The 115,343-nt window shown below is 64.5% G+C and carries 91 protein-coding genes and 4 tRNA genes (2 of these 95 running past the window's edge); 61 read left to right on the forward strand and 34 right to left on the reverse strand.

Annotation, left to right across the window (positions count from 1 at the left end; translation table 11 throughout):
• Positions 1-32, forward strand: partial view of a hypothetical protein gene (locus tag JQN66_RS06745; protein WP_204677130.1) — the 3' end only. Its footprint begins 367 nt before the window's first position; the window shows 32 of its 399 coding nt (coding positions 368-399); its start codon lies off the left edge, out of view; the stop codon is at positions 30-32.
• A 71-nt stretch (positions 33-103) separates the two neighbouring features.
• On the opposite strand, the gene JQN66_RS06750 is transcribed toward JQN66_RS06745, so the two are convergent.
• Positions 104-1,045: a hypothetical protein gene (locus JQN66_RS06750; RefSeq protein ID WP_204677131.1), complete on the reverse strand. Its 942-nt coding sequence runs from the start codon at positions 1,043-1,045 to the stop codon at positions 104-106.
• 52 nt (positions 1,046-1,097) lie between these two features.
• Here JQN66_RS06750 and JQN66_RS06755 point away from each other — a divergent pair, with 52 nt between their 5' ends.
• The 3 genes from JQN66_RS06755 (at position 1,098) to JQN66_RS06765 (ending at position 6,747) form a co-directional block, all read left to right on the forward strand.
• Positions 1,098-2,264: an exonuclease SbcCD subunit D gene (locus JQN66_RS06755; RefSeq protein WP_204677132.1), complete on the forward strand. Its 1,167-nt coding sequence runs from the start codon at positions 1,098-1,100 to the stop codon at positions 2,262-2,264.
• Positions 2,261-5,359, forward strand: a complete 3,099-nt coding sequence (locus JQN66_RS06760; RefSeq protein ID WP_204677133.1) for an AAA family ATPase — start codon at positions 2,261-2,263, stop codon at positions 5,357-5,359. Before JQN66_RS06755 ends, JQN66_RS06760 begins: the two co-directional genes overlap by 4 nt.
• Before the next feature lie 158 nt (positions 5,360-5,517).
• A complete protein-coding gene (locus JQN66_RS06765) occupies positions 5,518-6,747 on the forward strand; it encodes an MFS transporter (protein WP_239464163.1) in 1,230 nt (409 codons plus the stop codon).
• A gap of 93 nt (positions 6,748-6,840) precedes the next feature.
• Here the strand turns inward: JQN66_RS06765 and JQN66_RS06770 are convergent, their stop codons facing one another.
• Positions 6,841-7,536 carry an IclR family transcriptional regulator gene (locus tag JQN66_RS06770; protein WP_204677135.1) on the reverse strand — a complete coding sequence of 232 codons (696 nt, stop codon included), beginning with the start codon at positions 7,534-7,536 and terminating at the stop codon, positions 6,841-6,843.
• Positions 7,537-7,815: 279 nt separating this feature from the next.
• Between JQN66_RS06770 and JQN66_RS06775 the strand changes: the two genes are divergently transcribed.
• Entirely contained in the window at positions 7,816-9,192 is a 1,377-nt protein-coding gene (locus JQN66_RS06775; RefSeq protein ID WP_188948664.1) for an MFS transporter, read from the forward strand.
• A gap of 114 nt (positions 9,193-9,306) precedes the next feature.
• On the opposite strand, the gene JQN66_RS06780 is transcribed toward JQN66_RS06775, so the two are convergent.
• Both JQN66_RS06780 and JQN66_RS06785 read right to left on the reverse strand, forming a co-directional pair.
• The gene (locus JQN66_RS06780; protein WP_204677136.1) at positions 9,307-10,320 is read right to left on the reverse strand and encodes a LacI family DNA-binding transcriptional regulator; all 1,014 of its coding nucleotides are present in this window, start codon (positions 10,318-10,320) and stop codon (positions 9,307-9,309) included.
• A 112-nt stretch (positions 10,321-10,432) separates the two neighbouring features.
• Complete coding sequence (locus tag JQN66_RS06785; RefSeq protein ID WP_204677137.1) at positions 10,433-12,112, reverse strand: glycoside hydrolase family 13 protein; 1,680 nt, start codon at positions 12,110-12,112, stop codon at positions 10,433-10,435.
• 266 nt (positions 12,113-12,378) lie between these two features.
• Between JQN66_RS06785 and JQN66_RS06790 the strand changes: the two genes are divergently transcribed.
• The 7 genes from JQN66_RS06790 to JQN66_RS06820 all read left to right on the forward strand — a co-directional run bounded on the left by JQN66_RS06790 (position 12,379) and on the right by JQN66_RS06820 (position 20,220).
• On the forward strand, positions 12,379-13,641 hold the full coding sequence (locus tag JQN66_RS06790) for a sugar ABC transporter substrate-binding protein (RefSeq protein WP_188948667.1): 1,263 nt from the start codon (positions 12,379-12,381) through the stop codon (positions 13,639-13,641).
• 129 nt (positions 13,642-13,770) lie between these two features.
• Positions 13,771-15,366 carry an ABC transporter permease subunit gene (locus JQN66_RS06795; RefSeq protein WP_204677138.1) on the forward strand — a complete coding sequence of 532 codons (1,596 nt, stop codon included), beginning with the start codon at positions 13,771-13,773 and terminating at the stop codon, positions 15,364-15,366.
• Positions 15,366-16,259: a sugar ABC transporter permease gene (locus JQN66_RS06800; RefSeq protein ID WP_188948669.1), complete on the forward strand. Its 894-nt coding sequence runs from the start codon at positions 15,366-15,368 to the stop codon at positions 16,257-16,259. Before JQN66_RS06795 ends, JQN66_RS06800 begins: the two co-directional genes overlap by 1 nt.
• Positions 16,260-16,343: 84 nt before the next feature.
• Positions 16,344-17,333, forward strand: a complete 990-nt coding sequence (locus JQN66_RS06805) for an HAAS signaling domain-containing protein (RefSeq protein WP_204677139.1) — start codon at positions 16,344-16,346, stop codon at positions 17,331-17,333.
• Between the two features lie 51 nt (positions 17,334-17,384).
• Positions 17,385-18,128, forward strand: a complete 744-nt coding sequence (locus JQN66_RS06810) for a TetR/AcrR family transcriptional regulator C-terminal domain-containing protein (RefSeq protein ID WP_188948671.1) — start codon at positions 17,385-17,387, stop codon at positions 18,126-18,128.
• A 141-nt stretch (positions 18,129-18,269) separates the two neighbouring features.
• Positions 18,270-19,757: an MFS transporter gene (locus JQN66_RS06815; protein WP_204677140.1), complete on the forward strand. Its 1,488-nt coding sequence runs from the start codon at positions 18,270-18,272 to the stop codon at positions 19,755-19,757.
• 85 nt (positions 19,758-19,842) lie between these two features.
• Entirely contained in the window at positions 19,843-20,220 is a 378-nt protein-coding gene (locus JQN66_RS06820; RefSeq protein ID WP_204677141.1) for an META domain-containing protein, read from the forward strand.
• 28 nt (positions 20,221-20,248) lie between these two features.
• Here the strand turns inward: JQN66_RS06820 and JQN66_RS06825 are convergent, their stop codons facing one another.
• From JQN66_RS06825 to JQN66_RS06840, 4 genes are all read right to left on the reverse strand, one after another.
• Entirely contained in the window at positions 20,249-21,346 is a 1,098-nt protein-coding gene (locus tag JQN66_RS06825; protein WP_204677142.1) for a fatty acid desaturase family protein, read from the reverse strand.
• A 122-nt stretch (positions 21,347-21,468) separates the two neighbouring features.
• On the reverse strand, positions 21,469-23,109 hold the full coding sequence (locus JQN66_RS06830) for an ABC-F family ATP-binding cassette domain-containing protein (protein ID WP_204677143.1): 1,641 nt from the start codon (positions 23,107-23,109) through the stop codon (positions 21,469-21,471).
• 32 nt (positions 23,110-23,141) lie between these two features.
• Positions 23,142-23,807 (reverse strand): phosphoribosyltransferase, encoded by a 666-nt coding sequence (locus JQN66_RS06835; RefSeq protein WP_204677144.1) that lies wholly within the window; start codon positions 23,805-23,807, stop codon positions 23,142-23,144.
• A 50-nt stretch (positions 23,808-23,857) separates the two neighbouring features.
• Positions 23,858-24,328 (reverse strand): HD domain-containing protein, encoded by a 471-nt coding sequence (locus JQN66_RS06840; protein ID WP_204677145.1) that lies wholly within the window; start codon positions 24,326-24,328, stop codon positions 23,858-23,860.
• Positions 24,329-24,437: 109 nt separating this feature from the next.
• Here JQN66_RS06840 and JQN66_RS06845 point away from each other — a divergent pair, with 109 nt between their 5' ends.
• Complete coding sequence (locus tag JQN66_RS06845; protein WP_204677146.1) at positions 24,438-24,731, forward strand: META domain-containing protein; 294 nt, start codon at positions 24,438-24,440, stop codon at positions 24,729-24,731.
• 116 nt (positions 24,732-24,847) lie between these two features.
• Here JQN66_RS06845 and hpaD read toward each other — a convergent pair whose 3' ends face one another.
• The 6 genes from hpaD to ilvD (JQN66_RS06875) form a co-directional block, all read right to left on the reverse strand.
• Entirely contained in the window at positions 24,848-25,945 is a 1,098-nt protein-coding gene (hpaD, locus tag JQN66_RS06850; protein ID WP_204677147.1) for a 3,4-dihydroxyphenylacetate 2,3-dioxygenase, read from the reverse strand.
• A gap of 51 nt (positions 25,946-25,996) precedes the next feature.
• Positions 25,997-27,493 carry a 5-carboxymethyl-2-hydroxymuconate semialdehyde dehydrogenase gene (gene hpaE, locus JQN66_RS06855; RefSeq protein ID WP_204677148.1) on the reverse strand — a complete coding sequence of 499 codons (1,497 nt, stop codon included), beginning with the start codon at positions 27,491-27,493 and terminating at the stop codon, positions 25,997-25,999.
• A gap of 63 nt (positions 27,494-27,556) precedes the next feature.
• Positions 27,557-28,216, reverse strand: coding sequence for a GntR family transcriptional regulator (locus tag JQN66_RS06860; RefSeq protein ID WP_204677149.1), 660 nt, complete (start codon positions 28,214-28,216; stop codon positions 27,557-27,559).
• Positions 28,216-29,718, reverse strand: coding sequence for a fumarylacetoacetate hydrolase family protein (locus JQN66_RS06865; protein WP_204677150.1), 1,503 nt, complete (start codon positions 29,716-29,718; stop codon positions 28,216-28,218). The genes JQN66_RS06860 and JQN66_RS06865 overlap by 1 nt, the downstream gene beginning before the upstream one ends.
• 1,161 nt (positions 29,719-30,879) lie before the next feature.
• Positions 30,880-32,463 (reverse strand): HNH endonuclease signature motif containing protein, encoded by a 1,584-nt coding sequence (locus JQN66_RS06870; protein WP_204677151.1) that lies wholly within the window; start codon positions 32,461-32,463, stop codon positions 30,880-30,882.
• 830 nt (positions 32,464-33,293) lie between these two features.
• Complete coding sequence (ilvD, locus tag JQN66_RS06875; protein WP_204677152.1) at positions 33,294-35,222, reverse strand: dihydroxy-acid dehydratase; 1,929 nt, start codon at positions 35,220-35,222, stop codon at positions 33,294-33,296.
• Positions 35,223-35,306: 84 nt separating this feature from the next.
• On the opposite strand from ilvD (JQN66_RS06875), the gene JQN66_RS06880 reads away from it, so the two are divergent.
• A complete protein-coding gene (locus JQN66_RS06880) occupies positions 35,307-36,086 on the forward strand; it encodes a helix-turn-helix transcriptional regulator (protein ID WP_204677153.1) in 780 nt (259 codons plus the stop codon).
• A 24-nt stretch (positions 36,087-36,110) separates the two neighbouring features.
• On the opposite strand, the gene JQN66_RS06885 is transcribed toward JQN66_RS06880, so the two are convergent.
• A complete protein-coding gene (locus tag JQN66_RS06885; protein WP_204677154.1) occupies positions 36,111-36,368 on the reverse strand; it encodes a hypothetical protein in 258 nt (85 codons plus the stop codon).
• Positions 36,368-36,802 (reverse strand): hypothetical protein, encoded by a 435-nt coding sequence (locus JQN66_RS06890; protein WP_204677155.1) that lies wholly within the window; start codon positions 36,800-36,802, stop codon positions 36,368-36,370. The genes JQN66_RS06885 and JQN66_RS06890 overlap by 1 nt, the downstream gene beginning before the upstream one ends.
• Before the next feature lie 91 nt (positions 36,803-36,893).
• Between JQN66_RS06890 and JQN66_RS18595 the strand changes: the two genes are divergently transcribed.
• Positions 36,894-37,016, forward strand: a complete 123-nt coding sequence (locus JQN66_RS18595; protein ID WP_275439078.1) for a hypothetical protein — start codon at positions 36,894-36,896, stop codon at positions 37,014-37,016.
• A gap of 123 nt (positions 37,017-37,139) precedes the next feature.
• Here the strand turns inward: JQN66_RS18595 and JQN66_RS06895 are convergent, their stop codons facing one another.
• Entirely contained in the window at positions 37,140-37,889 is a 750-nt protein-coding gene (locus JQN66_RS06895; RefSeq protein ID WP_204677156.1) for an alpha/beta fold hydrolase, read from the reverse strand.
• A gap of 134 nt (positions 37,890-38,023) precedes the next feature.
• Between JQN66_RS06895 and JQN66_RS06900 the strand changes: the two genes are divergently transcribed.
• Genes JQN66_RS06900 through JQN66_RS06920 form a run of 5 tightly spaced genes read left to right on the forward strand, consistent with a single transcriptional unit; the run spans position 38,024 to position 43,799 of the window.
• Positions 38,024-38,764: an NUDIX hydrolase gene (locus JQN66_RS06900; protein ID WP_113607870.1), complete on the forward strand. Its 741-nt coding sequence runs from the start codon at positions 38,024-38,026 to the stop codon at positions 38,762-38,764.
• Between the two features lie 58 nt (positions 38,765-38,822).
• The gene (gene nadA / locus JQN66_RS06905) at positions 38,823-40,124 is read left to right on the forward strand and encodes a quinolinate synthase NadA (protein WP_204677157.1); all 1,302 of its coding nucleotides are present in this window, start codon (positions 38,823-38,825) and stop codon (positions 40,122-40,124) included.
• Positions 40,125-40,135: 11 nt separating this feature from the next.
• On the forward strand, positions 40,136-41,779 hold the full coding sequence (gene nadB / locus JQN66_RS06910) for an L-aspartate oxidase (RefSeq protein ID WP_204677158.1): 1,644 nt from the start codon (positions 40,136-40,138) through the stop codon (positions 41,777-41,779).
• Entirely contained in the window at positions 41,776-42,642 is an 867-nt protein-coding gene (gene nadC / locus JQN66_RS06915) for a carboxylating nicotinate-nucleotide diphosphorylase (protein ID WP_204677159.1), read from the forward strand. The genes nadB and nadC overlap by 4 nt, the downstream gene beginning before the upstream one ends.
• Entirely contained in the window at positions 42,639-43,799 is a 1,161-nt protein-coding gene (locus JQN66_RS06920) for a cysteine desulfurase family protein (RefSeq protein ID WP_204677160.1), read from the forward strand. Before nadC ends, JQN66_RS06920 begins: the two co-directional genes overlap by 4 nt.
• Here the strand turns inward: JQN66_RS06920 and JQN66_RS06925 are convergent.
• The gene (locus JQN66_RS06925) at positions 43,796-45,457 is read right to left on the reverse strand and encodes an MFS transporter (RefSeq protein ID WP_477190226.1); all 1,662 of its coding nucleotides are present in this window, start codon (positions 45,455-45,457) and stop codon (positions 43,796-43,798) included. The two genes, JQN66_RS06920 and JQN66_RS06925, sit on opposite strands and share 4 nt — an antisense overlap.
• A 403-nt stretch (positions 45,458-45,860) precedes the next feature.
• Between JQN66_RS06925 and JQN66_RS06930 the strand changes: the two genes are divergently transcribed.
• Entirely contained in the window at positions 45,861-46,370 is a 510-nt protein-coding gene (locus tag JQN66_RS06930; protein ID WP_204677161.1) for a GNAT family N-acetyltransferase, read from the forward strand.
• A 28-nt stretch (positions 46,371-46,398) separates the two neighbouring features.
• Here JQN66_RS06930 and JQN66_RS06935 read toward each other — a convergent pair whose 3' ends face one another.
• Complete coding sequence (locus tag JQN66_RS06935; protein WP_204677501.1) at positions 46,399-47,004, reverse strand: dihydrofolate reductase family protein; 606 nt, start codon at positions 47,002-47,004, stop codon at positions 46,399-46,401.
• 123 nt (positions 47,005-47,127) lie between these two features.
• Between JQN66_RS06935 and JQN66_RS06940 the strand changes: the two genes are divergently transcribed.
• Positions 47,128-47,604 carry an SRPBCC domain-containing protein gene (locus JQN66_RS06940; protein WP_204677162.1) on the forward strand — a complete coding sequence of 159 codons (477 nt, stop codon included), beginning with the start codon at positions 47,128-47,130 and terminating at the stop codon, positions 47,602-47,604.
• A gap of 78 nt (positions 47,605-47,682) precedes the next feature.
• On the opposite strand, the gene JQN66_RS06945 is transcribed toward JQN66_RS06940, so the two are convergent.
• Together JQN66_RS06945 and JQN66_RS06950 are read right to left on the reverse strand one after the other, a co-directional pair.
• Positions 47,683-48,141, reverse strand: a complete 459-nt coding sequence (locus tag JQN66_RS06945) for a MarR family winged helix-turn-helix transcriptional regulator (RefSeq protein ID WP_239464164.1) — start codon at positions 48,139-48,141, stop codon at positions 47,683-47,685.
• Positions 48,125-49,261, reverse strand: coding sequence for an LLM class flavin-dependent oxidoreductase (locus JQN66_RS06950; protein WP_204677163.1), 1,137 nt, complete (start codon positions 49,259-49,261; stop codon positions 48,125-48,127). Before JQN66_RS06950 ends, JQN66_RS06945 begins: the two co-directional genes overlap by 17 nt.
• A gap of 264 nt (positions 49,262-49,525) precedes the next feature.
• On the opposite strand from JQN66_RS06950, the gene JQN66_RS06955 reads away from it, so the two are divergent.
• A complete protein-coding gene (locus tag JQN66_RS06955) occupies positions 49,526-50,851 on the forward strand; it encodes a hypothetical protein (protein WP_204677164.1) in 1,326 nt (441 codons plus the stop codon).
• A gap of 55 nt (positions 50,852-50,906) precedes the next feature.
• Here the strand turns inward: JQN66_RS06955 and JQN66_RS18720 are convergent, their stop codons facing one another.
• The 5 genes from JQN66_RS18720 to JQN66_RS06980 all read right to left on the reverse strand — a co-directional run bounded on the left by JQN66_RS18720 (position 50,907) and on the right by JQN66_RS06980 (position 56,657).
• Positions 50,907-51,029 (reverse strand): LuxR C-terminal-related transcriptional regulator, encoded by a 123-nt coding sequence (locus JQN66_RS18720; RefSeq protein WP_204677165.1) that lies wholly within the window; start codon positions 51,027-51,029, stop codon positions 50,907-50,909.
• Positions 51,005-51,259 carry a response regulator transcription factor gene (locus tag JQN66_RS06965; RefSeq protein WP_204677166.1) on the reverse strand — a complete coding sequence of 85 codons (255 nt, stop codon included), beginning with the start codon at positions 51,257-51,259 and terminating at the stop codon, positions 51,005-51,007. Before JQN66_RS06965 ends, JQN66_RS18720 begins: the two co-directional genes overlap by 25 nt.
• Positions 51,260-51,305: 46 nt before the next feature.
• The gene (locus JQN66_RS06970) at positions 51,306-51,476 is read right to left on the reverse strand and encodes a response regulator (RefSeq protein ID WP_204677167.1); all 171 of its coding nucleotides are present in this window, start codon (positions 51,474-51,476) and stop codon (positions 51,306-51,308) included.
• A gap of 111 nt (positions 51,477-51,587) precedes the next feature.
• Positions 51,588-52,991 (reverse strand): sensor histidine kinase, encoded by a 1,404-nt coding sequence (locus JQN66_RS06975; protein WP_204677168.1) that lies wholly within the window; start codon positions 52,989-52,991, stop codon positions 51,588-51,590.
• A 231-nt stretch (positions 52,992-53,222) separates the two neighbouring features.
• Positions 53,223-56,657, reverse strand: a complete 3,435-nt coding sequence (locus JQN66_RS06980; protein ID WP_204677169.1) for an efflux RND transporter permease subunit — start codon at positions 56,655-56,657, stop codon at positions 53,223-53,225.
• Positions 56,658-57,006: 349 nt separating this feature from the next.
• Here JQN66_RS06980 and JQN66_RS06985 point away from each other — a divergent pair, with 349 nt between their 5' ends.
• Complete coding sequence (locus JQN66_RS06985) at positions 57,007-57,339, forward strand: hypothetical protein (RefSeq protein WP_204677170.1); 333 nt, start codon at positions 57,007-57,009, stop codon at positions 57,337-57,339.
• 31 nt (positions 57,340-57,370) lie between these two features.
• Entirely contained in the window at positions 57,371-57,631 is a 261-nt protein-coding gene (locus tag JQN66_RS06990; protein WP_204677171.1) for a hypothetical protein, read from the forward strand.
• Positions 57,632-57,721: 90 nt separating this feature from the next.
• Here JQN66_RS06990 and JQN66_RS06995 read toward each other — a convergent pair whose 3' ends face one another.
• The 3 genes from JQN66_RS06995 to JQN66_RS07005 form a co-directional block, all read right to left on the reverse strand.
• On the reverse strand, positions 57,722-59,212 hold the full coding sequence (locus tag JQN66_RS06995; protein WP_188947935.1) for a malate:quinone oxidoreductase: 1,491 nt from the start codon (positions 59,210-59,212) through the stop codon (positions 57,722-57,724).
• Positions 59,213-59,299: 87 nt separating this feature from the next.
• On the reverse strand, positions 59,300-61,156 hold the full coding sequence (locus tag JQN66_RS07000; protein WP_204677172.1) for an ABC transporter substrate-binding protein: 1,857 nt from the start codon (positions 61,154-61,156) through the stop codon (positions 59,300-59,302).
• A gap of 177 nt (positions 61,157-61,333) precedes the next feature.
• Positions 61,334-62,266 (reverse strand): 2-hydroxyacid dehydrogenase, encoded by a 933-nt coding sequence (locus JQN66_RS07005; RefSeq protein ID WP_188947933.1) that lies wholly within the window; start codon positions 62,264-62,266, stop codon positions 61,334-61,336.
• Positions 62,267-62,438: 172 nt separating this feature from the next.
• Between JQN66_RS07005 and JQN66_RS07010 the strand changes: the two genes are divergently transcribed.
• From JQN66_RS07010 to JQN66_RS07040, 7 genes are all read left to right on the forward strand, one after another.
• Positions 62,439-62,511 (forward strand) — tRNA-Lys (locus JQN66_RS07010).
• A 46-nt stretch (positions 62,512-62,557) separates the two neighbouring features.
• Positions 62,558-62,630, forward strand: a tRNA-Lys gene (locus JQN66_RS07015).
• A gap of 413 nt (positions 62,631-63,043) precedes the next feature.
• A complete protein-coding gene (locus tag JQN66_RS07020; protein WP_204677173.1) occupies positions 63,044-67,099 on the forward strand; it encodes a LamG-like jellyroll fold domain-containing protein in 4,056 nt (1,351 codons plus the stop codon).
• A 247-nt stretch (positions 67,100-67,346) separates the two neighbouring features.
• Positions 67,347-67,419: transfer RNA gene (locus JQN66_RS07025), tRNA-Lys, on the forward strand.
• 64 nt (positions 67,420-67,483) lie between these two features.
• Complete coding sequence (bcp, locus tag JQN66_RS07030; RefSeq protein WP_188947931.1) at positions 67,484-67,978, forward strand: thioredoxin-dependent thiol peroxidase; 495 nt, start codon at positions 67,484-67,486, stop codon at positions 67,976-67,978.
• Between the two features lie 91 nt (positions 67,979-68,069).
• A tRNA-Leu gene (locus JQN66_RS07035) sits at positions 68,070-68,154 on the forward strand.
• Positions 68,155-68,335: 181 nt separating this feature from the next.
• On the forward strand, positions 68,336-68,902 hold the full coding sequence (locus JQN66_RS07040; RefSeq protein ID WP_239464198.1) for a MarR family winged helix-turn-helix transcriptional regulator: 567 nt from the start codon (positions 68,336-68,338) through the stop codon (positions 68,900-68,902).
• Here JQN66_RS07040 and JQN66_RS07045 read toward each other — a convergent pair.
• A complete protein-coding gene (locus JQN66_RS07045; protein WP_204677175.1) occupies positions 68,899-70,377 on the reverse strand; it encodes an SDR family oxidoreductase in 1,479 nt (492 codons plus the stop codon). The genes JQN66_RS07040 and JQN66_RS07045 overlap by 4 nt on opposite strands.
• Positions 70,374-71,186: a tryptophan-rich sensory protein gene (locus tag JQN66_RS07050; protein ID WP_204677176.1), complete on the reverse strand. Its 813-nt coding sequence runs from the start codon at positions 71,184-71,186 to the stop codon at positions 70,374-70,376. The genes JQN66_RS07045 and JQN66_RS07050 overlap by 4 nt, the downstream gene beginning before the upstream one ends.
• Positions 71,187-71,297: 111 nt before the next feature.
• Between JQN66_RS07050 and JQN66_RS07055 the strand changes: the two genes are divergently transcribed.
• Genes JQN66_RS07055 through idi form a run of 8 tightly spaced genes read left to right on the forward strand, consistent with a single transcriptional unit; the run spans position 71,298 to position 77,667 of the window.
• Positions 71,298-71,804 (forward strand): MarR family winged helix-turn-helix transcriptional regulator, encoded by a 507-nt coding sequence (locus JQN66_RS07055; protein ID WP_204677177.1) that lies wholly within the window; start codon positions 71,298-71,300, stop codon positions 71,802-71,804.
• Between the two features lie 7 nt (positions 71,805-71,811).
• Entirely contained in the window at positions 71,812-72,906 is a 1,095-nt protein-coding gene (locus tag JQN66_RS07060) for a polyprenyl synthetase family protein (RefSeq protein WP_204677178.1), read from the forward strand.
• A 2-nt stretch (positions 72,907-72,908) separates the two neighbouring features.
• Complete coding sequence (locus JQN66_RS07065) at positions 72,909-73,886, forward strand: phytoene/squalene synthase family protein (RefSeq protein WP_204677179.1); 978 nt, start codon at positions 72,909-72,911, stop codon at positions 73,884-73,886.
• Between the two features lie 10 nt (positions 73,887-73,896).
• A complete protein-coding gene (gene crtI / locus JQN66_RS07070) occupies positions 73,897-75,528 on the forward strand; it encodes a phytoene desaturase family protein (RefSeq protein WP_204677180.1) in 1,632 nt (543 codons plus the stop codon).
• A complete protein-coding gene (locus tag JQN66_RS07075; protein ID WP_188947923.1) occupies positions 75,525-75,872 on the forward strand; it encodes a lycopene cyclase domain-containing protein in 348 nt (115 codons plus the stop codon). The genes crtI and JQN66_RS07075 overlap by 4 nt, the downstream gene beginning before the upstream one ends.
• Positions 75,862-76,209: a lycopene cyclase domain-containing protein gene (locus JQN66_RS07080; protein ID WP_204677181.1), complete on the forward strand. Its 348-nt coding sequence runs from the start codon at positions 75,862-75,864 to the stop codon at positions 76,207-76,209. The genes JQN66_RS07075 and JQN66_RS07080 overlap by 11 nt, the downstream gene beginning before the upstream one ends.
• The gene (locus tag JQN66_RS07085) at positions 76,206-77,066 is read left to right on the forward strand and encodes a prenyltransferase (RefSeq protein WP_204677182.1); all 861 of its coding nucleotides are present in this window, start codon (positions 76,206-76,208) and stop codon (positions 77,064-77,066) included. The genes JQN66_RS07080 and JQN66_RS07085 overlap by 4 nt, the downstream gene beginning before the upstream one ends.
• On the forward strand, positions 77,059-77,667 hold the full coding sequence (idi, locus tag JQN66_RS07090) for an isopentenyl-diphosphate Delta-isomerase (RefSeq protein ID WP_407717457.1): 609 nt from the start codon (positions 77,059-77,061) through the stop codon (positions 77,665-77,667). Before JQN66_RS07085 ends, idi begins: the two co-directional genes overlap by 8 nt.
• A 144-nt stretch (positions 77,668-77,811) precedes the next feature.
• Here idi and JQN66_RS07095 read toward each other — a convergent pair whose 3' ends face one another.
• On the reverse strand, positions 77,812-78,273 hold the full coding sequence (locus JQN66_RS07095) for a hypothetical protein (protein ID WP_188947919.1): 462 nt from the start codon (positions 78,271-78,273) through the stop codon (positions 77,812-77,814).
• Positions 78,274-78,617: 344 nt separating this feature from the next.
• Here JQN66_RS07095 and ilvD (JQN66_RS07100) point away from each other — a divergent pair, with 344 nt between their 5' ends.
• The 4 genes from ilvD (JQN66_RS07100) to ilvC all read left to right on the forward strand — a co-directional run bounded on the left by ilvD (JQN66_RS07100) (position 78,618) and on the right by ilvC (position 84,206).
• The gene (ilvD, locus tag JQN66_RS07100; RefSeq protein ID WP_204677183.1) at positions 78,618-80,321 is read left to right on the forward strand and encodes a dihydroxy-acid dehydratase; all 1,704 of its coding nucleotides are present in this window, start codon (positions 78,618-78,620) and stop codon (positions 80,319-80,321) included.
• A gap of 302 nt (positions 80,322-80,623) precedes the next feature.
• The gene (locus tag JQN66_RS07105) at positions 80,624-82,507 is read left to right on the forward strand and encodes an acetolactate synthase large subunit (RefSeq protein ID WP_204677184.1); all 1,884 of its coding nucleotides are present in this window, start codon (positions 80,624-80,626) and stop codon (positions 82,505-82,507) included.
• A 3-nt stretch (positions 82,508-82,510) separates the two neighbouring features.
• Positions 82,511-83,029, forward strand: a complete 519-nt coding sequence (gene ilvN / locus JQN66_RS07110; protein WP_053797884.1) for an acetolactate synthase small subunit — start codon at positions 82,511-82,513, stop codon at positions 83,027-83,029.
• Between the two features lie 145 nt (positions 83,030-83,174).
• Positions 83,175-84,206: a ketol-acid reductoisomerase gene (ilvC, locus tag JQN66_RS07115; RefSeq protein ID WP_204677185.1), complete on the forward strand. Its 1,032-nt coding sequence runs from the start codon at positions 83,175-83,177 to the stop codon at positions 84,204-84,206.
• Between the two features lie 859 nt (positions 84,207-85,065).
• Here ilvC and JQN66_RS07120 read toward each other — a convergent pair.
• On the reverse strand, positions 85,066-85,773 hold the full coding sequence (locus JQN66_RS07120; RefSeq protein ID WP_204677186.1) for a hypothetical protein: 708 nt from the start codon (positions 85,771-85,773) through the stop codon (positions 85,066-85,068).
• Between JQN66_RS07120 and JQN66_RS07125 the strand changes: the two genes are divergently transcribed.
• From JQN66_RS07125 to JQN66_RS07180, 12 genes are all read left to right on the forward strand, one after another.
• Positions 85,772-87,799, forward strand: a complete 2,028-nt coding sequence (locus JQN66_RS07125; protein ID WP_204677187.1) for a sensor histidine kinase — start codon at positions 85,772-85,774, stop codon at positions 87,797-87,799. The genes JQN66_RS07120 and JQN66_RS07125 overlap by 2 nt on opposite strands.
• Positions 87,800-87,846: 47 nt before the next feature.
• Positions 87,847-88,431, forward strand: a complete 585-nt coding sequence (locus JQN66_RS07130; RefSeq protein WP_477190227.1) for a response regulator transcription factor — start codon at positions 87,847-87,849, stop codon at positions 88,429-88,431.
• 500 nt (positions 88,432-88,931) lie between these two features.
• Positions 88,932-90,944 (forward strand): asparagine synthetase B family protein, encoded by a 2,013-nt coding sequence (locus JQN66_RS07135; protein ID WP_204677189.1) that lies wholly within the window; start codon positions 88,932-88,934, stop codon positions 90,942-90,944.
• The gene (locus tag JQN66_RS07140; RefSeq protein ID WP_204677190.1) at positions 90,945-91,325 is read left to right on the forward strand and encodes a hypothetical protein; all 381 of its coding nucleotides are present in this window, start codon (positions 90,945-90,947) and stop codon (positions 91,323-91,325) included.
• A 4-nt stretch (positions 91,326-91,329) separates the two neighbouring features.
• Entirely contained in the window at positions 91,330-93,966 is a 2,637-nt protein-coding gene (locus JQN66_RS07145) for a glycosyltransferase (protein WP_204677191.1), read from the forward strand.
• A gap of 258 nt (positions 93,967-94,224) precedes the next feature.
• The gene (locus JQN66_RS07150; protein WP_338029218.1) at positions 94,225-95,931 is read left to right on the forward strand and encodes a glycosyltransferase family protein; all 1,707 of its coding nucleotides are present in this window, start codon (positions 94,225-94,227) and stop codon (positions 95,929-95,931) included.
• 75 nt (positions 95,932-96,006) lie between these two features.
• Positions 96,007-97,209: a glycosyltransferase family 4 protein gene (locus tag JQN66_RS07155; RefSeq protein ID WP_204677193.1), complete on the forward strand. Its 1,203-nt coding sequence runs from the start codon at positions 96,007-96,009 to the stop codon at positions 97,207-97,209.
• Positions 97,206-98,960 (forward strand): glycosyltransferase family 4 protein, encoded by a 1,755-nt coding sequence (locus JQN66_RS07160; protein WP_204677194.1) that lies wholly within the window; start codon positions 97,206-97,208, stop codon positions 98,958-98,960. Before JQN66_RS07155 ends, JQN66_RS07160 begins: the two co-directional genes overlap by 4 nt.
• A gap of 116 nt (positions 98,961-99,076) precedes the next feature.
• On the forward strand, positions 99,077-100,348 hold the full coding sequence (wecC, locus tag JQN66_RS07165; protein ID WP_204677195.1) for a UDP-N-acetyl-D-mannosamine dehydrogenase: 1,272 nt from the start codon (positions 99,077-99,079) through the stop codon (positions 100,346-100,348).
• Positions 100,341-101,510: a non-hydrolyzing UDP-N-acetylglucosamine 2-epimerase gene (gene wecB, locus JQN66_RS07170; RefSeq protein WP_204677196.1), complete on the forward strand. Its 1,170-nt coding sequence runs from the start codon at positions 100,341-100,343 to the stop codon at positions 101,508-101,510. The genes wecC and wecB overlap by 8 nt, the downstream gene beginning before the upstream one ends.
• Before the next feature lie 161 nt (positions 101,511-101,671).
• Positions 101,672-103,522 carry a glycosyltransferase family protein gene (locus tag JQN66_RS07175; RefSeq protein WP_204677197.1) on the forward strand — a complete coding sequence of 617 codons (1,851 nt, stop codon included), beginning with the start codon at positions 101,672-101,674 and terminating at the stop codon, positions 103,520-103,522.
• Positions 103,519-104,511, forward strand: coding sequence for a glycosyltransferase family 4 protein (locus JQN66_RS07180; RefSeq protein WP_204677198.1), 993 nt, complete (start codon positions 103,519-103,521; stop codon positions 104,509-104,511). Before JQN66_RS07175 ends, JQN66_RS07180 begins: the two co-directional genes overlap by 4 nt.
• Positions 104,512-104,719: 208 nt before the next feature.
• Here the strand turns inward: JQN66_RS07180 and rfbA are convergent, their stop codons facing one another.
• Entirely contained in the window at positions 104,720-105,634 is a 915-nt protein-coding gene (gene rfbA, locus JQN66_RS07185) for a glucose-1-phosphate thymidylyltransferase RfbA (RefSeq protein ID WP_204677199.1), read from the reverse strand.
• A gap of 58 nt (positions 105,635-105,692) precedes the next feature.
• Here rfbA and rfbB point away from each other — a divergent pair, with 58 nt between their 5' ends.
• From rfbB to JQN66_RS07210, 5 genes are all read left to right on the forward strand, one after another.
• A complete protein-coding gene (gene rfbB / locus JQN66_RS07190; protein ID WP_204677504.1) occupies positions 105,693-106,712 on the forward strand; it encodes a dTDP-glucose 4,6-dehydratase in 1,020 nt (339 codons plus the stop codon).
• Positions 106,709-108,112 carry a sugar nucleotide-binding protein gene (locus tag JQN66_RS07195; protein WP_204677200.1) on the forward strand — a complete coding sequence of 468 codons (1,404 nt, stop codon included), beginning with the start codon at positions 106,709-106,711 and terminating at the stop codon, positions 108,110-108,112. Before rfbB ends, JQN66_RS07195 begins: the two co-directional genes overlap by 4 nt.
• 228 nt (positions 108,113-108,340) lie before the next feature.
• Entirely contained in the window at positions 108,341-109,300 is a 960-nt protein-coding gene (locus JQN66_RS07200) for a hypothetical protein (protein WP_204677201.1), read from the forward strand.
• On the forward strand, positions 109,297-110,610 hold the full coding sequence (locus tag JQN66_RS07205; RefSeq protein ID WP_204677202.1) for a lipopolysaccharide biosynthesis protein: 1,314 nt from the start codon (positions 109,297-109,299) through the stop codon (positions 110,608-110,610). Before JQN66_RS07200 ends, JQN66_RS07205 begins: the two co-directional genes overlap by 4 nt.
• A protein-coding gene (locus JQN66_RS07210) for a LamG domain-containing protein (RefSeq protein WP_204677203.1) crosses the window boundary here: on the forward strand, positions 110,607-115,343 show its 5' portion. The gene runs 708 nt beyond the window's last position; the window shows 4,737 of its 5,445 coding nt (coding positions 1-4,737); it begins with the start codon at positions 110,607-110,609; its stop codon lies off the right edge, out of view. Before JQN66_RS07205 ends, JQN66_RS07210 begins: the two co-directional genes overlap by 4 nt.

The following is a 115,343-nucleotide window of genomic DNA, read 5'->3' on the forward strand; positions in this document are numbered from 1 at the left end:
ACACCGCGGATCCGCGCGGCGGGCACGCGTAGGAGCTCCAGGAAAACACGACGCCGCACACCCCATCGGGTGTGCGGCGTCGTTGATTCGAGCAGGGCGCGGGCTAGACGAGCAGCGCCATCCAGCGGTCGTGCAGCTCGGAGATGATGTCGTCCAGGGCGCTGGCCGGGCGTTCGCCCACCGCATCCGAGCCGTGGATGGCCGAGAGCAGCGCCACGGCGTAGGCGTCGACCTCCGGATCGCGGGCCGCCTCGGCCTCGGCGGAGCCCGCCGGGACGGCGTCGACGTCGGATTCATCTTCGGCCTGCTCCGGCTCGTTCTCGGCGAAGTAGGCGTTGTAGGCCGCGGCCGGCGACAGGCCGATGCCGGCGCTGATGCGGGCGACGATCTCGCGCAGCGCCTGCGCGGCGGCGCCTTCCAGCGGCTCCAGCAGCGACGGCCACTGCGCGGCGGCGTCCTCCCCGTGCTCCATGGCGGAGCGGATGATTTTCGCGGCGGCGATGCCGGTCTCCGCCGCCTGGGCGTCGTGGGTGAGGAACGCGGCCGAGCGGGCCAGGGTCGCGGTGGTGCTCACCGGCACGCGGCCGAGCAGCGCGGCGATCGCGGCGCGCGGCAGCACGCCGGCGGAATCCGCGCCGGGGCCGGTCGGGCGCCCGGGCTGGCCCATGTCCTTGGAATCCAGTCCGGCAAGGTTCAACGGGTCGCCGGGGTGGATCGTCTCGAAGATCTCCACGTGGGCGAATTCCTTGTCGATCCAGCGATCCAGCGGCTGCGGGGCGTTGTCCGGGAAGGACCCGGTCAGCTTGTTGTAGCCGCGCAGCGCGGCCAGCCACATGCAGGCCGCTTCGTCGCTGGCCACGCCGTCGTTGGCCCATTCCAGGGCTTCGAGCAGGCCGTCGGCCAGGTAGAGCGGGAGGATTTCGGTGGCCCCGGGATCGATGTCGTCGCGGGCGTGGGTTGCGCCGTCGGCCAGGCCGAGCAGGATGGCGAACACCTTGTCTGAGTAGTTCTCTGGCAGGAGTGCAATTTCACCGGTTTCATTCACATCTCCCAGTCTAATGTCCTTTGTGTCGGTGGTTTTGCATAAGGTGGGTTTTATGCGATTGCTTCACACCTCAGACTGGCATTTGGGCCGCACCTTCCACGGCGCTTGGCTGCTGGAATCCCAGCGTGCGGTGCTCCAGGAAATCATCGACATCACCCGCGAGCGGAGCATCGATGCGGTGCTCATCGCCGGGGACATCTACGACCGGGCGCTGCCCCACGTGGATGCGGTGAAGCTGTGCAACTGGGCGCTGCGCGAACTGGCCGGCACCGGGGCGCGGATCATCATGACCAGCGGCAACCACGACTCGGCCTCGCGGCTGAACTTCGGCGCCGACCTGCTGGACGCCGCCGGGGTGCACATCATCGCGGACCTGGAGCGCATGCTGCAGCCGGCGGTGCTCGACGCGCAGGACCACAGGGTGGCAATCTACGGCATCCCGTATCTGGAGCCGCGCATGGTCATGGACCAGCTGGGGGTGCAGAAGGCCACCCACCAGGCGGTCGTGGCCGCGGCCATCACCCGGGTCGACGAGCACCTCGCGCAGCTGCGCGCCGAAGGCAGCCCGGTGGTCTCGGTATCGCTGGCCCACCTGTTCGCCGCCGGGGGAGTGGGCAGCGATTCGGAGCGCGAACTGAGCACCGGCAACCTGGATGTGGTCCCGGTGGAGCTCTTCGAGCACTTCGACTATTCGGCCCTGGGCCACCTGCACGGCCGCCAGCAGGTGCGCGGGCATGTGCGCTACTCGGGCTCGCCGCTGGCCTATTCCTTCTCCGAGGCGAACCACAAAAAGGGTGTGTGGATCATCGAAACCGGCCCTCAGGGGATTGCCGGCATCGAGGAGGTGCTGCTGGGCGTGCCGAAGCGGCTGGTGATCCTGCGCGGCGAGCTGCAGCAGCTGCTGGATGACCCGGACCTGGGTTACGCGGTGGATGCCTGGTGCCAGGTGACGCTGACCGATCCGGAGCGCCCCGCCGAGGCCATGCAGGCGATCCGCAGCCGCTTCCCGGACACCGTGGTGCTGAACTTCGACCCGCAGGGTGTGGAAGACAAGGAAAAGCCCACCAGCTACGCGCAACGGCTGGCCAAGGCCGCCAGCACCGAGGAGGTCGTCCAGGACTTCATCGAGCATGTGCGCGAACGCGCCGCCGACGAGGCCGAACGCGGCATCCTCCAGTCAGTCATCCAGCGCACCCGAGAGGCACAGGTCAGCCGATGAGAATCCACAAGCTGCAGATCCAGGCGTTCGGACCCTTCGCGGACACCGAGACCATCGACTTCGACGAGCTCGCTGAGGGCGGGTTGTTCCTGCTCGACGGCCCCACCGGTGCCGGCAAGTCCAGCATCCTGGACGCCATCTGCTATGCGCTCTACGGTTCGCTGCCCGGCAACCGCACCGGCAGCCGGCAGATCCGCTCCGACCATGCCGCCCCGGGGCTTGAACCGCAGGTCGTCTGTGAGCTGACCATCGGCAACCGCCGCTTCGAGGTCACCCGTTGCCCTGCCTGGATGCGCCCGGCCAAGCGCGGCAAGAACAAGGTCACCGAGCAGAAGGCCGTGAGCCTGCTGCGCGAATTCACCGGCGGCGCCTGGGAACAGCTTTCCACCCGCAACGACGAGGTCGGGCAGGTGCTCGGCGGACTGCTGGGGCTTGACCGCGACCAGTTCACCAAGGTCGTGATGCTGCCGCAGGGCGGCTTCGCCGACTTCCTGCGCGCCAAGGCCAAGGACCGCGAGGACCTGCTGGCCAACCTCTTCGACACCAGCGACTACGCCGCCATCGAAGAGGAGTTCTCCGCCCGCCTGGCCGAGGAGCGCAAGCAGACCGAAACCCTGGAATCCGCCCTGGCCGCCAGCGAGGCGGCGATCCGCGTCGAGGCCACCGGCTTCCTGGCGGCCCATGAGGTCCTCGACCCGGCGCCAGCACCGGGCGACGCAGGGCCTGCAAGAGCCGCGGCGGATGACACGGAGAATCCGGCGGCCGAAGCGGTCGGCACGGAGCAGGAATTCGAGGCCTACCAGGAGCGCATCCAGCACACCCACCACCGGCTTGCCGCCGCCGCGGGCCGGCTGCGCAGCCAGCTGTCAGCCGCGCGCGAGCGTTCGGCCGGGCTGGCAGAGCAGGTCCGGGTGTTCGCCCGCCTGCAGGAGCTGGCGCAGCTGAAGTCGGCCTACGCCGAACAGCATCCGGCCGCCGTGGCCGCCGGGGAGAAACTCGACCGCGATGCGAAGGCCGTTGCGGTGAAGGCCTACAAGGAACAGGCCGACCAGGCCGTGCAGCAGCATCGGAGCACCGCCGCGGCCTGGCGCGAGATCCAGGCGAAGCTGGCCACGGACTGGGATTTCACCGGCCAAGCCGACGAAGACACCCAGCAGCGGTTGTCAGCGCTGCTCAAGGGCAGGGAATCCGAGCTGACGCTGGCCAAGGAAGCGCTGGCCGAGGAAGCAGGCCGCGCCGGGCTCGCGGCCGCGCTCGACGAGCTCACCGCCCAGGTCGCCGCGCATCAGGACTCCAAGACCGCGGCCGAGCAGCTGCTTGCCTCGCTGCGCTCCGAACGCGTCGAACTGGAAGAACAGGAACTGGACGCGGAATCCGCGGCCGCGCTCGTGCTGCGGCTGCGTGAAGCCACCCAGCAGCTGTCCACCCAGCTGGAACATGCGAAAACCCGCGACAAGCTGGAAAAGTCAGTGGCGACGGCCGAATCGGCATTCGCCGCACAAAGCCTGAAAGTTGTCGAAGCGGAGAAGTCGCTGGTGGCCCTGCAACGCGAGCAGCTGGAACAGAGCGCGCTGCGCTTGGCCGCCGCGCTGGAAGACGGCCAGGCCTGCCTGGTCTGCGGCGCCACCGAGCATCCGAATCCTGCCCGCGCCGACGCCGGGGCGCAGCTGGTCGAGGACGAGCAGATCCAGCAGCTTGAGGCCGTCGTGGCGGCCGAGCGCACCAAGCTCTCCGCCGCCACCACGAAGCGCGATGTCGCCCTGACCAAATTCACCGCCGCCAGCGACGCGGCCGACGGGCATTCGGTGGCCGAACTCTCCGGGCGGCTGGAAACCAGCACCGGGCAGCTGGAGGCGGCCGTGAAGGAACAGGCCCGGATCGCCGCGGTGATCAAGAACATCGACCAGCTGCGCACCCGGATCGAAACCGAATCGGATCGGGCCAACCGGGCCGCGCTGGAGCATACGAAGTCGGCGCAGGCGGCCGCGGCGCTGGCCGGGAAGCTGAAGGACCTGGACGCCAAGCTGGAGAAGGTCCGCCAGGGGCAGGGCAGCCTGGAAGAGCTGGTGGCCCGGCTGAAGCTTGCCGTGGGCGCCTACACCCGCGGCCACAACGCCGTGTACCACTACCGCGAGGCCGATGCGGCGGCGCTGAAGGCGGAGAACACCTGGCACAAGGAACGCAAAGCCGCCGGCTTCCCAGATCCCGCAGCCTACGAAGCCGCACTGCTTCCGGCGGACGAACGGGCCGAACTGCACACGCTGGTCGCCGCGGATGCCGACCGGGCCAGCTCCATCACCACGCTGGAAGCCTCCGCGGACGCCCGCCGCGCTGCGAAGCTGGCCGCCGAGGGCGTCGAGCCGCCCACCGCACTGGATCTCGAACTGGCCGTCGAAGCGGTGGCCCAGGCGGACACCGACTACGAGCGGGCGCGAGAGCTGGAAGTCCTGGCGCAGAGCACCGCCGCCCGCCATGAGCAGGCCGTGGCCAGCCTGGCAGCGCTGCGCGCGGATTCCGGGCCGGTCATCGAGGCCTACCGGCGGCTTCGCGGCTTGGCCGACGTCATCCGCGGCGGGGGTGAGAACCTCTACAAGATGACACTGAGCACCTACGTGCTCGCGGCGCGGCTGGAAGAAGTGGCCGTGGCGGCCTCCCAACGCCTGGCTGTCATGTCCGGCGGGCGCTACTCGCTGCACCACGACGATTCAAAGCAGGGGAACAACAAGTCCGGGCTCGGCCTGCGCGTGCTGGATGCCTGGACGGGCAAGCACCGCGAAACGCAGACGCTCTCGGGCGGCGAGACCTTCATGGCTTCGCTGGCCCTGGCGCTCGGGCTGGCGGACGTCATCTCGCACCATTCCGGCGCGGTGGACATGCAGACCCTGTTCGTGGACGAGGGCTTCGGCTCGCTGGACGCCGAGACGCTGGAACAGGTCATGAGCGCGTTGGAGAACCTGCGGGCCGGCGGCCGGACCATCGGTCTGGTCTCGCACGTGGCGGAAATGAAGCAGCGGATCACCAACCGGGTCACGGTGGTGAAAACCCAGCACGGTTCGCGCATCGAACGCGAGGTGCAGCCGCTGGTGTCAATGTAGGACTGGACATGTCCGACGGGGCTGGCTATGTTGAGGATAGTGCCAATCGGCATATTTGGGCAGATGGTGCGTCGGGGGGTGTGGGACGACGCACACTTCGTCATGGAGTTGTGTTGTCCCAACATATCTTGTCGCGCGAAAATGCTGAGGAATCCGCGATGAAATCCGGATATTCGGCGCTGGTCCCCATGGTGGGACTGCCCTACCTTCCGCTGACCTTCCTGGCCCGCCTCCCGCTGGCCATGCTCACCATCGGTTCGATGACCTTGGTCACCGCCACCACCGGATCCTACGGCCTGGGCGGCCTGGCCGCGGCCATGGTCGGACTGGGCTCGGCCGTGGGCGGACCCAGCATCGGCTACCTGGCCGACCGGCGCGGACAGCGTCCGGTGCTGCTGGCCGCCGCCGTGCTGCACACCATCTTGCTGATCGCCTTCACGCTCTTCGCCAATTCCGGCGCCGAACTCGCGGTCGGACCCCTGGTCGCCCTGTGCCTGCTGGCCGGAGCCACCGGACCGCAGGTCGGCCCGATGTCCAGGGTCCGCTGGATCGCCATGTCCCGCGGCACGAACCAGAAACCCAAGACCCTGACCGCAGCGTTGAGCCTGGAATCCATGCTGGACGAACTCGGCTTCGTCTTTGGCCCGGTGGCAGTCGGCCTGCTGGCCTCGCTGGTCTCCCCGGTGCTTCCGCTGTACCTGGCCGCCGCGCTGACCATCGTGCTCGTGCCGCTGTTCGCGCTGCACCGCACCGCCGGCGCCCTGCAGCCCGGGGCCTCCGTCCACTCCGCGGCCAAGGTGAAGATCAGCGCAGGACAGGTGGCCGCGATCGGGTCGCTGGTGCTGAGCATGATCGCGCTGGGTACCGTCTTCGGCTCCACCGCCGCGGGCACCCTGGCCTTCGCCGGGGCGCAGGGCGATTCGAACCAGGGCGGCCTGCTTTACGGCGCCATGGGCGTTTCCAGCGCCATTGCCGCGATTTCCGTGGCCGCCTGGCCGCAGGGCTTCAGCCAGATCAGCCGCTGGATCGCCTGCGGCGCGGCGTTGAGCGTGCTCAGCTTCGGGCTGCACCTGGCCGATTCGACTCCGTGGATGCTGGCGGCCCTGTTCGTGGCCGGCTTCGCCGTCGGTCCGGTCATCGTCACCGTCATGACCCTGGGCGGCGAGGTTGCCCCGCCGCAGCGCCTGTCCACCGTGATGACCATGCTCTCCGCGGGCATCGTCGTGGGCACCGCGATCGGCAACGGCCTGGCCGGCCTGCTGGCCGACTCGATGGGCTACCTCGGCGCATTCTGGGTCGCCACCGGGGGAGCCTTCGTGATTCTGCTGGCAGGCCTCATCATGAAGGTCCTCGCCTCCCGGGCGGCCTCCTTGAGGCGCGTTCGCTAGGATCTGCGGCTTGCAGCGAAAACCCGCCGATGGAATTCTCCGGATTCCGTCGGCGGGTTTGCTTTTCCCCGGCGCCATGGCCGGGCCGTGCGCTCAGCTGCCCAGTTCGTCGGCGATATTCAGCGCAGCTTCCTTCAACGCGCGGATAATGCCGTTCCGGTCAGTGACGGTGCTGGCAGCGAAGACCACTGCGATCGAGGCCGGGGTGGTCTGCTGGCTGGGGATCGGCACCGCGATGGACGCGACACCCTGGATGACCTCGTTGGCGCTCGTGGCATAACCGTCGATCCGGGCTTCACGGGCCTGCGGCCGGTACTCGATCTCGGTGTCCAGCGCCCGCCACTGCTCCTTGGTGTACATGGACTGGATGGCGATTCCTGCAGCGCCGACGTCCATGCCGTGCACCGAACCAGGACGATGAACGATGGCGTTGCTCGAATGCAACGGTTCCACCGACTGCAGCGTGGTGCATACATCGTGTTCCCATACGGCGAGGAATGCCGTCATGGACAGATTGTTGGCCAGCCTGGTCAGTTCCGGCAACGCAGCGGACTGCAAATCCCGCTGCACTGACCGGGCCAGCGCCGCCAGACCCGAGGCGGGGCGGATCAGCCCGGCTTCGTCCCGGCTCAGCAGCCGGTGGTTTTCCAGCGTCCGGATAATGCGGTAGGCAATTGAACGGTGCACGTCGAGCTTGGCTGCGACCTCGGCGATGGATAGATAGGTCGGCGACGCGGCGACGATTTCCAGCACGCGAATGCCTCGGGAAAGTGTCTGGGAAGTTGGCATGGCGATAGTCATTCTGGCGCGGGGCGGACCAGGAACGATGCCGGGCACCGATGGTTTAAGCGAATGGGAATTCTGGTCCTCGTGTTCTCTATTAGAACAGATTTGCCGGATGGTGCGGAAATCTCCCGAGTCGTATGGGGATTTATCGTGACCCGGAACTCGTAGTCGTGAAATATGGATCACTTCATGTTGTGAGGAGATTCACTTTTCGTTTATAGTGTTGTCTACGTAACTGTCCGAACGGTCGGTAACTTAATTCGCATCAAGGGATCATTCACTATGTCTCAGAACGTTTCGCGCACCAAGGAGGAACGCCGGGTCCTTGCCGGCACCCTGGTGGGCACCACGATCGAGTGGTACGACTTCTTCATCTTCGCCCAGCTGACGGCAACGCTGCTGACTCCGCTGTTCCTCGCCCCGCTGGGCGAATCGAATCCTGGACTGGCGCAGATTCTGTCCTTCGCCATGATCGGCATTTCCTTCTTCTTCCGCCCCCTGGGCGCCATCGTCGCCGGACACCTCGGTGACCGGTACGGGCGCAAACGCATTCTGGTTCTGACCCTCATCCTGATGGGTGTTGCCACAGCGCTGATCGGTGTGCTGCCGACCTACGCCGCCGTGGGCATCGCCGCACCGATCATGCTCGTGGCGCTGCGCATCATCCAGGGCTTCTCGGCCGGCGGCGAATGGGGCGGCGCTGCCCTGATGGCCGTTGAGCACGCCCCGGAGACCCGCCGCGGCTACTTCGGCGCTTTCCCGCAGATTGGTGTGCCGCTGGGCATGATCCTGGCGACCGGCCTGCTGTACGTCCTGCGCATTTCGATGAGCCCGGAGCAGTTCCAGGCCTGGGGCTGGCGCATCCCGTTCCTGATGTCCGTCGTGCTGATCATCGTCGGCTACCTGATCCGCCGCGCGGTCGAGGAATCCCCGATCTTCAAGCAGATGGCGTTGCGCAAGGCCTCGGAGCACACTCCGCTCAAGGAGCTGATGCAGTCCAACTTCAAGCAGGTCGTCCAGGCCGCGCTGATCTTCATCTCCAACAACGCCGCCGGCTACCTGGTGATCGCGTTCTTCATCTCCTACACCACCTCCGTGCTGAAGATGCCGGTCGCGCCGGTCCTGCTGGCCACCACCATCGGTTCCTTCGGCTGGCTGATCTTCACCCTGGTCGGCGGCTGGCTGTCCGACGTCATCGGCCGCCGTGCGACCTTCGTGATCGGCTACGCGCTGGTGTTCGTCTGGATGATTCCGATGTTCATGCTCGTGAACACCGGCAACATCATGCTGTACGGCGTAGCGGTCTTCGTGCTGACCATCGGCCTGGGCCTGTCCTACGGCCCGCAGTCGGCCATGTACGCCGAGATGTTCCCGGCCCACATCCGCTACTCGGGCATCTCGATCGGCTACGCGCTCGGCGCCATCCTCGGCGGCGCCTTCGCCGCCACCGTGGCGCAGATCCTGCTCGAAGCCACCGGAAATTCGCTGTCCATCGCCGTGTACATCATGGTGCTGACCATCATCTCCGTGGCTGCCGTGCTGTGGGTCGGCGAGACCCGCGGCCGCAACCTGCACGTCGAGGACCTGGACGAGGAACTGGTGGCCGCGGCCGCCCGCGAAGCCGAGGTCGAGGCGGAGCGCAAGCACCACTCGAACTAGCTTCAGCCGCCGATTCCGGCGGAGCAGTCCAATGGCCAGGGGGGCCGCATTTACGCGGGCCGCCTGGCCTCTTTGGTGCACGGTGGGACCGGGGCTTGCTGCTTCCCGGGATAGCTAGTGGTCGGCTGGCGGACGGCTGGTGGAGCTTCGGACAACCAGTTCGTGGCCCAGGGTGTGGGCTTGCGCCGGTTCCTCCTTGCGGATGGCGCGCAGCAGCATGGCCACGGCGAGCTCTCCCTGCTCGTGCGGAAGCTGCCGGATGGTGGTCAGCCCGAAGAATTCGGCCAGATCGTGGTCGTCCACACCGACCACCGAAAGGTCGCGGGGCAGCTGCAATCCCAAATCCCTGGCCGCAAGGATGGCACCGATGGCCATTTCGTCGCTGGCGGCGAAGATGGCGGTGGGCCGGGCTGCGGGATTCCCCAGCAGCTGCTTGGCGACGCTGTATCCCTGAGCCATCGTGAAGTCCGCGCTGGCGCACAGTGCCTCATCGAGTTCGATCCCGGCCTCTGCCAGCGCGTGTTCGTAGCCGATGCGCCGGTGGGAGGGGACGCGGAAATCCACATCGGTTTCCGATGAACCCCCGATATAACCGACCCGCGTGTGTCCCAAGGACAGCAGGTGCGCGGTGCCCAGCGCGGATACCGCTTCGTCATCCACCTGCAATGTCGGGACCCCCGGCAGCGGACCCCCCACCCCGACCAGCGGCTTGTCCAGCGCGTGCAGGGCCACCAATTCGGCTTCGCTGAGTTCCAGGTTCACTGCGATGACCGCGTCGACGCGCTGGCGCTGCAGGAAATCGGAGAAGATCTGATGCCGCTGGTCCGGATCCTTGGTCAGCTGGTACAACGTCGTGTCGTAGCCCTCGCGCATCAGGGCCGTGCAGATGCTTTCCAGCACGCTGGCGTAGAACCAGTGGTTGATGACCGGTACCAGCACGCCGATGTTCCTGGTGCGGCCCGAGGCCAACCCCGATGCGGTGGAAGAAACCACATAGCCAAGATCGTGGGCTGCCTGCTGGACGGCGGCCAATGCGCTGGGGGAGACATTGCCCCGACCGGAGAGCGCGCGCGAAACTGTCGCCACGGAGACGCCCGCTGCTCGGGCTACATCCTTGATGCCGGCCACGAAGTTCCTTCCGACGCAGTGGTGGATGAAAAGGTGAATAGGGATGTGACTGGGCGCGACGGGACCCCTAAGGCCGGTCGCGCCCTGTTCACCAGATTACCTGCTGGGGTGTTCAGGCGCGGAACCATACGGTCGATTCGGCGGCGATCTGCCGCCCCGAGGGCTGCGGTGCGCTGGAAGCGAGGACAGCCAGGCCCGTGGTGCAGGCCGGCAGTTCGCGCTCGGAGCCAGCGAAGCTGGAAACCACCACCACGTCGTTGTTCCTGAAGGCCAGCACCTCGGGGTCCCCGGTTTCCAACCAGGCCAGCGTTCCGGCCCCAAGCGCGTGGCCGCGGCGCAATCGAAGCAGCGCGGTGTAGAGGTTCAGCGTGGAATCGGCGGTCGCGCGTTGGACGTCGCGGGCGTAGTCCTCCCAGCCCGCGGGCTGCGGCAACCAGCTTTCGCCGGTGGGGGAGAAGCCCGCGGCAGGTACCCCTGCTTCCCACGGAATCGGCACTCGGCACCCGTCCCTGCCATAGCGTTCGCCGTTCGTTCGGAACCAGGTCGGGTCCTGTCGCGCCTCATCGGGCAGCTCGACGGCTTCCGGAAGCCCGAGTTCCTCGCCTTGGTACAGGTAGGCTCCGCCGGGCAGCGCGAGCATCAGCGTGCTGGCCGAACGCGCTCGGCGCAGGCCGATGGCGGTGTCCGGGAGGTTCGGAGTCAACGGGCCGATGCCCTCGCCCTGTGGATTGTCTTCGGTCAGTGCCAGTCGGGTTGCGTGGCGGACCACGTCGTGGTTCGAGAGCACCCAGGTGCTCGGCGCACCGACGGCCGAGAATTCCCGCAGCGATTCGTCGATCGTGGCCCGGATCCGGGCGGCGTTGAAGTCGCAGGACAAGTACGGGAAATTGAAGGCCTGGTGCATTTCGTCGGGACGCACCCACTTGGCCATCAGGGACAGCGGGCTGACCCAGGCTTCGGCGCACAGCACGCGTTCGCCATCGTATTCATCCAGCACCCTGCGCCAGTCGCGGTAGATTTCGTGCACACCATCCTGCCCCCACCACGGGGCGAGTTCCTCGGTGCCGCCCATCGACGCGGCAGCCGGGTCAACCGCGTAATCCGGCAGTCCATCGGATTTGATCAGCCCATGGGCCACATCCACCCGGAAACCGTCCGTTCCCCGGTCAAGCCAGAACCGCAGCACGCCGCGGAACATCTCGCGAACCTGCTCGTTGTGCCAGTTGAAGTCCGGCTGCGAAGAATCGAAAATATGCAGGTAGTACTGCCCCGCAGTGCCGTCCGGGTTGGCGGTCTGCGTCCACATGGGACCACCGAAGACCGATTCCCAGTTGTTCGGAAGCCCGGACTCCGGCGCATCGCGGAAGATGAAACGATCACGCTCGGGGGAGCCCGGCGGAGTGGCCAGCGCCTGCTGGAACCATGGGTGCTGGTCCGAACAGTGGTTCGGCACCAGGTCTACGATGACGCGCAACCCCAGCTCGTGGGCGCGGGCAACCATGGCATCGTAGTCTTCCAGCGTTCCGAACAGCGGATCCACGTCGCAGTAGTCGGAGACGTCGTAGCCTGCGTCTTTTTGCGGGGAAGTGAAGAAGGGGGACAGCCAGATCGCGTCGACCCCGAGGTCCGCCAAGGATTGCAGCCGTGCAGTGATTCCGGGCAGGTCGCCCATGCCGTCGCCGTTCGCATCTGCGAAGGAACGCGGATAGATCTGGTAGATCACCGAGGAGCGCCACCATTCGGCTGCGGCCTCGGGCTCTTGGGTCTCTGCAAGGGAGCGGATTTCAGTCATGACGGTAACCATAAACGAAATTTCGTTACATGTAAACGCTTACATTATTGCCCGAGTGCCCATCGTTCTGGTTGGCCTTTCATGCGAATCCCAGCCAACAAATAAGCGTTTTGCATGAACTTCTTGTCAAATAGCATGATCTATGCCACTCTGGAAACGCTTACATTCGAGTCGTCACTCGCACTCGAAGGAACCGACCGGGCCGTACCGCGGTACATCGCGGTCAACCCGGTCCATTGGACAAAGTTGTCACGAAAGGACACCCCATGATGGTGAACAAGCGCTCCCTTCTCCTGGGTGGGGCAGTGACCGCAATTGCGGCGCTTTCCCTGACCGCCTGCGGTGGTTCGAACAGTTCAGCCCCGCAGCCTTCCGAAACGCCCGCACAGTCCTCGCCGGCCGCCGCCGAAGCAGGATCGCTGACCGTATGGGTCGATGCCAACCGCGAGCCGGTCCTGAAGGACGCTGCAGCGGATTTCCAGGCCAAATCCGGTGTCAAGGTCGACCTGGTGATCAAGGACTTCTCCAAGATCCAGGAGGACTTCCTCAAGCAGGTGCCGACCGGCAAGGGACCGGACATCACCATCGGCGCCCACGATTGGCTGGGAAACCTCGTCAACAACGGCGTAGTCCAGCCGGTCGAGCTGGGCGACAAGAGCGCGGACTTCCAGGACGTCGCCATTGACGCGATGAGCTATGAAGGCAACACCTATGGTGTCCCATACGCAACGGAGAACCTTGCGCTGCTGCGCAACAAGGATTTGGCCGACAAGGCCCCGGCGACATTCGACGAGATGATCGCCGAGGGCAAGAAGGCGGGCACCGATTTCCCGTTCCTGGTCCAGGTGTCCGAGCTGGGCGACCCGTTCCACGCCTACCCCTTCCAGACGTCCTTTGACGCTCCGGTTTTCGGAACCGATGAAAACGGCGCCTACGATCCCAGCGACCTTCGAATCGGCAACGAGGGTGGCCTTGAATTCGCCCAGTGGCTTGCCGACCAGGGCGAGGCCGGCACGTTGAAGACCTCCGTGGATGCGGATATCGCCAAGGAGAAGTTCATTTCCGGTGATTCGCCATTCCTGCTGACCGGCCCATGGAATGTGGACGCCGTCGAAGACGCCAAGATCGACTTGGCCATCGACCCGATCCCAAGCGCCGGCGGCGACGAGGCGCAGCCGTTCGTAGCAGTCCAGGGCTTCTTCGTTTCCTCCAAGACCGAAAACCTGCTGGCGGCAACGGAGTTCCTGACCAACTACATCGGCAGCGCCGAGGTCCAGACCAAGCTGTACGAAGTGGGCAACCGTCCGCCCGCCAACAAGGAAGCCTTCGAGGCGGCCAAGTCCGATGAAACCATCGCAGCCTTCGGCGCGGTCGGCGAAGACGGGGTTCCGATGCCGAATATCCCTGAAATGGCGGCCGTTTGGGAATTCTGGGGAGTCGCCGAAGCAGAGATCATTTCCGGCAAGGCCGATCCGGCCAAGCGCTGGAAGCAGATGACCGCCGATATCGAGAAGGCCATCTCAAAGTAGCACCGCAGCACGTCCGCGTGCGTGACGCGTCGGAGCGGCAAGCCGCCACTCCGACGCGTCCAGCCCTCTGCGGTGCGGCACTCCTCGCACCGCGCGTTCGCCGACCTCCGACCCAGGAACAAGCCACAAATGTCACTAACCCACCAGAAGCCGCCGCGCAGCGGCGACACGGCGCAGGCCGGCGCCCTGTCCCCGGCCGCCCAGCGGCTGGCCACCGCAGCGTCAACCTCCACCGGCTTGATCCTGGCCAAGATCGCGATGATCGGCATCGTGGACGCCACCGCCATTTTCGCGTTGTTCACCGCCATCGCCCGCGAGGCCTGGGCAATCGCCGCCGTGGTTGCCGTGATCACGCTGGTGATCAACGTCGTGTATTTCAAGCGGGGCTGGCTGCCGGCCAAGTACCTGCTGCCGGGCACCATCTTCCTGCTGATCTTCCAGGTGTTCGTCATCGGCTACACCGGCTACATCGCCTTCACCAACTACGGCTCGGGGCACAACTCGGACAAGGACGACGCCGTCACGGCGCTGCTCCAGTCCAACCAGAGCCGGGTCCCGGACTCCCCGGGATTCCCCGTGACGGTGCTGGACGACGGCGGCAAGCTGTCGCTGCTGGTTGAGCGTGACGGGGTGCAGCTGGCAGGCACCGCAGAGCAGCCGCTGGAGCCGATCACCGCCGACGAGCTTGCCGGATTCACGCAGCTCAGCTTCGCCGACCTGCTCGGCCGCCAGCAGGAGGTCACCACCCTGGCGGTGCCGATGAGCGATGATCCGTCTCAGGGGTCGCTGCGCACCTCCGACGGGCGCACCGCCTACCAGTACACCTCGAACCTGGTCTACGACGAGGCCGCCGGAACCATGACCGACTCCACCACCTCCGTGGTCTACCGCGACACCGGCGTCGGCGCCTTCACCGCACCGGATGGCACGCAGCTGATGCCCGGCTGGTCGATCAACGTGGGTTTCGAGAACTTCTCCAAGGCCTTCAATGACTCCTCCATCCGCACCGCCTTGGGATCCGTGACGGTCTGGACCTTCGCGTTCGCCCTGCTGTCGGTCGCCACCACGTTTTTCCTGGGCCTGTTCCTGGCGCTGGTCTTCAACGACTTGCGCATGAAGGGCCGCAGAATCTACCGCGTCATTTCCATCCTGCCGTATGCCTTCCCTGCATTCCTGGGCGGCCTGGTCTGGGCCGGCATGCTCAACAAGGACTTCGGCTTCGTGAACCAGGTGATCTTCGGCGGTGCGCCAATCCCATGGTTGACCGATCCCTGGCTGGCGAAGTTCTCCGTGCTCTGGGTCAACCTCTGGCTCGGCTTCCCCTACATGTTCCTCGTTTGCACCGGCGCCCTGCAGTCGATCCCCGATGAACTGGCCGAGGCGGCCAAGATCGACGGCGCCAAACCGTTGCAGGTCTTCCGGTTGATCAAGCTCCCGCTGCTGCTGGTTTCCGTGGCTCCGTTGCTGATCAGCTCGTTCGCCTTCAACTTCAACAACTTCAACGTCATCTACATGCTCACCGAAGGCGGCCCGCGCCTTGAAGGGGCGGGGCTCAATGTGGGCTCGACAGACATCCTGATTTCCATGGTCTACAAGGTCGCCTTTGTCGGCTCGCAGCGCGACTACGGGCTGGCCAGCGCATTCTCCATCATCATCTTCGTGCTGGTCTCCATCATCGCGGTCATCAGCTTCAAGCAGACCAAGGCCCTGGAGGAACTGAACTAATGTCGACGCAAACTCCCGCCCAGCAGCGCGCAGGGCGCCGCGGCTTCGGAAAATGGTTCGCCTCCACCGGCTGGCGCCACCTGATCGGCGTGGCGCTGTGCATCTACGCGGCGTTCCCGCTGCTCTATGTGCTGTCGGCGTCGCTGAACCCCAACGGAACGCTCCTGTCCTCCAACGGGCTGTTCACCCAGCTCGGCCTGCAGAGCTACATCGACCTGTTCCGCAACGAGCAGCGGCCCTTCGCCGCCTGGTTCGGCAACACCCTGTTCATCGGGTTGACCACGGCCGCCGCTTCGGTATTCCTCGGGGCCCTGGCGGCCTACAGCTTCTCGCGGATGCGTTTCACCGGACGCCGCTTCGGACTGGTCAGCCTGCTGGTCGTCCAGATCTTCCCGCAGCTGCTGGCCGTCGTGGCCATCTTCATCCTGCTGACTTCGCTGGGGGATGTGTATCCGGCCCTGGGCATCGACAACCAGATCGCGCTGATCATGGTGTACCTGGGCGGCGCGCTCGGCGTGAACACCTACCTGATGTACGGCTTCTTCAACACCATTCCGGTGGAGATCGACGAGGCCGCAAAGATCGACGGCGCCGGGCACGCCCGGATCTTCTTCACCATGATCCTGCGGCTGGTCGCGCCGATCCTGGCCGTGGTGGGGCTGCTGTCCTTCATCTCCAGCACCTCGGACTTCGTCATCGCCTCAGTGGTGCTCGTCTCACCGGAAAACCAGACCCTGGCGGTGGGACTGTACTCCTACGTGTCCGAGGAGTTCACCTCCAACTGGTCGGTCTTCGCCGCGGGGGCGGTGCTGGCCGCGCTGCCGGTCATGGCGCTGTTCCTTTTCCTGCAGAAGTACATCGTCGGCGGCCTCACCGCCGGCGCGGGAAAATAGCAGCGTGCCAGCAGCGCGGATTCGCGCGGCGCGCAAGGGGCCGAGCGGTCGCAAACTTCCAGGCAGGCCACGTAAGCTATAGGGATGCAATCTCATCTGCCGCGGGCCGCGCGCAACTATCTTGAACAGCTGCGTCGGGAATTGGGTTTTCTTTCCGACGCCGAGCGCACCGAGATTCTTGCACACACCCGCGAACAGATTTCCCGGCTTCCGGGCAAGGGCCGGCGCAAGTCCGAACTGCTGCGCTCGCTGGGGGACCCCGCGGTGGTTGCCGCCGGGTTCACCCGCACCGAACCGACCGAGCTCAAGGTCAGCAGCGGCCGCCAGTTCCTGACCCGCATCCTGGCCTGGCCGATCTTCGCGCTGTCGGTGCTCACCGCCGGGCTGCTGGTGCTCGGCTCGCACTTCGTCGCGCTCGTCGAGCCGCTGTCCTTCGGCTATGTCGGGGGTTCGATGTTCGGCGCACTTGCGGAGCTGGAACTCTCCCTGGGATCGGCGGTCATGTTCTTCGCCTTCATCCCGGCGCTGTTCAGCCTGCTGCCGCTGGTCGTGCACGGGACGCCGGGGCTGGTGCTGCAGATCGTCGGCGCGCTGGCGACCACCGCCGCCTGCGTGCTGGGACTGGCGAGCCTGGGCGCATTCCTCATCCCGCTGGCGGTGCTGCTCTGGGCCCAGGCCTTCACCCCGCTGCTGATGATGCGCGGGTCGATGGCCCGGCCCGGCCCGGCCTGGCTGGTCTGCGCCGCCGTGGCACTGCTTGCGTCCATCGGCTACACGACCTACCGTGGCGTGCAGGGGTTCACCGGCAACGTGTGGCTGATCCTCGCTCCGGCCGCGGCGCTCGCGGTGCTTGCGCTGCTGCTCCCGCTGCGCCGGCGCTGGGCCAACATCGCCCTGATCGCCACCGGCCTGCTGGTCATGGCCGCCGGCTTCATCGCCGCGCTGCCGGGCACCTTCGAAGCGCCGCTGCTGTGGCCGTGGCTTGCCGGGGCGATGTCCTTCGCCGTCGGCCACCTGGCCCTGGCCGCGGGAATGTGGCATGAACGGGCGCGGAATCTCTTGGCGCTGCTGTAGGGAAGGCCTGTGCAGGATGCTGGACGTCGAACTTTGTGAAAGGCTGGTCGCATGAGCGACGTGGATCTACCCCGGGACGAGACCCCGGTCAAGCGCGGACGGGGACGCCCGCGCAAGGACGCCTCCCTGGTACCCATCACCAAGGAGGCCATTGCGGCCGAAGCGCTGAAGATCATCGGCGCCGAAGGCTTCACGGCACTCACCATGAACGGCCTGGCGGCGCGATTCGGCGCGACCTCGCGGGCGCTGTACAACTACGTGAGCGACCGGCAGGACGTCGTGAACATGGCGGTGGAGCTGTTCATCCGCAGCACCCCGCTGCTGGAGTTCGATCCGGTGAACTGGCGCGACACCGTGAAGAAGTTCTACCGGGTCAGCCGGGCGCTGTACCGCACCTATCCATGGGTTGCTGTCGTCCCGATCACCGAACGCGTGGTGGTGGACGGCGGCCCGCGCTTCATCGAGATGATGGAACGGCTGCTGCGCTTCTACACGGAAATGGGATTCAGCATGCCGCAGGCGCTGGCGCTGGTCCGCGCGTTCAGCCGCGACATCATGTCCTTCGCGTTGCAGGCGGACTACTATTTCGACCGCGTTCCGGAGGCCCAGAACGACTACATCTCCCGGGTGGTTCCGCAGGCCTGGCTCGACCGCTACCCCGAGGCCGAGGCCCCGCTGGTGCGCGAATCCCTGACGCTGCCGGGCATGGACAACGACGACCTGTTCGAGGAGCTGCTCCAGATGCGCATCCTCACCATCCAGGCCATGCTTGATTCGCTGCCGAACGCCCGCTGATCGGTTCGGACCCCGGCCCCGCAACCGCTGCGGGGGAATATCCCGGGCCCGGCGGGCGCTGTACCTAGAGCGTGCGATGGACCGCCGGGCGGTCGCGGCGCGCAGCGAACCAGCCCTGCCAGCCGTTGTCCGAAAGTTGCCATGCCTTCCATTCAGCACCCGCACGACCCGCCACTGACCGCCGTGGCCGGGCCCGCCACCGCCGTCCCTGGCCCCGAGGCGCTCACGCCGGCCGGACGCTGGAAGCTGCTGTGCGTGTTGCTGGCGGTCATGTTCATGTCGCTGGTCTCGGTGAGCATCGTCAACGTGGTGCTTCCCTCGATCGAATCCACTTTGCACGCCACCGAGGCAGACATGCAGTGGGTGCTCGCCGGCTACGCGCTGACCTTCGGCGTGGTGCTGGTGGCCGCCGGGCGTGCCGGGGACCTGCTGGGCCGCGGCATGATGTTCATCGCCGGCGTCGTGATTTTCACGCTGGCGTCCGTGCTGGCCGGGCTCGCGGCCGACCCGCTGGTGCTGAACATTGCCCGCTTCATCATGGGCGTCGGCTCCGGCCTGCTCAACCCGCAGGTCATGGGCCTGATCCAGCAGCACTTCAGCGGCGCCGAACGCGGCCGCGCGTACGGGCTGCTGGGCACCGTCGTCGGTTTCTCCGTGGCCATCGGCCCGGTCATGGGCGGCGTGCTGATCAACTGGCTGGGGACCGAGGCCGGCTGGCGCTCTACCTTCCTCATCAACGTGCCGATCGGCATCATCGCCATGACGCTGGCGGTCATCTGGCTGCCGCGCCCGCTGTTCACCAAGCCCGCCGGCAGGCTGGAACTGGACCCGGTGGGCGGGCTGCTGCTGGCGCTGGGCATCTTCGCCTTCCTCTTCCCCTTCGTGCAGGGCCGCGAGAACCCGTGGCTGTGGACGCTGCTGCCGGTGGCGCTGCTGTTCATGTTCCTGTGGGCCGGGTGGGAGAAGCGCTACAAGGCGCGCGGCGCGGCCCCGATGGTGGACTTGGCGTTGTTCAAGGTGCGCAGCTTCACCAACGGCACCGTGATCGCCGGCCTGTACTTCATGGGCGTGTCCAGCGTCTGGGTGCTGGTGGCCGTCTACACCCAGCAGGCGCTGGGCTTCAGCGCCCTCCAGGCGGGGCTGATCGCCCTGCCCGCTGCGCTGCTGTCGGCGCTGAGCTCGAACGTCGCCGGCCGCTACGTGATGACCGCCGGGCGCCGGCTGGTCATCGGCGGCACGATCAGCGCGCTGTTCGGCCTGGCCGCCACCGTGGCGGTGGTCGAGCTGGAGTCGCGGGGCATCGTGAGCATCTGGTGGATGCTGCTCTCGCTGGCGTTCATCGGCGCCGCCCAGGGCTTCATCATCTCGCCGAACCAGGCGTTGACCCTGATGGAGGTGCCCGTTCAGAACTCGGGCTCCGCCGGCGGGCTGATGCAGACCTCGCAGCGCGTCGGCACGGCAGTGGGCATCGCGGTGATCACCGCCGTGTTCTACGGCATGAACCAGGTGGTCGGCTACCCGCTGGCGATGACGCTGTCCTTCGCCGCCACCGGCGCGCTGGTCATCGCCACGCTCTGGGTCGCCGTGGCCGATTGGCGCCACGACCACCACGGCGCCCGGCTGCACTAGCCTGGCCCGGACGGCGGGCCGAAGCGGCAGCGCGCATCGGCGATTGCGCTGGTCAGCGTCCTATGCGTGGCTTAAGCTGGAAAACATGAAACGACTTGCAGCATTGATGGCGGCGGGAGCGCTGGCGCTGGGCCTGGCCGCCTGCGGATCGAGCAGCGGCCCGGCCGCGGAAGCCCCAGCGAGCCCGGACGGGACCTGGGGCGTCGAGGCCGAGGGCCAGCCCTGGATGAACCTGGGATCGGACGGGAAGATCAGCGGCAGCGACGGCTGCAACAACCTCGTCGGGCAGTGGACGCAGAAGGACGGCGTGGTGGACCTCGGGGCCATGGGCAGCACCATGATGTACTGCGAGGGCGTCGATTCCTGGCTCAGCGGCGCGGCCACCGCAACGATCTCCGGCGAGAAGATGACCTTCTCGGATGCCAAGGGCGACCAGATCGGCGCGCTGACGCGCAGCAAGTAGCCGGGGGCCGCGACAGGCCCGCCGGCCTCTAGCTGATGCGGTAGCCGGAGACCATTGGGCAGTCGAACGGGTCGCGGGCCGAGAGGCCGACCTTGTTCAGGTAGGTGATGACCTGGGCGTAGGATTCGCGCACGCTGGCCACGGTGTAGGGGATCTGGTGCTCGGCGCAGTAGGCGCGCACGATGTTCGATACCCCGGCCAGGTTGGCGCGTGGCATCGAGGGGAACAGGTGGTGTTCCACCTGGTAGTTCAGGCCGCCGTAGACGTGGGAGAGCACCCTGTTGCCGAAGCCGGTGCGGGCCATCACGTTGCGTCCGGTGAGTACCTGGCGGGAGAAGAAGTCGATGCGGGCGTCGGCGGGGACCATTGGCATGCCCTTGTGGTTGGGGGCGAAGGAGGCTCCCATGTAGACGCCGAAGACGGCCAGCTGCACGCCGAGGAAGGCGAAGGCCATGCCGACCGGGAGGAAGAGGAAGACCGCGCCCAGGTACAGGGCGATGCGGGTGAAGATCGAGATGATTTCGCGGCGGCGGTGCTTGACGCGGTCCCCGAGGAACAGGTACTTGATCGACTGGGCGTGCAGGTTCAGCCCTTCGAGGGTCAGCAGCGGGAAGAAGAGGTAGCCTTGGCGCTGGGTGATCCATTTGAGCAGGCCGCGTTGGCGTTGGGCGTCGGCGGGCTGGAATGAGATGGTGTCCCATTCGATGTCCGGGTCCTTGCCGATGGTGTTGGGGGTGGCGTGGTGTTTGTTGTGTTTGTTCATCCACCACTGGTAGCTGATGCCGACCACGATGTTGGCCAGGAAGCGGCCGAGTTTGTCGTTGGTTTTGCCGGAGGCCAGGATTTGGCGGTGTGCTGCTTCGTGGGCCAGGAAGGCGAATTGGGTGAGCAGCAGTCCCAGGGCGGCGGCCATGAGCAGTTGGAACCAGCTCTCGCCCAGCAGTACCATGCCGGTGATGGTGCCGGCTAGCAGTGTGGTCAGGACGATGCTGATGCCCAGGTAGTGTCCGGGGCGGCGGCGGATCAGTCCTGCTTGGCTGACGAGTTGTTTGACGTGGAAGAAGCTTTTGGGATCACCGGGTTTCACCGTGGGTGCAGTCGATGGCAAAACTGGAGTGCTACTCAAGATGGGTCCTTGGCTTTGGCAGCTGGCGACGTTTCAGTCGTAAAGAACTGAAAGTCTCGGCTCCTCTACGATTCACTCTACGGCAGATTGCTGGGAGCCGACTGGTCTATGACTCGGCCGAACTAGATCCCCGCGGCCAGCTTCCCGTCCTGCACCTGCCAGCGGGCGTCGAGCCGCACGTTCTGGAGCATGCGCCGGTCGTGGGTGACCAGCAGCAGCGCCCCCTGGTAGGCCTCCAGCGCCTCCTCGAGCTGCTCGATGGCCGGCAGGTCCAGGTGGTTGGTGGGTTCGTCGAGCACCAGCAGGTTCACCCCGCGCGCCTGCAGCAGCGCCATCGAGGCGCGGGTGCGTTCGCCGGGGGAGAGCTTGCCCACCGGGGACGCGGTCTGCTCCGCCTTGAGCCCGAACTTGGCCAGCAGCGTGCGCGCCTCGGCCGCGGCGTACTCCGGCACCGCCGCCTCGAAGGCCTCGCCCAGCGGGAGGGCCGCGGGCAGCTGGCTGCGCGCCTGGTCGATTTCGCCGATCATCACCGAGGCGCCCAGGGCCGACGTTCCGGCATCCGGGGCCAGCCGGCCCAGCAACAGGTTCAGCAGCGTGGACTTGCCGGCGCCATTCGGCCCGGTGATGCCGATCCGGTCCCCGGCGTTGACCTGCACGCTGACGGGACCGAACGCAAAGCCGCCCAGCGCGAGCTGCGCCTGGTTCAGCGTGCACAGCACCGAGGAGCCGCGCGGGGCGTCGGCGATGGAGAACTGAAGCACCCATTCCTTGCGCGGCTCGGCCACCTCGTCCAGCCGCTTGATGCGCGATTCCATCTGGCGCACCTTGGCCGCCTGCTTTTCCGAGGATTCGCTGTTGGCGCGGCGGCGGATCTTGTCGTTGTCCGGCGCCTTGCGCATGGCGTTGCGCACGCCCTGCGAGGACCATTCGCGCTGGGTGCGGGCGCGGGAGACCAGGTCCGCCTTCTTCCCGGCGAACTCGTCGTAGGCCTCGCGCGCATGGCGGCGGCTCACCGCGCGCTCGTCCAGGTAGGCGTCGTAGCCGCCCTCGTAGACGGCGACCTGCTGCTGCGCCAGGTCGAGTTCGATGATGCCGGTGGTGCAGCGGGCCAGGAACTCGCGGTCGTGCGAAACCAGCATCACCGGGGCGCGCAGCGCCATGATGAACTGCTCCAGCCGTTCGAGCCCCTCCAGATCCAGGTCGTTGGTCGGCTCGTCGAGCAGCACCACGTCGAAGCGGGAGAGCAGCAGGGCGGCCAGCGCGACGCGGGCCATCTGCCCTCCGGACAGCGCCGCGGTCCCGGTGTCCAGCGGCAGGGTGAAGCCCAGCTCGGCCAGCGTTTCGGGGATCCGGTCCTCCAGGTCCATGGCGCCGGAGGCCATCCAGGTCTCGAACGCGGCGGCGTAGGCGTCGTCCGCCCCGGGGATGGCATCGGCCATGTCCTGCGCGGCGGACTCCATGGCCTCGGTGGCCTGGGCGCAGCCGGTGCGCCGGGCCAGGTAGCCGGCGATGTCCTCGCCGGCGAAGCGCTCGTGCTCCTGGGGCAGCCAGCCGATGAACGCACCGTCCGGCGCGGTGGACACCGAGCCGCCCTGCGGTTCGTCCACCCCGGCCAGCAGCCGCAGCAGCGTGCTCTTGCCGGCGCCGTTCACCCCGACCACCCCGTACACGTCGCCCGGGGCGGCGGTGAAATCCAGGTGCGAGAAGAGGGTCCGGTGGGCGTGGCCGCCGGTGAGGTCCTTGGCGACGAGCGTTGCAGTCATGCCCCCAATTCTAGGTGGCTTGCCGGCCCCGCCTAATTCCCGGCCGCGCGCAGCAGCCGCAGCACCTCTTCGCGTTCCACCGGTCCGAAATCCTGGTAGTAGGCGCCAACCGCCCGGAAGTCACCTGGGACCATGTCGATGACCACCCGGTCGGCCGGATAAGCCAGGTTCTGCACCAGCTCCGAGGGCGCCACCGGGGCGGCGACGACCACCATCCCCGGCTTCAGCCGCCAGACCAGGTCCAGCGCCGCCATCATGGTTGCCCCGGTGGCGATGCCGTCGTCGCACAGGATGACGTGCCGGCCCTGGAGCGGAGGGGCGAAAGGCTTGAACTGCTCGGCCAGGGACATCAGTTCCCGGGTGGCGGTGGTTTCCAGGGTTTCAAGCTCGGACTCGCCAAAGTAGCGCAACGCCCTTCGGTGGATTTCCGGATTGAGGTAGCGACCCGAGGACGCGCCGTAGCTGGCGATCGCCCCGAAGGCGATCTCCGGGTTGCTCGGCACCCCGAGCTTGCGCACCGCCAGCGCTCCGAGCGTCGCGTCCAGGCTGCGCGCCACCTCGGCGGCGATCGGGACCCCTCCGCGCAGCAGCCCCAGCACGGTGTACTCGCCCGCAGGCAGCTCGGCGGCCAGCGCCATGCCCAGCGCCGCGCCGGCGTGGCTGCGGTCCCGGTATCCTTGGTGCGACTGGTGAGCCATGCTCCCAGTCTTGCCCAATGCACCCCAATGTCAATGGGGCGCCGTCCGGGTCAGCCGGCGATCCCCAGCAGCGCGCGGGTGCGCTCATACTTCGCCGCCAGCCGTGAGCGGGTATCCGCCGGCAGCAGGCCGGTGCGTTCCGGGTCGGTGTTGTCGGCCAGATCGGCGCGCTTGACCAGCAGCGCCAGCGGGTCGGCCTTCACCGCCGCGCAGTACTCCTCCAGGGCCTGCCCCGGAACCTTGCTTAGCCGCACCACGGCGTCGCAGACCTCCTGGGGGATTCCGGCCGCGCGCAGGTCCCTAGTGGTCACGCCGCAGTCTTCGACCACGTCGTGCAGCCACGCCGCCGCCACGGCGTAGTCGTCCCCGCCCAGGCGCCGGGCATGCCCCGCGACCCGGGCCGGATGGCCGATGTAGGCCGCGCCGAGCTTGTCCGTCTGGCCCTGGTGAGCCTTCGTGGCGATGGTGCGGGCCAGCTCCACGAGATCTTCCCCGCCTGCGGCGGTATTCCTGTGCTCCATTGCGCTCCTCGTGATATGCCCGGTGTTCTGCTGGTTCCCACGCTAGCAAGCAGGGGCGACACAATCCCCGGCCGCCGTCATTCCGGGACGAGACGCTACCCTCGGAAGCATGGATGAAAAAATGATCGGGCAGTGGGGCGGCGAAGAACCCGGGCAACCGTCGCTGGTGCTCTGGGCGGGTGGCCGGGTGAGCGGTTCGGATGGCTGCAACCGGCTCATGGGCTCGTGGCGCGCCGAGGGCGATGGCTACCTCTTTTCGCAGATGGCCAGCACCATGATGTATTGCCAGGGCGTGGACACCTGGCTCTCCAGGCTCGCCAGAGCGCGCGAGGCCGACGGGCAGCTCATCGTCTGCGACGCCGGGGGCCTGGAGATCGGGCGGCTGGCCGCGCTGGTTTCCTGACCGCGAGGGGCCCAGGCAACGGCCTGGGAAACAAAAAAGAACTGCGGCCCGCACCGAAGTGCGAACCGCAGTTCTCCACGTAGTAGCCAGGGAAGGGCTACGCGGTAGCGAAGGGTCTAGAGCTGGTTGCCCAGCTTGAAGCCCTTCGAAGCCTGGCCGTGGTACGAGCCGTCCTCGTCGCCCGCGCGGGTGAAGGAGAAGCCGTCGGCGCCGATGGTGACTTCCAGTTCGGAGTCGTCGGTGCGCTCGATGATCTCCTGCACGTTGCCGTCCAGGTCCAGGACCTTGGAGGCCTCGGTGTACCACGAAGGCACAACCGGGTTGCCCCACCAGTCGCGGCGCTGGTTGTCATGGACGTTCCAGGTGATGGTCGGGTTGTCCGGGTCGCCGGTGTAGTAGTCCTGGGTGTAGATCTCGATGCGGTGGTTGTCCGGATCCAGGATGTACAGGTAGAACGCGTTGGACACGCCGTGGCGGCCCGGGCCGCGCTCGATCCGGTCCGAGATGCGCAGGGCGCCCATCTTGTCGCAGATCTGGATGATGTTGTGCTTCTCGTGGGTGGAGAAGGCCACGTGGTGCAGGCGCGGGCCGTTGCCGCCGGTCAGGGCGGTGTCGTGCACGGTGCCCTTGCGGTGCATCCAGGCTGCGTAGGTGGTGCCCTCGTCGTCCTGGATGTCCTCGGTGACGCGGAAGCCCAGGTCCTCGAGGTACTTGCGGCCGCGCGGAACGTCCGGGGTGACCTGGTTGAAGTGGTCCAGGCGGACCAGTTCGCCGGCCGAGTACAGGTCGTAGCGCATGTGCAGGCGCTCGACGTGGGTGGTCTCGAAGAAGAACTCGTACGGGAAGCCCAGCGGATCCTCGACACGCAGCGCATCGCCGATGCCCTTGACGAAGCCGTCCTTGCGGCGCTCGGTGCGGCAGCCCAGCTCCTGGTAGTAGGCCTCGGCCTTGTCGACGTCCTCAGGGGTGCGCACGCGGAAGGCCATGGCCTTCAGCGCGGCCACCGGGCCCTTGGTCAGCACCAGGTTGTGGTGGATGAACTCCTCGAAGGAGCGCAGGTAGATCTGGTTCTCGTCCTCGTAGGACACGTGCAGGCCCAGGACGTCCACGTAGAAGTTGCGGGACTTGGCCAAGTCGGTGACGACCAGTTCGGCGTAGGCGCAGCGCAGGATATCCGGTGCTGGTGCGACTGGCTTGGGAATTTCGTTGCTCATGATGTGCTCCTTTGCAAGCAAGAAAATTTATTGGAGGGAAGCTGGTGCTGCCTAGACGCCGAACTTCGGCGAGTGGGCTTCGTTCAGGGTGATCTGAATGGACTGCTGGGTGGTGTAGAAGTCCACCGAACGGTAGCCGCCCTCGCGGCCCAGACCCGAGGCCTTCACGCCGCCGAATGGGGTGCGCAGGTCGCGGACGTTGTTCGAGTTCAGCCACACCATGCCGGAGTCGATCTGGTGCGCGAAGTTGTGTGCGCGCTTCAGGTTCGAGGTCCAGACGTAGGCGGCCAGGCCGTACTTGGTGTTGTTGGCCAGTTCCAGGGCTTCCTCGTCGGTGTCGAACGGGGTGATGGCAACAACCGGGCCGAAGATTTCGTCCTGGAAGATCTGCGCATCCGGTGCGACGTCGGCGAAGACGGTCGGGGCGACGTAGTTGCCCTCCTCCTCGAAGCCCTCGGCGCGGCCGCCGCCGGCCAGCAGACGGCCTTCGTTCTTGCCGATCTCGATGTAGCTCATGACCTTGTCGAAGTGGTTCGGGTGAACCAGCGAGCCGACCTCGGTCTTCGGGTCGCTCGGCAGGCCGACGCGGATGTTCTTGGCGCGTTCGGCGAACTTGGCGACGAAGTCGTCGTAGATGTCGCGCTGAACCAGCACGCGGGAGCCGGCGGTGCAGCGTTCGCCGTTCAGCGAGAACACACCAAAGACGGTGGCGTCCAGCGCGGCTTCCAGGTCGGCGTCGGCGAAGACGACGGCCGGGGACTTGCCGCCCAGCTCCAGCGAGAGGCCCTTGAAGAATGGCGCGGCCGCGGTGGAGATGGTGGCACCGGTCGAGGAGTCGCCGGTGAAGGAGACCAGCGGGACGTCCGGGTGCTTGACCAGGTAGTCGCCGGCCACGCCGCCGGAACCGAAGATCAGGTTAAAGACACCGTCTGGCAGGCCTGCCTCGCGGAAGATTTCCGGCCACAGCACTGCGGACAGCGGGGTGTAGCTGGCAGGCTTCAGGACCACGGAGTTGCCGGTGGCGATGGCCGGGGCCAGCTTCCATGACTCCTGCATGAACGGCACGTTCCACGGGGTGATCAGCGCGGCGACACCAATCGGCTTGCGGTTCACGTAGTTCATCTGGCGGCCGGGAACGCGGAAGGTGTTGTCCACCTGGGCGACGATCAGGTCGGCGAAGAAGCGGAAGTTTTCGGCTGCGCGACGGGCCTGGCCCTTGGCCTGGGTGATCGGCAGGCCGGAGTCGTAGGACTCCAGCAGCGCCAGCTCGTCGTCGCGCGACTCGACGATGTCAGCGATCTTGTGCAGCACGCGGGAACGCTCGCGCGGCAGCATCTTGGACCACGGGCCTTCTTGGAAGGCCTTGCTTGCGGCTGCGACGGCCAGGTCCACGTCCTGCGGCTGGGCCGAGGCGACGGTGGCGTAGTTGGTGTTGGTCACCGGCTCCTGGACGTCGAAGGTCTCGCCGCCGATGGAGTCGACGAATTCGCCGTTGATGTAGTGCTGCAGGTGGGTAGGGAGGTTCTCCGGTACGAAGTGCTTGCTCATGGCAATTCCTTTCGTGCTAGTTCCGGTGCTGTCACCGGACTGTTTATTGGAAATCTTGGGTGGTTAGATCACGCTGGGCGGCATGCCCGCGGACTGCAGGTAGGCGTTAAGCGTGTTGGCGCGGTGCTTGCGGGCCGCCGTCTCGATCTGCGCCGGGGTGGCGTGGTTCGCGATCAGTTCCAGCAGCGCCTCGTGTTCCTCGACGCTGGCCTTGGCCCTCGAAGGGATGTGGGTGAAGGAGCTGGCCCGCATCGCCGCCAGCCGGCGCCAGCCGCGCTGGACCAGGTCCAGGATGTGCGGATTCGGGCACTGGCCGTAGAGCAGCTTGTGGAACTCGGTGTTCATCCGGGTGAACGCGACCGGATCGAAGTCCTCCAGGCACTGGCGCATCGCATCGTTCAGCTTCCGCGCCTCGGCCAGCCATGCCGCGTCCATCGCGTCGGCTGCCAGGGCGGTGGCTGCCGGCTCGATGATCATCAGGGTCTGCATGGTGTGCAGGTAGAGCGTGGAATCCACGTGGGCGACGGTCGCCCCGACGTTGCGGGTGAAGTGCACCAGTCCTTCGGCTTCCAGCCGGCGGATCGCTTCGCGCACCGGGACCACGGAGCAGCCCAGTTCGTCGGCAATGGTGCCCAGCACCAGGCGGTAGCCCGGGGAGTAGGCGCCGTTGACGATGCGCTCGGAGACCAGCTGGTAGGCGGCCTCGGACTTGGAGGCGGTCATTACAGCGCCCATGAGTCCAGGTCCGGGCTGCCTGCGTCCTTCCAGGCGTTGAACTTGGTTTTCCATTCGGCGTTCATCGGGAACAGGCCCCCGATGCCGTGGCCGCGCTTGACCATGGCGAAGATGAACTCGTCGTTCTCCTCGGTGGCTGCGGCCTCGGCGGCGATCTGCTCGACCATTGCCGGCGGGATCACCACGATGCCGTCGGAGTCGGCCACGATCACGTCGCCGGGCTGCACCGAGACGCCGCCGCAGGCCACGGTGATGTCGCGGTCCCAGGCCACATGCTTGCGGCCGAGCACTGCCGGGTGCGGTCCGTTGTGGAAGACCGGGATCTCCAGGTTGCTCACGGCATCCAGGTCGCGCACGCCGCCGTCGGAGATGATGGCCGCCGCGCCCAGCTGCTGCGAACGCAGGGCCAGGATGTCGCCCAGGGTGGCCGAACCGGTCTCGCCGCGGGCCTCCATGACCAGGATTTCGCCGTCCTTGACCGCGTCGATGGCCTGCTTCTGCATGTTGTAGCCGCCGCCGTGGGCCTTGAAGAGGTCCTCGCGGTTCGGGATGTAGCGCAGGGTGGCGGCGGTGCCGATCACGCGCTGCATGCCCTTGGTGGCGCCGGAAACTTCGATGTTCACGTTGTTCATGCCGTGCTTGCGCATGGTGCCGGACAGGGTGGCGGTCGCGACGGAGGCCAGCTGCTCGCGGATGGCGTCGGTCAGCACGTCCTTGCCGGTCAGCTTCGGGGCCAGGCCGGCGGACTCGCGGTCGCCGTAGGCGTCTTCCTTGTCCTTATCGGTGACCTTTGGCTGGTTGCCGAAGTCGGCGAAGGTCGCGGTGCCCTCAACGGCGGTGGTCTTCAGCTTGCCGGTGGTGGCGCCGGAAACCAGGTCGGTGACCTCGACCTCGACGACGTCGCCCGGGAAGAAAACGGTGGAGCCGGCAGGGGTGCCGGTCAGGATGATGTCGCCCGGCAGCAGGGTCATCTGCTGGGACAGGTCGGCGACAATCTGCGCGAAGGAGAACAGCAGCTCGGAGGTGTCTGCGTCCTGGGCGATCTCGCCGTTGACCCAGGTCTGCACACGCAGCTTGGCCGGGTCGACGGTGGCGGCATCCAGTGCGACCGGGCCCAGCGGGGTGTAGCCGTCGCCGGACTTCGAGCGGATGTTCGAGCCCTTGTCGGCGTACTTCATGTCGTGCACGCCCAGATCGTTCGACGCGGTGATGGAGCCGACGTAGCCCCAGGCATCCTCGACGGAAACGCGGCGGGCTGCCTTGCCGATGATCAGTGCGATCTCGCCTTCGAAAGCCAGCAGCTCAGTGCCGGCCGGACGCTCGACGGTGCCGTTGGTGGCTGCCAGGGAGCTCGAAGCCTTCATGAAGTAGCTTGGGAACTTCGGGGTGCGACCGCGCTGCGCTGCACGCGAAGAGTAGCTCAGGTGTACGGCCAGGACCTTACCTGCCTGGCTGAAGGTTTCCTCGGTGACCGGAATCGGAGTGCTCATCGGTGAATTGCCCACTTTCGTCGTACATGATCTCGTACATCAAATCGTATACGATCAGTGTGCGCTCAATCTCATGGACTGTCAAGATGGCAATCCACAATTGCTTTCTCGGACTGGATCAATAGCCCCGAATCCCTGCGATTCCGTGGGTTTCGACAGGGAGTCAAACTTTTCATGGTGCCGTAACGCGAGGAGCCAGAGGCATATGAAACTCATCGTCGATTGAGCGCCAGTGAATATTTGATCTCGGTTTGTGTGCGACTTTCACGGTGTTCATCTCGGTCTGCCCGTACCTGCCAAGATGCTTCTATCTTGGCGTGGTGGTTCGACTGCAGGGAGAAGTCGTCATGGGCCACAGGCGAACTGTTGGTGAAAATTGAACAGAAAATGTGTTCAGTTCCTGATGACGCGTTTCGCAGGCCGGTGTGACTCTCGAATATCAGATGTTCCTCGTTGCACCTGTAGCAGGCGAGGCGCAGGGTGGGCGCGGAAACCCGTACCAAACTTGATGATTCGTCGTTCATTCGAGACGCTCAGGTAAACGTCCGGCACTTGTCGATCCGGAAGCCCCGTCCTGCCCATGAACAAAAATAATGCTCATGCTGCAATCCGCTGGTGTTAGGCAGTTGTATTGACACGGTACATCTACTTACTTCTGGAACTCATCATTCCGGACGTATCTTTCATGAATCCATGCAACCCGAACACGAGGATAATTCAGATTCAGAGGGCATGATGGCGGAAAGTGAACAGAATAATTGTTCACATCGGTGCCTACCGGGGTATCAGGGTAGGCTGCGTACGGCGCGTTCAAAGCAACGAGCTGTACGTGCTGATATTGGTGAACACCTGCGGGTTGAGGCAAATGACTAGAGTCGGCTACAGCTGACTACGCGGTGAAAACGAACAGAATTTTTGTTCATTTGATAGGTTGCTTTTACTCGATCGGAGCAAATGCAGGAACCGTAGGCGAACTGCCACGGTTCATTGAACCAATAATCCGTTCATGCGAGGCAAGGAACTATTCGCGGTGCACAACTGCATTCGAACCACTGGAACAGGCCAATTGACCTGGTGCTTTATACCTTGAATCCATATCTAAGCTCAACGCGATGAGGCTGTGGAATGGGGCAACACTCCCGTTTTGGAAACTCGCAAGAGCTAGTTCGCATCTAATTCGGGCGGTTCTTCGAATTCGTACCCCAGAACTTTCCTTACACGGTCTGTGAGTTCGACGTCCAGACGTTGCGGTGCGCGATCTGCGTTGAAATCGAAGTTCTGAACGCTCGTCACTGATCCTGGAATCTCGATGCATGTCTGCCCATGAGGAGTGCGCCACATGACCGAGCCATCGGGGAGGTAAGTGTAGTTCCAGCCCAAAGCATGCTTGAACATCTGGTGTCGTTTGCAGCAAAGCTTGGTGTTGGTGCGGTTGGTTCCGCCGCCTTTGGCCCAGTCATCGATGTGTTCAACTTCGGATCGCTCAGGCAAGCGGTTGCATCCCGGGAACTGGCACTGCGTATCCCGGAATCTCAGCAGGTCTCGAAGAGCTTGCGGTGGGCTGTACTTCTTGCGGTCGACGTCGATAACGGCCCCAGTCCACGGGTCAGTCAGCAATCGAAGCATCGATGGGGCGTGCGCCGCCAGTTTCAAAGCCGTTCCAATCGGGATTGGACCGTATCCTTCGAGGTCTGCCAATGCCTTTCGAGGGTCTGCCAGCATCTCGACCGCCGGAATCGTTACGGCCACCTTGGTTTTCAGAGTGCTACCGCCGCCCTCAGGCCAACCGTCCAGCAAAGCGTCCCTCAGTGTGTCGTATCGTAATTGACCGCGTGTTCGGGGATCTTCGGGATCAGCATTCGAAACAACATGATGCTCGACGGTGTTTACCACTGAAATGATATCTTCCACGGGGCCGCGAAGCTGTGCGACCGCTATGCCGTCTTTCTCGATCCACCAACGCATATCCCGGGTTTCTTTAGCATCTTTGTGGCGTTCGTCGATTGGCTTGGGGTGCATCTTTTCGTGAAGCCGACGTGCCCGTTGCCGGACAGCCGAGTCGGGGGCGTGTTTGGCAAATGGCAGCAGGAGTTCCTCCATGCGGTGCACGTCTTCAGTTTCGAGGTCTTGAGCATTCTTGATGATCTCGCGTGCAGGCTGAGTCGTAATTTCACCGGCGCTCAGAGCATTCAAGGTTTCATGGCATAGGTGCCGCAAACCTTCAGCCATGGTGAGTTTATTGGAAATGTGATTGTCAGTGTCTCTCATCGCGATGGATGCTTCGGCAATGAACGAGGAGCGCGCAACGTCTTGGTCGTGCGGGGTGACGCGATAGTAGCCTGCAGACAAGTTCGCCAGAATGTCATCGGCGGAGACGCCCATTTGCTCAAGTTGTTCAGGGGTAGGTTCGCCATCCGCTTGAATGCGGTTGTCGCCGCTGGATTGGAGAGCGACGCCTCGCGCGAAGAGTTCGTAGGTGTCCGCCATGAGGACTGCCTCGCTGGCATCGAGCATGCTGCGGAGCCGGCTGAGCATGGCCAGTTGGTCGAGGCCGACGGCCAGGTCCTGGGCAGGCATCTGCTTATTGAGTTCGGTTAACACTTCCAAGGGACCGGTAAAGTACTTCTGACGCTCAATAGCCGCGCCCCACGTACCTGTCGTTTGGACAGTGTCCCTCAGCCCCGGTGCTTCAATCGGTAGGCGGTGGGAGTCGTCGTCATTCTCGAAAATATCTCTGATACCCATAACTTAATTGTCCTCCGCTTTCCGACAGTATGGGTAAGTATCTACGAGTTCTGGATATCCTAGTGGTGTTCGATAAGGATCAAGTTCGATTCAAAATCGAGGCGTTGAAAGGGTTGTTCGCTCTGGAACGCTCAATGACCTAAGTGTGAATAGATGCCTCCCAGAGAGGGGCCCGACTGTATCTCGACATCACCGTCATGAACTTGGCGGCATCCGTTCTTAAATTCTTGTCGGGCGAAGTTGTATGAATCCGTGAACCACTGCCATGGGAAGACCATGGAACCGTAGGCCTTGGTGGAAAGCGTTCAGGTGGCTTCGCTGGACGACTTTCAGGAGAGCTGTCCGAATGATGAAGCTCAAGAATTCGTCAAGTTCTGGACCCTCGTCAGAGTTATTTTTGATCGAATCACGAAAGGATCTTCGATCCGCAATACCCCTCTGACATGCATTTTTATCGGACATCGGCCCGGAATCTTTCCCGGCGACAAATTATTTTTAGAAAACCGCGTCACGAAGCGGAGGTGAATCACTCTTAACTGCTGAAAGACGAAATCAGCCGCACAACGAACTCATACCATGGGGATGGCGTAGTTCAGGAATTGCACTTGGGGGTGCGCGGAGAGAGATTTCGTCTTGTTGGATGCATGCTCATTTGGCGGTGGGAAAGTATCTCGGCGGGCCTGGGACTCATGAATTAATGGGTCTCAGGCCCTTTGTCGTTTCTGGGGCAGCGTGCTCTGGCGGGCGTTGATCGCCGCAGGTCGCAGAGGCGCAAAGGGCCCGGAGCATCCAGATCGGATGCTCCGGGCCCTTCTCGGCTGTCAGTGCGGTTATGCCTTGGCGGTTGCTGCCGTGCGTTCTGCCGCGGCGGCGCGTTCATCGGCCTCGCGCAGGGCACGTTCGACGCGGTCGACGTCGCGCACTGCACCCTTGTCCGCAGACAGGGCCATGGCGGCGTAGGCGCGCAGCGCAGGGGAGACGACGCGTTCGCGGTTGGCCGGGCGGTAGCCGGTGGTGGCAAGCAGGCGTTCGCGGCGCTCGGCCAGGACCTCGTCGGAGACGTTCAGGGTCAGGTCGCGGGTCGGGATGTCGATGGAGATCAAGTCGCCGTCCTCGACCAGGGCGATGAGTCCGCCGGAGGCCGCCTCGGGGGAGACGTGGCCGATGGACAGGCCCGAGGTGCCGCCGGAGAAGCGGCCGTCGGTGATCAGTGCGCATTCCTTACCCAGGCCGCGGCCCTTGAGGAACGAGGTCGGGTAGAGCATTTCCTGCATGCCCGGGCCGCCCTTGGGGCCCTCATAGCGGATGACGACCACGTCGCCGGCTTTGACCTGCTTGTTGAGGATCTTTTCGACGGCCTCGTCCTGGGACTCGCAGACCACTGCCGGGCCGGTGAAGGTCCAGATGGAGGGATCCACGCCGGCGGTCTTGACCACGGCGCCGTCCACGGCGATGTTGCCGCGCAGCACGGCCAGGCCGCCGTCCTTGGAGTAGGCGTGCTCGACCGAACGGATGCAGCCGCCGGCGGAGTCGGTGTCCAAGTCCTCCCACTGGGCGGACTGGGAGAATGCGGTGGAGGAGCGGACGCCGCCCGGGGCCGCGTGCCACAGGGCCAGCGATTCCTCAGCGGCATGGCCGCCGCGGATGTCCCAGGCGTCCAGCCATTCACCCATGGTCTTGGAGTGCACGGTGTGGACGGTTTCGTCCAGCAGGCCGCCGCGGCGCAGCTCGCCGAGGATCGCGGGAATACCGCCGGCGCGGTGCACGTCCTCCATGTAGTAGATCTTGCCGGCACCTGCCGAGTTCGGAGCCACCTTGGCCAGGCACGGCACGCGGCGGGAGACCTCGTCGATCTCATCCAGGCCGAATTCGACGCCGGCCTCGATCGCGGCGGCCAGCAGGTGCAGGATGGTGTTGGTGGAGCCGCCCATGGCGATATCCAGCGCCATGGCGTTGCCGAAGGCGGCCGGGGTGGCGATGTTGCGCGGCAGGACGGAGTCGTCGTCTTCGCCGTAGTAGCGGTTGGAAATCTCCACCACCAGCTTGCCGGCGTTCTCGTAGAGGTCCTTGCGCGCGGTGTGCGTGGCCAGGGTGGAGCCGTTGCCCGGCAGCGACAGGCCCATGGCTTCGGTCAGGCAGTTCATCGAGTTCGCGGTGAACATGCCGGAGCAGGAACCGCAGGTCGGGCAGGCCGACTCCTCGATGCGCAGCAGGTCCGCGTCGGAAACGTTTTCGTTCACTGCCTCGGAGATGGCGTCGACCAAATCCAGGGTGCGCACGGTGCCGTCCACCAGGGTGGCGCGCCCGGATTCCATCGGGCCGCCGGAGACGAACACGGTCGGGATGTTCAGGCGCAGCGCGGCCATCAGCATTCCGGGGGTGATCTTGTCGCAGTTGGAGATGCAGATCAGCGCGTCGGCGCAGTGGGCGTTGACCATGTATTCGACCGAGTCGGCGATCAAATCGCGCGACGGGAGCGAGTACAGCATGCCGCCGTGGCCCATGGCGATGCCGTCGTCCACCGCGATGGTGTTGAACTCGCGCGGGATGCCGCCGGCGGCGGTGATCGCCTCGGAGACAATGCGGCCCACGGGCTGCAGGTGGGTGTGGCCCGGGACGAATTCGGTGAAGCTGTTGGCCACGGCGATGATCGGCTTGCGGCCCAGATCTGCGCCGTTGACGCCGGCCGCGCGGAACAGGGCGCGGGCGCCTGCCATATTGCGGCCATGGGTGACGGTGTGGGAACGAAGTGTGGTCATTGCATAATCACATCACAGGTTTTGCCGCAGACCCAGACGGTGACAATACTAGTAGTACTACTACCAGATGACGATGGGACTCCGATGACTGCTAGTCAGCGCCGCAGGGAGGAACTCGCTGGTTTCCTCAAGGACCGTCGGGCCCGGGCGGACCGCGCGGCGCACGGCCTGCCGGCGGTGGGGCGCAGCCGGCTGCGCGGGTTGCGGCGGGAGGAAGTGGCCACGCTGGCCGGCATCAGCGTCACCTGGTACACCTGGCTGGAGCAGGCTCGTGACATCAACCCCTCGCGCCAGGTGCTGGACTCGCTGGCCAGGCTCTACCGACTGACCCCGGTGGAGACCGCCTACCTGCTATCGCTCGGCGGGCACCGCGACACGATTCCGGCGGCCTCCGAGGGCATGACACCCGCGCTGCAGCGGCTGCTGGACGCGCTGGATTTCCCTGCGTTCCTGCTCTCCGCGGACTGGAGCATCATCGGATGGAACGTGCACTATGCGCAGCTGTACCCGCGGATCGAGGTGCTGGAGGAAGACGACCGGAACCTGCTCTGGCTGGTGTTCACCGATGCGTCGCTGCGGCAGATGCTGCCCGACTGGGCGGAGCAGAGCCGCGGGTTCGTGGGGAGCTTCCGCGCCGAGACGCGCGGCTGGCTGAACCCTGCGGGGGAGAGCGGCATCGTCGCCCGCGTGTCGGCGGCCTCGCCGGAGTTCGCGGCGATCTGGAAGGAGCGCGACGTGGCTGGTTTCGGCACGCGCGAGCGCCTGTTCAACCACCCGGCCAAGGGGCTGACCCGCTACGAGCAGCACAACCTGATCCCGGCCGAGGCCCCGGATTTGACGCTGCTGTTCTACGCGCCGCTGTAGACGGCGGCTTCGGCGCAGAGCGCGCTATTCGCCCGGGATCTGGTACTTGAGTAGTGCCTTCATGTTCGGGCTCAGAGTGATCGTTGGCAAGAAAGCCACCGCATTCTTCGCGTGCTGCCTGGCGGCGAACATTGACAGGTAGCTGAGCACCTTTGAGTGCACGTTGCTGTCTGGATCGACGATGACGTATTCGTCATTGCCGCGTTTTTCGACGTGCAGTTCGGCGGCTGGCCCATCGCCGGGAATGACGCCTTCAGGTTGCCTGGAACGTTGCGTGACCATTATTTCCACCATTTTCGTGATGTCTTGGTGCCAATTCTAGACTCCAACCGGGCGGCGCGTAAGCCGTCGACGATGCCGTCCCGAATCGCCTGGCGGGTGCCGGTACTAAGCTGAATGCCCGAAGGTCCCAGCTCGTCGGTTCGAACGCTTTCGCCCGAAATCTCATCAGAGATGAGTAGGGACAAGGAGGCCAACATGGCGGCTTCGCGTCGTGATACGAGCCAGCCATCGCGAATTGATTTCCTGAATTTCCCATAGGCTTTGAACCGGTCGAAGGCTTTGCCCACGGTTTCTTTCAGGGTGGGAGTCGAGGAGCCTTGCTGGTGTTTCGACGACCATGGGTTCTCGGAAAGCTGCGGCTTCATCGGGCTATTGAGTGTTCCCAATATCAGCGATCCCAGTGCCTGATCCGCTATGGAGTCGCTTTTGGCCAATTCAAGTCCGTATTGGACGCGCTTTCACCACTGGTCAGCATGATCAACTCTGGTGCGAAGCCGGAAAGTTCGCAACGCGGCCAAGGCGGCGATGAACCCGACCGAAGCCGGCAGGAGCGCTCCCCACGAAGCCAGCGCCTGCACGCCGGGCGTCATCCACGTCCAGATGGAATTCAAGAATTCAAGCACGCTGCTGAAGAAATTCATCTGCTGACGATAGGTGGGTTGTGCGATTCGAGGCTGCTTTGTACTGCGCGATGTGGAGAACTACAGACTCCGGGGACCGTGTTGGATGAATTACGCGGTCCCCGGGTGGAAATCAAGATGTCGCTTCTGGCTATGCGCCCAAGAACTCCAAGGTCTTTTCCTTGAATTCGCGGCTGGTGACGGCGTTCGCGTGGTTGCGCCCGGCCAGCCACAGCACTTCGTTGCGGGTGCCGGCGTCCTTGAGCAGGCGGCGCAGCTGGGGCATCGTGGTGGCCAGGTCGTCGTGGTCGCCGGCCACCAGAAGCGTGGGGGTGGAAGGAACCTTGGTTTCGGGTTCGAAGGGCTCGGTTTTGATGCCCTCGATGAGCTTGAAGAGTGCCTCGGCATCGTTGGACGGCTCGGAGGCGACGATCTGCATGATGGATGCGGTGAGGTCGTCGTTGATCTCCTCGCCGCTGGCCAGGAATTTACGCGCCTGCTCAATCTCGAAGCCGGCGAGCATGTCGTTGGCGCCCGGGCCGCCCATGACCAGGTGCTCGACCAAGTCCGGGTTCCATGCGGCGAATTCCCACGCGAGGCGCGAGCCCAGCGAGTAGCCCAGCACGTCGACAGGGCCTTCGTCCAAGTCGATCACGATGGCGGCCAGCGCCTGGCGGATTTGGCTCGGGGCCCAGCTGCCTTCGTTGCGGTGCGGCTCGACGCCGTGGCCCGGAAGGTCGACCAGCAGGACGTTGCGGCCGTGGTCGGTGAAATAATTCGTCCACCTAGCGCGCTCCCAATTCAATTCGCCGGATGAGGCGAAGCCGTGGATGAGCAGTACGGATGGTCCGCTCACCTCGGTGTTTGTGCGGATGACGCGGAGATTCAGATCAAGGGTCATGCATCCGATCATAGGCCACAAAGCAGGTAAACATCGTCTTGCGCTAGCGCCTCGAACTACTTAATGTCAGAATGACTCTAACGCGGTCAAGGCTGCGGAAACTGCTGGAAACCTGAAACGGGGCATCGCAACTGATGACATCGGTACCAAGCTGGGCAAACGTCGACGAGCGGCGGAACATGCCGCCGACGCTGGCGGTGTCCACGGTGATCCTCGGCATCCGCGAGGGCGTCGAGGGCGGGCCGGACAAGCTGTGCCTGCCGCTGGTGCGCCGCATCCGCCAGCCTCATGCCGGATTGTGGGCGCTGCCCGGCGGTCCGGTGGGGGCGCGCGAGTCGCTGGGCCAGGCGGCGGGGCGCACGCTGGCCGAGACCACCGGGCTGCGGCCGAACTACCTGGAGCAGCTGTACACCTTCGGGGACATCGACCGCTCGCCCACGCACCGGCTGGTGACCATCGCCTACTTCGCGCTGATGCACGTGGACCAGGTGGGCGCGACGGTGCGCGACGAGAACGTCGCCTGGTTCGACATCGACGATCCGCAGATCGCGCGGATGGCCTTTGACCACCGCCAGATCGTGGACTACGCGCTGTGGCGGCTGCGCAACAAAACCGAATACGGGCAGATCGCGCACCGGCTACTGGGCGAGCGCTTCACCCTGGCGGCGCTGCGCGGGGTGTACGAGGCGATCCTCGGGCGCCGGCTGGACCCGGCGAACTTCCGGCGCACGCTGAACTCGACCGCCAGCATCGAGGCGACCGACGAATACCAGGCCGGCGGCAAGCACCGCCCGCCGCGGCTCTACCGCTATGTCGGGCACGGGCCCGATCCGCTGCAGGTCGACCCCCTGCAGGTCGAGCCGCCGCAGGGCTGAGAACGAACTTCACCACACTTTTTCAACTAGACCGTTGAATCCCTGAAGGGGGAGCACCATGAGCACCAACACCATCTTCACCGACGCGGCCAACGCGCAGCACAACGCTTCGGTCGCGCAGAACATCGCGCGGCTGAACCTGCTGGCCCCGGGCTCCACCTGCTCGGAGGACCTGAAATCCAACCCATGGGACACCCCCGGCGGCTACGGCCCGGGCGCCTCGGAACAGGACCAGGTGCCGGCCGGCTACCCGGAGCAGGGAACCATCCCGCAGGAGTACCTGGCGGCCAGCGATCAGGAGCTGGATGCGCGCATCCTGGCGGCCAAGGAGACCCTGGGCGAGCGCGCGGTGATCCTGGGCCACTTCTACCAGCGCGACGAGGTGGTGAAGTACGCGGACTTCGTCGGCGACTCCTTCCAGCTGGCCAACGCGGCGCTGACCCGCGACAAGGCGGAGGCGATCGTCTTCTGCGGCGTGCACTTCATGGCGGAGACCGCTGACATCCTCTCGCGCGACGACCAGGCGGTCATCCTGCCGAACCTGGCCGCCGGCTGCTCCATGGCTGACATGGCCGACGGGCCGAGCGTCCAGCGGTGCTGGGACGAGCTCACCGAGCTCTACCGGGACGAGGAGGACGACGGCCGCCTGCCGGTCATCCCGGTCACCTACATGAACTGCTCGGCCGAGCTGAAGGCCTTCGTGGGGCGCAACGGCGGGCTGGTGTGCACCAGCTCCAACGCCGCCACGGTGCTTGAATGGGCGTTCGAGCGCGGCCGGCGCGTGCTGTTCTTCCCGGACCAGCACCTGGGCCGCAACACCGCCAAGGCCATGGGCGTGCCGCTGGCGCAGATGCCCATGTGGACCCCGCGCAAGGCGCTGGGCGGGAACGACGAGGCCACCCTGCGCGAGGCCCGGGTGATCCTGTGGCACGGCTTCTGCTCGGTGCACAAGCGCTTCACCCCGGCCCAGATCGCCAAGGCGCGGCAGGAGTACCCGGGCGTGCGCGTGATCGTGCACCCCGAATGCCCGATGGAGGTCGTGGACGCGGCCGACGAGGCCGGCAGCACCGACTACATCCGCCGCGCGATCGCCGACGCGACCGAGCCGACGGTGTTCGCGATCGGCACCGAGATCAACATGGTCAACCGGCTGGCCGCCGAATACCCGCAGCACACCATCTTCTGCCTGGACCCGGTGATCTGCCCGTGCTCGACGATGTACCGCATCCACCCCGGCTACCTGGCCTGGGTGCTGGAGGAGCTGGTCGCCGGGCGCGTGGTCAACCGGATCACCGTGCCCGCCGAGCAGCAGGGCGACGCGAAAATCGCCCTGGAACGCATGCTGGCCGCCCGGCCGTAAGGACTGATGCGATGAAACGCCTGATCATCATCGGGTCCGGGGTTGCCGGGCTGACCGCGGCGCTGCAGGCGGCGGCCGCCGGGACGCACCCGGTGCTGCTGACCAAGGACCGGCTGGGGGACTCGAACAGCGAGCTGGCCCAGGGCGGGCTGAGCGCCGTCACCGCGCAGTCCATCGCCGCCGGGGACTCGGTGGCCGCGCACGTGGCTGACACCCTGGCCGCCGGCGCCGGACACTGCGGGCCGCAGGCAGTGCGGTACATGTGCGCATCCGCCGCGGACCTGGTGGAGCAGCTCGAAGCCCACGCGGTCGGGTTCGACCGCACCGAGGGTGGAGGCTACCAGCTGGGCCTGGAGGCCGCGCACAGCGCCCACCGCATCCTGCACATCCACGGGGACGCCACCGGGGCGGGGCTGGTGGCGGCCCTGTCCGCCGCGGTGCGCCGCGCCCGCGACGCCGGGAAGCTGACGGTGCGCGAGCACGCGCTGGCCGCGTCGCTGCTGCTCGACGAGCGCGGCGCCGTGGCCGGGGTCCAGGTCCTGCAGGACGGGAGAGCGCAGCGGCTGGCCGCCGACGCGGTGCTGCTGGCCACCGGGGGGCTGGGCCGGCTGTACGCCGCCACCACCAACCGGGCCGGCGCCACCGCGGACGGGATCGGGCTGGCCGCCCGGGCCGGCGCGGTGATCGCCGACGCCGAGTTCGTGCAATTCCACCCCACGCTGGTGGACCCGGCGCGCTTCCCGGCGGCCGGCATGGTCTCCGAGGCGGTGCGCGGGGAGGGCGCGGTGCTGGTCACCGACGCCGGGGAGCGCTTCATGCCCGCCGAGCATCCGGAGGCCGAGCTGGCACCGCGCGACGTGGTCGCCCGCGGCATCCACCGCCAGCTGCTGGCCGGGCGCACCGTGTATCTGGACGCCCGCGGCATCGAGGCCGAGCGCGGGGCCGGGTTCCTGGCCCGCCGCTTCCCCTCGATCACCGCGCGGCTGGCCGCCTGCGGGCTGGACCTGGCCGCGGACCTGGTTCCCGTGGTCCCGGCGCAGCACTACGCCATGGGCGGGATCGCCGCCGACGCCAGCGCCCGCACCACCGTGCCGGGGCTCTACGCGGCCGGCGAATGCGCCAACACCACGGTGCACGGCGCCAACCGGCTGGCCAGCAACTCGCTGCTGGAGGCCATGGTCTTCGCGCGCACCGCGGTGGACGCCATGCTCGCCGACGATCCCGGCGCCCGCGCGCACCTCGACGGGCTCGACGTGACCCAGCTGCCGACGGCGCTGTCGGCCCTCGAAGCGGCCGAGGCCCCGCTGGACCTGGAAACCCTGCAGCGCGAGGCCAGCGAGGCGATCGGCGTGTACCGCACCGGCAAGCAGCTGGAGCGCTTCGCCGGGCTGCTTGCGGCCTGCGCCCCGGTGGCCGAGTCCCCGCGCGAGCAGCTGGAGCTGGAGAACCTGTGGCTCACCGCCCGGTTCACCACCGCCGGCGCGCTGGCCCGCACCGGGTCGCTGGGCGCCCACCACCGGCTGGACGCGGCGCCAGGGAAGCCGCAGCCGGGCCACCGCTACGGCTGGCGGCTGAGTGCCGCCGAACGAACCGCCGAACAGCTTTCCTCCACCACAACCTCTTCAAGCCCAAGCAGCAAGGAACACTTCGCGTGAACGCACCCATCCACCCCGTCCCGCTGCGCGTGATCGACCGCATCATCCACCTCGCGCTGGAGGAGGACAACCCCCGCGGGGATGTGACCGCGGACACCATCGTTCCGGCCGGGGCGGTCGCCACCTGCCGGGTGCGCGCCCGGCAGCCCGGCGTGCTGGCTGGCGGCACGGTCTTCGCCCGCGCCATGCACGCGGTGGACCCGGGCATCGCCACCACCCAGCTGGTCGCCGAGGGGGAGAAGTTCGCCGCGGGGGACACGCTGATCGAGGTCAGCGGCCCGGCGGCCTCCATCCTCACCGCCGAACGCGTGGGGCTGAACCTGCTGCAGCGCCTGAGCGCCATCGCCACCGCCACCGGGCAGCTGGTGGACCTGGTCGCGCACACCACAGCGCGCATCGCGGACACCCGCAAGACCACCCCGGGGCTGCGCGCGCTGGAACGCTACGCGGTGCGCTGCGGCGGCGGGGTGAACCACCGCGACAACCTCTCCGACGCGTTCATGGCCAAGGACAACCACCTGGCCCTGTTCAGCACCCCGCAGGCGCTGACCGAGGCGCTGGCCTCGGTGCGCTCCCGGCTGGGGCACACCACGACCATGGAGGTGGAGGTGGATTCCATCGACCAGCTGCCGGCGGTGCTGGCCGCCGGGGTGGACGTGGTCATGCTGGACAACTTCGACCCCGCCGACATCCCGGCGGCCATCGAGCTGATCGCCGGCCGCGCGGTCGTGGAGGCCAGCGGCAACATCAACGCCGGCACCGTCGCCGCGGTGGCCGAGGCGGGGGTGGACATCATCTCCTCGGGCGCGATCACCCACTCGGTGGCGGCGATCGACCTGGGACTGGATATGGTGGTCGCATGATCTACATGGACGCCGCCGCCACCGCCCCGCCGCGCCAGGAGGTGCTGGACACCGTCTCCCCGCTGCTCACCCGCGACTTCGGCAACCCCGCCTCGCACCATGAGGCGGGGCACCAGGCCCGCCGCGCCGCCAACTGGGCCCGGGCCCAGGTCGCCGCGCAGCTGGGGGTGCACGAGGAGGAAATCTACTTCACCTCCGGCGGCACCGAGGGCGCGAACACCGCGGTGATCGGCGGCGCGCTGGGCAACCCGCGCGGACGCGTGGTCGTGGCCAGCGCCGTCGAGCACCCAGCGGTGCTGGAAGCCTGCCGCTACCTGGCGGACTTCCACGGCTTCACGCTGCGGCTGATCGACGTGGACGCCGACGGGCTGGTGGACCTGGAGCATGCGGCGCAGCTGATCGACGACGACGTCGCCGTGGTCTCGGTGATGGCGGTGAACAACGAGGTCGGCACCATCCAGCCGGTGGCGCAGGTCGCCGCGCTGGCCCGAGCGGCCGGCGCGCTGATGCACACCGACGCGGTGCAGGCCGCCGGCTGGCTGGACTTGGCGCCGCTGGCCGCCGCGGTGGACGCGCTGAGCATCTCCGGGCACAAGATCGGCGCGCTGAAGGGCAGCGGGGCGCTGTACCTGTCGTCGAAGCACCGCTTCGTGCCGCTGCTGCACGGCGGCGGGCAGCAGTCCGGCCTGCGTTCGGGCACCGAGAACCCGGCGGCCGCCGCCGGCATCGCGGTGGCCCTGCAGGCCTGCGCCGCCCAGCGCGAGCAGGGGCTGGGCGAGGGCTACGGACCCTACCTCATCGAGAAGATCACCCGCGGGCTGGAAGCCAAGCACCCCGGCAGCGTGCGGCTGACCGGCAGCGAGAGCCAGCGCATCGGCGGCATCGTGTCCTTCGTATTCCCGAAGACCGCGGGGGAGACCGTGCTGATCGAACTGGAGCGCAAGGGGGTGCTGTGCTCCTCCGGATCCGCCTGCGCGGCGGGATCCACCGATCCCTCGCCGGTGCTCACCGCCATGGGGTACGAGGAGCAGCTGGCGCACACCGCGGTGCGGCTGTCCTTCGGGCGCGGCATCAAGGAGAACGAGCTGAGCCAGGTGGCCAACGCGGTCATCGCCGCGGTGGGCGGGCTGCTGCCGGCATCGCCGGGCGCCGCCTAGTTGCCGCTTCCCGCGGCCAGCCGGGCAGCTACCCGCTGCGCGGAGAGCAGCCGCCAGGCGCCCACGGCGCCGAGCAGCAGGAAGAACGCCGCGGCCAGCATCGACAGGCGGGTCGCGTCGGAGAACCCGGCGGACAAGGCGTCGATGGTCCAGGCCGCATCGTGCCCGCCCGGAGGCTGGACGCGCAGCTGGGTGATGGTGGTGCCGGCGCTCTGCCGGGTGGCCTCGGCCAGCTGGGAAGCCTGCGCGGCGGGGACCGAGGCCTCATCCAGCCGCGAGGGCAGCGTGATGGCCAGCGCCGCGGAAAGCACGGCGCCGGAGATCGCGGTGCCCAGGGCGGAGCCGATCTGGCGCACGGTGCTCTGCGTAGCCGAGCCCTGGCCGGAAATCCGCACTGGAACCTCGGCCAGCACCGTGCCGGTCAGCTGGGCTGACGCCAGTCCCAGGCCGAGCCCGTAGACCACCAGGGTCACCGCGACCACCCAGACCGACACCCCGGCGCTGAGCACCAGGGCCAGCACCAGCACGCCGACGGTTTCCAGTCCCAGGCCCAGCAGCACGGTACCGGCCGGGGAGAGCACCGCGGCCAGGTGCCGGGCCGAAGCCCCGGAGAAGAAGGCGCCCAGCGCCATGGCGGCCAGGATGAAGCCCGCGTGCAGCACGCTCAGGCCCAGGGCGTTGACCAGGAACAGCGGCAGCACAAACAGCAGGGCGAATTCGCCGATGGCCACGCTCGCGGCCGTCAGGTTGCCCCAGGAGAAGGTCTTGTGCTCGAACAGGCGCAGCTCCAGCAGCGCGGCGCGCCCGTTGCGGGCGCGGTGCCGCTCCCAGAAGATGAACATGGTGATCGCCGCGGCCGAGACGAGCAGCGCTATGCCCGGCAGGGACACCGCCGCATCGGCTGGCCACACGAAGGAGCCGATCGTCAGCTCCTTTCTCGGGGTGATCCAGCCGGCGTCCGGTCCTTCGATGATCGCGAACACCAGCGCGCCCATGCCCAGCGCGCTGAGCAGCGCCCCGTCCACGTCCACGCCGCGGCCGGTGGCCCCGCCCTTGGTTTCGGGCACGAAGAGCAGTCCCAGCACCAGCAGCACGGCGCCCAGCGGCAGGTTCACCAGGAAGATCCAGTGCCAGGAGGCGTATTCGGTGAGCAGGCCGCCGGCCAGCGGGCCGATGGCCGCGGCACCGGAGATCACCGCGCCCCACACGCCGAAGGCCGCGGCGCGCTGCTTGCCCTGGAACAGCGAATTCACCGTGGACAGCGTGGCGGGCATGATGCTCGCCGCGCCCACCGCCTGCAGGGCGCGGGCGGAGATCAGCGAGCCCGCCGCGTCCGCGTTGGCGGCCAGCAGCGAACCGCCCATGAACACCAGCAGGCCGGCGATGAACATCTTCTTGCGGCCCCAGCGGTCCGCCAGGCTGCCGGTGGACAGCAGCAGCGCCGCGAGCACCACCGCGTAGAGGCTGTTGACCCATTGCGCGTCGCCCAGGTCCAGGTGGATGTCGGCGATGATGGTCGGCAGCGAGACGCCGACGATGGTGCCGTCGAGCACCACCAGCCCCAGTCCCGCGGCCAGGATGCCCAGCGCCGCCCACGGGTGCGCGGCGGAGCGGGGAACGGTGCCGGATGCGCTGCTGCGCGTCTTGTCAGTCGTCACTTTTCAAGTCTCTGCTTCTTGCGGGTGCGCCGGCGTGCTGCCGTGCTGCGTGCCCTGTCACCTCGATGCTAGTACGCGTCCGCGGCAACGGTCATCCACCAAACGGTTGAATACGCGCAACCACCTGGTCCCGGCCGGGCTTCTGGCCCCGTGGCCTGGATGATCCGCACCCCGTCCCGGGCGCAGTGCACTATGCAGGACCGGGCAGCCCCCGGATGATGCGCTGATGGTGAACGCGTCCCGGCCGCCGCCGGCCTCTGCACACTGGGGCCGGCCGCCCGCTGATCCGCGGCGTGGCCTGCCGAAACCGGGGTGCGGCAGGCGCCGGGGACGCCGGGGGAGCACTCCGGGCGCGGGCCGCTGCGATTTACCGATACGATGCCGATTTGGTAGGTTTGCGATCATGCAGATTCGTCCAGAGAGCTTCGATGACCGGGCCGCAGTCTATGCGGTGACGCATGCGGCGTTTACCGGAATCGATCCGATGGTCGAGCCCGACGAAGTCGGCTTGCTGCAGCAGCTCTTCGACTGCGCGGGCTACGATGCGCGCTTCTCCATCGTCGCGCTGGACGACGCGGTGGTGATCGGCCACGTCATCGCCACCTGGGGGAAGATCGGCAGGCAGCCGATGCTCGGCCTCGGCCCGCTGGCCGTGGCGCCGGAATACCAGCACCGCGGCGTCGGCTCGATCCTGATGCAGCAGATCCACGACGCCGCGGAGAGCGCGCAGCTCAGCGGCATTGTGCTGCTCGGCTCGCCGGGCTACTACCACCGTTTCGGCTACGAGCCGGCCTCCCGGCATGGCATCATTCCCAGCGACCCCACCTGGGGCGAGCACTTCATGGTGCGGGTGTTCGACCGGGACGCCCTGCCGCGCGGAGAGTTCCGCTACGCCAGCCCCTTCGGCTGCTAGGAGTCCCGGCCCGGCTGCACCCGCGGTGTCAGGCCTTGTCCGGCGGAACGACCTCGTAGACCACATGGGTGACCAGCCCGGTGCTGCGCGAGGAGCGCGGGATGAATTCCGGCCCCGAGACGCCCTCGAAGAGGCGCTCGCCGGAGCCCAGCAGCTTCGGGGAGATGTGCAGGCGCAGCTCGTCGAGCAGTCCCGCCTCCAGGAATTGGTTGATGGTCGATGCCCCTCCGGCGATCGCGACGTTCTTCCCGCCGGCCGCCTCGCGGGCCAGCTGAAGCGCCCGGCGGATCCCGCCGGTCACGAACCTGAACTCCGTGCCGCCCTCCATCACCAGCGGCTCGCTCGCGTAGTGGGTGAGCACGAACACCGGTGCGTGGTACGGGGGATCCTCGCCCCACCAGCCGCGCCAGCTGCCCGAGGGTGCCCCGCGTTCGGGGCCGAACATGTTCCGGCCCATGATGTAGGCGCCGGCCTCCAGGATTCCGGCGCGCTCCGCGGCGTCGTCCTCCCGCGCTTCGAACTGCCAGCGGTGCAGTTGCTCGCCGCCGCGGCCCAGCGGCTGCTCCAGGCTCTGCTCCGGCCCGGCCACGAAGCCGTCCAGTGAGATCGTGACGTCGCAGGTTACCCGTGCCATGATGCGCTCCATCAGCAGGTCGAAGGATCCGATGGCGACAGGATAGCAGGAGGCATGGACACTGCGGCTGGGAATGCGCGCCGGGCTCTTGCCCAGGGTGAGCGGGCGGTGTAGAAAAGTGTCGTGAGCCACGACCCAGCCCCCAGCCAGCTGTCCTTCAGCGTTTCGGGACACATCGCCAAGACCTGCGTGCAAGTGTACGAGGCCGTCGCGGATCCCGAACAGCTCTCGCACTATTTCACGACCGGCGGCGCCAAGGGGCGCCTGGAATCAGGCGCGACCGTCACCTGGGACTTCCACGACTTCCCGGGGGCCTTCCCGGTCAAGGTGCTGGAGGCCCAGGCGCCGCGGCGCATCGTGATCCAGTGGGAGGCCAACCACTCGACGGCGCCCGATGCGCAGAACACCGTCACCTTCGAGTTCGAGCCGGAGGATGAGAACTCCCGCACCAAGGTCGTCATCACCGAATCCGCGTGGCAGGCCACCGGGGAAGGCGCCGCGGCGGCTTTCGGCAACTGCGAGGGATGGACCGGAATGCTGGCGGCCATGAAGTGCTGGCTGGAGCATGGCATCGTGCTGCGCGAGGGCTTCTACACCTAGCGGCGGCCGCCGCGTGGCACGGCAACGCCGGCGGAACCGCCCCGTGGGGCTGGGATCCGCCGGCGTTCGTCGTGCGTGCTATTTGATGGCGCTGCGCAGCTTGGAGGTCAGCTGCTGCAGCTGGAGGAATTCTTCCTCGCTCAGCGCGGTGCCGATCTGCTCGTAGATGTGCTTGACGTGCTCGCGGCCGATCTCCTGCTGGACCGCCAGCCCCTTGGGGGTCAGCGAGAGCTGCATCGCGCGCTGGTCGGTGGGATCGGCCTCGCGGGTGATCAGGCCCTTGTCCTCCAGCCGGGTGACCATGCGGCTCAGGCTCGGCTGCGAGATCAGCAGATAGCGGTTCAGGTCCACCAGGCGGCTGCGGCCGCCCGGGCAGATGCGCAGGTTGAACAGCACGTCGTATTCGCGCATCGACAGCTTGTGGAACTCGGGCTTGGCGCTGACCTTCCTCATGACGGCGACCTGGGCCCGGAAGAGCGACTCCCAGGCGTCGATGGTGACCTTCACGGAGGCTGGGGTGTTACTGGTCCCGGTCACTGATTTCAGGCTCCTTTGGGGCGTTGACTTGCTCAGCTTTCAGTTTAGCGTCCCGGGCGGCCACAAGCCCCGCATGTGTCGGGGCCGGGGTCAGGTCCTTCGGCGCGCGGGCTTCCATTTCCCTGCGCAGTTCCGGCAGCACGTAGTCGCCGAACATGTCCAGCTGGTTCAGCACGGTCTTCAGCGGCAGTCCTGCATGGTCCACCAGGAACAGCTGGCGCTGGTAGCTGCCGAAGTACTCCTGGAAGCTCAGGGTCTTCTCCAGCACCTGCTGCGGGGAGCCGACGGTCAGCGGGGTCTGCGCGGTGAAGTCCTCCAGCGACGGGCCATGCCCGTAGACCGGGGCGTTGTCGAAGTACGGCCGGAACTCCTTGACCGCCTGCTGCGAATCCTTGGCCATGTAGAACTGGCCGCCCAGGCCCACGATCGCCTGGTCGGCGCGGCCGTGGCCGTAGTGCTCGTAGCGCTCGCGGTAGAGGCCGATCAGCTGCTGGTAGTGCTCCTTGGGCCAGAAGATGTTGTTCGCGAAGAAGCCGTCGCCGTAGTAGGCGGCGATCTCCGCGACCTGCGGGGTGCGGATCGAGCCATGCCAGACAAACGGCGCCACGTTATCCAGCGGGCGCGGGGTGGAGGTGAAGTTCTGCAGTGGGGTGCGGAAGCGCCCCTCCCAGTTCACCACGTCCTCGTCCCACAGGCGCCGCAGCAGGTTGTAGTTCTCCACCGTCAGGTTGACCGAGTCCTGCATGTTCTTGCCGAACCACGGGTAGACCGGTCCGGTGTTGCCGCGGCCCAGCACCAGGTCGGTGCGGCCGTTGGACAGGTGCTGCAGCATGGCGAAGTCCTCGGCGATCTTGACCGGGTCGTTCGTGGTGATCAGCGTGGTCGCGGTGGACAGGATGATGCGTTCGGTCTGCGCGGCGATGTAGGCCAGGGTGGTGGTTGGCGAGGAGGAGAAGAACGGGCGGTTGTGGTGCTCGCCGATGGCGAAGACGTCCATGCCGATGTCCTCGGCCTTTTTGGCGATCGCAACCTCGGCGTCGATGCGCTCCTTCTCGGTCGGCACGTGGCCGGTGGTGGGGTCGCGGGTGATGTCGCTGACTGAGAATACTCCGAACTGCATGCCTACTCCTACTAGCTGGTGAGACGCCGCGTCGTGTGCGCGTCTCCAATTTATATGCGTATGCATCTAATAACAAGTTGAGGCGTCAATTATTCCCTGGGGAGAGCGCGGGATTCAATATCAACTAAATCCCAAGGGATCGCCGCGGAATCGCTCCAGCATCTCGCAGTCCATCCATTGTTTGGTCTTAATTGAGTTTACGTCGGTTGCTCTCGATAGAGTTGGAAGCAAAAGCGATCTTCGCATCAGGGGAAGGCCCGCAAATTGGCAAGTGAAGTGAATCGTTCGCACGAATTGGCTGAGACGGGCGAAAGCGCCGTAGTTATGGAGCCAGTGGTTGCGAATCCGGATGATTCCGAAATTGACGCCAGCTTGAACGATCTGACCGAGGAGCAGAACCGCGAAGCTGAATTGTTCGCGATGACGTTCATGAAGAAGGTGCTTCGCCTTCGAGGCGTCAAGATCGACAGGGCACAGTTTCTCAAGTCCGAGTTGCATAAGCGCGGGTACTCGCCGGACGTCATCGCGACAGCTATCACGGGAAATCCTGCGCAAGCCGGGATCTCGATTGACGTACTCGATAGCATTTCCCAAAACGCCATCGACTTCGAAACACGAAAGTCGTCCTCTCTGTCCTTCATGGCGGGCCTGCCCGGCGGACTCGCCATGCTGGGGACCATTCCTGCGGATATCACGCAGTTCTATGTGCATGCGTTCCGCGTCATGCAGAAGATCGCATATGTGTATGGCTGGCAAGACTTTTTGAAGGAAACCGACGACATCGACGACGAATCGCTCGGCATCTTGGCAACGTTCCTCGGTGTCATGATGGGTGTTGGAGGTGCCAGCGCGTCGCTGAACAGCTTCGCGACGAAGATCGCTGCTCCGGCGGTCGAACGGAATATTGCGCGCGTCGCATTAACCAAGACCATTTGGTACGGCCCGATGAAGAAAACCCTTCGAATCATCGGGATCAATATCACCAAGCAGAGCTTCGCGAAATCGGTCAGCAAGGTTGTCCCTGTCGTGGGAGGTGTAATTTCAGGTGGCATGACCTTCGTCGTCCTGGGATCACAATCTCAAAGGCTGCAGAAACACCTGAGGACGCTCCCTCCTCCGAATGTCGACGCCGGAGAATACCTTCGTGCACTGACGGACTTGGATGCCCAATTAAGAGATGCCCGCACATCGGTATCGGACACCCTGGCCAGTGCAGGCTCGTCGATCAAGGGCGCCGCCACCGGCGCAGTCGATTACTTCCGTCCGGTGGATCTGGACGGAGACGGGCTAGCGGACGAAGCCAGAGCGAAAACTACTGCCAAGAAAGTATTCTCCGCTGCCAAGAGCACGGTTATACGAAACGCTGAGGTTCCTGCCGAATCACCTGATGGTGAGGCTGAGGAAGGCGCACCGAACCGAACCGGTGCATCGAGCCGGAAGATCCTCGGAATGGCCGACAGCGCTCAAAAGAAGCTGAAATCGAAGTTCAAGTCGAAGCGGTCTTCACCGGCAGCAGCCATCGAAGCTGGCGCGGGAACGCTGGACGACAGCGAGAGTCCACTATCTGAATCTCGCTCCGATTCGAATTAGCCAGCAAGGCAGAGTTCCGGAAGCAGTAAAAGTCTTGCCGAATGGCCGTCGCGTGCTACTCGCGTTCAGTGATGCCTGACTTGAATGCGATCGGCGCGGCCTCGACTCGATTCCTGGCGTTCAGCTTCACCAAGATCGCGGTGACATAGCCATTCACCGTTGCCTCCCTGATGACCATGCGGGCCGCGATCTCGCGTTCGAGCTGCCCGAACCGAGCAGGGTCAGCAGCACGAGTTCGCGTCCGGTCAAGGTTGCCACGAGTGCCGCGGCCTTGGACCGGGCCACGGGATCGATGCCGCGGACTCGTTCAACCACGCGCCGGGAGATGCGGGGTGACAGTGCGGCCGCCCCTTGCGCTACCGCGTGCACTGCGCCGATCAGCTCCTGCCGCGAAGAACTTTTCAGCATGAATCAGCTGGCTCCTCCGGTCGGTGCGCGGTCGATGAATTCCTCTTCACTGAAGGTCGTCACGATCCGGACCGTCGCTGGGCTGCCCCGGGGAGTGAAGATCTTCAAGGACCGCCAGCCCGTTCAGCTGCGGCACGCGGATGTCCATGAGGAGGACGTCGGGCTTAAGCCGACCGGCCAGCTCGATGCCGCGGTAGCTGTTCTCCGTCTCGCCCACGTTCTACAACCCCGTGTCGCTGCGCAGGACCGGGCACAGCCCGGCGCGGATCAGGGCTTCACCGTCGACAACGAGCACCCGAATGGGAAAGCGTTCCGTCTTCGGCCACCGTCAGTTCCGCTCCAAGGGATAGAGATGTTCCGCGGAAACCAGCACGTCGTCGGTGAAGCACAGGCGGAACATCTCGCCGCTCAGGTCCAACGGCCCGGTGCGCGCGGCGAAAAAGCGGCAGGTCGCACCGCTGGGGGCTTCAGGAACCCGGATGACCGGGGTTGCCGTTTCCAGCCCCGGTGCGGTGACGATGCGTTCGACCTCTGAGCGCTCCATGCCCACGTCGAGTTCGCCGAATGACGCGGGCGACAACGCGGTGGCTTTGTACGTTATGTTCTGCAGGGCGTAGAACCCGGTGAAGACGGCGGCCACGATCGCCAGGGGCACCAGCAGCGTCAGCACCGCATGCCTGGTGGGCCGGGCGGGGTGGAGGCGCTCTGCCGGCGGGCGCTGCGCAGTGTCGGATGCCTCCAGCGGCATCCACGCCATGACCCTGAAGTGGTCCCCGGAGGACCGGACGGACAGGGTTCCCTGATGCGACTCGAAGTAGGCGCGAAGCTGCGCCAGACCGGTGGCTCCGTCGCGGGCTGGAGGCCGTTCAGCCGGCATCTGCGTTTCCACGGCGATCGTCAGGCCTTCACTGACCGGCTCGATGGTGACGTGCACTTCCGAGCGCGGCGCGTACCTGGCGGCATTGGCCAACGTCTCTCGGACCAGTTGGTGCATTCCATCCACGCACCACTCGGACACCGAGGCGGAGTGCAGATGCCGCTGGCCGGTGACGCTGATGCGCAGGCCGCGAGCGCGGGCGGCGGCGACCAGCTTGCGGAAATCCCCGCCGGCGGGGACCAGCGCAGCCGGTTCCCGGGGCTGGCGCAGCACCCCGATGATCTGGTGCAGGTTCTCGATCGCCGCATCGGCCTGCTCGTGGATGGCCGAGGCCTGCTGTACGGCGGGGGAGCCGGGCTCGGCGGCGGCCTGCAGCGCGGAGGCCTGCAAGGCCAGCAGCGCGAGGTCGTGGCCCAGCTCGTCGTGCATCTGCGCCGCCTGCCGCTCGCGTTCCCGCTGCCGTGCCTGGAGATCCAGCCGCTCGCGCTCGCGAAGCCGTACCAGCACCGCGGTACGCCGCGAGTGGCCGATGAACCACGGGAGGAACACGAAAAGCACCACCACGGTCACCAGAATCAGCAGGAATCCCAGGGCGCTGAGCCGGGCGGAAACCCAGAGCACCAGCGCGCTGCCGGCCGCGCCGCTGGCCAGCGCGATCAGCCCGGAAGTCGTCGAGGCCAGGCGCCGCCCGGCAAGATAGCAACCGCATACGGAGGCCGGAGCCAGGACGATCCACGCTCCGGAGCCGGACAGCGGGACGGCCAGCGCGCACAGCGCCAGCACGGCGATCCATGCCGACTGGGCCACCCCGGCCGGCATCCGCCTGTTCCACCCCCTGGACCTCGCAGACCCCATGGGACCATGCTAGCCACCGGGCCGCATTTGGGACACCGGCTTTCGTCGGGGAATTCCCGCTGGCGCATCCCGACGCCGGGCCATTCCCGACCCCGGGCCATTCCCGACCCCGGGCCGGTGCGCATCGAATGGGTGAAGGAGCACATCCAGCAGCTGCCGGACGGCAAAGGACGGATGCCGCCTCCTGGTCGGGGAGGCGGCATCCGTCGTCGTTGCCTTGCATGCAGGCGGCTACTTGGCGCCCGGGTCCGAGTCCTTCGGATCGGCAGACTCCTCGGTGCTGCGGCGCAGCATCTGCTCGAACTCCTTGCGTTCCTTGCGGGAGATCGGCAGCTGGCCGGTCGCCGGGTTCACGATCCGGCCGCTGTCGCGGGCCGCTTCGGAGGCGGGCTTCGGTGCGGGAACGGTTTCCGCGCCCGACTGCTTCTTCGGCTGCTTCGGGGCCTTGGCCTGCTTGCCGGGCTTGGCGCTCTTGGCAGCCACGCTTAGCTGGCCGGACTCGCCGTCCCCGGCCACCGCGGTGATCCGCGCGGTGGCGCCGTCCATGGCCACGGCCAGGTCCTCGGCCGAGGTGGCCTGGTTCTGCGCGTGGCGGCGGGCGGCGCGGCGGTCCGCGGTGCGCTCCTTGCGGGACTCGACCAGGTGGTAGAGCACCGGAACCAGCACCAGGGTCAGCAGGGTGGAGGAGACCAGTCCGCCGATGACCACCACGGCCAGCGGCTGCGAGATGAAGCCGGACTGCCCGGTGATGCCCAGCCCCATCGGGACCAGCGCGAAGATGGTGGCCAGCGCGGTCATCAGGATCGGGCGCAGGCGCTGGCGGGCGCCGTGCGTGATCGCATCCTGCAGGTTCATCGCCTCCCTTTCCGGGGTGGCATGCCGGTACTGGTTGATCAGGTCGATCAGCACGATCGCGTTGGTGACCACGATGCCCACCAGCATCAGCATGCCGATCAGCGACGGCAGGCCCAGCGGGATGCCGGTGGCCAGCAGCAGGCCGATCGCGCCGGTGGCGGCGAATGGGATGGAGACCAGCAGGATCAGCGGCTGGACCAGCGACTTGAAGGTCGCCACCATGATCACGTAGACGATCGCCACGGCCGCCAGCAGCGCCAGGTAGAGCTGGTTGAAGGACTCGGCCTGCTCGGTGGCGGCGCCACCGATCTCGGCGGTCGCGCCCTCGGGCAGTTCCACGCCGGCCAGGCGTTCGGTGACCTGCTTGGAAACCGAGCCGAGCATGTTCTCCTGCGGGGCCAGCGACACCGTGGCGATGCGCTGGCCATTGGAGGTGGTGACCTGGCGGACCACGTCGGTGCGTTCAACCGTGGCCAGGTCCTGCAGCTGCTTGACCCCGGTGGCGGTCGGGATCGGCAGTTCCTGCAGCTCCTTCAGCGAGGTCAGATCCAGCCCCTCGCCGATCAGCACCGTCATGTCGGTGAATTCCAGGCGCAGCGTGCCGGCCGGCACGGGGGAGACCTGGGAGGCGACGATGCCGGACAGCTCGGTTTCGGTCAGCCCGGCCGCGGCGGCCTTCTTGGCGTCGATGTCGATGCTGACCTGCTCGCGCATCGCGGAGAGGTTGTCGCTGAGCTGGGTGACGTGCTCGGTGCCTTCCATGGCGGAGCGCACCGCGGCGGTGGCCTCGCGCAGGATGTCCTCGTTCGGGGCCTTGACCTCGACGGTGACGTCGGAGGACATCATGCCGCCGGAGCTGCCGGAGAAGCTCAGGGTCGAGTCCTTGGGCAGGGCGAGCTGATCCAGCTCGGCGCGCACGGTGTCGGTCAGCGCCAGCTGGTCCGCGTCTGGGTCGGTGATCGCGGTGAAGTTCGCGGTGTCCGAGCCGGAGGAGAACATCGCCGCGAAGCCGCTGGCCGAGCCCACGGTCATCTGCACGTCGGTGATGCCCTCGGTCTCGCGCAGCACGGCCTCGACCTTCTCGGCCTGCTTGCGGGTGGCTTCCAGCGAGGTGCCCGCGGCCATCTTCTGGGTGATGGAGATCGAGTTCTCGCCGGTGTTGCCCAGCAGGTTGGTCTGCAGCAGCGGGGTCATCGCTACGGTGCCGGCCAGGATCAGCACGGAGGCCAGCAGCGTGATGACCGGGTGCTTCTGCGTTCCGCGCAGCACCGGGGCGTAGGCGCGCTGCATCCAGGACTTGTCCTCGGCCAGGTGCACGGTGTGGGTGGCGGCGCTGCCCGGGCGGTGCGGCAGGAACCAGTAGGCCAGCACCGGCACGATGGTCAGCGACACGATCAGCGAGGCCAGCAGCGCGATGGTCATGGTCATCGCAAACGGGCGGAACAGCTCGCCGGCCATGCCGCCGACCAGCGCGATGGGCAGGAAGACCGCCACGGTGGTCAGCGTCGCGGCGGTGATGGCCCCGGCGACTTCCTTGACGGCCAGCAGGATCGCCTGCGACTTGGATTCGCCGTGCGCCAGATGGCGCTTGATGTTCTCGATAACCACGATGGAGTCGTCCACCACGCGGCCGATCGAGATGGTCAGCGCGCCCAGGGTCAGCATGTTCAGCGTGTAGCCGCCGGCGTTCATGCCGATGAAGGTGACCATCAGGGACAGCGGGATGGAGATCGCGGTGACCAGGGTGGAACGGATGGAGAAGAGGAAGACCAGGATGACCAGCACCGCGAAGCCCAGGCCCAGCGCGCCCTCGGTGGTCAGCGACTCGATGGAGGACTCGATGAACGGGGCCTGGTCGAAGATGGTGGTGATCTTGGCGTTGGAGCCCAGCTCCGCCTGCAGCTCGTCGAGCATGCCGGTGATCTGGTGGGACAGGGCCACGGTGTCCCCGTCCGGGGTTTTGGTGATCGCCACCGAGAGGGTTTCCGCGCCGTTGGTGCGGGTGATGCTGGTGGCCGTATCGGCCTGGACCGACACCTTGGCGACGTCCTGCAGCAGCACCGGCCCCTTGTCCGCCGGCAGCGGGATTTCCTTGATCGCGGCCAGCGTATCCGGGGCGGAGCCGGCGATCACCGGCAGGGTCAGGCCGTCCACGTCCATGGTGCCGATGGGCATCGGGGAGCCAGCGTTCTCGATGCCGTCCTTCAGGTCGGCGACCGTCAAGCCTTCAGCGCGCAGCTTCGCGTCATCCGGGATGACCGAGATGTGCTGCGAGGAACCGCCGGAGACCGAGGCTTCGCGCACCCCGTCGATCTTCTGCAGCTTGGGCAGCATGATGCGCTCGACGTCGTCGTTCAGCGCTTCCAGCGACTTGTCGGAGGAGATCGCCATCTGCATGATCGGGAAGTCCGCGATGGAGCCGGCGAAGGCCGTGGGTTCCACGTCCTCGGGCAGGCTCGACTTGGCGTTGGCGATCGCCCGGTCCACCTGGGAGCGGGCGCGGTCCATGTCCGTGCCGTACTCCAGCATCAGCGAGATGCGGGTGAATCCGGTCTGCGAGGTCGCGGTCGAGGATTCAAGGCCCTCCACCGCCTGCAGGGCAGTCTCCAGCGGGCCGGCGACCTGCTCGTCGATGACCTCGGGGCTCGCACCCATCTGGGTGGCCATGACGGAGATCTGCGGGAACTCGAGGGAGGGAATGAGCTCCTGCTTGAGTGAACTCATGGAGATGACGCCGAAGACGGCGGCAAAGACCGTGACCAGCGCGATGAGCGCCCGGTTTTTCAGAGACAAGATGGCCAAGCGCTGCATGCGGGTATGGTCCTAGCGGTGTCGCGAAATGGGGTGGATCAACTTAACTCTAGTTCGTTGGCCTAAAACAACCGATAATCCACGGGGGTTTGAGCCGAAGATCATCCGAATGGAGGATACCCGCGGCGGCGAGGTGCCTAGCCAGCCGGGCGTTCGTCACCTGCTTCTGTGGATAATTAATTTCATGTCCCCGCTCAGGCGAATACCATGCAGGGATGGAGATCAATTCTCTCTGGGGATGGATGGCCCCCGACATTGAGGGCCTGGGCCAATTTGCGCCGGCGGTGCCCCGATAGTTGCGGCGGCCGCGGCGTGGGCCGCCGTTCGTACCTTGCGACGGCGGACTCGCGTGGACCATGCTGACCAGTGGTGGAAACGTGTTGAATATGCGATCAAGCTTCTCGATAGCGAGAACCAGGCTTTGCATGCCACGGGAATAAGCCTGTTGAAAGTTCAGGCCGGAACTGCAGCGCCTGAGCTTGCGGCGACAAACGGCAAGAAATTCGTGAAATACGAATGGAGCGCAAGAACCCGGTGGCATGTGAACCGGGCGGAGCTGGCGATCGTCAGATCGCTGGATTCCGAACTGATTGCGGCTGAGTTCGTTGTTGAAGACCTGAGCAGCCCGTCAGCGGAAGGCCACAGCCGAACTGACCACCAGCGCGAAACTGAAAAGGAATAACGTGGAAGCACATGAAAAAGGTGAGTGAGCCATGACCGCACGATCAGCTGGCAATACCGATACGCCGGAGCTGGCACTGACATTGGACGAAGTCGAGCCCGGCATCTTCGTGGTGCTGGATAGCCGTGGGGTTCAGTTGAGCAAGCCGCTTCCGATTTCGAGATTGCGCAGCCTGGCGAAAGATGCGGAATTCGTGGCCGACCTCAACAAGAGGCTGAAAATGCCGAATGAGAACTATATCGATGTCTTGCTCCAGTTGCGGTCGCAGCTGGAATACCGGCGCGCTTCCTGAATTTGTTGTCTTCCGGGCACTGCGGTGCTGGCGGAAACGACTGATGGCCCACACACCAGCTGGTGTGTGGGCCATCAGTTTAAGCGGCGACTAGTTCAGTCCCAGTGCCTTGTCGGTGGCTGCCTTGACCTCGGCGTACAGTGCCGGGTTCTCGTTCAGCTTCTGGCCGTAGGAAGGAACGATGTCCTTCAGCTTCGACTCCCAGCCAGCGAACTGCTTCGGGAAGCAGCGCGAGAGCAGGCCGATCATGATCGGGGTGGCGGTCGATGCGCCTGGGGAAGCACCCAGCAGGCCGGAGATCGTGCCGTCCGAGGAGGTGATGACCTCGGTGCCGAACTGCAGGACGCCGCCCTTCTTGGCATCCTTCTTGATGACCTGCACGCGCTGGCCAGCGGTGATCAGTTCCCACTTGGAGCCGTCGGCCTCAGGGAAGTACTCCGCCAGCGACAGGTCCTTCTTGGCGCGGGACTTGAGAACTTCCTTGATCAGGTAGTTGGTCAGCGCCATATTGTCCTTGGCCACGGCAAGCATCGGGATGATGTTGTGCGGGCGCAGGGACAGCGGGAGGTCCATCTGGCCGGTGGACTTCAGGAAGTTCATGGAGAAGCCGGCGTACGGGCCGAACATCAGCGAACGCTTGCCGTCGACGAAGCGGGTGTCCAGGTGCGGAACCGACATCGGAGGGGCGCCGACCGACGCCTGGCCGTAGACCTTGGCGTGGTGCTGGTTGATGATGGTCTCATCGGTGCAGCGCAGGAACTGGCCGGAGACCGGGAAGCCGCCGAAGCCCTTGATCTCGTCGATGCCCGACTTCTGCAGCAACGGCAGCGCGCCACCTCCGGCGCCGACGAAAACGAACTTGGCCTTGACCGTCTTGACCGCGCCCGAGGCCTTGTCCTTGACGGTCAGCTCCCAGCCGGCACCGTCGCGCTTGATGTTCTTGACCTTGTGACCGAAGTTGATGGAGGCTCCCGAAGCGCCCAGCGAGTCGGTCAGGTCCGCGGTGAGGCGGCCGAAGTCGACGTCGGTGCCGGAGACAACGCGGGAGGCGGCGACCTTCTGCGAGTCCTTGCGGCCCTTGGCGACCAGCGGGGTCCATTCGTTGATGGTGTCCAGGTCGTTGGTGATTTCCAGTTCGTCGAACAGCGCGTTCGGCTTCAGGGCCTCGTAGCGGGTCTTCAGGTACTTGGAGTGGTCATCGCCGATCACAAAGGACATGTGCGGCAGGGCGTTGATGAACGAGTTGTCCGCGACGCGCTTGTTTTCGACGGCCCACGAGTAGAACTGGCGGGAGATCTGGAACTGCTCGTTGATTCCGATGGCCTTGGCGGGATCCACGGATCCGTCGGCCTTGGCGGCGGTGTAGTTCAGCTCGCACAGTGCCGAGTGGCCGGTGCCTGCGTTGTTCCACGGGGAGGAGGATTCCAGCCCGGCCTTGTCCAGGTTTTCGAAAAGACCGATAGACCAAGTTGGCTCCAGCTGGTTGATCAAGGTGCCCAACGTGGCACTCATGACGCCGGCTCCGATTAGTACTACGTCAAAAGATTCGGTTGACGTTACAGAAGGCACGAGGATCTCCATCGACAGTGATACTTTGCTCTAACCCAGAGTAGACCTTTACCCCCGTCGGTTAGAAATCCTTAACTGGCTCGGACGGGCCAGTGGTGGCTAACTTGAGATAGCCGGTGAATTGTTCATCTGGATGTCGGCATAGCACTCGTTGAGCATCGGCGAGGACGGGTAGAACGCCACATTGGGGTTGAAAGCCAGCGCCGAAATGGGGAATACCAGCGGAAGCAGGGGCAAATCGTAGTTCAGCGTCTGCAGGATCGCGGCGTAGGCGGCGGTGCGCGCCTCGCCCGGATCCAGCGAACGGGCGGCCAGGATTTGTGAGTCAAGTAACGCCGAGCTGTAGCCGAACTCGGCGGCCTTGTTGGACAAGATGCCCGATAGAAAATCGTCCTCGCTGCGATAGCCGCCGGAGTAGCCCAGCAGGTGCAGGCCGGTGAACCGGTTGGAACGCACGGTGTCCACGTAGCCTTCGGTCCACGGGATGGGGCGGGGACGGACCCGGATGCCGACCTTGGCCAAGTCCTCGGCCAGCTGGGCGAAAACGCGTTCGGGCAGCGGCAGGTAGTTGCGCGAGACGCGCAGCGGGTAGGCGAACTCGATCTCCTCGCCCTGGTAGCCGACCTGTTCCAGCAGCTTGGTGGCGGCGTTCTCGTCGTGGTTGTAGCGGGCTTCGGGCTCGGGCACCGACAGCGCCGGCGGGATGATGCTCGCCGCGGACTTGGTGCCCTGGATGAACAGCTTGCCCGCCAGCTGCCCGCTGTCCACCGCGTGCGCGATGGCCTGGCGGAACTCCCGCTTGGCCAGCCATTTGTTGCGCTGGTCCATGCCGAGGTAGAGCACGGAGAAGGGATCGCGCTGCACCACCAGCTTGGCGCTGCGCACCAGGTCGCGCATGATATCGACGGATACCAGGTCGAAGCCGTCGATCTCATCCGCGCTCATGGCGTTCTCGCGGTTATAGGGGGATGGCACGGAGGAGAGGAGCACCACCTGGGGGTGCTGGCTATTGGCTTCCAGCCGGCTGCGGTTCCAGTAGTCCTTGAACAGCTCCAGCCGCACGGTCTGGTCCTTGTGGGAGACGAAGCGGTAGGGTCCGGTGCCCATTGGCGCGGACAGCAAGGACCTGGCGGGGTTCGACTGGGGTCCGCCGGTCAGCGTGGACGGCGCGGCGATGGCCATGCCGGGCAGCGACAACGCGTCGATCAGCATGGGCAGGCGGCGGCGCAGCGTCAGCGTGACCAGGTACTTGCTGGTGGCCTTGACCGAGCCGAAGTAGCTGGCGCTGCCGGCGGCGGACTTGCCGGTGAACAGGTTCTGCTCGAAGACCGGCTTCAGCGCGGCGAGCTGTTCCAGGCGCTGCTGCTGCGCCGCCAGATCGCGTTCGGTGGGCTGGCGGTCGTCGTCGACCTGGAGCTGGAGGTCTTTCTCGGAGGGGAGCTTGGGAACGTCTTCCACATGGTGGAAGATGTCGGTGAAGCCCTGGCTGGAGTAGTCGGACAGCGCGGGCGGCAGGGCGGCCCAGCGGGTGAAGTTCGCGACCACCGCTTCGGCATCCAGCTCGTTGCCGTCGTGGAAGAGCACCCCCTGGCGCAGGGTGAAGGTATAGGTGAGCCCGTCCTGGGACTGGGTCCATGATTCGGCCAGGCCGGCAATCGGGGTGCCGGTGTTGGCATCGATGGACACCAGCGTTTCGTAGATCTGCCGGGAGATGCGGAAGGATTCGTTGTCGCCGGTAATCGCCGGGTCGAGTCCGGCCGGGGGAGCGGGGGCCGCCAGGCGCAGGGTGCGCGGGACCTCGGAAACGGTTTGCGCCGCCGTCGGCGAGGCAGTCGCGGAACTCTTCGACGACGGGGTGCAGGCAGTGAGGGCCAGTGCCGTGCCCGCCAGCGTGCCGGTCAGCAATGCGCGTCGCGAGACGAGGTTTTGCGGCTTTTCGGGCACGGTGCGGCTCAACTTCCTAATCTGGCAGGCAAGGCTCCCCGGCGCGCGCCGCATCGACATTATGCGTGGACGCAAATATTGCGGGACGCTCAGGGATATCTATCAAAGATAGCGCAACGAACGGGCGGCATCCGCTGAACCTGCCGGGGATGCCGCCAATGAGATCAAAATGTTAGCAATAGCCCTCGGCTAGGGGCGGTGCACCAGATTCTCGCCATCCCGGCCCTGGGACCAAGCTTGCAGCTGGCGCTTCAGCAGCTTCACCATGCGCGGGAAGAATGCCTCGGTGTTGCCGCCGTTGTGCGGGGTGATCAACGCGTTGGGGCATTTCCACAGCGGGTGGTCAGCCGGCAGCGGCTCCGGGTCGAAGACGTCCGAGGCGACGTTCAGACGGCCGCTGGCGACTTCGGCGACCAGCGCGTCGGTGTCCACCACGGGGCCGCGGGCGACGTTGACGATGGTCGCGCCGTCCGGCAGCTTGGCCAGGAGCTCGGCGTCCACCAGATGGTGGGTGGAGTCGTTGAGCGGAACAATGAGGATTAGCACCTCGATCTGCCCCGCATAGTCTGCCAGCTGCCCGGTGCTGTAGACCTCGCCGTGCTCGTCGGTGCGCGCGGTGGATCCGAAACGCAGCAGGTTAACCTCGAAAGGATCCAGGCGCTTGCGGATTTCCTCGCCAATGCCTCCGACACCGACGAGGCCGACGGTCCGGTCGGCCAAGCCCGGCCAGCGCAGCGGATTCCACCGGCCCTGGTCCTGGTCGCGGACCGAGGTGGGGAAACCGCGCAGCGAAGCGAGGGCCAGGCCCAGTGCGATCTCCGCGGTCGCGGCGGCGTGCACGCCCGATGCGGTATTGATTGTCGCGCGGTCTCCGATCATGTCGACCATTCCGTCGTAGCCGGTGGTTTGTGTCTGCACTATGGAGACATTCTCGGCCTTGCGGACATTCTTCAGGAATTCCGGATCTGCCATATAGGGGAAGATCGCGATGTCGATGTCTTCCAGCGGGGAATCCGGGTCTGATTCGAGATCCCAAATGACGGGTTTCAAATTCGCGGGTAGTTCTCCCACGGCGTCAAGCAGCTCTTGGGTAGGAAAGGAAACCGTACGTTGGGTAGTCATGAATTCACTCTACAAAGTCCACCGCTTCTTGGGTAGTAACCCCTAGTCATCTCGTGTAATGCAGCTCACCGCCGAAAAGCGTGTTCTCGATTTGCGCGAAGCTCAAAAGCTGGTAGAGTTTTATCTCGTTGCGAAAGCGCGAAGCCGAAAAGCTTCTAGAACATCGCAGCGGGCGCCTCTAGCTCAATTGGCAGAGCAAATGACTCTTAATCATTAGGTTCCGGGTTCAAGTCCCGGGGGGCGCACGAACAATTTCTTCGTTGCGGAGTCATTGTTTACACAAATTAATATGCGCCTTTAGCTCAATTGGTAGAGCAAATGACTCTTAATCATTAGGTTCCGGGTTCGAGTCCCGGAGGGCGCACAAAAACAAGGTCAGGCTTCGGTCTGGCCTTTTGTGTTTCCCCTGGCGCACAGCGCCTCGCCGCCCAGCGCTGCCCGCCTGCCCTGGCGCACAGCGCCTCGCCGCCCAGCGCTGCCCGCCTGCCCTGGCGCACAGCGCCTCGCCGCCCAGCGCTGCCCGCCCGCCCTGGCGTGCCGCCATCTGCGCAGATACGCCGGCAAAAATAACACCTAAGTGTGATATTCACGCACCATGAGCGGGCAGGCAAGGAGAGCTCATCTCTTCCCACTAGTGGAATATGGGAGAAGATCGGCCTCGACGTCTAAGAGTTAATCGTTAAGTCACTCAGGATTAGTGAATTAACACCATCTATTCTGATGGGTCCCATAGCTTTGCCAAGGACCAAGCCTGTACCTTGCAAAGAAATAAGGATCATGAAAACTCAATCAACGACTCTCGTATCGCTGCTCGTAGGCGCAAGCGTGCTGACCACGGGAGTGGGACTTGCCCCCGCCGCGTGGGCTGCGCCGAGTACGGTGACGGCGGACCTGCTCAATGTCGACTTCTCCACGAAGTCCGCGGAAGATAGCGCCCAGGGGCGTGTGCTCAGTACCTTCGGCGAGCCAGCGCTGCAGACCGATGATCAGAACGGGCGGGTCAGCGCCAACTTCGATGGCAAGGATGACGCCTATGCCTATCCGTTGGCCGAGGCGGACTACGCGCAACTGGCTGACTCGTTTTCCGTGGAATGCTCAGTTAAATTCGACGGTGAACTTCCTGCCAAGGAGGTGACCTTCTGCGGAAACAAGCAGGGGGGCGGCTTCGCGCTGACTGCCAAGAACAGCAAGCTCGACTTCATGATGCACGTGGACGGGTCCTACAAGCGGGTCTCCACCTCGTTGCGTACCGACCAGTGGTACCACGTGGTGGGTGCCTTCGATGGCAAGAGCATCAAGCTTTACGTCGACGGCGAGTTGGTCTCCGAAGCACCAGCCAGCGGTGTCATGACGGCAGTTGATCCGCGGGCCCAGAACATGGTTCTCGGCGCCGACAGCGCCGTGGGAAAGACCGAAGCCTTCGCCGATGTCGTGCTGGGCCAGGCCCGGCTCTACAGCGAAGCCATGCCGGCCGCGCAGGCGCTGGCATTGAGCGAAGAGTTCCACACCATGCCTGAAGCGCCCAGCGCCGACGTGATGGACATCGACTTCAAGGATGGTTCCACCACCGATCGGTCCCGTGGGGTGAAGGCCGCGGTCCATGACGAACCGGTCATCGCCCAGGACGGGGCGATGCGCAAGCAGGTCGCCGCCTTCGATGGTCTGAACGATGCGCTGGCCTACCCGTTGGGCGACCAATACCAGAACCTGTCCCAGGGCATGACGCTTGAATGCGTCTTCCGCTACGACGGCGACACTGCGGCGACGGGTGAAAAGAACCTCTGCTCCAACAAGGAAGCTGGCGGCTTCTCGATGAGCCTGGTCGGAGACAAGCTCTCCTTCATGCTGCATACCGGCGCCTACCGTTCGGCCACTGCCACCATCGACAGCGGCCGCTGGTACCACGCCGCCGGGGTCTTCGACGGCAAGCAGATCAAGCTGTACCTGAACGGAAAGCTTGTCGCCACCCAGGAAGCCAGCAGCGGCACCGTGACCTGGCCGCCGAAGCCCGAGGCCCACAACTTCGTGCTGGGCGCCGACTCCTCCAACGGCAACGTGCAGTTCCATGGCAAGTCCAAGATCGCCGCCGCGCGCATCTACAGCCAGCCGCTCGCGGCCCCGCACATCGCCTCGCTGAACAAGGAAGCGCTCGGCCACGTCAACGAACTGTCCGCGGACATCGAGTCGAGCACCCCGGCGCCCGGGGCGGAAATCACCAAGGCCACGGAATTCCAGGTGGCGTGGAACGTGCCCGACCTCATCGGCGCAAACCTGGAGTACCTGCTGGATGGAACGCCGATTCAGCCCGGGGACGCGATCGACGGGCTGGCCGCCGGCAAGCATGGGATCGAAGCCGCCGGAACCGACGTCTTCGGCCGGCCCATTTCGCAGCGGATCGAATTCACCTCGGGCAGCATTCCCGAGGGCAACGGCACGCAGACCGGGCAGGGCAAGGGCTCCGTCACGTTGTCGGCCAACGCCACCAACCCGGACGGCGGGGACGTGCGCTCGACATTCCACGCCGGCGCCACCAATATTTCCCGTGGCGGCGCCTCCGGCGTCATCGACCAGCTGCCGGACACCCTTGACTTCGCCGGCGATGCCAAGGCCGCGCCGCAGGAGACCGGCGAGCAGATGCTGCCGGGCGACGGATCGTTCTTCGACAGCCAAGCCACCGGCGAGGGCCGGATTCCCTACCAGCGTTTCACCGTGGATGCCGACGCGCAGGCCGCGGAGCAGAGCGTGCGCTGGAGCGGCCAGCTTGATCCGCAGCGCGAAGCCCAGGTGCGCGTCTGGAACCATGAAAAGTCCGCCTGGGACCTGGTGGCCAGCGGCCGCGGCGTCAGCGACGGGCTGCTGACCTTGGATGGCGCGATCTCGGCCGGGCACGTGGCCGACGGCAAGGCGCAGCTCCTGGTCACCGGGCACGACCCGTTCGCCGACGACCTGGACGAGCCGGTCCGCGGGGCCTTCGAGGACCCGCAGGACTACGACTTCTCCATGGTGCATTTCACCGACACCCAATACCTGACCGAGGGCGCGGTGGAGCAGGAATTCTCCGAGGAGCAGCAAAAGGTCTGGGCCGAAGCGTATACCGCGATCCCGCGATGGATCGCCGAGAACGCCGAGAAGCGGAAGATCGAATACGTGACCCACACCGGCGACATCGTGGAGAACTGGCACAAGGAGAGCTACGCGGACGAGGACGCCCAGCGCCGGATCGCCGAGCGCGAGTTCGAATTCAGCTCCTCGGCCCAGCGCATCCTTGACGAGACCGGGATCCCGAACGGGGTGCTGCCCGGAAACCATGACAACCGCTCGGGCAAGGACACCGGCCCGGAGAACCTCTACAACCAGTATTTCGGCCCCGAGCGCTACGAGGCGCTGGAAAGCAGCCAGGGATGGAAGCAGGCCCAGGCCAGCTACCAGTCCTGGGCTCCGGAGGACAACGAGAACCACTACGACCTGTTCAGCGCGGGCGGCCTGGACTTCATCGCCCTGTACCTCGGGTTCGACGTGACCGAGGAGGAAATCGCCTGGGCCAACGAGGTGCTCGCGCAGTACCCGGACCGCAACGCCATGCTGATGACCCACGCCTACAACAAGCCGAGCATCAATGCCGACGGACGCGGGGCCGCCTACTCGCACGACGGCAAGCGGATCTCCGAGGGGATCCTGGAGAAGAACAGCAACATCTTCCTGGTGCTGTCGGGGCATGAGCACGGGGTGAGCATCCAGATGCGCAAGGACGTGGGCCAAGCGCAGAACAACGTGGTCGAGCTGCTCGCCGACTACCAGTTCTACGAGGTCGGCGCCGAGCAGCTCGGGCTGGCCGGGATCGACGGGCGCAACCCGCAGGACATGCTGCGCGTCGGCGCAAGCTACCTGCGCATGCTGCAGTTCGACGTCGACCGCTCGGAGCTGGCCATCGACACCTACTCGCCGTTGCTCCAGGACTTCGGGGCGACCGAGTTCGACGATGAAACACGCTACAACGGCACCGAGGACGAACTGCGCCTGCCGATCCAATTGCAGTCGCGCCAGACCAGCTTCACCACCGACGCGGTGATGTCGCTGGCCCCCACCGATGAGGTGATCGGCGAGGCGACCGCCCGCTCGGGCTGGCCGGCCTCGGTCCAATGGGCGGGGCTGACCGAAGGCGAGGTCTATTCCTGGTACGTCACCAGCGTCGATGCGCAGACCGACCAGGAGCTGGCCCCGGGCCAGGTGCGGCAGATGGGTGTGTTCACCGCGAATGCCGCAGGAACCGACACCTCCGCCCCGGAGCTGAGCGTGCCGGACAGCACCAAGCTCACGGTCGGCGACGCCTTCGACCCCATGGACCAGGTGAGCGCCGCGGACAACACGGACGGGGATGTGACCGGGCGGATCGAGGTCATCGGCGCGGTCGACACGGCCACGCCGGGCAGCTACGCCCTGACCTATACCGTGCAGGATGCCAACGGCAACCAGGCGATCGCATCACGCGTGGTCGTCGTTCAGGGCACTGCGGCGCCGGAGCAGCCGGAGAATCCCGAGGACGGGCACGGCAGCGGAATGGATGAGGACGGAGCCGACACCCCGGACCTGGAGCAGGGTTCCCCGAAGCCGGAGGCCCCGGAGGAGCCGGGCGCCCCTGATCCGAAGCCTGCGCCGGAATCCGAGGCGGGACAGTCGCCACATGCCGGCGACCCGGACCCGGAGACGGCGACCCAGGACGACTCGCTGGCGGACACCGGTGCATCGGTGATCTTCACGGCTCTGGGAGCGCTCGTGCTCATGGCCGTCGGAGGCCTCGCCTTGTGGCTGCGCCGCCGCGCCGCTAAACAGTAGGTTGACGCCATGCGTCCGCCGGACCGGAGAGCCCGTCCGGCGGACGCATGTGGCCCAACACACGCGCAAGGATTTTGCCCTTTTGTGCGCAGGCAGGCGTGGCAGTATTCCGGCATTTCCGCTTTGACCTGATCTTTTGATGCGTTCTCGGGCCGTCGTTGGCGATTTTTGATTTTTGCCCAGTTCTGCGTATGATTATCTACGTTGCAAAGACCGGTTCGAAAGATAACTAGTCAGAGTGAAGTTAGCGCCTTTAGCTCAATTGGTAGAGCAAATGACTCTTAATCATTAGGTTCCGGGTTCGAGTCCCGGAGGGCGCACGGTAGATCCGGCCTGATTCATCAGGCCGGATTTTTTGTATAGCTACGAAACGAGGTTTCACCGATGAGCACTGCAGCAGCGCAAACCGAACGACTCTCCGTTGGAGATCAGGCCCCGAGCTTCACCCTCAACGACTCGAACGGCAATGCCGTGTCGCTGTCGGACTACCTGGGCAAGAAAACCATCGTGTACTTCTACCCGGCCGCCTCCACCCCGGGCTGCACCAAGCAGGCCTGCGACTTCCGCGATTCCATCGAATCCCTCACCGGACTCGGCTACCAGGTTCTGGGCGTCTCGCCGGATGGCGTTGCCAAGCTGGAAAAGTTCGTGGCCAAGGAAGAGCTGAACTTCCCGCTGCTCTCCGACGAGGACCATGCGGTCGCCGAAGCCTATGGTGCCTGGGGCGAGAAGAAGAACTACGGCCGCGTCTATGAGGGCCTGATTCGCTCGACCATCGTGGTCGACGAGGAGGGCAAGGTGCAGCTCGCCCAGTACAACGTACGGGCGACCGGACACGTCGCAAAGCTCCGCCGTGACTTGGGGATTGATCCCAAGTAACGCCCGGAGTGGGTCGATTTCTTATCGACTGCCACTTCCGCTACACTAAATGAGGTCGTCATTCGGAAATCCGCTTTCCGGTGTAGCGCGAGCGAGTATGGCGGAATTGGTAGACGCGCTGGATTTAGGTTCCAGTGTCTTCGGACGTGAGAGTTCAAGTCTCTCTACTCGCACCAATGGAAACCCTGCGAACCGATTGCGGTCGCGGGGTTTTCGCTTTTCACCGCGGCCTTCTGCGCGCCCGGTGTCCTTGAGGGCTTAGTATCGAAGTAACGCCGGTGGCGCGCCGTTGAGCGGAAAGCCGCACGGCGTGCGGCTCGGATAGGGGGAACGGTGAAGGAGCGAAAGCTGCCTACGATGTATGGTTTGGCGGAATCTGACCCGGACCAGAATCTGATCAAGCGCGACGGGATGAGCGCTGAGGCCCTGGGCCAGATTGACCGCATCATGGCCGAGATGGGCCGCATGCGCCGGCTGGAACGCCAGATCATGCGCAATTCACAAAGCTTCATGAAGCTGAACGAGACCGACATGCGCGCCCTGCGCATGCTGATTTCCGCGAAGCACGCCGGCACCGTGGTCACCCCGGGCCAGCTTGCCCGCTATCTGGGCATTTCCAGCGCCTCGGTCACCAAGATGATCGACCGGCTGATCGACGGGGAGCACGTCGCCCGGCGTCCGCATCCCACCGACCGGCGTTCCTGGTGCATCGAGGTCACCGATCCGACGCACCTGATGGCCCGCGAGCAGGTGGGCCGCCACCACGCGCAGCGCTTCGAGGTGGCCCGGGAATTCACCGACGCGGAGCGCGAGGTGATCATCAGGTTCCTCGCCCGGACCTCCGATGCCATGGAAGACAGCATGAGCAGGGCGCAAACTGCTCTCGAAGGCCCGGACGAGAAGTCTGGAAAAACCGGCGACTAGGTGCTGGACCCCTCCGCCTGCTGCACGATGCTCTTGAGCATGCCGGAGAAGATGAACGTGTGGAACGGGCTCACCGACCACCAATAGGCCCGGCCGGCCAGTCCGCGAGGCACGAAGATCGCCCGCTGGGTGACCTGGACCCGGTCGCCCGGGCGCTGGGCCAGGCGGAATTCAAGCCAGGCCTGGCCGGGAACCCGCATTTCCGCGCGCAGCCGCAGCAGCTCGTTGGGTTCCAGCGCTTCCACGCGCCACCAGTCGACCACGTCGCCCAGGGCCAGGGTGCTGCGCGAGCGGCGCCCGCGCAGCAACCCCACCCCGCCGCTGAGCTTGTCCATCAGCCCGCGGATCCGCCACAGGCTCGGCAGCACGAAGTAGCCCGATTCCCCGCCGATGCGCCCGATGACTTGGTAGAGCTCCTCCGCCCCGGCCCGGGTTTCCATGCTGCGCTGGTCGATGTAGATCTTGCGTCCGGCCCAGTGCGGGTCCGAGGGCAACGGCTCGGCCGGGGCCGAGACCGGGTGCGCGGTGGCCCAGCTGGTCTCCACCGAATCCGCGGCGATCTTCTCCAGGGCCAGCCGCACCGCATCCGGGTAGTCGGTGAGCCCGCCGTCCGGGGCGGCGATCAGCTCGTCGATGCGGTGCGAACCCATCACGCAGTCGTGCTGCAGCGAGCCGACCAGGGCGGTGGCCAGCGTGTGCGGCAGCGGGGTCACCAGATTGACCCAGTGCGAGGCCAGCTGCGGGGTGAGCACCGGCAGCGCCCAGATCCTCGGCTCGCGCAGCCCCGCCACTCTGGCGTAGGTGCGCATGAGGTCCGCGTAGCTGTAGGCGCGCGGCCCGCCGATGTCGTAGGTGGCGTTGACCGGGGCCTCCAGTTCGGCGCAGGCGGCCAGGTAGTGCAGGGTGTCGCGCACCGCGATCGGCTGCACCCGGTTCTTCACCCAGCGCGGAGCGGGCATCACCGGAAGCACGTCGCTCAGGTGCCGGATCATCTCGAAACTGGCCGAGCCGGACCCGATGACCAGCCCGGCCTGCAGGATCAGGGTATGCAGCCCGTCGGGATCCGGTGTCCCGGGCTGGAGCACCTCGCCCACCCGCACCCGCGAGGCCAGGTGTTCGCTCAACTCGCCTTCCGGATGCAGTCCGGAGAGGTAGACCAGCTGGGCCACGGATTCCGCGGCAGCGCACTGGACCATGATCTTCGCGCAGCGTTCCTCCTCGGACATGAAGTTGCGGGTGCCTGACATGGAGTGCACCAGGTAGTAGACGGTGTGGGCGCCGCGGCAGAATTCGGCCACCGCCTGCTCATCCTGCAGGCTGCCTTCGACAACCTCGACCTGGTCGCGCCACGGCACGTCGCGCAGCCGTTGGGCGTCGCGGGCCAGCACCCTGACGCGGTGGCCGCGGCGCAGCAGCAGCGGAACCAGCCGCCCGCCGATGTAGCCGGTGGCTCCGGTGACGGCAATCAATTTCATGGGGTGCTCCGTTCCTTGCGGGCGCGCAGCGCGACGCCAAGCGCGGTCAGCAGCAGCAGGCCGGCGATGGCCAGCGCCGCACTGCCGACGAGTGCTGATGCATTGGTTCCGGTCAGCCGGCTGACCCCGATCCAGGCCAGGCCCCAGGCGATGGCCGCCGCGGGAGCCAGCTGGCCGCGCGTGTAGCCGGTCAGCGCCACGCCGATGGCGGCGGCTACAACCAGCAGTGCCACCGTGGCGATGCCGGGCCATGCGGCGTCGGCGCCGACACCCAGCGAGGAGAGCCACGCCGCGGTGTTCGCCAGGCTGGCCACGCAGACCCAGCCCAGGTAGACGCCGAAGGTGGTCCACAGGATCCAGTGCTCGACCCGTGTCGCGCTGCCGTGGGTGCGCAGGAGCACCACCACCCAGACCAGCGAGGCCAGCAGGATGAAGATGACCGCAACGCTGACGGCGAGCCAGCCTTGCTGCGCGGTGAGGATCCAGGCCGCGTTCAGCAATGCCGACAGCGACGCGGGGCCGCGCAGCCGACGCAGGGTTTCGGACCGCGCGCCCGGGGCGGTGAGCTGGTAGACCGCGAAGACGGCCAAGCCCAGATAAACCAGCGACCAGATGGAGAAGGCGGGTCCGGCCGGGGCCAGCAAGGTGGCGTCGGCGCTGAGATATCCGCCGGCGGCATCCTGGATGGGGGTGCCGCCGGCGGCCCCGCTGCCCAGGAACGAACCGTAGACGGCCAGCGCAATGGCCAGAAGGGTGCCTACCTGGGCGGGGAGGACTGGGCCGCGGGGGACGGCCAGGGACTGCTGCATGATCGGTCTCCTTGGGTGTTTGCTGAAAAACTTTCCGGGAAGAGTCGACAAATCCGAGTACTTAAACCATGATGTATCTAGATAGGCTAAATATCAACCAAACGAGATACTATGCCAGAGAATTCCCATGTTCCGCCCGGCGGGCCGGTCTCGACCGGAGACATCTTCCGCCTTGTCCAACAGCTGTGCCTGTCCTACGACCTGGCCCAGAACCGCTACCGCGCCCAACTCGAGCTCAACGACTCGGACCTGCGCGCCCTGAACCTGCTGCGAACGATGGATCCGGTCAGTCCCGGGATCCTGGGCCATTACCTTGGCCTGTCCTCGGCCGGATCCACCACCGTCCTGGACCGGCTCGAGTCACGCGGGTTTGTTTCCCGCCATGCCCACGACGGGGACCGCCGCCGCACCGTGGTGGGGCCCGGGGCCAACTATCCGCACTGTACCGGTCCGGGACTGGCACTGATGCGCTACCTGCATGAACTCTGTGAACAGCTCGACGGCCCCGGCCGCGCCAAGGCCGCCGAGCTGCTGCGCCAAGCCGGCGAGGAACTCGCGGCACCCTCCGCGGACGCGTCCGGGCCGGCCCCGGAGCAGACCGATAAACCAGTGAAGTAGGGACACCATGACCACACATGCAAACCGCACCGACACCGAACCGGTGCAGCGCAGCGTCGCCTTCGCCGATGACGCGACGCTGCAGGAGATCTCCCGGCACCTGGAGCGCCTGACCGACTCCGCCCGCCAGCGCACCGCCAACTACTCACGGCATGGCGCGAAGCTCTGGGCCCAGCTGGGCGAGCGGCTGGCCACCGGGAAGCTGGCCCGGCCCGGGCTGGTGATGCTCGGCTACGAGGCCTTCGGCGGGCGCCACCGCCGCCAGGCGCTGGATCTGGCCTGCGCCTTCGAGCTGCTGCACAATGCGCTGATCATCCACGACGACATCATCGACCGCGACTTCCTGCGCCGCGGGGCCCCCACCATCTCCGCCGTCTACCGCGACGAGGCGGCGGGTTTCGGGCGCAGCCGCGCCGACGCGGAGCACGCGGGCAACAGCGCCGCGCTGATCGCCGGGGATCTGCTGCTGTCCGAAGCCATCAAGGTGGCCGGCCGGGCCGCGGCCGGGCTGGACAACGAGGAACAGGTCGAGGCCTGCTTCTTCCAGGCCATCGAGCAGGCCGGTGCCGGCGAGCTGGAAGACCTGCTCTTCTCGCTCATTCCGCACCCGGCGACCACGGCGGACGTGCTGCACATGGAGGAGCTGAAGACCGCCGCCTACTCCTTCCAGCTGCCGCTGCAGGCCGGAGCCCTGCTGGCCGGCGCCGATGCGCTGCAGGCGCAGCTGCTCGGGGCCATCGGCTCCAAGCTGGGTGTGGCCTATCAGGTGATCGACGACGTGCTGGGAACCTTCGGCAACCCGAAGGACACCGGCAAGCCGGCCGACTCGGACCTGCGCGAATTCAAGAGCACCATCCTGCTCTCGCTGGCCGCCGAGGACCCCCAGTTCGCCGCCCTGCTGCAGGAATTCCGCGCCGGCAAGGTTTCCGCGCACCAGGTGCGCCAGGCGATGGCCCAGCAGGACGCCGAGACCTTCGCCCGCGAGCTGGCCCGCCAGCTGTGCACCTCCGCCACCCGTTCGGCGGCCTTCCTGCGCCTGCCCGAAGACGCCCAGTTCCGGCTGCACCACTGCACCCGGCTGATCCTTGAAAGGAGCTGGTGAGCATGGCCGCCGCCCATCCCACCGCCCTGCAGACCTACTCCCGCACCGCGGCGCGCAGCGCCCGGCTGGTGCTGGGGGAGTATTCCACCTCCTTTTCGCTGGCCTGCCGGATGCTGGATGCCGCCAGCGCCGCGCACATCGCCAACATCTACGCCCTGGTCCGGCTGGCCGACGAGGTCGTGGACGGGGTGGCCAGCCAGGCCGGCCTGAACCCGCAGGCGGTCGGCGACTGCCTGGATGAACTGCAGCAGCAGACCGCCCTGGCCCTGCAGCGCGGCTACAGCACCAACCTGGTGGTGCACGCCTTCGCGCTCACCGCCCGCGAAACCAGCATCACCACCGAGCTGACCGACCCGTTCTTCGCTTCCATGCGCGCTGACTTGAGTGTGCACCGGCACAGCGAGCAGAGCCTGCGCGAGTACATCTACGGCTCCGCCGAGGTGGTGGGGCTGATGTGCCTGCAGGTCTTCCGCACCATGCCCGGAGCCCCGGCTCAAACGCCTGCGCAGGCGCAGCTGGTGGAATGCGCCGCGCGCAGCCTGGGCGCCGCCTTCCAGAAGGTGAACTTCCTGCGCGATGTGGCCACCGACAGCGGGCAGCTGGACCGGGTGTACTTCCCCGGCACTGATCTGGAGCACTTCACCGAGGAGCACAAGCGGAACCTCGTGCAGGACATCGAGGCGGACCTGGCCCACGCCCGCGCCGGGATGCCCTACCTGGCCCCGGCCGCGGCCCGCGCCGTGCACATGGCCCACGACCTGTTCGCCCGGCTGAACCGCCAGCTGGCCAAGGCCCCGGCCGATCAGCTGCTCAGCCGGCGCATTTCCGTCTCCGCGCCGCGCAAGGCGCTGATCGCCGTCCGCGTGCTGGCCACGAGCCACCGCCGTCGCGTCCCCGGCCTCGATCCCGATCCCGGACAGTCCGTGCACGGCCCCGACGCGGCGCGCCTGCCGCTGAACGGGGGACCACATGCAGCCTGAACGCCAGCACATGACTGAACGCCTAGACCTCCCCGAACGCCAGGACATCGTGGTGATCGGCGCCGGGTTCTCCGGCCTGGCCAGCGCCGGCCTGCTCGCCGCGCGCGGCCATCGGGTCACCGTGATCGACCGCCACGACCACGTGGGCGGGCGCTCCGGGCGGCTGGAACGCGAGGGCTTCCGCTTCGACACCGGACCGTCCTGGTACCTGATGCCCGAGGTATTCGAGCACTGGTTCGCCCTGATGGGAACCGGCGTGGCCGAGCAGCTGCGGCTGCGTCGGCTGCCGGTGGGCTACCGCACCTTCTTCGAACACGCCGCCGAACCGGTGGACGTGGGTACCGGCGCGGAGGTGCGCGAGCTGTTCGAGAAACTGGAGCAGGGCAGCGGCGCCCGGCTGGACTCCTACCTGGAGCACGCCGCCACCGGCTACACCCTGGCGCTGGAGCACTTCCTCTACGACGACTTCCACAACCCCAAATCCCTGCTGCGCCCGGCGATCCTCAAGCACCTGCCGCGGCTGCTCCCGCTGCTGGCCGGCAACCTGCACCGGCACATCGCCCGGCGCTTCGCCGCCACGCCGGCCCGCCAGATCCTGGGCTACCCCGCGGTGTTCCTGGGCTCCAGCCCGCGGCGCACCCCGGCCCTCTACCAGCTGATGAGCCACCTCGACCTCACCCAGGGGGTGCAGTACCCCTTGGGCGGATTCGCCGCCGTGGCCGACGCCATGGCGGATCTGGCCCGCAGCCACGGAGCCAGCATCCAGCTGGGCGCCACGGCCACCGGCATCGACACCGGCCACCGGCAGGAACCGGACGGCACCGGCCGCGCAGGCAAGCCGGCGGTGCGCTCCGTGCGCTGGGTCGACGCCCAGGGCCAGGCACGGCAAACCCCCGCCGACGCGGTGATCGGCGCCGCCGACGCGCGCCACCTGGACGGCGCGCTGCTGCCGGAGCACCTGCACACCCACACCGCGAAGAAGTTCGAATCCCTGGACCCGGGCCCCAGCGCCGTGCTCGTCTGCCTGGGCATCACCGGGACCCTGCCGCAGCTGGAGCACCACAACCTGCTGTTCACGAATGACTGGGACGACAATTTCGCCCGCATCCGCCGGGGCCGGCCGCTGCGCGATCAGACCAGCATCTACGTGTGCAAACCCAGCGCCACCGATCCCGACGTCGCCCCGGAAGGGTGCGAAAACGTGTTCATCCTGGTCCCCGCCCCTGCCGCCGCGGCCTGGGGAGCCGGCGGGCCCGACGGGCAGGGAGACCCGGCGGTGGAAAAGATCGCCGACGCCGCCATCGACCAGCTCGCGCGCTGGGCGAAGATCCCGGACCTGCGCGAGCGGATCATCGTGCGGCAGTGCATCGGCCCCGCTGATTTCGCGGAGCAATACGGGGCGTTCCGCGGCGGCGCCCTGGGCCTGGCGCACACCCTGGGCCAAAGCGCCATGTTCCGCCCGGGCAACCGCAGCACCACGGTCGAGGGCCTCTACTATGCGGGCAGCACCGTCCGCCCCGGCGTCGGGGTGCCGATGTGCCTGATCAGCGGGGAGCTGGCGGCCAAGGCCATCGAGGGCATTACCGCCCCCGGAGCCCTGGACCCGGCGCAGTTCCAGCACGGGCAAAGGACGACTCCATGATCTACCTGCTCGTTTTGGTCGCGCTGCTGGGCTGCATGCTGCTGTGCGATGCGCGGGGCAAACTGTTCATCTTCCGCCACCCGGTGCGCGCGGTGGCCTGCCTGGCGGCGGGCACCGGCTTCTTCGTCCTCTGGGATGTGCTGGCCATCCAGCGCGGCATCTTCCTGCACCTGCCCTCCGAGCTGATGACCGGGCTGATGGTGGGGGACCAGTTCCCGCTGGAAGAGGTCTTCTTCCTGTTGTTCCTTTGCTACTCCTCGATGATCGTGCTCACCGGCTGGCCGGTCGCCGCCGCCTGGCTGCGCCGCACCCGCCAGCGGAACGGAGCCGGACATGTTTCTTGAACTCAGCCTCTGGTTCTCCGCCGCCGCGGTGCTGCTGCTGGCCGCCGCCCTGCTGGTCCGCCGGATCCCGTTGCGCCGGGTCGCGGCCCAGCTGGCGGCGGCCCTGGGAGTCATGCTGGTCCTGACCGCCGTCTTCGACAACCTCATGATTTACGTCGGGCTGTTCGACTACGGCCGGCACACGCTGACCGGCGTGCGCATCGGGCTGGCGCCGATCGAGGACTTCTTCTACCCGGTATGCGCTGTCCTGTTCGTCTCCGGGCTCTGGTGGCTTCTCGGCGCCGACCCCCGGACGCAGGACACGGCGCCGGAAACCACCGCGAGGAGCGCACCATGATCAAGGAACTGCTGCTCACCTCCAGGCCGATCTCCTGGGTGAACACCGCCTACCCCTTCGCCGCCGCCTACCTGCTGGCCGGCGCCGGCGTCGACTGGAAATTCGTGATCGGCACGCTGTTTTTCCTGATTCCCTACAACCTGCTGATGTACGGGGTCAACGACGTGTTCGACTACGAATCGGACCTGCGCAATCCGCGCAAGGGAGGGGTGGAGGGAGCGCTGCTGGCCAGGGAATCGCACACGGCGGTCCTGCGCTGGTGCCTGCTGGCCACCGTGCCCTTCGCGCTGGTGCTGGCGCTCGCCGGGTCGGCTGCCTCGAATCTGGTGCTGCTGGTCTCACTGGCCGCGGTGCTCGCCTACAGCGCGCCGAAGCTGCGGTTCAAGGAACGTCCGGGTTTGGACTCGGTGACCAGTGCGGTGCACTTCGTGTCGCCGGCGGTGTACGGCTGGGTGCTGGCCGGCGCCGCCCTGGGCGCCACCCAGTGGCTGGTTTTCGCAGCGTTCCTGCTGTGGGGGATCGCCAGCCACGCGCTCGGCGCGATCCAGGACATCGTCCCGGACCGGGAAGCGGGACTGGGTTCCATTGCCACGGTCAGCTCGGCGCGGACCACGCTCTACCTGGTGCTCGGGGCCTACCTGACGGCTGGCATCCTGTTGTTCGCATCGCTGGACGGGCTGCCGTCGCTGGCCGGTGTGCTGGCCCTGCCCTACGTACTCAATGTCCTGCCCCACCTGGGTGTCACGGACCAAACCTCCGGCGGCGTCAACAAGGCCTGGAAGAGGTTCCTGTGGATCAACTACGTCTGCGGATTCCTGCTGACCATGCTGATCATCGCGGAGCTGAGCCTTGCGTGAGGTACGCGGCACCGCCGCATCCCGCGCAGCTGGCGAGCCCGGGCTTCTTCGCCGCGCGGGCTCGGGTACGGTGGGGATCATGGACGTAATCCTGCTTTCAGAAACCGGCGAACCCATCGGCACCTGTCCCAAGGAACTTGTGCACACCACCGACACCGCCCTGCACCAGGCGTTCTCCTGCCATGTGGTTAACACCGATGGACAGGTGCTGGTCACCCGCAGGTCGCTGGACAAGAAGACCTGGCCCGGAGTCTGGACCAATTCCTTTTGCGGGCACCCGCAGCCGGGAGAGTCCTTCGAGGATGCCATCAGCCGCCACGCGCAGCGCGAGCTGGGCATGAAGATCAGCCAGCTCGTTGTGGCGCTGCCCGAGTACCGCTACCGGGCGACCGATGCCTCGGGCATCGTGGAAAACGAGATCTGCCCCGTGTTCACCGCGGTGATCGACGGGGACCTGTCGCCGGCTCCCGACGAAGTCATGGACTTCCAATGGGTTGATCCGCTGCAGCTGGGCAGCGCCATCACCGCCACCCCTTGGGCGTTCAGCCCCTGGCTGGTCACGCAGGCGCCGGACATGGAGATCTACGGCCTTCGCGGCTGAGGCCCTTTCCTGACATCGAACCGACAACACCAGACCCCGGATGCCAACAACAAGTGGCTTCCGGGGTCTGATATTTTCGGGCAGTAGCGCGTGGATTGCCAGTTTTGTCAACCGCCGCGAGGTCTGTGCGCTTCCGTGCGCGGTTTACACGAAGTTCTCGGTGCCTTCAATGGTGTTCATGAAGTGGTCCATGAAATCCGCGAAGTCCTTGGCGTCGACCTCCTGGTCGATGACTGCCGCCACGGACACCGCATCGTCAAGCTGCAGGTCGATGCTCGGGTGCGACGGGATGGAGAAGCGGAAGACGCGTCCGGTGGACGTGGCCACCTCGTATTCGCCGTCGTTGAGCAGGGCGAGCTGGTTGACGTTGGTGTTGTTGATGGTGATGGCGTCTTCGGACGCGGTGAGATTGCTGGAGTTGACCGGGGCCAGGACCAGTTCGGCCGGCTGCTGGCGATAGCCGATGACCTTGAGCCCCCCGGAGCCGGCGATACCGGTTCCTGCCACCAGGTTGTAGCTGGCGAAATTCGGGATCTGCGAGTCGAAAACGCGGTGCAGGCGCGCCTTGACTTGCTCGGTCGGGTTATCGGCTGGGCTGGTGTCCATGTCTCTCACTCTACTAAGGAATACTTACAAGCCGGGCCAGATTGCCGGCCGACCCCATGAAATTCTCAGGTGGACGGCGCCGGATCTGCGGTTGACGGCGCCTGCCCCACGCCTGATGACACTGGGAATGCTGGCGGGTCTTCCCATCGGCGTGACGCCGGATTCTTGGGCCCAAGCAAGTCAACGCAGGCGTGGCGCAGCGGCGTGGGGCTGGCCGCCTGCCCCGATCGTTGCGGGAATGAGCAGATTTGGGCAATCTGATCAGTGCTTTCGGCAACCTATTTGTGTCATGCTCGCGTCATGGGTTGCCCAATTGGTCATATTGACTCCTAGAATGATGTTTTATGAGCCATGACTCCAGCCCGGACATCAAGCCACGGTCGCGTGCAGTGACCGATGGCATCCACGCTGCTCCGTCGCGCGGCATGCTGCGCGCGGTCGGCATGGGGGATGAGGACTTCGCCAAACCACAGATCGGCATCGCCAGTTCGTGGAACGAAATCACCCCGTGCAACCTTTCGCTGAACCGCCTGGCGCAGGGCGCCAAGGAAGGCGTCCACGCCAGCGGCGGGTTCCCGATGCAGTTCGGCACCATCTCCGTTTCCGACGGCATCTCCATGGGCCACGAGGGCATGCATTTCTCGCTGGTCTCCCGCGAGGTCATCGCCGATTCGGTGGAAACCGTGATGATGGCCGAACGCCTTGACGGCTCGGTCCTGCTGGCCGGCTGCGACAAGTCGCTGCCCGGCATGCTGATGGCAGCGGCCCGGCTGAACCTCTCCGCGGTCTTCCTCTACGCCGGCTCCATCATGCCCGGCTGGGTGAAGCTGGAGGACGGCACCGAAAAGGACGTCACGCTGATCGACGCCTTCGAAGCCGTGGGCGCCTGCGCCGCCGGCAAGATGAGCGAAGGCGACCTGGAGCGCATCGAGAAGGCCATCTGCCCGGGCGAAGGCGCCTGCGGCGGCATGTACACCGCGAACACCATGGCCTCCATCGGCGAGGCGCTGGGCATGAGCCTTCCCGGCTCCGCCGCACCGCCCTCGGCGGACCGCCGCCGCGACATGTTCGCCCACCGTTCCGGGGAAGCTGTGGTGCAGATGCTGCGCCGGGGCATCCGCGCCCGCGACATCATGACCAAGAAAGCCTTCGAGAACGCCATCGCGGTGCTCATGGCCTTCGGCGGCTCGACCAATGCGGTGCTGCACCTGCTGGCGATTGCCCGCGAGGCCGACGTCGACCTGGAGCTCGCGGACTTCAACCGCATCGGCGACAAGGTGCCGCACCTGGCCGACCTGAAGCCCTTCGGCCGCTACGTCATGAACGACCTGGACCGCATCGGCGGCGTCCCGGTGGTCATGAAGGCGCTGCTGGATGCCGGGCTGCTGCACGGGGACTGCCTGACCGTCACCGGCAAGACCGTGGCGGAAAACCTGGCGGACATCGCCCCGCCGGATCCGGACGGGAAGATCCTGCGCGCCATGCAGGACCCGATCCACACCACCGGCGGCATCGCGATCCTGCACGGCACGCTGGCTCCCGAGGGCGCCGTGGTGAAGTCGGCAGGCTTCGACGCCGAGGTCTTCGAAGGCACCGCCCGCGTCTTCGAGCGCGAGCAGGGTGCGCTGGATGCGCTGGACCGCGGAGAGCTGCAAGCCGGGGACGTGGTGGTCATCCGCTACGAGGGCCCCAAGGGCGGGCCGGGCATGCGCGAGATGCTTGCCATCACCGGTGCCATCAAGGGCGCGGGACTGGGCAAGGACGTGCTGCTGCTGACCGACGGACGGTTCTCCGGCGGCACCACCGGCCTGTGCATCGGTCACGTGGCGCCCGAGGCGGTGGACGGCGGTCCGATCGCGTTCGTCAAGGACGGGGACCGCATCCGGGTGGACATGAAGGCGCGCAGCTTCGACCTGCTGGTGGACGAGGCGGAACTCGAAGCCCGCAAGGAGGGCTGGGAGCCGCTGCCGGCCAAGTTCACCTCCGGGGTGCTGGCCAAGTACGCCAAGCTGGTGAAGTCGGCCTCGACCGGCGCCTACTGCGGGTAGCCGCAGCGGGAGGAAAAAAGAAGTTCGTCCTCGGGTGGGCGTGTCAAGCGTCCACCCAATGGACATCCATCTCATATAATGAGATTGCACGGGGTGCGAGTTGATCTTTGCCACTGGGTGAAGAAAGATTAGACACATGCAAACAACCACCGACGTACTACTAGTTATCAGGCGCGGAGCCTGATACCAGTTCTGGCCAACAGGCAGAACATCGGTGACGCGCAGCCCCCTTTCGTCAGCAGTGACGGCCGTGGGGCGTTTTTTATGCGCAAGATGAAGAGATAGAAATGGAAAGGATCCAGATGAGCAACTCAACACCCGCCAATCCGGCGTCGGTTGCGAAGTCAATTAGTCGACCCAAGGATGCCGCCGCCGCTGTCTCTTCCGTCGTGGAAGCTTCGAACCCGGTCCAGGGTCCGAACAACATCGTTGCTCCCACGCAGATGACGGGCTCACAAGCCATCGTCCGCTCGCTGGAAGAATTGGGCGTCAAAGACGTCTTCGGGTTGCCAGGTGGGGCCATCCTTCCCACCTACGACCCGCTCATGGACTCGACCAAGGTCAATCACATCCTGGTCCGCCATGAACAGGGTGCCGGCCATGCCGCACAGGGTTACGCCATGGTGAGCGGGGAGGTTGGCGTCTGCATTGCCACCTCCGGACCGGGCGCAACCAACCTCGTCACCGCACTGGCGGACGCCAACATGGACTCGGTTCCCATGGTGGCAATCACCGGCCAGGTCAACAGCGCCTTCATCGGCTCGGACGCGTTCCAGGAAGCCGATATCGTCGGCATCACCATGCCGATCACCAAGCACGCCTTCCTGGTGACCAATCCGGAGGACATCCCCCGGGTCATGGCCAGCGCGTTCTACCTGGCGCAGACCGGCCGTCCCGGCCCGGTGCTGGTGGACATCACCAAGGATGCCCAGACCGCGCAGATGACCTTCTCGTGGCCGCCGAAGGTTGACCTGCCCGGCTACCGCGTGGTCACCCGCGGGCACAACAAGCAGCTGCGCGAGGCCGCCAAGCTGATCGCCGGCGCCACCCGTCCGGTGCTCTACGTGGGCGGCGGCGTGATCAAGGCCGACGCGCACGAGGAACTCAAGGCCTTCGCCGAGTTCATCAACGCCCCGGTGGTCACCACCCTGACCGCCCGCGGCGCCTTCCCCGACTCGCATCCGCAGCATGTGGGCATGCCCGGCATGCACGGCGCCGTGTCCGCGGTGACTGCGCTGCAGCAGTCCGACCTGCTGATCACCCTGGGCGCCCGCTTCGACGACCGCGTCACCGGCGTGCTCTCCACCTTCGCGCCGAACGCCAAGGTGATCCACGCCGACATCGACCCGGCGGAGATCTCCAAGAACCGCGTGGCCGACGTGCCGATCGTGGGTTCACTGGACGAGATCATCCCGCAGCTGTTCGAGGCCTGCCAGACCCGGTTCGAGAACGAGCCGCAGCAGGACCTGTCCAATTGGTGGTCGCTGCTGAACCGCCTGCGCGAGACCTACCCGATCGGCTACACCGAGACCCACGACGGCCTGTCTGCCCCGCAGCATGTCATCGGGCGCATCGGCGAGCTGACCGGCCCGGAGGGCGTCTACGTGGCCGGCGTGGGCCAGCACCAGATGTGGGCCGCACAGTTCGTGAAGTACGAGCGCCCGCGCTCGTGGCTGAACTCCGCGGGCCTGGGCACCATGGGCTACTCGGTGCCCGCCGCCATGGGCGCCAAGGTGGCCCAGCCGGACCGCGTGGTCTGGGCGATCGACGGCGACGGCTGCTTCCAGATGACCAACCAGGAGCTCGCCACCTGCGTGATCAACAACATCCCGATCAAGGTCGCGGTGATCAACAACTCCTCGCTGGGCATGGTCCGCCAGTGGCAGACCCTGTTCTACGACGCACGCTACTCGAACACTGACCTGAACACGGGCCACGGCACCGCGCGCGTTCCGGACTTCGTGAAGCTGGCCGACGCCTACGGCTGCGTGGGCCTGCGCTGCGAACGCGACGAGGACATCGACGCCACGATCCAGAAGGCGCTGGAAATCAACGACCGCCCGGTGGTCATCGACTTCGTGGTCTCCGCCGACTCCATGGTGTGGCCGATGGTCCCCGCCGGAGTGAGCAACGACCAGATCCAGATCGCCAGGGGCATGACCCCGGAATGGGAAGAGGAAGACTAGAGCATGGCAAAGCACACGCTGTCCGTACTGGTCGAAGACGTGCCCGGCGTACTCACCCGAGTCGCCAGCCTCTTCGCCCGCCGTGCGTTCAACATCCACTCGCTGGCCGTGGGCCCCACGGAAATCGAGGGCATCAGCCGCATGACCGTGGTGGTCGACGCCGAGGGGGACTCCCTGGAGCAGGTCACCAAGCAGCTGAACAAGCTGATCAACGTCATCAAGATCGTGGAGCTGCTGCCGGAATCCTCCGTGCAGCGCGACCACATCATGGTCAAGGTCCGCGCCGACGCCGCCACCCGGCTGCAGGTCACCCAGGCCGCTGAGCTGTTCCGCGCCTCGGTGATCGACGTGGCCACCGACTCGCTGGTCATCGAGGCCACCGGCAACGCGGCCAAGATCGAGGCGCTGCTTTCGGTGCTGGAGCCCTTCGGCATCCGCGAGATCGTCCAGGCAGGAACCCTGGCCGTGGGCCGCGGTTCCAAGTCGATGAGCGACAGGGCCCTGAAGAGCCTTTCGGCCTAGCGCCGAAGTGTGTCCGAAGAAGGCGAATATGACTTCTTCGGACACGAACACCAAATTTCACAATCCAAGGCACCAGACTTGAACATAGATGCTGGTGCCAGCAACAGAAACTTCCTGACAGAAGCACAACCAAGGAGCAATTCACATGGCTGATTTGTATTACGACGACGACGCAGACCTCTCGATCATCCAGGGCAAGAAGGTAGCCATCATCGGCTACGGCTCCCAGGGCCACGCGCACGCACTGAGCCTGCGCGACTCGGGTGTGGACGTCACTGTCGGCCTGGCCGAGGTCTCCAAGTCCCGCGCCAAGGCCGAGGCCGAAGGCCTGAAGGTCGCCACCGTTGCCGAGGCCGCCAAGTGGGCCGACGTCATCATGATCCTGACCCCGGACCAGGTCCAGGCCAAGGTCTACGCCGACTCGATCGCCGAGAACCTGGAAGAGGGCAACGCCCTGTTCTTCGGCCACGGCTTCAACATCCGCTTCGGCTTCATCCAGCCGCCGGCAAACGTCGACGTGGCACTGGTTGCCCCGAAGGCTCCGGGCCACACCGTGCGCCGCGAGTTCGAGGCAGGCCGCGGCATCCCTGACCTGATCGCCGTGGAGCAGAACTACACCGGCGGCGCCAAGGACCTGGCACTGTCCTACGCAGCTGGCATCGGCGGCACCCGCGCCGGCGTCATCGAGACCACCTTCACCGAAGAGACCGAGACCGACCTGTTCGGCGAGCAGGCTGTGCTCTGCGGCGGTACCTCGCAGCTGGTGCAGTACGGCTTCGAGGTGCTGACCGAGGCGGGCTACAAGCCGGAGATCGCCTACTTCGAGGTGCTCCACGAGCTGAAGCTGATCGTCGACCTGATGTGGGAAGGCGGCATCGCCAAGCAGCGCTGGTCGATCTCCGACACCGCAGAGTACGGCGACTACGTCTCCGGCCCGCGAGTCATCACCCCGGAGGTGAAGGAGAACATGAAGGCTGTCCTGGCCGACATCCAGTCCGGCGCCTTCGCCAAGCGCTTCATGGATGACCAGGCCAACGGCGCCAAGGAGTTCCTGGAGCTGCGCAAGAAGGGTGAGCAGCACCCGATTGAGACCACCGGCCGCGAACTGCGTTCGCTGTTCTCCTGGATCTCCGAGTCCTCCAGCGATGACTACGTGGACGGCTCGGTCGCCCGCTAAGGGGATTGAATTCAGGCGGTTGCCCATCAGGTAGCCAAAGTTGAAAATGGGGTCTGGCCAGTCGGCCAGGCCCCATTTTTTACCTGACGAGAGCACGTCCAAAGGGCACTCGACGATGGCTGAGATCCACCGCAGAATCAGGGCAAGATGCGGCCTTGATTTGTCGCTGAACCGGTGATGTCCAGCCGCCTGGCTCCAGCGGAGAACTCGGAGTCTTCTGACGCCGTGCAAGGACGGTGGGCTACCAGTTGCATGGGCCACGGAATGCCAGGGCCATGTACAACACCATCGGTTCAGGCAAGATGGTCGGCAAGAATCCGAGGGATCTCCGCTGCGAAGACGTCCGGTGAACAACCAACCGGGAATCTCGTGCCTGTCGCAACACAACGCGCGCCAGAGTTCACAGCGTTGTGAGGCTCGGCGATCAGCCGGAGTTGGTCAGCTAAACGAAAACCGCCCAAGACACGGTCAAGGATCTTAGTGACACCGAGACCTGAGTGTTTGACAGCGTCCATTCGCTCAGCGGTTCATCGCATTCCGTGAACAAGGAACGAGACATCGCTCCGTGTCCGATCAGCGTCCACTGCAGTGGGCTTCTCGGGGCAACACGGGAAATAACTCTCTGACGGTATCCACCTGGTCAAGGTTGGGAAAGCTCACCAGCGGCTGACGAGGCACCCAGCTCGACTCCTTCCTAGGCCCACGAGCAAGTGATGCCTCTAAACGTACCGGAAACGTCCGGTATTTAAGGGAATTTGCGAGCTATCTAGAGTACCTCGTCCAAGCCGCTGCCCCTGATGCTTGGTTTCTGCGCCATCCGTCCCGCATCCGTCCCGACGAGCGAATCGAAACTATTGCCTCAACTTCGTTCGAGCCACTGTTGGTTCGTCATTTTTGTGATGGCCACCGCAATGACAGCGAATCCGGCCATCGCGATCAGCCCGCCAATCACGGCAAACCACTCGTTGAGCAACAACAGGTTCGTAATGTGTCCAAGGGTCCAACAGAGCAGGAGAACACCGGACCAGCGCGGCACCGAACGGCTCAACAGGACGCACACGCCCAGCAACGCCGTTCCGAACAGATTGCCGATCACAAAGAGCAGGAAGAACCCGGCGCTAGCGAAATTCAGCGAAGACTCGTCCACCAGTGTCTCGGCTGCCTGCGGGGCGATCCGGACCAGATCTAAGGTATCGAAGGTGGTGAACATGATCCCGAAGTAGCTGATGTATCCGGCGATCATGATCGAGCCGGCCACCAACGAGAGGACGGGGCGATCCAACCGCAATGCCTTCACGACGGCCAAGATTCCAGGTACGAGCAGCAGCGAACCGAGCAATCCAGTGACGGTGCACAGGTACCAGAGCGTTTGGTCATCCGAGTACAGGGAAACCAGATTGGCCCCGATTTGGTCGTCAAGTCCTTCTGAGTTCAGCGATGCGTACACGGAATTGCTCAGCGCGATCAACCCGATTGCGACCGGCGCGCACCAGGCTGAGGCAATTCGATGGAAACCGCTACCGGTTTGGTGGCCTGTCACCGGGACGCCCAGAGCTACACGAGTCATGACCTGTCTCCTGACCTATCTGAGGCTTTCCTCCAGCATGCAACTGTGCCGGAACGATGTGATGGGGGAGAGCCCCGAATCTGCGTTGGGTGCCAGCACGGATGCCGGCGTGGGGTTTCGGGCGTATCGTTTTCCCATGGACAGGTATGCTCCCCGCATCACCGGGGTTCTGTGGGTGGGCACGGTGCTCATTTTCGTGCTCATCGTCCCGACACATTCTTCGAGTTCCGCCCTGACGGGGGTGGCGGCGGCGACGCTAGGACTGGTCCCACTCATCTTGGGCACCGTAGTTTCCCGATGCCTCCCGGCACGTGCCGAGGGGCCATGGCTGGCCTTTGCCGGGCTGTGCCTGGTCCTGGCGCTCATGGTGCCAGAAGACATGGAATCCCCGTGGGCGGGTAGCTGGACGCTACTGTACCTGCCGTTGGCCATGCTGCTGCTGATCGCACCGACCGGCCGCGTTGGTACAACCCGCTGGCGAATCTTGGCCGTCGCTCTGGTCGCAGTGGTGTTGTTGTTCAATCTGTGCGCCGTACTCGGGTGGGCCGTTCCCGGGTGGAACCCAGTGCTCTCCGGCGTGGGCATTGGACTGATGTTTTTCTATTTCACCCTTCTGGTGAGCAGCATGGTACGGGTGATCACCCGATTCCGCCATGCCAGCCACGAGGACCGTGCAGCACTGCGCTGGGTATATCTGGGTGGAATCTGTTTGCCGTTGACCTTGATGCTGTGCTGGGTTAGCTATTTGGTTCTGGGCTCGGCAGATCTCGTCGGATTTGGTTTGCTGGTCTGCTATCTGGCCATCCCGCTGTCCGTGACCCTCTCGGTACTGCGTCCATCCGGGGCGGACTTCGAATTCGCGGTGGCCGGGCTGGTGGCCGCGGTGCTTCTCCTATTGGTACTTCTCTCCGCGCTGGCGCTGATCGTGCTGGCCTCGCACCGTTCCGCGGCACTGGCTTCACCGGCCATTATGCTGCTGGTGACCGCTGCGGTAACCACGCTCGCCGTGGGGTGTTTCGGTTGGCTCCGTCGGCGCGTAGACGCTCTACTGTTTCCAACCAGAGCCAGAGCCTTGGCGGCCCTGAACAAACTGTCGGAGGACATTGCCCGTGGATTGGCCGAACCCGAGGAACTTCAGCCGGTGCTACGCCGAGCACTGCGGGACGAGGCGCTGATCGTTGGGGTGGTTCCCTCGGCGCTCGACGACACGGGGCAAGCGCCGGATCTGGCCGGTGCAGGAATGAACCTACCCGTGGCCGCCAGACGGGAAGGGATACCGCTACGGCACCGCGGCATGAAGATTGGCGAACTGATTCCAGGTCCCGAGGCCAGCTACCGCTTGCCTTCCCTGGTGGTTGATCGTTCGGTGCCTTTCGTGCAGGACATCCGTTCGAGAGCTCAGCTACGAGCACTACTGGTCGAAGCCCAATCCGCAAGGCAAAAACTGCTGCTAGCCAGTGATGCCGAACGACACCGCCTAGAACGTGATCTGCATGATGGGGCACAACAGCGACTCGTCGCACTGGGGCTGCAACTGCGTGTGTTACAGAGTCAGCTTCCTGACAAATCATTCGCCGGACACATCGATGATCTGGTCCAGGAAGTGACGTTGACCGTCGCCGAGTTGCGCCAACTGGCGCGCGGTGCCGGTCCGCGCATGCTCGAACACGGGCTGCCACGAGCATTGTCGGAATTCTGCCGCCATTTGATCTCGCGCCCAGTTCTCAACGTGAGCTGCGACGCGATCCCGGAGGAGTTGGCGCGCACCATCTACTTCGTGGCCAGTGAAGCGGTGGTTAATGCCGTACGGCATGCCGATGCGCAACAGATCTCCCTGACCATCAACTCGGTGGAGGGAAACCTGTCCCTCGAAGTCCGGGATGACGGATCAGGTACGGCGAAAATACAGCCGGGCGGGGGACTGGACGGTTTAGCCACACGAGTCGGTGCCGCGGGTGGGAACCTGGCTGTTCGCAGCAGACCGGGCTTCGGCACCATTGTCAGCGTGAGTCTGCCATGCGGATAGTGATTGCCGAAGACTCCGCGCTGCTTCGCGAAGGTTTGGTCGCACTCTTGGAATCCGCCGGACATCTGGTGGTGGCTAGGACTTCCACGGCTGATGACGCGGTTCGAGCTGTCTCTTCGACCGACCCCGACGTGCTCGTGCTTGATGTGCGCATGCCGGACGGTGACGAAGGGATCAGGGCGGCCGTGGCCATTCGGGACCGAAACCCGCAGCAGCCCATCATGCTGTTGCCGCAGTATGTGGAGCCGCGCGGAGCGGCCCAGCTGCTTGCCCAACCGGGCACGGGATACTTGCTCAAGGACCGGGTACTGGACGTTGCTGGGTTCCTCGACGCGTTGGAACGGATCGTGGACGGGGGAACCGCGTTGGATTCACAGGTTGTGGCCGCCCTACTGGACACCACCGGGCGCTCCGGACCGTTGGATCGATTAAGCAGCCGGGAGCTGGAAGTACTGGGGCTGATGGCCGAAGGAATGTCCAATACAGCGCTTTCACACCGGCTTGTCCTGTCTGAACGAACGGTGGAATCCCACATTTCCAGCATCTTCCTCAAATTAAACCTTGACGAGGATACCGACGTTCACCGGCGTGTGCGGGCCGTCGTCGCCTACTTGCGCAGCCAGAAAACCTGAGCCTTTCTCCTGATGGGTGTCGCGTGGGGCTACTCTGCCCGCAGTCCAAGCAGTGCGGCGAATGACTCTTGCTTGTGCGCTGGATCAGCAATGGGTAGTCGATGAGTTGCGAATTCTCCATCTGGGACGAGTTCAAACCTGTGTCACGATTGACGATCCTAGAAAATCGGTTGCATGCGACGATGGGTGCTGAGCAGAGGGTTCATGGTCAGCCTGTTGCCGCAGAGGATGGATGCAATGGGTTCGGGCTGGTTTGACGCCGGGTCCGGGGTGCAGGTCATCGGCGGTGTCGGGTGCTGGTCATTCCACATGACGAGGAACAACTTTCCGGTTGGTTTGTATCGAAGTGTGAACAGGGCATCCTGGGTTTGAGTGAACGAGAGGTGAACATTTCATGAGTCCGCAGTAAAGGGCTTGTGAAAAGGGGTTTTTCGTCAACTTCTCGCTGTTAGCCTCATGTTGAAGATCATCAACTCAGCAGTCCCGAGAGCGTAGAATCCATGCCAATCGATTTATATCCAAGAGGTTTCCTGTATACGAAAGAGCACGTAAATGTGCCTTCCGATTTGGAACGCTTCACCGCGCATCACACATCGCAGGGTCGCTTTCTGATAGCGCCAGAAACCGAGGCTGAAATCCTGGACGATTCTGAACTCGTTGTGGCACTTATCGGGCACGCTCAATATGTCTCGCCCACTGGATCAGAAAACAGTGGGGACATCCGAGTGATCTGCGGTGCGCTGCGACAGAGATGGATTGATTCCGGAGCGCCTGGAGTTGAAAAATATCTCTACGACCTAGGTGGTAGGTATGTTCTGTTCATACTCGACGGCGAACATCAGTATGTCTACCACGACGCACATGGGATGAGGTCTGTTTACTATGCCATCGATCGAACGATGGTGTCCTCGCATGATCGTATGTTGGCAGATTTGATGCATGCCTCATTTGAGAAGGCGAGCCTTGCAGCGTTGCCGGTGTCATTGCGTTGGCGGTTCAGCCGCTACCAAGGCATCAAAGCTCTGATCCCGAACCATCGGCTTTCACTTCGCGATTCATCGGAAGAGCGGTATTTTCCGAAGCAGCAGAACCCATATCGTGCGGTCAATGAAACCGAACGTCTAGACCTTGCTCAGGATCTCTGGCGAGAACTAGTTCGACTACTGAGCGCTGACCGGGAGGTTGCCCTGTCTCTGACCGGCGGCTTGGACAGCAGGACGTCCTTGGCCATGACACGAGAGATTTGGGACAGGGTCAAAACGTTCACTTACACGGCAGTGCCCCGTTCCGATAGTCCTTGGTCTCGATCGATCTATAAGGACGAGGTCATTGTTAAACAAATCCTTGATGCTGTGAATGTAGAACACACCCTTCTCCGACGCGACAAGGCACCAGCACTTAGCGAGGAGGAGCAGCGTGTCCTAGCAAAAAACACCGCTGGGCAGCATGGGCCGTGGCTTCTAAAGCTTTACCAGCAGGCATTTCCAGGAAACCGTACGATGCATCTCAGAGCAAATTTGCATGAAACCGGTAGAAACTACTTCCACCGATATCGTTCCGTGCGCGATCCACTCGGAGGACTACGAAAGTTACTTCGTGAACAGACGTTAGTGAAATCGCCAGCGCTCGCAGCCCGACTGGAAGTCATCATGGCTGAGCATGAGGAACAAATCGAGATGGGTGGATACGGGAATCTGCCACGAGACTACGAAGTACTAGATATGTACTACTGGGAGATTCGCCAGGGGCGTTGGTTCTCAGAAGTCTTCAACGAGACTGATTGCGCCTTTGAGACAGGTATTCCATTCAACCATCGACGACTGATTGACTTAGCCTTGTCTTTCCCTGCGAACCAGCGCCGGGACGGGTACTTCTTCCGTGAGCTGATCAATCGAAATGTTCCTATACTTAACTTTTTCGGCGTGAATTCGACGCAAAATCTGTACGAGCTTGGGAAGAAAGCAACCGCGTCAACACAACAGGCCAAGGACAAGGTTGCTGCCAACCGAACGGCTAGTCGAGGTGTTGTGTTGGACGGTACGTTCCGCATCTCAAATGGTGACGGTTCGTTGTTGAGCGAAAAGCCATTCAACGGGATGTTGTACTTGCCTGAATCGCAAGTCTTGCAGGGATACAGCGCGAGTGTGTCGGCTAAGATCGCTGCTCAACCAACGTGGCAAGCCGCCGATGTGCACGTGATGGTGGACAACAGCTACGAGAATCCGGGCGCAGCCAATCACCTAGAGTTGCTTCTCGCTGTTGATGGAGTAGAAGTGCTACGGCATGACTTGTCGACCTGGGCCATTCCATATGGCGTTACCCTGCGCGGGTTGCCGCTTCATGCGTCGATTACCGCGCGCGTCACGTCGAATCGAAACACTCCCCGAAGTTCATGGGAGAAAGCCAGCCAAACGCGTTTGCAGTTCATAGCCCGAGCAGCGAATGCCGCTGGTCAGAAGATTTTGACTGATAACCCCCATGCCCACGTGTACGAACTGGAAACAGCAAACTAAATGACACAAGTGAACAACAAGTCCTCGGAATCAAGCGATCCACAAGAAAACATCCTGAAGAATGCCAGCCAAACGCATCTGAGGCTCCACCGGCATGTGCGCGAACTGACGGACGAGCTGCAAGCGGTATATGAGCGGGAAATCAAGTTGTTGAAGATCATAGACAAGCGCGACAAGCAATTGGCCCAGGACCCTTCGAAGCGCAAGATCCGAGCGCAAAGTGCCAAACAATCTTCAGCTATAGATCAGGGCATTTCGCCGGAGGAACACGCCTTAGTGACCAAGGAATTGGAACAGTTGCGTGCTCGGTACACGGCATTGAGTAATTCCAAGCTAGGCCGCTTGCAGCGGTGGTACTGGCGGACGAAAGCGGGGAAGTAGAACCATGGATGCAAAGAGTCTTAAGAAGCGGCTGGACTTCATTGACACGCGACTGAGCCAGCTGTCGCTCCCCGAAGGCTACCCGCAAGGGTTCAACATGGAGCGGCATCTGGCATCACAGTTTTACCGCGATGCCCTCACCGGGAAGCACCCCTTTATTGAGCCGGCGGTGACAGGCGCCGAATACATTGAGCGGCGGGAATACTTTGACTCTGGGCGCCAGCGCATCCTCGACGAGTACTCTTCGGTCATTAACCGTGCAGAGTCCAATGGGCAGCGTTGGTACAGGCCGTTCTCCGCGCGCATCGGCATCATTGCCGATGAGTTCTTGTTCAAGAGTTTTGAGAGTACCGCACAGTTCGTCCCGTTGACGCCGACGAACTACCTGGAACATGTGGGACAGCTGGACTTGGTACTGGTTGTCAGTTCGTGGCGGGGACTTGCCGGTGAATGGTTGGGCGCTGCACAGGCCAATAGTGAAATCCGGAAGCTGATCGAAACCGAGCTGATCCCACGGTTCCAGGCAGCTGGTACCCCTGTGGCGTTCTATTCCAAGGAGGATCCGCCGAACTACGCGATCTATCTGACCACTGCACAGTGCTGCGACTATGTCTTCACCAGTGCCGCCGAAATGGTTCCTCGGTACGCCAAAGATTGCCCCAACGCCAAGGCAATCGGTGTCTTGCCTTTCAGCGTGGATCATCAGCACCATAATCCGGTGGGAAGCCGTCGTCACCGCATCAGTGATGTCGTCTTTGCCGGAAGCTGGCACAACCACAAGTATCGGGAGCGCCGCGAAGCCGCCCGTCGGATGTTTGACGGCGTCATTGCTTCAGGGCGTCGGTTGCGCATCATTGACCGCAACTGGGACTTGGACCAAGAAAGATACCGGTACCCGGAGCATTATCTGCCGTACGTGGAACCGGCTGTCCCGCACGATGAATTGTTACGGATTCACCGAACCAGTGAGATCGCGATCAACCTGAACTCTGTGGTGAATAGCTCCAGCATGTACGCTAACCGGGTGGTCGAATTGCATGCCATGGGGTGCTCGGTGCTGTCGAATTACAACGCCGGTGTCAATGACCAGTTCCCTCAGGTCTACATGCCCGAATCCGCCTTTGATACCGCGGACATTCTGGCTTCCCTGAACGAGGAAGAACTCTACCGAAACCAGATGGCGGGCCTGCGGAGCGTCTATTTACGGCATGTGAATTTTGATCGTATGCGCATTCTGTTGGCAACCTGTGGGCTGGTGAGTGAACAGGGCGACCAGCGCCAGTTGGCAGTCGTTGGAGACCCGCAGGTGGCAAGGCGCTTTCTGGAGGATCAGCAGCTTGCCGGTCAGGAAGCGAGGAGCATTCCCATTTTCGCGGACGAGGCAGCAGCCAAAGCCGCCGGCATGGAGCTTACCTGTACCGTTTCCGGAGGGTTTGACTACGGTCAGCACTACCTGCAGGATTTGCTCAACGCCACCAAATTCGTTGCCGCCGGAACCTTGTACAAGGCTCCGGGCGATGCGTCGCCCACATCCCACCACGACTACAGTTCGGCCCCCGCGCCGGAGCATGGGGCGTTACGGTGGCTGGCTGATCCCGACGGCTCATACATGCTGGACGGGTTCGAAGTCAGTGCTCGCGGCCGCGAACAGGTGCAGGCATCACCTGCGTGGAAGCCGGAGCTGAGCGTGGTAGTTCCCGTCTACAACAACGGTGAACACCTTCGCTTCAAGTGCTTTGAGTCCCTGCGCCGAAGCTCGATCTTCGACTCCATGGAAATCCTGCTCGTCGACGATGGTTCCACCGACGCATCGACCCGAGCCACCGTGCAGGAGCTCGAATCCCGTTATCCGAATGTCCGTTCCTATCTCTTTGAGCAAGGCGGATCGGGAAGTGCCTCCCGTCCGCGCAACAAGGGGCTTGAGCTGGCATCCGCCGAATGGATCACCTATCTCGACCCGGACAATGAAGCCCTGTCCGATGGCTACGCCAAACTTCTGGACATGGCACGGCAGAACGGTTCGGATTTCGCACTGGGGAATGTGCTTCGTAATGCGGATCGACGCAAACTGTTCAATTATGTGCGCATCCTGCGCAAGCACATTTACCGCGATGAGGTTGGCGAAAACACCTATACGGTGACGCCGCGGTTGCTGTCGCAGATCAACTTCACCCCGATGAGCATCCAGGCCCTCGTGGCCAATACTAGCTGGCTCCGCTCATTGGGAATCGAACAGCCGGTAGGCGCGGTGGGACAGGACTCCTACTTCTTCCAGCAGATGCTCTACTACGCCACGAGAATCTCGCTGCTCAACGAACCGATCCATGTTTACTTCGCGGCCGTATCCAACTCGACGGTCAACACCATTGGCCCAAAGTTCTATCGCAAGTACATTCCGCTGGAACGTGAACGCGCCGCATGGTTGCAAAATGAGGGGCTACTGGAAACCTACCGGGAACGGCGGATGGAACCGTTCATCAAGGGCTGGTACCTGAGCAAGCTTCAGCGCGTTGCCCCGGAAGAACAGGCCGAAGCACGGCAGTTGATCGCCCAGCTGGCGAGCTACTACGGCGAGCACGAGTGGCAAGACGAAGAACTGCGGGAGTTCTTTGCCGATCTGGAGCCGGTGGTCACCTCATAACGACCCCGTTGCCGATGTACGACGAACCGCACGAATCACTCTCAGGACGCCTTCTCGATGGATATCTCAACACTGCGCACCGGCCTGTGGCACCTGCGCACCGGCGGCCCCGATCAGCTTCGCACCTGGTGGCGCCGCCGGCAGCTGGGTCTACACCCGGCGCCACAAAGCACAGCCTCGGCAAGCGCCCCGGGCTACACGCCACAGGGAATTGCCGGCACCAGCACCAACCACGGACGGGCCCGCAACGGATTGCGGGTGGCCACAATCCTGGACGAGTTCAGCCATGCGGCCTGGGGCCCGGAATGGGAATTGGATGCACTTACACCACAGGACTGGGCCCGGAAACTGGCGGAGCAGGCCTATGACCTGTTGTTAGTCGAGTCCGCCTGGAACGGCAACGGTGGGGCCTGGCAGTACCATCTGACCGGTCCCACCGCCCCGCGCCCGGCGCTGGTGGAGATGGTGCGGGGATTCCGTGCCGCTGGGATCCCCACGGTGTTCTGGAACAAGGAGGACCCGCCGCACTATGCGGACTTTCTGGACACGGCAAAACTCTTTGATGCGGTGTTGACCAGTGACGTGCGCAAGATCCCGGACTACCGCCGGGATCTGGGTCATGAACGGATCGGCGTGCTGCCGTTTGCGGCGCAGCCGGAAGTTCACAACCCGGTACGTGCCCGGGCAGCGAAGCCCACGGGCGTGGCCTTCGCCGGTATGTACTTTGCACACAAATATCCGGAGCGCCGCGAACAACTGCAGCTGCTCCTAGACGGGGCGGTACAGGCCTCGGGTCGTGGCGGTGGGACGTTGAGCATCTTCTCCCGCCAGCACGGCGGAAATGCGGGATATCAGTTCCCCGAACCCTTCGCCAGGCATGTGGTCGGGGCGCTGCCCTACAAGGACATGGTGCCGGCCTATCAGGAGTTCTCCACGTTCTTAAACGTGAACTCGGTTCCTGATTCACCGAGTATGTGTGCCCGCCGCATCTTCGAAATCAGTGCCTGCGGCACCCCGGTGCTCTCGGCCACCGGGGAAGCCTTGCGGAATTACTTCGCCCCGGATGAGGTTTTCGAGGCGGCGAGCAGCCAGGAAGCGTCTGACATCCTGCGCATGCTCGAACGTAGCCCGGAACAGCGCGATCGCAGCGTTCATCTGGCTCAGCGACGGATCTGGCATGAGCACAGCTATGCCCACCGGGCCCGTACCGTGCAACAGCTGGCCGGGGTTGGCGAGGGGTCGGGAGCCGAAGCATCGCGGTATTCGATGGCGGCGAAACGTCAGGTCAGCGTCCTAGCCGCGACAAACCGTCCGGGACAACTGCAACACCTGCTTGACACGGTGGCCGCGCAGCGTGCCGTTTCAATCCAGCTGGTGCTGGTCACCCACGGTTTCGACCCGGATCCCCGGCTGCTTGAGGATTTTCGTGCCCGGCACGGAGCCGATGAGCTCATCGAGGTGACCGCCGACGCCAAATTAAGCCTTGGGTCGTGCCTAAACCTAGGAATTGAGCGGGCGGATGGGGACTTCGTGGCGAAACTGGATGACGATGACCTGTACGGGGAACACTACCTGGCCGATCAGGTCAACGCGTTACGGTACAGCGGCGCAGAATTGGTGGGCAAACAAGCCCACTACATGTATCTATCGGCGAGCAACCGCACCCTGCTGCGCATGGCCGAACGGGAACACCGCTTCACCGACCTGGTGATGGGACCGACCATGTGTGGTGAGCGTGAACTGTTCGACCGGTTGCGCTTCAAGGACCTAACCCGGGGCGAAGACACCGATTTCCAGCGACGAGCAAGCCAATCGGGTGCCTCAATCTATTCGGCGGACCGCTTCAACTTCATGCAGATGCGCCAGACGGTGCAAACCCACACGTGGCAGGCCGGCGACAACGAATTGGCCGCCACCGGGGTGGTGCAGTTCTTCGGTAGGAATGATGATCATGTCTTTTTCTGAGGGTAACCGGGCCCGCGGTGTCGGTCCGCACCCCTGGGGATCCCGGCGTGGGGCTAGGCGATGAGAATCTTATTGATGACCCATTCCTTCGCCCCCGACGTGTCCCCACCACAACGCCGGTGGAAGGCCTTCACCACGGTCCTGGCCGAGGCTGGACACCAGATCAGTGTGGTTGCACCGGGCATGAACCCGCAGGGTAGACCGGCCGAAGAAGTAGCCGAGACCGAGGCTCCAACCAACAACGTCCGGTTGTTCAATTACCGGACCTGGCCACGGCCACGCCGGTTGTTGAGCAAGGCCGCCAGCTCGCTGCTCCAGGCCTTGGTCTCCATTCCCGTCGGCCTGCGTGCAGGACGCCAGGATATTGTGATTGCCACGATCCCGGCGCTGAGCACCCTGCTCAGCGGCTACCTGGTCAGTCGCCTGATGGGTGCACGTTTCGTGGTGGACCTGCGTGACTCGTGGCCGAACCTGTTTCGAGATTCCAAGATTCTGCGCTCCGAACGACTTGAGCCGTGGGCGACAAAGTCCATGTTGGCCGTGTTGCGCCGGGCGGACCTGGTGGTAGCGGTAACCGGGGGACTGGCCCGCGTGGCCGGAGCCCAGGGCATGCAACGGGTGGCCACCGTGCCCAACGGGGTGGACCTGGCCGCCTACCCGCAGCCGCTGGCCCGGGGTGCGTCCAGACCAACCGACCGCAGGCTTCGCGTGCTCTATCTGGGGAATCTTGGACTGAGCCAGGGATTGGAGACGCTCGTGCGCGCTGCGGCACAGCTGCGGGAGACCGTGGAGGTGCGTCTGGTCGGTGAGGGTCATGCCCGGGAACGGCTGCGCCAGATGGCCGAAGAACTGGATGCGCCGGTGACCTTCATTGACCCGGTCCGCGGAGCGAAGGTGCTGGACATGTACCGCTGGGCCGACACGACCCTAGTGAGCCTGCGCGCCGACTGGCCAAGCTTCGAACACACCATCCCGTCCAAGCTCTATGAACTGTTGGCCCTTGACGTCCACGTGACCGGACTGGTCAGCGGTGAAGCCGCGCAGATCATTCGACAGGCCGAAGCTGGGGACGTGGTGAGCCAGAGCGTTGATTCGCTGGTGGAACACCTGCGCCTGCTGCAACGCGATGATGCCAGCCTGCGCCGCCCGGGCCTCGGCCCGAAATGGATTGCCGGTCACGCCGACCTGGTCGCCCTGGGGCAGGACTATCTGCAACATCTGCAGGACCTGCCGCAGCCCGTGCGGCGCCGGGCCCCAAAACCTGCGAGGAAGCCATGACCGAGCATATGACACCCGCTGGGTTGGCCCGCAACCTGACGAACATGACCAGGCTTGCCTTGGCCAACGTCGCCGATGACCCCCAGTACTTCGGTCTGCAGGTGGCCCGCAAATTTGCCGGACCCCGTCAGCTGCAACTGCTCAGCCGGGTGGGCGGCACACAACGCTTCGCCACACTCACCGCGCTGTTAGGTGAAGACGCAACGGGACTGCGCACGGCCATCGAATCGGCGCGGCCCCGCTGGGGCGAGCCACACACCGCGGCCAGACTGGCCGATGCCGCGACCGCCGCCGGACTATGGCAGTGTGCGCAGCAGGTACTACAAGCCCCTCCGGAGGACGCGACGCATCCGGCGCTCCTGCGGGCGAGGGCCCGCCTGGCCTGGTCCCTGGGACACTTGGAAACGGCCATTGACCTGCTCGCAACCCGTCCGGGGCGCGCCTCACGCCAGTTGCGCCACTATCGCAGCGAACGGGACGTGTTGCAGGGCTGGGAACCGAGCCTGCCGGCCCGGAGTCGCAGCTGGACGACCCGGGGGACACCGCGGGTGCTCTACATCGCCACCAACTCCCTGCCCTACACCGGCAGCGGCTACGCCCAACGCACGCATAGCCTGCTGACCGCGCTGCAAGACGATGGTCTGTCCGTCTGGTGTGCCACCCGGGCCGGATACCCGCTGTCTATCGGCCACCCGGGAGCACCCACGGCGCACACCGTGGGCGGCATCCGGTATCTGCGCCTGTTGCCGGCCAGGCAACGCTTTGACGCGGCCGGGCGCATCCAACAACAGGCCGAACTGTTAGCGCGTCAGGTGGAGCAGTTGCAACCCACGGTGCTGCACACCACCACGGATTTCACCAATGCACTCGCCGTGCGTGCGGTGGCTCGCGCCTACGACCTGCCCTGGGTCTATGAGGTCCGCGGACAACTGGCCGACACCTGGGCATCCACCCGGCCCGAAGCCTCCCGGTCCTCCCAACGTTACCGGGCCTTCACCGCGAGGGAAGCGGAACTGGCCGCCAGCGCCGATGCCGTGCTCACCCTAGGCCAGGCCATGCGCGAGAACCTGCAGGCCGCGGGCCTGGACCCGGCCCGCATTGAGGTGTTGCCCAACGGGGTCGGCAGTGACTACCTGGAGAGGATCACCCGAACCACGGCCCGGACCCGGTTGGGTCTGGACCCCCGGGCACTGTACTGGGGAACCGTCAGCAGCCTGGTCGCCTACGAAGGCTTAGAAACGCTCATCCGCGCCACCGCCGCGCTGCGACCGGAGCATCCGAACCTGAAACTGGCCATCGTGGGGGACGGGGTGAACCGCGAACCGCTCAAGCGACTGGCTGCGGAGCTGGAGATCGGGGACAGCTGCCTGTTCCCCGGGCGGGTGGCGCGCGAGCAGGCCCGCACCTGGCATGCGGCGCTTGACCTGTTTGCCGTACCCCGGCTGGATTTGCCCGTCACCCGCGCGGTCACCCCGCTGAAACCGGTGGAGGCCCTGGCCAGCGGTGTGCCGGTCATTGCCTCAGATCTGCCCGCGCTCGCCGAACTGGTGCAGGACGGTGAGAACGGGGTGCTGGTACCGGCCGGCGACCTGAAGCAGTGGGTCCGGCAGGCCGACAGGCTGCTTGGCGATGAACTACTGCGGCGCCGACTCGGTGAAGCCGGACGCGGGATCGTGTTGCGCGAACGGACCTGGTCAGCGTGTTCATCCAAACTTCAGAGAATTTATTCCGAACTAGACACGGCGAGTTAACTCTCCGTTTACCACCGCTTCCTAGCGTTGGGAACGAAGCAAACAAAGCTGTGGAACACATGGGTAGGACCTCGAGTCGGCCCCTGAGTTCCCCTGAGGAAAAGGACGTCGTCCACGTGACTGACATCAAAGAAGTATCCGTGATCGGTCTGGGCTACATTGGCCTGCCAACCGCCGCCATCCTGGCCGCCAACGGGATCCGCGTACATGGCATGGATGTTAACCCGCGCAATGTCGAGGCCGTCAATCGCGGAGAGGTGCCCTTCGTCGAACCGGATCTGGCCGATTTTGTTTCCCGCGCGGTCACCGCAGGGCTCCTCAGCGCTTCACAAACCACCGTGGCCGCCGATGCCTACATCCTGGCGGTTCCGACCCCGTTCAACGAGGACTACACCGCGGACCTGTCCTACATTGAGGCCGCGGCTCGGGGTATCGCCCCGCTGCTGACCGGCGACGAACTGGTCATCCTGGAATCCACCTCCCCTCCGGGTACCACCGAGCACCTGGCCGACTACCTGGCCGGCCTGCGTCCGGACCTGGACCGCGACGCACTACAGGTGGCCCACTGCCCCGAGCGCGTGCTGCCCGGCTACGTCATGAAGGAACTGGTGACCAACGACCGCATTGTCGGCGGCATGACCCCGCAGGCCGCAGCGCGCGCCAAGGGCCTGTATGAAACCTTCTGCCAGGCCGAGATTCTGACCACGGATGCGAAGACCGCAGAAATGTCCAAGCTGGTGGAGAACTCCTATCGCGACGTGAACATCGCTTTTGCCAACGAGCTGTCGATGATCAGTGACAAGCTCGGCATCGACGTGTGGGAACTGATCGACCTGGCCAACCACCACCCGCGCGTGAATATCCTGCAGCCGGGCCCCGGCGTGGGCGGGCACTGCATCGCGGTGGACCCGTGGTTCATCGTCTCCGCGGCCCCGGAGGAAGCGAAGCTGATCTGCCAGGCGCGTGAATCCAACGATGCCAAGCCGCACTGGGTCATCGCCCAGGCCGAACGTGCCATGTCCGAGAACCCGCAGGCCCCGGTGGCGCTGCTGGGTCTGGCTTTCAAGAAGAACATTGATGACCTGCGTGAATCGCCGGCCGTGTTCATCGCCCGCGAACTGGCCGCCAAGCACCCGCAGACCACGTTCCTGATCTCCGAGCCGAACGTCCAGGCTCTGTCTGCCGCGTTCGCCGAACTGAAGAACGTGGAACTGGTGGACACCGATGCGGCGATCGCCAACTCCAGCACGGTGCTGCTGCTCGTGGACCATGACGAGTACGGTCAGGTGACCAACGACCAGTTGGACGGCAAGCGCGTCATCGACACCCGCGGACAGTGGCGTCAGCTGGCCGCGGCCACCAAGGTTTTGGAAGGAACCCATGCCTAAGAAGATCATGCCGATCTACGGCACCCGCCCCGAGGCCATCAAGGTGGCACCGATCGTCAAGGCGCTGGAGGCCAGCGAACTGTTCGACTGCGTGGTGGCCGTGACCGGGCAGCACCGCGAAATGCTGGATCAGGTCAACTCGCTGTTTGATATCACTCCGGATTACGATCTGGACATCATCCGGCCACGCCAGAGCCTGAACGGGGTCATGACCCGCACGATTAACGGCCTGGACGAGGTCCTGGAATCAGAGCGCCCCGATGCCGTGATTGTTCAGGGTGACACCACCACGTCCACCGCAGCAGCCATCGCGGCCTTCTACCGAAGCATCCCGGTGGTGCACGCCGAAGCCGGCCTGCGCAGCCACGACCTGTATTCGCCGTTCCCCGAGGAAGCCAACCGCAAGCTGACCAGTCAGCTGGCCGCCCTGCACCTGGCACCAACCCGGGTCAGTCGCAACAACCTGGTGCGGGAAAACCTGCCGGCGGAAGACATCGTGGTGACCGGCAATACGGTGATCGATGCGCTGCTCTCCGTGGTTCAGAAGAACGTCCCCTTCACCGATCCGCGACTCGAAGAGGTGGTGGCCCGCGGCCGGCGGATCGTGTTGGTGACCACGCACCGCCGCGAGAACCAGGGTGAACCCATGCGCGGCATCGCCCGGGCATTGGCCCGGCTGGCCGCCATGCACCCCGAGGTGGAGTTCGTTTTGCCGCTACACCGCAACCCCGCCGTGCGCGAAGCGTTGCTGCCGGCCATCGAAAACACCGAGAACATCACCCTGACCGAACCATTGGCTTACGGGGAATTCACCAGGATGCTCAACACCGCCAACGTGGTGCTCACCGATTCCGGGGGAGTCCAGGAAGAGGCCCCGTCGCTGGGCAAGCCGGTGTTGGTTATGCGTGAAAACACCGAACGCCCGGAGGCCGTCACGGCCGGTACCGTGCGACTGATCGGCACCGACGAGCAGCGCATTGTCGATTCGGTGAATCAGTTGCTCACCGACGCCGTGGCCTATTCCGACATGGCCACCGCGGTTAACCCCTACGGCGACGGGCTGGCAGCCGAACGCACGGTGGCGGCGATCGCCGAACTGCTGGGTGTGGGCACGCGGCAGGCCGAGTTCGGAGCCACCGCACTGGAAGAACAGTTGGTCTAAAGCGGCCCCAACCGGAAGTGTCGGCCACCGGCACCCGGACATATTCAAAACCTCCGCTGGAGGACGTGGGGAACCCGGACCCGCAGGGTCCAGGTTCCCCACTTATTTACCCCGATCATGTACCCCAAGCGATCTTTCGCCCAGTCACGCCATAAGGATAAATGCAGTTGAGAACCGATGAGCTGACGTATCAGCTTACCCGCGAGCTTGGAGCGCAAACCACGAGCCTGATGGTTCGCCTGTCGTTTGAGGTGTCGCCGGCAGAAGACGCCAGCAAGATTGGTGTGCTCTATTTTCGTTTTCAGGACGAATACGGTCGCGACGTCGCCCCGGCGGGTAAGTTTGGCCTGTCGCAGGTTTACGGACCCTTCCGATACGTGCATCACGACGCGGGAATCACCGACTATGTGATCGATCTGCCGGTCCCGGAAGGTGCCACCCGATGTGCCATCGGCCTGGCCCGGACTAGACGCCGGTTTGCCGGCGAGGTGAACCTGACGGTCCTGGAACAGGGACCGAACCTGGAGACCGATTTTTCCACCGTCAGCCCGCAGCACCCATTGCCCGTCGAGGGGATGCGTAAGACCTTTCCCGTCAGCCCGGGGAACCACTATGACCTGGTGATTCCGGTGGCCGGGGCGGCCGATGGGAAGTCGCTGTTGCTCTTTACCTTCTTGGATGCCAACGGAGAGATGATCCTGCCCGACGAGCAGCTGAGCATCCACCCGAAACTTGGACCTTATCAATATCTGACGGTTCAGCAGCCATCCATGGTGAGCGTAACCATCCCGGAGGGCTGCGTGGAGTTGATCCTGCGCGGCCAGTACTGGTCCGGTGGCGAACTCAGGCTCGAAGGTGCACCGGAATTGGTACCAGGTTCCCAGACGGGTGCGGCATCGGATCAGACGGTGGCAGGGTGGGTCGACGGCCTGCAGGACACGGACGATGTGATCATCCTGCACAGCACCGCGGGACCGATCTCGTCGCAGAACAAGCTGTTGTTGCGTTCGAACCGCACAGCACTCCAGCTGGCACGGCACGGGTGGAAGGTCATCTATTCGCCTTTCACCGCGCCCGTGCGGGATGATCGCCTGATCGGTGACAATCTGCTGCAGCTGGCACCGGGGGAGATCCCCGGGGTGGTTGACCGTCTGGTGGCCAAGGACTTGCGTGGCAGGCGTGTGTTGCACTGCTCCTCATTTGCCGACATGGCGATGCTTTCCGTGCAAAACCGGTTGCAGAACCACGGGTGGAAGACCATCTATGAAATCCGTGACGACATGGAAGAGTTCAAGCGGGTCGGCTTCTCCAAGTGGTACAGCCCGGCACTGGAATTGCGCTACGCACAGCAGGCCGAAGGGATTGTCGCGACCAGCCCTCGACTGCGCGATAAGATCTCGGTGGTGACCGGCCGATCCGACGTGCACTATCTGCCCAACGCGGCACCGGACGAACTGGTTGCCGCGACCGCCGCGATGCGTTCGATGGCTCATTGGCGTGAACATCGCATCAGGCCGCTGGTTGGCTACCTGGGCCACTTGACCGGCTCATGGTTTGACTGGCCGAAATTCCTGAAGGTGGCCCGGCAACATCCGGACATTGACTTTGAGCTCATTGGTCACGGCATGCCGAAGCACACCCGCTTGCCGATGAACGTGGTCAATCTGGGCCCGATGAGCCATGAGGACTGCCTACCGCACGTGGCCCGCTGGACCGTGGGCTTGATCCCATTCATCGAATCGCGCCTGACCTACGGTGTGGACCCGAACAAGGTCTACGAGTACGTGGCCATGGGGCTGCGTACCGTCAGCGCACCCATGGGTGATCTGGAGCGCATCCCCGGTGTGGCCGTGTACCGCAGCGCCGAAGAATTCTCCGCCCGGTTACTCGACGCGGTTCAATTCGAACCGGACGAGTCGTTCTACTCCGACTGCACCGAGTTTCTGTCGACCGCGAACTGGTCCTACCGTGTCTCCCAGGTCAAGGGCTTTCTTGAAGGAATGTACGCATGAAACGAATCCTGACCACCTATATGAACTGCTCCCTGGGCGGTATGACCAGCGTGTACCGCGGCCGTTGCTTGCATCAGCCGGACGTCCAATTTGACCATGTCTTCGAGTTCGACCGCGGCGGACGGGACGCTTTTGCCGCGTTCCCAAACGCCACGGTGCGGGTGATCCCGGGCGAACGCACCGTGAATTACTTTGAATTCCTGCTCGCACAGTTCGAGTACCAGCAGCTACGGATCACCAGCCGACCCGAGCTGGTCAACAAGCTCAACGTCCCGGAATCCACCTCGGTGATCTACGAGTTCCATTCGCCGCATCCGAGCATTGTCACCCGGGAACTGAAAACCCTGGACATGAGTCGGATCGATGAGATTTGGACGCCTTCGGACTGGGCCAGCGAACTGGTACGCTCACTGCTCCCGGCCCGCAAACACGCAACCATACGCACGGTTCCGAACCTGGTGGATACCGGAAGCTTCCGGGCCGATGCCCGGGGCATTTCACCGCTGGATAAGCGACCCGGCCAGAAACCGGTCTCCTGGATCGGTCGGTTGGAGAACACGCAGAAGAACTATCTGGACTTCCTGCGGATCCTGAAGCTTCTGCCCGAAGACCATTACGGGGTGGTGATCTTCAGCCTGGAACAAACCCCGGATCGACTCGAACGCTTCCTGGGTGACGCGGCCATGTTGGGCGTCCTGGATCGGCTGGAGATCTACGGCAACGTGCCGCAGATGGAGGTGGCTTCGACGCATCGAGCCGTGCGCGATGCCGGCGGCGTGTTCTGCTCGACCGCGCTGAATGAAACTTTCGGTTACGCCGTCCTCGAGGCCGCCCTGACCGGGTGCCCGGTGGTCAGCTACGATGTAGGACCGTTAGCCGAACACGCGGTGGATATGCGGCTGACGCCGGTGGGCGACCTGCTGGGCACCGCTCGGGCCATCCTGGAACTGACGAGCGCGCCGGTGGTAGCTGCCGGCCTGCGGCGTTAACCGTCAGCGCGAAGAGACAAGCCAAGAAACAAGCCACGAGAAAAGCCAAGAGACAAGGGCCGACAGCGAACATGCGACGACACCCGGGACCACCGCCGAATAGGGGCGGTAGCCCCGGGTGTTGACCCGGTGCCGGTCAAGCGGCTGGCTTGGCTGTTGGCCGGGGTGGTGGTTGGGGGGGGGGGGGGGGGGGGCGCGGCCCCGCGGCTTACGTGCCAGCCAGATCGACCATCTTCAGATCGTGATAAGGGTCGGCGAAGCGGTGCTCCAGGAGTTCGTTCAGGTAGTCACCGTATCCGCTCTTGCCCAGCGGCGCGGCCAGCTCCCGCAGCTGTGCGTCGTCGATGAAGCCCTGTCGCCAGGCAACCTCTTCCGGTACACCGATCTTCAATCCTTGACGGGCCTCGACGGTCCGCACGAAGTTGGACGCATCATTGAGCGATTCAAAGGTCCCGGTATCCAGCCAGGCGGTACCGCGGGCTAGCACGTTCACTTTCAACTGCCCTTCTTCCAGGTACAACCGGTTGATGTCGGTGATCTCCAGTTCCCCGCGTGCCGAGGGCTTAAGCTGCTGGGCCTTGGCGACCACGGTATTGTCGTAGAAGTACAGACCGGGAACGGCATAGTGGCTCTTGGGTTCGGCCGGCTTTTCCTCCAGGGAGATGGCCCGGTGGTTGCAGTCGAATTCGACCACGCCGTACGCGCGTGGATCCTTGACCCAATAACCAAAAATTGTTGCCCCGGGCTGGTCGACGTAGCGGCGCAGTTGGGTGCCGAAGCCCGGACCGTGGAAGATGTTGTCGCCGAGCACCAGTGCGACCGAGTCATCACCAATGTGCTCTTCGCCGATCACGAACGCCTGCGCCAGCCCCTCGGGTCGCGGCTGTACCTGATAACTGAGCGTGATGCCAAACTGTGAGCCGTCCCCCAATAGCCCCCTGAACTGCGCCTCATCCTGCGGCGTGGTGATGATCAAAATGTCTCGGATGCCGGCCAGCATGAGCGACGACAGCGGATAGTAGATCATCGGTTTGTCGAAAACGGGCACCAGCTGTTTTGAGATGCCTCGCGTGATTGGGTGCAGACGCGACCCGGTTCCCCCAGCTAATATGATTCCCCTCATGCTACGCATCGTACCAAGGGTCTTCTGCGAATGGCAGAGGGAGGTTACTCTTGCATGTATGAAAAGAATCCTGGTAACTGGGGGTGCCGGATTCATTGGGGCAAATTTTGTGCGCCATCTGAGCGAGCACTCCGACTACGAAGTAACTGTCCTTGACAAACTAACCTATGCGGGAAACCCTGCGTCACTTGCAGGTTTAGACGAGCGTCGCGTCCAGCTGATTGTTGGGGACATCGCTGATGCCGCGCTAGTGGATGAGCTTGTGTCCCGGCATGATGCCATCGTGCATTTCGCCGCGGAATCGCACAACGACAATTCGCTGTCGGACCCAATGGCATTTGTGCAGACCAATGTGGTCGGTACTTTCGTTCTGCTTGAATCCGTTCGAAAGCACGGAGTGCGATTTCACCACATCTCCACCGATGAAGTGTATGGTGACTTGGAACTTGACGATCCACAGAGATTCACAGAAACGACTCCTTACAATCCGTCCAGTCCGTATTCGTCAACCAAGGCCTCCAGCGATTTGCTGGTGCGTGCGTGGGTGCGCTCTTTCGGGATCAATGCGACGTTGTCTAACTGCTCAAACAACTACGGTCCGTTTCAGCACGTTGAAAAGTACATCCCACGTCAAATTACAAACATTCTGAGTGGTGCGATGCCTCGGCTCTATGGCACAGGTAACAATGTTCGAGACTGGATCCATGTCAATGATCATTCCTCGGCGGTGCAGGCAATCTTGGAACGTGGAACGATCGGAAAGACCTACCTGGTGGGTGCTGACGGGGAACGCTCAAATATCTCTGTGATGAGGATGATCTTGGAATACATGGGCCGTGGGCCCGATGAGTTTGAGTGGATTTCTGATCGTCCCGGGCACGATCTTCGGTATGCAATAGATGCTTCGGTCCTGCGAAATGAGCTGAATTGGGTTCCTGAGTTCCAAGACTTCGGCGCAGGTCTGGAACACACCATCGATTGGTATTGCGCCAATGAAGCTTGGTGGCTGCCTGCAAAGCAGCAAACGGAGAATAAATACTCCAAGTCCGAGATTGTTCTGGCCGGTGAGTCCAAATGAACGAGCCTAAGCAACTCTCCGTTACCGAGACTGCTATTGATGGACTGAAAATCGTTTCCTTGCCGGTTCACGAGGACTCAAGAGGGTGGTTCAAGGAAAACTGGCAGCGGACGAAAATGATCTCTCTTGGACTGCCGGATTTCGCGCCGGTCCAGAATAATGTGTCCTTCAATACGGCTCGGGGAACCACACGAGGATTCCATGCCGAACCGTGGGACAAGTATGTGTCTGTCGTAGCGGGTAAGGTCTTTGGTGCATGGGTGGATCTGCGGCCAGGCGAAGGGTTCGGCACTCTTGTCACGGCCGAAATGGATCCGAGTACAGCTGTCTTTGTACCGCGTGGCGTGGCGAACGCCTTCCAGACCCTGAACGAGAACACCGTGTATTCGTACCTTGTTACGGAACACTGGACCGCCGCGGCGATCGAGAGGTACAGCTACGTGAATCTGGCTGATGAAACTCTGAACGTCCCGTGGCCAATCGACCTGTCGTTCGCCATCGTCTCGGAAGCTGACGAATACCATCCGAGAATCGAACATGCGATTCCGGTGGCTCCGAAACAGATCCTAGTGCTGGGCGGGAGAGGGCAGCTGGGCAGTGCCTTGGCGCGGCTGGCTGGTGAGGACTCTCGGCTTGTCGTCAGGAGTCGGACAGAAATAGACATCACGAATCCTGCGGATCTGGAGCAAGTTCCATGGCGGGATTATTCCTTCGTGATCAATGCCGCCGCCTACACCAAGGTCGACGAAGCACAGAGCCCAACCGGGCGGAAGGCCGCTTGGAGCGTGAACGCATCCGCGGTGTCCCAGCTGGCTGAGTACTGCCTGGCTCATGGCGTTGGGCTGGTCCACATTTCCACGGACTATGTCTTCGACGGAACCAAACCAGTCGTTACCGAAGATGAAGCACTATGTCCCTTGGGCGTCTATGGTGAGTCGAAAGCCGCCGGGGAGGTCGCCGCTCGACTCGTTGCCCAGCACTACATCATCAGAACTAGCTGGGTGGTCGGGGATGGGGCGAATTTCGTTGACACTATGCGCAGGCTCGCACACAGCGATGTCGCACCACTGGTAGTCGATGACCAAATCGGCCGTCTGACCTTTGCCGAGGATCTGGCCCGCGGGATCCTGCACTTGATTGACTCCGATGCGGCTTTCGGAACGTACAACCTGCAGGGATCTGGGACACCCACGAGTTGGTACCAGTTGGCCCGCAAGGTCTTCGAATTGTGCGGCTACGATGCCGACCGGGTCGGGGCAACCAGCACCGAGTGCTTTGCGAAATCACGCCCGACGTTCGCGCTACGACCAAAGAACAGCGTGCTGGACACGAGCAAGTTGCGGGCGACAGGGTACCGCACCAAAGATCAGATAAGCGCCTTGGCGCAGTATCTGAGGTAATTTCGTAAGTGCATGCGGTGAATTGTAATAGGGCGTGGGGACGCACTATTCCAAGTCGTTGGGTGAAAATGCAGGCAAAGCACGTAGTTTTGAGGCGTTATTAGGTAGTCGATACGCGTGCTTGCCTCCGGCGCCCACCCTATTGTCAAAGTGGGGCCAAAAAGATTCTTGGGGGAATCGAAAATGCGGGGACGGAATCCGCGCCATTCGGCGCACACTGAGTATTGCATGAACGATCGAGTCGATACATCGATCGTATTTCTGGGAAAGACTGCCCAAACGAGTCAGCAGCGTGACAGTGATCCGTCGCAGCGCTCGCAGCGGGCCCAACAAGCGGAGCCGGCGGCAAGACAGTCGCGCGACAGTGCGGCTAGCCCCCCAGCTGTCGCCGGCTCCTTCTCACGCAAACAAGGCATCGCCGTTCTGGCAATCTGTCTCGCGTTCGGCGTTGCTGGGTGCACGAATTCTGCCCCCACTGCAGAGGAACTCGCTTTGACTCAGCAACAGGAGTCTTTGCAGGAGGATCTGCTCATCGATCCGACGTACACCGTTGACGGTGTCGATCCCTCGGCAATCAGTGACCCGGCGGAGAAATCAGCCAAGCCGACAGCTGAACCGAAAGATGCGGCCGAGCAGCCCGAGCCAAGCTCAGTGCCCTCGGTAGAACCATCCTTTGAGCCGAGCGAAAGTCCGGAACATACCGCGATCGCTTATGAGCCGGGTACTGATGGAATTGAACGAGTGCAACGACCCGGGCAGTCCGTCTCGCCTGACGACATCGTACAGGCTGAAGTCTCCGCCAAGGGGAGTGGAGCCGAGTACGCCGATCGTGTGGCTGTGTCGATCTCCGCCGAAGCCGACGGTACTGTCACCAGCGAAGGCCCGGGGTACTTCACCGGTGCAGGCTATGTGGTCTATAAAGTCACCGTAGCTAACCACAGTGACCATCCAGTGGACCTCTCGAATGTGGTCATTACCGCAGCCAATGCCGAGACTGATGAGATTCTGCTACCGCTGTATGGCGAAGTTGAAGCCTATGATTTTACCGGCGTGGTCAGTGCGGGGCAGTCGCGGAGCACGAACTATGCTTTCATCATTCCGGACGGAATTTCTAGAGTCAGCTTCACCATCGATATCGATGCCGAGCACGCGCCGGTGACCCTGAGCTCGAAGGTCGCTAAGAAATGAGCACGGGGAAGGTGTGGGCCCGGAAAATCCGCGGAGTCGGCGCGGCCTCTCTAGCGCAAGCCACTCAATCGGCGACGACGTTTCTGGTATCTATGCTGGCCGCCCATTTACTGGGTATCGAAGCACTGGGGCTGTTTTCCATCTTGTACGGGGCGTTTATCCTTGCCGCGGGGGTCACCACGGGATTCGTCGGGGATTCGCTGATGGTACTGAATCGGCACAATGACCGGATTCGCTCCGGGCTTTTTGCTTGGTTCGTGGTGCTCGCCCTTAGCCTAGGCGCGGTGGGGCTGGTCTGCTCGTTCCTCGGCACGGAACTGGATTTCATAGGTGCGGTACTCTATGCGCTGGCCGCCATCAGCTATGTCGCCGAAGACTTGGTGCGGCGGATGCACATGGCGATTCTCAGCTTCTCGCGGATCGTGTTAATCGATCTGTCGGTCATGCTGGTCACAGGTGTGGTGATTACCGGGATCCTCCTAGCCGGGAAAGCCAGCATTGATTCGTTCATACTGGCCGTGGTGTGCGGGCAAACGGCGGGATTGGTGTTCGGCTGGTTTCTCCTGCCTGCCTCCGAACGACAGGGGACCAAGAGGCCCATCGGATGGAAACCGGTGGCCGCTTACGGGTTCTGGCGCGCCGCGCTACAGGCACTGCGCCCTGGCCAGCTCACGCTGACCCGGATCATTGTCACAGCGATGATCGCCATGACCGCCGCCGGTTCGCTTGAGATCGCCCGCATCTACGCGGCACCTGCAGCTTTGTTGGTGACCGGCGTCTGCTCCTATCTCTTTGCGCATCTGGCCCGCGACAGCCACAGTTCCGTTGGAGCCAAGTTGCGTCGGACAGATCAGGCAGTATTGCGGCTGGTCGGAGCAACCGCGGTGTGTTTGGTCATCGGGCTCGCGCTACTTCCATGGGCAGGTCCACTGCTGACCGGAAGCGTTCCTTCGGCGATCGCGGTGAGCGGTTGGCTCGCCTATTCAATGGCTATTGCGGTGTCCACGCCTTATGGACAACTGGCTGCGGTTGAACACCGTGCGCGCTCGGTGTTCGTGATCAGGCTTTCGGATAGCCTGCTATCCATTTTGTTTGTTGTTGGTGCGATTGGCATGACTCATGACTATCGCTGGGTGCCCTGGGCCGCCGCATTGGGCTCGCTGGCCGGGGGGTTCTCTATACGACGTTTTGTCGTCGTTGCATTGGTGCGAAGTGACTTCCGGACCTCGGAGAGCGACGTGCAACCTGAAAAAGCAACAATGGGGGTACCTGTGCCCTCCCTGTCATCGAAGGAACACGATCCGTCATGAGTTTGCTCAATCGAGTGACACCTGGTGAGCGCCGCCGGGCGAGGTTCTCCTTGCTGGCCTTCGCCGCCTCACTGTCCATGATCGCCGCTTGGCTGGTAGCCGTCCCGGCGGCTCAGGCGGATGATGATTCCATCGTCCTGCCAGAGACCGTCAGCGCCAACCATGAACCGACGCCACAAATCAACGGTGTGGCCTGGGACCTGCGCGTGCGCGGGGACGTAGCCTATGTGGTTGGCTCATTTACCCGGGCCCGGCCCAGTGGTGTGGCCGCCGGCGGAGCGGGTGAAGTGGTGCGCAACAATGCCATGGCATTCACCATCAGCACTGGTCAGATCCTGCCATGGAACCCGAATTTCAACGCCCCGGTGCTGGACATCGAATTCAGCCCCGACGGAAACACTTTCTACACTGGAGGCCAGTTCACCGCCGTAGGAGGACAGGCTCGCAGCAAGATCGCGTCCTTTAGGACATCCGACGGTGCGTTGAGCGGATTCTCAACCTCCGTTGGCGGGCACGTGGAAACTCTGGCGGTGACTAGCGATGCAGTCTATGCTGGAGGATCCTTCAACTCGGTCGGTTCGCAGACCAGGCGCAACCTGGCCAAATTCAATCGGTCCACGGCTGCGTTGGAATCCTGGGCTCCGGTGGTCGACGACATTGTCCATGGTCTCATCGCCACCGATGACAGCAACCGAGTGGTCATCGGCGGCCGCTTCCAGTCCATCAACGGACAGTCCAAGGTGGGGATCGGGGCGGTTGACGAAATCACCGGGCAGCAATTGCCTTGGAGCTCCACGCCAGTTCCGGCCCGGATCAATAACGACAACCGGGCCTGGGTCGTGGACCTGAAGCTGGACAACGGGGTCATCTACGCAGCCAATAACGGCATGGGCTGGCACTGGTTCGACGGCCGGTTCGCCGCGAAGTACGACTCGGGGGACCTGATCTGGCTTGACAATTGTTATGGATCGACTTCGGCGATCACTGTCATGGGCGATGTGGTGTATTCGACCCCGCATGCCCACGACTGCTCCTCGGTGAACGGTTTCCCGGAAGAGACACCGATGATCTGGAAACGCGCCCTAGCGGAAACGACCTTTGCCACGGGGACCGACGTGACCGCTCCGTCGAATAACTCCACGGTTTCCAACCAACCGATCCCGACCCTGCTCCATTGGTACCCCTCGCTGAACACCGGTACCTACACCGGGCAGTACCAGGGTGGCTGGGCGATGGACCACAACGAAGACTATCTGGTCTTGGGCGGAGAATTCACCCGGCTGAATGAAACCAACCAGCAGGGCCTAGCCGTCTTCGCCTCGCGGGAAAAGTCTTCAAATTCGCTGCGTCCGCAGTACACCGCGGATTTGAAACCCTCGGTGATTTCTCAGTCTTCGGGCTCCGTGCGCATCGCTTGGCCCACCACCTGGGACTACGACGACGAGGTGCTGACCTATGAAGTCTTGCGGGACAACTCGCTGACCGCCATTGACACGCAAAACGTGTCATCGATCTGGTGGAAAAAGCAATCGTTGGGATTCCGCGATCCCGATGTGTCCCCGGGGTCCTCTCACACCTATCGCATCAGGGTGAGTGACAAGTGGGGGAACTCCTACATCGGCCCGCGCTCCGATGCTGTGACAGTGAGCAACACGCCGGTCAGCCCGGTGACAACCGCCGTGAAGGACGCTGGCGCGAGCAGCTACTATCCCCTGAATGAGCCCTCGGGCCAGGTCGCCTTCGACAACATTGGCTTCGTAGATGCCGATGCCTCGGCCGCGCTGCAGCGTTCGGTGGCCGGAGCGATTGAGGCGGACACAGCCACGGGCTTCAATGGCCAGTCCCTGGCCACACGAAACACCATGGAAGCGCCGAATACCTTCTCGGTGCAGACTTGGTTCAAGACCGGCTCCACTTCCGGTGGCAAGCTGATCGGTTTCGGCAATGCGGCCACCGGTAATTCCACCAGTTACGACCGCCACGTGTGGATGGACGACTCCGGCAAACTGTACTTCGGCACCTGGCTGGGCTGGGCCGCCACTGTTAACTCTTCACAGAGCTATAACGACAACGAATGGCACCAGATGGTGGCCAGCCTCGGCGAATCGGGGATGAGCCTGTACGTGGATGGGCTGAAGGTCGCAGAGCGCACCGATGTCACCAGCGGGCAGGTCTATTCCGGAAGCTGGCGGATCGGCGGGGACAACCTCACTGGTTGGCCAAACCGTCCTGCTTCGGACTACTTCAATGGCACGTTGGATGAGGTGGCGATCTTCGATTCGAAGATCTCTGACCAGACGGTGCTGGCACTATACCAGGCCAGCGGTCGCACAGCTGATATACCCGAACCGCCAACTGATGCCTACGGGCAGGCTGTCTACCAAGACAACCCTCAGTTCTACTGGCGCCTGGATGAAACTTCGGGTTCGGTGGCCAAGGACGCGACCATTGCCAAGAATGACGGAACCATCAACGGTGCGGTGGACTTTGGACGGGAACCGGCCTTGCCTCAGGGCGCAGCGCTGGGCTTCGGTGCCGAGAACGCCGCAGTGGTGGGAAACCTGGCCCAATACAATCCGACGGTTTTCACCGCCGAAGCATGGTTCAAGACCACCAGCGGTAATGGTGGAAAGATCATCGGCTTCGGCAATGCGGCCAGCGGCTTGTCCTCCAGTTACGACCGCCATGTCTACATGCGCAACGACGGCACCCTGAGCTTCGGAACCTACACCGGCGTGGAGAACTTGGCCACTACCAGCCAAGCCTACAACGACGGCCAATGGCACCACGTTGCCGCGACACTCTCAGGCGAGGGCATGAAGTTGTACGTTGACGGAGCCCTGCGCGCCTCTAATCCGGAATCCGGTGCCGAACCGTTCAACGGCTACTGGCGCGTTGGTGGCGACCGCGTCTGGGGCGGGGCTAACTCGTCCTGGTTCAACGGCGATATCGATGAGGCCGCGGTCTATTCACGGGCACTGTCGCAAACCGAGATCAATGAGCACTACGCCTTGGTTGGGGCACCCAACCAGGCCCCGACGGCCGACTTCTCTGTCGACGCGAACGGGTTGGAGGTCGCATTCGATGCGAGCAGCTCAACCGATCCAGACGGGTCACTGCTGGACTATGCCTGGGATTTCGGTGACGGCGAACAGCAGTCGACCAGCACCGAAGGCATCACCCATCAGTATGCCTCCGCCGGGACGTACACTGTGAAGCTCATCGTGACCGATGACCGCGGAGCTACCGCGCAGTCTATCCAGGACGTAAGCGTGCAGGATGTCAACCAACCACCGGTAGCGGTGATGTCCTTGACGCAGAATGGCCTTAAAGTCACGGTGGACGGTACAGGGTCGACCGATCCGGAGGCAGAGATCAGCTCCTACGAGTGGGACTTCGGGGATGACAGCACCACGGCCAGTGGTACATCCGCGGAGCATATCTACACGCAGAACGGCCAGTACACGATCACGCTGACGGTGACCGACTCGCAGGGCGCCACTGCCTCGACGCAGAGTGTTGTGAACGTCGAAAACGCCCAGCCGCAAGCCGCTATCTCGGTCTTCAGCGAGAATTTGGAGATCAGCGTTGATGGGTCCGGATCCTTCGATCCGGAAGGATCAACGCTGGAATACCGGTGGGAGTTCGGCGACGGCGCCAGCGCCGACGGGCAGAGTGCTCAGCATCAGTACGCCGAAGCCGGTGAATACACGCTCAAGCTCATTGTGACAGATGAACACGGAAGTGCCGGTGAGGCCAGCACCACTGTGAACGTGCAGCAGGCCAACGTTGCACCGGTGGCCGCCTTCACCACGACGGCGGATGGGTTGGATGTCCAGTTCGATGGCACTGCCTCGACCGATCAGGACGGAACAGTGCAGAGCTGGGCATGGGACTTCGGGGATGGTACGCAAGGCACCGGAGAGACCACCGAACACACTTACGCGGCGACGGGGACCTATCTGGTTAAGCTTGTGGTGACAGACGACGATGGGGCCAACCATGAGATCAGCACAGAGATCCAGGTTCAGGATCCCGATGACCTGAAACCAACGGCCTCTTTCACCTCGCAGGTGGATCAGCTGGAAGTAAGCCTGGATGCCAGCGGCTCGATGCCGCCTGTGAACGGCGGAGAGATCACCGGCTACAGCTGGGACTTCGGCGATGGGCACAGCGGGGACAGAATCCAGACAGTGCACGAGTATGAGACCGCCGGTACCTACTCGGTGTCACTGACGGTCACTGCGCAGTCTGGGAGCAGCACACTCACCCAAGCCGTGACGGTTGCCGCCGCCCAGGGCCCCACACCGCTGCTGACCAGTGAGGTCAACGGGCGGATGCTCACCGTGGATGCCAGTGTAAGCAGTGCCGGAGACGCGCAGATCACGAACTACGCCTGGGACTTCGGCGACGGACAGTCAGCGGACACCATGACCGCGGAACACCGCTACACCGCAGACGGCGAATACACGGTGCGCTTGACTCTCACTGACGGCAACGGGCTTCAGGCCAGCACCAGCACGGTGCTCACTGTGGCCAACGACCTGCCAGTGCCAGCCTTTGCGCTGGAAGTGGACGGGCTGGACGTTGAGGTCGATGCAGCGCAGTCGCAGGATGCCAACGGTGAGATTTCCGAGTATCTCTGGGACTTCGGCGACGGGGAATCAGGCACGGGTGCCTCGGCCTCGCACAGCTATGCGGAAGCTGGTGACTACGAGATCACGTTGGAAGTC

Origin of the sequence: Glutamicibacter protophormiae (assembly GCF_016894325.1) — a bacterium.
In the GTDB taxonomy this organism is placed as follows: Bacteria; Actinomycetota; Actinomycetes; order Actinomycetales; family Micrococcaceae; genus Glutamicibacter; species Glutamicibacter protophormiae.

Bases quoted from the DNA above. Each gene is read 5' to 3' on its own strand.
- JQN66_RS06755 (WP_204677132.1), top strand. From the start codon at position 1,098: ATGCGATTGCTTCACACCTCAGACTGGCATTTGGGCCGCACCTTCCAC.
- JQN66_RS06760 (WP_204677133.1), top strand. From the start codon at position 2,261: ATGAGAATCCACAAGCTGCAGATCCAGGCGTTCGGACCCTTCGCGGAC.
- JQN66_RS06765 (WP_239464163.1), top strand. From the start codon at position 5,518: ATGAAATCCGGATATTCGGCGCTGGTCCCCATGGTGGGACTGCCCTAC.
- JQN66_RS06770 (WP_204677135.1), bottom strand. From the start codon at position 7,536: ATGCCAACTTCCCAGACACTTTCCCGAGGCATTCGCGTGCTGGAAATC.
- JQN66_RS06775 (WP_188948664.1), top strand. From the start codon at position 7,816: ATGTCTCAGAACGTTTCGCGCACCAAGGAGGAACGCCGGGTCCTTGCC.
- JQN66_RS06785 (WP_204677137.1), bottom strand. From the start codon at position 12,112: ATGACTGAAATCCGCTCCCTTGCAGAGACCCAAGAGCCCGAGGCCGCA.
- JQN66_RS06790 (WP_188948667.1), top strand. From the start codon at position 12,379: ATGATGGTGAACAAGCGCTCCCTTCTCCTGGGTGGGGCAGTGACCGCA.
- JQN66_RS06795 (WP_204677138.1), top strand. From the start codon at position 13,771: ATGTCACTAACCCACCAGAAGCCGCCGCGCAGCGGCGACACGGCGCAG.
- JQN66_RS06800 (WP_188948669.1), top strand. From the start codon at position 15,366: ATGTCGACGCAAACTCCCGCCCAGCAGCGCGCAGGGCGCCGCGGCTTC.
- JQN66_RS06805 (WP_204677139.1), top strand. From the start codon at position 16,344: ATGCAATCTCATCTGCCGCGGGCCGCGCGCAACTATCTTGAACAGCTG.
- JQN66_RS06810 (WP_188948671.1), top strand. From the start codon at position 17,385: ATGAGCGACGTGGATCTACCCCGGGACGAGACCCCGGTCAAGCGCGGA.
- JQN66_RS06815 (WP_204677140.1), top strand. From the start codon at position 18,270: ATGCCTTCCATTCAGCACCCGCACGACCCGCCACTGACCGCCGTGGCC.
- JQN66_RS06820 (WP_204677141.1), top strand. From the start codon at position 19,843: ATGAAACGACTTGCAGCATTGATGGCGGCGGGAGCGCTGGCGCTGGGC.
- JQN66_RS06830 (WP_204677143.1), bottom strand. From the start codon at position 23,109: ATGACTGCAACGCTCGTCGCCAAGGACCTCACCGGCGGCCACGCCCAC.
- JQN66_RS06835 (WP_204677144.1), bottom strand. From the start codon at position 23,807: ATGGCTCACCAGTCGCACCAAGGATACCGGGACCGCAGCCACGCCGGC.
- JQN66_RS06840 (WP_204677145.1), bottom strand. From the start codon at position 24,328: ATGGAGCACAGGAATACCGCCGCAGGCGGGGAAGATCTCGTGGAGCTG.
- JQN66_RS06845 (WP_204677146.1), top strand. From the start codon at position 24,438: ATGGATGAAAAAATGATCGGGCAGTGGGGCGGCGAAGAACCCGGGCAA.
- hpaD (WP_204677147.1), bottom strand. From the start codon at position 25,945: ATGAGCAACGAAATTCCCAAGCCAGTCGCACCAGCACCGGATATCCTG.
- hpaE (WP_204677148.1), bottom strand. From the start codon at position 27,493: ATGAGCAAGCACTTCGTACCGGAGAACCTCCCTACCCACCTGCAGCAC.
- JQN66_RS06860 (WP_204677149.1), bottom strand. From the start codon at position 28,216: ATGACCGCCTCCAAGTCCGAGGCCGCCTACCAGCTGGTCTCCGAGCGC.
- JQN66_RS06865 (WP_204677150.1), bottom strand. From the start codon at position 29,718: ATGAGCACTCCGATTCCGGTCACCGAGGAAACCTTCAGCCAGGCAGGT.
- JQN66_RS06870 (WP_204677151.1), bottom strand. From the start codon at position 32,463: ATGGGTATCAGAGATATTTTCGAGAATGACGACGACTCCCACCGCCTA.
- ilvD (WP_204677152.1), bottom strand. From the start codon at position 35,222: ATGACCACACTTCGTTCCCACACCGTCACCCATGGCCGCAATATGGCA.
- JQN66_RS06880 (WP_204677153.1), top strand. From the start codon at position 35,307: ATGACTGCTAGTCAGCGCCGCAGGGAGGAACTCGCTGGTTTCCTCAAG.
- JQN66_RS06885 (WP_204677154.1), bottom strand. From the start codon at position 36,368: ATGGTCACGCAACGTTCCAGGCAACCTGAAGGCGTCATTCCCGGCGAT.
- JQN66_RS18595 (WP_275439078.1), top strand. From the start codon at position 36,894: ATGAACCCGACCGAAGCCGGCAGGAGCGCTCCCCACGAAGCCAGCGCC.
- JQN66_RS06895 (WP_204677156.1), bottom strand. From the start codon at position 37,889: ATGACCCTTGATCTGAATCTCCGCGTCATCCGCACAAACACCGAGGTG.
- JQN66_RS06900 (WP_113607870.1), top strand. From the start codon at position 38,024: ATGACATCGGTACCAAGCTGGGCAAACGTCGACGAGCGGCGGAACATG.
- nadA (WP_204677157.1), top strand. From the start codon at position 38,823: ATGAGCACCAACACCATCTTCACCGACGCGGCCAACGCGCAGCACAAC.
- nadB (WP_204677158.1), top strand. From the start codon at position 40,136: ATGAAACGCCTGATCATCATCGGGTCCGGGGTTGCCGGGCTGACCGCG.
- JQN66_RS06920 (WP_204677160.1), top strand. From the start codon at position 42,639: ATGATCTACATGGACGCCGCCGCCACCGCCCCGCCGCGCCAGGAGGTG.
- JQN66_RS06930 (WP_204677161.1), top strand. From the start codon at position 45,861: ATGCAGATTCGTCCAGAGAGCTTCGATGACCGGGCCGCAGTCTATGCG.
- JQN66_RS06935 (WP_204677501.1), bottom strand. From the start codon at position 47,004: ATGGCACGGGTAACCTGCGACGTCACGATCTCACTGGACGGCTTCGTG.
- JQN66_RS06950 (WP_204677163.1), bottom strand. From the start codon at position 49,261: ATGCAGTTCGGAGTATTCTCAGTCAGCGACATCACCCGCGACCCCACC.
- JQN66_RS18720 (WP_204677165.1), bottom strand. From the start codon at position 51,029: ATGGTCATCAGGGAGGCAACGGTGAATGGCTATGTCACCGCGATCTTG.
- JQN66_RS06965 (WP_204677166.1), bottom strand. From the start codon at position 51,259: ATGCTGAAAAGTTCTTCGCGGCAGGAGCTGATCGGCGCAGTGCACGCG.
- JQN66_RS06975 (WP_204677168.1), bottom strand. From the start codon at position 52,991: ATGGGGTCTGCGAGGTCCAGGGGGTGGAACAGGCGGATGCCGGCCGGG.
- JQN66_RS06980 (WP_204677169.1), bottom strand. From the start codon at position 56,657: ATGCAGCGCTTGGCCATCTTGTCTCTGAAAAACCGGGCGCTCATCGCG.
- JQN66_RS06990 (WP_204677171.1), top strand. From the start codon at position 57,371: ATGACCGCACGATCAGCTGGCAATACCGATACGCCGGAGCTGGCACTG.
- JQN66_RS06995 (WP_188947935.1), bottom strand. From the start codon at position 59,212: ATGGAGATCCTCGTGCCTTCTGTAACGTCAACCGAATCTTTTGACGTA.
- JQN66_RS07005 (WP_188947933.1), bottom strand. From the start codon at position 62,266: ATGACTACCCAACGTACGGTTTCCTTTCCTACCCAAGAGCTGCTTGAC.
- JQN66_RS07020 (WP_204677173.1), top strand. From the start codon at position 63,044: ATGAAAACTCAATCAACGACTCTCGTATCGCTGCTCGTAGGCGCAAGC.
- bcp (WP_188947931.1), top strand. From the start codon at position 67,484: ATGAGCACTGCAGCAGCGCAAACCGAACGACTCTCCGTTGGAGATCAG.
- JQN66_RS07040 (WP_239464198.1), top strand. From the start codon at position 68,336: ATGTATGGTTTGGCGGAATCTGACCCGGACCAGAATCTGATCAAGCGC.
- JQN66_RS07045 (WP_204677175.1), bottom strand. From the start codon at position 70,377: ATGAAATTGATTGCCGTCACCGGAGCCACCGGCTACATCGGCGGGCGG.
- JQN66_RS07050 (WP_204677176.1), bottom strand. From the start codon at position 71,186: ATGCAGCAGTCCCTGGCCGTCCCCCGCGGCCCAGTCCTCCCCGCCCAG.
- JQN66_RS07055 (WP_204677177.1), top strand. From the start codon at position 71,298: ATGCCAGAGAATTCCCATGTTCCGCCCGGCGGGCCGGTCTCGACCGGA.
- JQN66_RS07060 (WP_204677178.1), top strand. From the start codon at position 71,812: ATGACCACACATGCAAACCGCACCGACACCGAACCGGTGCAGCGCAGC.
- JQN66_RS07065 (WP_204677179.1), top strand. From the start codon at position 72,909: ATGGCCGCCGCCCATCCCACCGCCCTGCAGACCTACTCCCGCACCGCG.
- crtI (WP_204677180.1), top strand. From the start codon at position 73,897: ATGACTGAACGCCTAGACCTCCCCGAACGCCAGGACATCGTGGTGATC.
- JQN66_RS07075 (WP_188947923.1), top strand. From the start codon at position 75,525: ATGATCTACCTGCTCGTTTTGGTCGCGCTGCTGGGCTGCATGCTGCTG.
- JQN66_RS07080 (WP_204677181.1), top strand. From the start codon at position 75,862: ATGTTTCTTGAACTCAGCCTCTGGTTCTCCGCCGCCGCGGTGCTGCTG.
- JQN66_RS07085 (WP_204677182.1), top strand. From the start codon at position 76,206: ATGATCAAGGAACTGCTGCTCACCTCCAGGCCGATCTCCTGGGTGAAC.
- JQN66_RS07095 (WP_188947919.1), bottom strand. From the start codon at position 78,273: ATGGACACCAGCCCAGCCGATAACCCGACCGAGCAAGTCAAGGCGCGC.
- ilvD (WP_204677183.1), top strand. From the start codon at position 78,618: ATGAGCCATGACTCCAGCCCGGACATCAAGCCACGGTCGCGTGCAGTG.
- JQN66_RS07105 (WP_204677184.1), top strand. From the start codon at position 80,624: ATGAGCAACTCAACACCCGCCAATCCGGCGTCGGTTGCGAAGTCAATT.
- ilvN (WP_053797884.1), top strand. From the start codon at position 82,511: ATGGCAAAGCACACGCTGTCCGTACTGGTCGAAGACGTGCCCGGCGTA.
- ilvC (WP_204677185.1), top strand. From the start codon at position 83,175: ATGGCTGATTTGTATTACGACGACGACGCAGACCTCTCGATCATCCAG.
- JQN66_RS07125 (WP_204677187.1), top strand. From the start codon at position 85,772: ATGACCTGTCTCCTGACCTATCTGAGGCTTTCCTCCAGCATGCAACTG.
- JQN66_RS07120 (WP_204677186.1), bottom strand. From the start codon at position 85,773: ATGACTCGTGTAGCTCTGGGCGTCCCGGTGACAGGCCACCAAACCGGT.
- JQN66_RS07135 (WP_204677189.1), top strand. From the start codon at position 88,932: ATGCCAATCGATTTATATCCAAGAGGTTTCCTGTATACGAAAGAGCAC.
- JQN66_RS07140 (WP_204677190.1), top strand. From the start codon at position 90,945: ATGACACAAGTGAACAACAAGTCCTCGGAATCAAGCGATCCACAAGAA.
- JQN66_RS07145 (WP_204677191.1), top strand. From the start codon at position 91,330: ATGGATGCAAAGAGTCTTAAGAAGCGGCTGGACTTCATTGACACGCGA.
- JQN66_RS07155 (WP_204677193.1), top strand. From the start codon at position 96,007: ATGACCCATTCCTTCGCCCCCGACGTGTCCCCACCACAACGCCGGTGG.
- JQN66_RS07160 (WP_204677194.1), top strand. From the start codon at position 97,206: ATGACCGAGCATATGACACCCGCTGGGTTGGCCCGCAACCTGACGAAC.
- wecB (WP_204677196.1), top strand. From the start codon at position 100,341: ATGCCTAAGAAGATCATGCCGATCTACGGCACCCGCCCCGAGGCCATC.
- JQN66_RS07175 (WP_204677197.1), top strand. From the start codon at position 101,672: ATGCAGTTGAGAACCGATGAGCTGACGTATCAGCTTACCCGCGAGCTT.
- JQN66_RS07180 (WP_204677198.1), top strand. From the start codon at position 103,519: ATGAAACGAATCCTGACCACCTATATGAACTGCTCCCTGGGCGGTATG.
- rfbA (WP_204677199.1), bottom strand. From the start codon at position 105,634: ATGAGGGGAATCATATTAGCTGGGGGAACCGGGTCGCGTCTGCACCCA.
- rfbB (WP_204677504.1), top strand. From the start codon at position 105,693: ATGAAAAGAATCCTGGTAACTGGGGGTGCCGGATTCATTGGGGCAAAT.
- JQN66_RS07195 (WP_204677200.1), top strand. From the start codon at position 106,709: ATGAACGAGCCTAAGCAACTCTCCGTTACCGAGACTGCTATTGATGGA.
- JQN66_RS07200 (WP_204677201.1), top strand. From the start codon at position 108,341: ATGAACGATCGAGTCGATACATCGATCGTATTTCTGGGAAAGACTGCC.
- JQN66_RS07205 (WP_204677202.1), top strand. From the start codon at position 109,297: ATGAGCACGGGGAAGGTGTGGGCCCGGAAAATCCGCGGAGTCGGCGCG.